This is a genomic window from Pedobacter sp. SG908, assembly GCF_011759615.1.
In the GTDB taxonomy this organism is placed as follows: Bacteria; Bacteroidota; Bacteroidia; order Sphingobacteriales; family Sphingobacteriaceae; genus Pedobacter; species Pedobacter riviphilus.
On sequence record NZ_JAAOYY010000001.1, the window covers coordinates 2,292,884 to 2,408,226 of the forward strand.

Genomic DNA, 115,343 nt, shown 5'->3' on the forward strand with positions numbered 1-115,343 from the left:
ATCTTGATGCTGAAACGCCGTATTAAAACGGTAGGAAAAGCCTTTGCTTTTTAAAGCACTTCCAATATCTGCAGTGGCGCGCAAAAGATTATAATTACCACCTGTAAGCTGTACATTAAGTAGTTTTTCCTTTGGTGATTTGGTCACAATATTTAAAGTCCCTCCAGGTTCGCCTAAAGCACTTATAAAACCTGCCGGACCTTTAATAAACTCAAGATTTTCGATTAATGATTCATCATCCAGTGTTGCCCCCAGAACCAGGCGGTTTGGCATACCGTTAATTGTGGTAGCGGCATTAAATCCCCTTACTTTTATTGATGCCGAGTTATCAAAAGGCGAACTGTTATAACCAAAATAAATACCACTGGCATTTCTGGCCATATCTTTTAACTGCAATGCACCCTGTTGCTGTATCAGGGATGAAGAAATACTGATGATATTCTGTGGCATCTGCAACAGGGGAACCTGCATCCTTAAGGTGTTGGAGAGGGTATCTTTTTTGAGTTTAACAGCTTTCTGACCATCAATACGGACTTCATTAAGCTGACGTGTTTTGATGACAGAATCCTGCGTTGATCTATTCCGTTTTTCATGCTGTGCAAAAACCTGTTGTACCGAAATAAATAAGAATAAAATCAGGTAAAGTGTTTTCTTCATTTTTTTGTGTGATTGGGATATATTATTGTTTGAATTATATTTTAACAGTGATTTTCCTGGAAAGAAATATGATGCAGAAACTGATGCCAGAGAGGTATAAAATACCTATAGCAATCTCTGGGTATTTATTTTTTAAAGGTTTAAGTTTAAATTGAGGTAGATCTTTTAAATCATTTAATATTAGTTTTTTATCTGAAATAATATAACCAGTCATAAAATCAACCCATGTTTTTTGAAAATCATTTACCTGTCTTTGATAAGAGAGATAATCGTTAAGGCCTGTGCCAGCTATTCCGTTCAGTAAGTATTGTGTTTTAATTGCCGGATTAAACCAGCTTAAACATAGATTGGCTTCGTTCTGTGCAGCAGGATATTGGTTGTAGTTTTCAATAGCTTGTGTCATACGCCTACCCAAAAGATCGTAATAAGCTGCAAAGCGTTTATTACTGGTCTCGCTTGTATCTGCTGCTTCCCTTAAAGGGCTGTATTTAGGATTGTTCAGGTAAAAAGTATCGATCAATAATTTATGCGGCATGGCCCAAATGGCTTCACTGTTTTCTCTCAAAGCCACTGCAGCTCCGGTTTTTAAAGGAATGGGATAGTACAAGCGTACAACAGTATTGCATAAAGCTGGCAATAAGATCAACAAGGCGCACCACAGGCCCAAAAGATAGAGGGCATTATGCACAGAACTTTTTCCCAGCCTCAATATAAAAAAGGTAACAGCAAACCAGAAAAAAAGATAAGCACTGCTGCTCAACAGCCAAAATAGAGCTGCGCTAAGATCAAATGGAATGAGTGTAGCTGAACTGATAAATCCGATGATACTCAATAGCCAAACCATTAAACCAACCAGGAGGAAGCGAAAAACAAGTTTGTAACCAATAATCTTCCTGAAATAAATTCCCTGTAATGAAAGTAATCTATCAGTTTGTTGCTCTTTCTCTTTAGACCAGGTATTGTAGCTTAATGCAATAGCCAGTATCGGTAGCAGGAAAATAATCACATAAGCCAGATCAAAATTACCCGACACTAACATTTCTGGATTTGAGATTTCGGCATTCGAACCCTGCATAAAATTGCGTCGGCGGGTAATCACATCGTAATAAGGTTGCAGATCGCTTTGTCCAATTGATAAAACACTTATTGATTGAGGTTTACATACAGCAATTAAAGGGTTTTTATACTCAATTACTGAAGGAATGCCAGCCTGGTTAAACAGAATTTTACCTTCCGCAGTAGTGGTATCTGCCGAAAAAGCGGCCTCTATTTCTCTATATTTTTTTTGATATCCGCTTTCCAGGCTATCTATAGCTGCTAACTGCTTTTCAGTAAAATGATAACCATAGTAAATGCTATAAATTCCGGTCAGGAAGAAAAAACCGATCAGTAACAAGATAAATTTTTGCCTGGCAAGCAGTCTGAATTCAAATAAAAAGATGGTTTTAAGCAGCTGCATAATGATAGGCTAAATAACGTGAAGCAATAAATTGGAGAAATAATACAAGCATCAAAATCCAGCCGGCCAGCGATAAAAAAGCTACCTTTCTTAAGTTTAATACCTGGTTAAGCTCAGGCAGTTGATATTTAAAATCTTTAAGCCTGCTAAAGTATTCCGGCCCAACAATGTATTCGCCCTTAACACCCTTACCGTGCATAGCCAGTTGCATGTTCAGCCGCTTGATGAGCGCGTTTCGGTAAGTTTGGGCCTGTTTAAAGAATTGTTGGTGATGATAAAAATCTGATCCTGCCAAAGCCATCGATAAACGTTTTGTGGACAGAAAAGGATCGAAAATTCCGGAGATAGTTAAAAAATGCTGCTGTTGATCAAAGCTCTTTTCAACCGATTTAAAATAATGGTTAAAAACCATGCTTCGGTAATCTTCATTAAACTGAAGTGTTAAACCATTTATATTAAAAGGTAATGCCGCAACGCTATCTGCCTGATATTTTTTTAATAAGCTATTGATATAGCGCTCGCCGCGTGCTGCATAAGGATCGTTTCCGGTTAAACCTTTTCTATAGCCTTGTTCAACCAGGTCGCTAAAAGTAGCGCGCGACATTAATGGATAACTTCGGTTTGCAATACCTGTAATTATTTTGGGAAAGATGATCCCGGTAAAAATCCATAGGCATAAAGCCATTAACAATGCCTTGCCAGAGTGGCTGCTGATGGCTGAAATGAGGGTACCAGCCAATGAGATGATCAGGAAATACAATAAAAAAGTAATCAGGATCCATCCCAATCTGGGCAGTAATAGGACAGAATCGGTTGAAGATAAAACTGCTGCAGCCATGAATATAAAAACAGGTAGCACAATCGCTGCAATGAGCAGGTAATTAGCCCAAACTTTCGTCCAGATAATCTTCCGGCTACTCAGGCCCTGGGCTAACAGCATTTTAAGCGTTCCGCTTTCCTTTTCATTGGTAATGCTGGTAGAAGTATTGAACAGTAAAAATAGAGGGATTAGTAATTGTAGAATAAGTGCGAAGGTGAGTTTTCCGAAACGCATGACTGTATCATTATTCACCGCTTCGTCATCGCTGATTTCGTGCTGTATATGAGCTTCAACCCGGTAGGTACTGCCTGTAAAATCGTTAATGCCAGTATCAAAAGCATTGAGCAGGTTAACAGGCTTAAACAGGTAGGTTCCGAAATGGCCTGCATCATGCGGATTTCGCTTCTGGTGTTCCCATTGTTGCCTGAAAAGTGTATTTGCAGACTGACGTTGCTTATGATCAGTCTGGTAATTTAAAATTGTACATATAGTAGCAGCTATAAACAATATCCATATTATAATAGTCGAAATCATAATCGTCTTATTCCGATAATTCAGCAATAATTCTTTTTTGATCAGCATTAACCAAGTGGCAAAATCCTTTTTATGCATCTGAAATTTTATGGTTATTTAATGCATCAAAGTTGCATTATATTTTACATATTTGCAACTGTATTGCATTTACAAATTTTCTTTGCACCATGTTTAAAGATTTTATCCGTAGAAATAAGTACCCGTTTTATAAGCAGCCCGATGCAATGGATTGTGGCCCTGTATGTTTGAAAATGGTCGCAGCTTATTACGGCAAAAATCTTTCGATGCAGTATTTAAGGAAGCTGTGCCAGATCGGTAAACAGGGAACAAACCTGCTCAATTTGATCGATGCTGCTGACAATATGGGTTTTAAAACCCTTGCTGCAGAACTACCTTTCGATAAATTGAAAAACGTTCCGTTGCCATGTATACTGCATTGGCAGAAAGAACATTATGTTGTGCTTTATGAAGTAAATGATCAATATATTTATCTGGCCGACCCTGCTTTAAGCAGTAAGGTTAAACTTCGCATTGACGATTTTCTTGCTGGCTGGGCAATCAGTGCAGAAAATAAAACTGGAAGAGCTTTGCTGCTGCAGCCCGACCGTACTTTTGATGATTTAAAGGAAGAGCCCGAGCATAAAACTTCGCTATGGTCATTGCTGCCTTACCTCAAAATGCACCGTAAAAACTGGTTACCGATACTGGTGAGTTTAATATTGGCCAGCGGCTTTTCGCTTGTTATACCGTTGCTTACGCAAATGGTGGTTGATAAAGGCATCAGTGCCAAAAACACCAACCTGCTTTTGTTGATATGTTTAGGTCAGTTAATGCTCTTTTCGGGTCGGATGCTGATGGATTTTATGCGTGCCAGGATATTGTTCCGCATTGGTGCCAAAACAAGCATCATGATGCTAAAAGATTTTTTGGCCAAATTGATGAAACTGCCTTTTTCTTTCTTTGATAACCGCCAGGCAGGCGATAATATGCAAAGGGTAAATGATAATCAGCGTATAGAGGAGTTCTTAACTAATTTTCTGATCAATTTTATCCTTTCGGCTATTACTTTATTGGTACTTGGTGGGGTATTATTTTACTATAACTGGCAGATATGTCTCCTTTTCACTATAGGGGCAGGGATCAGCATCTTGTGGTCCAACTCTTTTCAGCAGAAACGTAAAATCATCGATCAAAAGAAATTTAAGGTCCTTTCTGCCAATCAGCAATTGCTTTTGGAGATTTTTTATGCCATGCAGGAAATCAAACTCACCGGCAGCGAAGAAGATAAAAAAGACCTTTGGGAAAGCCTTCAGGATCAGTCGTTTGACTTAAAACTTGAAGCACTTCAGCTCGATCAGCGCATGCAAGGGGTGGGGTCTTTTATCAATGAGGTAAAAAACGTATTAATCACTTATGCTGCAGCTATGCTGGTAATCAATGATCAGATTACACTGGGTGGCATGCTTGCCGTTACTTATGTGTGCGGTCAGCTTAATGCGCCGGTAAATCAGCTGGTCGAATTTTCGAGGGTATCTCAAAACACCAAATTCAGTTTGATGCGAATGGAGGAAGTTCAGCAGGAAGAGGAAGAAGACCTCGAACTAAAAGAAGAATTGAAAAACCCTGGCCCAGTTGATATTTCATTGAAAAAGGTCTCTTTTCAGTACGGCAGCAGACATTCTCCTTTTGTTTTGAAAAATATCGACCTCTTAATTCCTGCCCGGAAAATTACTGCGATTGTGGGCATGAGCGGTAGTGGCAAAACAACACTCATTAAGCTCTTATTGAAATTTTATGGCTTAACCGGAGGTGAAATAAACCTGGGCAAGCAAAATATAGCTCAAGTGAATGCGAAATCGTGGCGGAAACACTGTGGAGTAGTTATGCAGGATGGTTACGTATTTATGGATTCTATCGCCAATAACATTTTTGCTGGAGCGGTTACAAAAGATTACGAAAGGCTTTATGAAGCTGCTAAAATGGCCAATATGCACGATTTTTTCTCTTCCATGCCATTTGGTTACGATACTGTGGTTGGTAGGGATGGTTATGGGCTTAGCGAAGGACAGAAGCAACGTCTGTTAATTGCCAGGATGATTTACCGTAATCCTGATTATGTATTTCTGGATGAAGCCACCAACGCACTTGATGCACAGAATGAGCGATCGATCGTAAATAACCTGAATACTTTTTTTAAAGGCAAAACGGTACTGATTGTAGCACACAGGCTAAGTACCGTTAAACATGCCGATCAGATTATAGTGCTGCATCAGGGCGAAATCCAGGAGCAAGGTACCCATGAAAGTTTACTTCTTAAAAAAGGAAGCTATTATAACCTGATCAAAAACCAACTCGAACTGGGCAAATAAATACCTATTAATATGAGCTTACAGATTTTTCCTTATTCATTGGTGCGTTATGCCGGATTGCATCATCAACTTTTTGACAATTTGAAGTTTAATGATACTGAAAAATTGCTGAAATCTATAGGAGCGCTCATTAATGAAAAAGAGCAGCTAAAAAACTGCTTTTGTGATGCTTTATATCCGATCATCACTGAGCAGCAAGATGATAAAGTAAGACAACTGTTAATTAACATTAAAAGACAGATATTCAATGATAAAAAGATAAATAATGAGCACATCCTTCACTTGCCGCAGACGGTAAGAAATGATCTGCAAAGCTACCTGGATAAAGCTGAAGAGTTGGCTTTTTTTTTGGAAGAAAAGGCATTAAAATTCGAAGAAGAACAGGATCTGAACCGGAAATGGCTACAGCAAATGGCACTCAATCCAGAACTTCAGAACGGGCTTTTGCTTTCCAGCCCGCTGCTTTACGAACAGCTAAAAAATTTTGTAAAAAAAGACAGCCATAGCTTTAAACAAAAGGAACAGCGTATCCTGTTCAGTTTGCTAAGGTACCTCAGCAGGATGGCTTTTAAAACCTCGCCGTTTAGCAGTTTCACCTATACAGGATTAATGACTTTAGATCAGTCGGGTACACCTGAAAACCCGGGAGCTGTTGCGCAGGTTAATAGCCGGTTAAAATTAAACAACTCCATATTCGAGTATCTTAAAGCCATTATCAAAAAGCATCCCTTATTAAATGAGCATTTGTTTGTTAAATTAAACTTAACTGCAGAAATAAAGGAAGATAAAATCTGTTTTCTGAGTAATTTCAACAACATCGAATCTTTTCAGCAGATCAATGCAAATTCCTTACAATTAATTGTTTATCAATATCTTGATGGTTATCATAAACCTGTTACCCTGAAAAATCTGATCGATCAATGTGCGATTTATTTGGAAAATCCCAGTCACGAAAGCATAAAGATCTACCTGATCAAACTGGTTGAAAGCGGTATGCTCGAAATGAATCCCGGATTTTCCGGGATGGATGAGCATTGGGACGATAAGCTATTGCTTTTTCTTAAGAACTTAAAAAGAGAAGAACCCTCAGTTTTAGCGATCATTGCGCTTTTTGAACGTCTGAAAGATTATAGAAGAGTATACCAAGGCACTGATCTTTTTGAGCGGTATAATATTCTCCAACAAGCCGAGAAGCAGCTGAATGCAGTTTTTGCCGATCTGCAGCAGGAAGCCGGCCTTCCTTTGTATAGCGCTGCATCAGATGGGAAATTGATGGCTGAAACTCCCGAAATAACTGCTTTTTCAATGCATCAATTTGTGCCTTATTATTTTTCGGCCAGGCATATTTTTTACGAAGATTGTTTTACTTCGGAGAGTTTAGTGCTTCCAGGTCAACCTGTTGAAGATTTTGTATCGAAAACCGATGAACTGATCAGTTATTTGCTTCCGCTCGATGTAATGAGGAATGAACGGAAAAAAATGATCGGTTTCTTTCTGAAGCAATACTCAAATGATGAAGCCGTAGCCCTAGCTACTTTTTACAAAGACTATTATCTCTACGTTAAAAAGCAAGAAAAAGAGCACAAAACCGAAGAAGGACTTGATTTTTTAGCACTCAGGCGTTGGAAAGAGGCTGTTATGGCTAAAATTGATCAATTAGATCATGCTAACGAAAATCTGATCAGGTTTAATGCTGATTTTTTTGCTGATCTGCCAAAAAGCCAAAATTTGGCTCAAAAATCATCACTGGGTATGTTTGTTCAGTTTTCGGACAACGAAGATGGTTTTTCTGGTGTTATCAATGCACTTTTACCCGGCATGGGCAAAGTAAGCGGCAGGTTTTTGTCATTGTTTGATCCAGAGGTTACCCTAAGTTTTGTTCAGTACAACGAAAAGCTTTTTCCCGATCAGATGAAGCTGGAGCTTAACGATGCTTCAACATTCAATGCCAATATTCACCCGCCTCTATTGGCGCACGAACTCGAGCTTCCCGGGGGAAATAATATATACCCCTTAGCTCAACGGTTTAATATCCGCGACTTAAAAGTCAGATATAATAAGGAAAGAAAGGCGCTTAGCTTACATTCTGCCGATTTGGAATTATTTAGCTACGATTTAAGCCTGGAGTCTTTTTATAATCGGTCTAACCTTTACCAGCTACTTGCACATTTCAATCCCGATGCCCGTGTATCATTACAACCTTTCATTCAACTGGTTGACCGGTTTTATCTTGATAAATACCCGGTTCCGGCACCGGATATATTTGTTCTGCCAAGAATTGTTTATGCAGAAAATGTGGTGATCAGGCGAAAAACGTGGCGGGTAAAAACCGAAATCATCCCGGTTCAGGGACTTGCCGAAGCAGATTTCACTTACTTTATCAGACTAAATAATTGGCTTGACCGCAATAAAATACCCAAAGAGATTTTTATTTTTTTACGAAAACGTGCCTATCAGGCAAAACCTGAAGGAAAACGGGAAGGACTGCATGATGATTATAAACCGCAATATCTTTCTTTTACCCATCCTTTGTTAGTTGGTATGTTTAAAAAACTGCTTTTAAGGGCAGGAGAATACATCACCTTAGAAGAGGTTTTTCCCAAACCTGATCAGAATACGGTGCGCGAATACCTCATTCAATGGTACAATAACTGATCGGCTTATGGAAGAGCATAAAGAAAAGTGGTTTTCATTGTATATTTTTTATCATGAAAATGCTGACAGGCTTTTGATAGAACTTATCCATCCTTTTATCTGGCAATGGCGCAGGCCCTGGTTTTTTATTCGTTATTGGGAGGGAGGGAATCATATCCGTTTGAGGTTAAAAGCGTCAGAAAACGAACATAATGCTATTGTTAAAGCATTAAGCCCGGGTAATGCAGCTATTAAAACTATTCAGACAGCCCGATATGAACCCGAAATAGACAGGTACGGAAATTACGAAAGTATAGTCTGGGCAGAACAATATTTTGAATGTTCTTCTCATTATGTATTGAATTGGATCGTAAAAAGAGAGGCAAATCAGTCGATCATTACCCAGGCTATAAAGCTGCATCTATCATTACTTCACACTTTAAAGTGGGATGAAGAAGATTTAATTGCCGTATGTAATTTCTTTTTAGATGGCTGGTTACCAAAATTATACAACTCAACCGATCCGAGGGAAGAACAGCGTACATTTTGGTTAAGCCAGTTTGAAAAAGTTTTTGTTCCGCTGAAAAATCAAACGCTCCAGGCAGGCAAGCAGTTTTGGCAGCAACTTAACCAGGATATTGTGGATGATGATTTAATGGAATATTTATCAAAAACGACTAAAGTGATATGTTCATACCAAAAGATTGATTTTGAAAAAAACAAGATGTTTCAGGTGATTTCGAGTTTTATGCACATGAACAATAACCGCTTAGGTATTTCAAATTATGAGGAGGCTTATATCATGTACATTATTACAGTATGCCTCCGGTTTATACATGAAAATTCAATCCAGCAATCCTCAAAATGTTTACTGTAGAAGAGATCAAAAGACTGAAAGATCAGCTATATGAAATTTATGGCGAATTAATTTCCAGTTTTAAAGAAAATGAGCAGGAAATCTGGTGGCAAACGCCGTTTTACATCAATCCGGATGAGTATGAACTCAGGGAAAGTTACGACCTTTTTAACGGTAACTGTGGTATTATCCTATTCTTTTTGGAATTATACCAGTTCGATGGAAACAGTGATCATTTAAGGATAGTGGACAAAGGGATGCACCGAATCTTAAATGCCAATGCCGTACAGCATCCGAAGTTTTTTGCACTTTATACCGGATTGGGTGGTGTGATTTATACCTGTTTAAAGGTTTTTGAGGTTGCGGGCAATACTTTTTACAAAGAAAAAGCGCTTGAACTTACTTTAGCCCATAAACAGGAACTAACAGCAGGTTTATCGAAGGCAGATCTTCTAAGCGGCTATAGTGGTAATTTATTGATGTTGACCTTACTTTACCATCATACTGGTGATAATGAGGTATTAAATATGGTTAGTTTATTGATTGAAAGGCTGATTACAGAAGCGCGGATATCAGAACAGGGTTTAAAATGGGATTATTCCAGTTCAAAAAAAGCTTATGATAGCATGACTGGCTTTTCGCACGGTGCAGCTGGTATTGCCTTGGTTTTAATGCAGGTTGGCCAATATTTTAAAGCCAACGGTTTGATCTATCTTGCAGAAGAAGCCCTAAAATATGAGATGCAATATTATTACAGCCCATCGAAAAACTGGCTGGATCTGCGCCTTGGGCCGCATCGCTTAAATAAGGCTGATGTACATGAGTGGAAACTGCAAACCTTTTTAGCCGAAATGACCGATGTAAACGCCTGGGCCCATGGTGCGGCCGGCGTTGGCATTACAAGGCAAATGGCATTGCAACTTACCAAACAGAAACAGTACCGATTAAGCTGCAGCAATGCCTTGCAACGGTGTTTGGATGATTTAGAAAAGTTAGACCGCACAGATTTTACTTTGGTGAGCGGTTACTGTGGTATGATTCCGCTTCTACTAAACCATAAGAAGAAAGCCCAAATTGTTCTGATCTTGGATAAAGCCAAAATGCTTTACCAAAAAACAAACAGCTATAATGCCTACGTTTCATGCGGATGTGACGATTACGGATTACTCTCTGGAAAATCTGGTATTGGTTATATCATCCTGAATGTTTTGAATAATAAAACTACCAACAGCATACTAACACCAGAATTGCCTAAAAATTATGGAAAATCTATTTTTGAAGATAACTACACCGAAAAACAGGTTAAAAAATCTGTTTTTTCAAAATACTATACCAGAACATTGGAGGAATTAAAAGCTGTTGATTCAACAATTTTTGATGTAAAAGATATCGATGAGTTTAAAATGAGACTGGAATTGCTGGTGTTGGCATCCAGTAATACAAGAATTCAAAAAATATTCGATTTGGAAGGCAAGCTGGTTAACTTGTGGAAACAGCACAAAGGCTATTTCAGTTTCGAACAGAAATACAGGTATTTGTATAAAATGGCCAACGAAAGCCTTTCTATAACCGATCAGGCTTTGATGGCCAAATCTTTTGGCTTAAGTGCGCATATAGAACTTTATCACCATCACGATGATTTGAATGATCCAAATATTCTTTTATTGATCAGTGAAGGGAGTGGAATAAAGGAGTTAAGCGTGGGTGTGTTTGCCGCGGTGATTTTAAATACAATTTCTAAGAAAAAATTAACAGGAGTGGAGCTTGTAAAGTCGATTCAAGCTCTTCTTTTTGAAGAGAATCCAACTAAAAAGTCTTTGACTGAGTTAGAAAACAAAGTAGTTAAGCAGATCCGGTTGTTGATTAAGGCCGGCTTTGTGATGGTTCATTAGGTAGATAAAACCGGTTAATTACGCTGAACGCAAGCCGCTAAGCGCCATACACTTAACCAAACAAGGCGCCCTAAAGCGCCTTGAGATGAAAACACCTTTATCAATTAACAGATAACAGTAGTACACTTAACAGGAGGGGTGTGGTGATCATCTGTTTGTTCAGTGTGGGTAGGCTCTGAAAGGTTACCCAAACCGCCTGATAAACGCATGGCCACTTCGCTATCGATACTGGTTACAAAACTCTCTAATTGAAGGTCTTCTAAGCTTAAAGTGATTTTTTCTGATTGATTTTTCATAAAATAATTGATTAATATTGATGCCTACTGGTGGTTACGGGGTTTCGGCTTATCCCCGGTTGCAACAGCACTAAGTTAGTTAATTGCAACTATGTTGCAAAATAAAGATCAACATTTATGCAACTATGTTGCATAAATGTTTTAATACATACATAACAATCTGTAAATCAATAATTTAAAATCATACAAAAAGAGATGAAAACTCAGGCAATTGCTGAATTGAATGGATGTTATTTCCTGTTTTTGGAAGCCACAAACACAATTACCCCGGCTATCAAAATAATCCCGCCTGCATATGGTGGCCAATTAACTGACTTTTCTCTGTCAGCAGATATTTGAATAGGACCAGCATCAGCTAATTTTTCTTTTTTAGTATAGGTAAAACCTGTCCAGACGAGCATAGCAATGCCCACAACGATCAATATAAGTCCCAATGTTCTGTTCATAATATTTTATTTATGTCAGAACAGTACCTGATCCATTATGTTTTATTGAAATGAATAACCAACGCTTATTTTTTGCGCATAATTAACATTATCAGCCATTTCGAGCGAAAGAGAAAAATGTTTGATATACAAGAAGTAGCTAAAAACCCAACCCATCGAATTTTTACCCCTAATCAGATCATTTGTTTTAATACCAGATCTAAAACTATTTGCAAAGTTAGGAGTTCCACCAATAAAAAGTCTAAAAGCATGTCTGATATCATGGTTATCCCTTACTCTCCAGATAACCTCTGTAGATAGCCCTGTGGTCCAAAGCACCTTCCTGTTTGTAACGGCTACATAATCAGGAATGCGGTTGCTATAAACCTGCTGTCTGAATTTGGTGTATGCTCCACCTTCAAAGCTTAGCGCATTTTCAAAGTTGATGTATCTAAAATCTGTATTTCCATTAGCTGAGGTATTGTGAAGGCCAGTAGAGAATCTTAAACCAATACCACTGATCGATTTTTTAAAGGGTGGGAGATAATTTTTTGAGTCTTCTGTATTGCTATCCTGATCTCCACCCGATGCCTTTCCCGCATAACCGAAAATTCCATAAGAAATATTTGCTTTCTTAAAGGTATGCGACTGACTTATATTTGCCATTCCCAATTCGAAACCAGTACCGGCGCTCGGTGAAGCAGAACCGGCATAACTTGCTGACAAATTTGTTAACGTTTTAACACTATCTGCACCCATTGCCTTTGGTATATATCCCATATTGTTCCCCAAAATAGCCGGAGTAAGGAAAGATGTGCAGGAAGTAAATGCGGTAAGGAAAAGTAAAGAAGAAAGAGCGGTAATTTTAATTTTCATTTTTTTTTGATGTTGCTTTATTCGTCGAAAAAATCTACCAGCCCACCTATATAATACTCCTGAATCCCTTCGGTAAAATCCTCATAATCTTCGTCAGGGATATTGGTTTGTCTAAATTCCAGTGAAGTTCCTTTTTTATCTTCGTGCAGTTTGATGGTTACAATAGAAGGCTCATTTTCTTCACCAAAATACCATTGCTGTACAATCTGTTTACCATAAGTAAATTCGATGTTTTTACCGGTAATATCACCATCCCAGAAAGAAAACTCTGTTCCCGGCACTTCTTCAAACTCTACTTCGGCACCCGTCCATAATTTTATGCTGATATCTTTGGTAAGCGCTAAATAAACTTCTTCGGGTGGGGCAGGTATGTAGGTGTATTTTTTAAAGTCCATAAATATTTTTTGATATAAAGCACAAAGCTAAGAATGTAATATGAAAATAGGGTTGATAAAATTAAGACCAGGTTTATTTAAATGCATTTAACCCGGTTACATCCATTCCCGTAATCAGTAAATGTATATCGTGTGTGCCTTCGTAGGTAACCACCGATTCGAGGTTCATCATGTGTCGCATAATCGAGTATTCGCCGGTAATCCCCATTCCGCCAAGCATTTGGCGTGCATTTCGGGCAATATCGAGGGCAATTTCTACACTGTTTCTTTTTGCCATCGATATTTGTTCTGCAGATGCCCTATTTTCGCTCTTTAATACACCTAAGCGCCAAACCAAAAGCTGGCCTTTAGTAATTTCGGTAACCATTTCTGCCAATTTCTTTTGCTGTAACTGAAAACCGCCAATAGGTTTCCCAAATTGAATACGCTCTTTTGAATAACGCAAAGCGGTATCATAACAGTCCATTGCTGCCCCCAATGCGCCCCAGGCAATACCATAACGGGCCTGATTTAAGCAGCCCAATGGACCTTTTAATCCGCTTATTTCAGGAAAAACATTCTCTTTTGGCACTTTTACATTATCAAAAACCAGCTCACCAGTGGCAGAAGCGCGTAGGCTCCATTTGTTGTGTGTTTCAGGAGTCGAAAACCCTTCCATTCCACGTTCAACTACCATTCCCCTGATTTTGCCCGATTCATCTTTTGCCCAAACTACTGCAATATCTGCAAATGGTGCATTACTGATCCACATTTTTGCACCATTTAGAATATAATGGCTTCCGGCATCTTTAATATTGGTTACCATGCCACCCGGATTGGAGCCATGATCTGGTTCTGTTAAACCGAAACAGCCCATCATTTCGCCACTGGCCAATTTTGGCAGGTATTTTTTACGCTGTTCTTCGGTCCCATAAGCATAAATTGGGTACATCACCAACGAACCCTGAACAGATGCAGTAGAGCGGATGCCTGAATCGCCACGTTCTATTTCCTGCATCAAAATCCCATAAGCCGTATAATCCAAGCCTGCACCACCGTACTCAACCGGAATGGTTGGGCCGAAAGCACCAATATCGGCCAGGCCTTTTATTAAATGCTTTGGAAATTCTGCTTTTTGTGCATAATCTTCAATAATCGGACTCACTTCTTTTTTTACCCAATCTCTGGCTGTAGCACGGATTAATTTGTGCTCATCGGTTAACAATTCATCCAATAAATAATAGTCTGGCGCCTCGTACAGGTCTTTTTTTACTGATTTGCTCATGTAATTCGTGTTATCTGGTTAAGAAATCGCGTTAATTTCAAAGGTAACAATTTACGGCAAGGGGCATTATATTCATGAATAAAAAATTAATTTTGCAGCATACAAAATATACATGAGCCATTTCAAACAAACCGTAGCGTTAAAAGATGTAAAATGCTTTGCCTTACATGGATATTACCCAGAAGAGCAACTTATTGGAAATCATTTTGTTGTAGATCTCGAAACAGAGTTTACGCCGCAAGGTTTTGATGATGAAATAGGTCAGACCGTTAATTACGAAGACCTGAATGCTATTATTCTCGAAGAAATGACACACACACAAAAGCTTTTGGAAACTGTTTTGAAGAATATCATTTCTAAAGTAATTAAATTATATCCTTTTGTTGAAACTGTACAGGTGAGTATGAAGAAATTAAACCCACCAATGCCGGGCCAGATTGGACATTCCTTTGTTAAACTTACTTACACATCAGCCAATTAAAATGAATTTTACGAAGATAAATGCTGAAATTTTAGCAGAAATTAAAGCTGCTATTGGAGCAGATAAGGTTTTTACTGATGCTGATAGTTTAGAAAATTACAGTCATGATGAAACTGAGGATTTACGTTACCAACCAGAGCTGGTGGTAAAGCCAACTTCTCCCGAAGAAGTTTCTGCTTTATTGAAAATCTGTAATACATATCATGTTCCCGTTACGCCGCGTGGAGGTGGGACAGGTTTAAGCGGGGCTGCTTTGCCGATTTATGGCGGTGTTTCTTTATCGATGGAAAAGTTTAAGGCTATTCTTGATATTGATACCGAAAACTTGCAGGCAACCGTTGAACCAGGGGTGATTACCGAGGAATTTATCAATGCCGTAGCTGAAAAGGGACTTCTATATCCGGTTGATCCAAGCAGTAAAGGATCTTGCTTTATTGGTGGTAACGTGGCGCATGGTTCTGGTGGACCAAGGGTAGTAAAATATGGCACCATACGAGAATATATCTTAAATCTTGAAGTAGTTCTGCCTAATGGCGATATTATATGGACTGGTGCCAATACTTTAAAATATGCATCGGGTTACAACTTAACACAGTTGATGATCGGATCGGAAGGTACACTGGCTGTGGTGACCAAAATTGTGACTAAATTATTGCCTAAACCTAGTCAATCCGTTTTAATGATGGGCTCCTTTAGCACCAATGAAGATGCATGTGCAGCGGTTTCTGCAATTTTTAGGGCAGGTGTAACGCCATCGGCTTTAGAGTTTATGGAGCGGAAAGGAGTAGAGTGGGTAATTAAATTCGATGATATTAAATTCGATTTAAAAGATGATGTTGCTGCCCTGTTAATGATTGAGTTTGATGGAGATGATTTGGACGATATTTTTAAAAACTGTGAGAAAACCAATATCGTTTTAGAAGAACATAATTGCACGGAAGTACTGTTTGCCGATACTGCGGCTCAAAAAGAAGAACTCTGGCGGATGCGTAGAACCATGGCAGAATCGGTTAAATCAAACTCTGTTTATAAGGAGGAAGATACGGTTGTGCCACGAGCAGCTTTACCTAAACTTGTTAATGGTATAAAAGAAATTGGTGCCAAATATGGCTTCGAAAGTGTTTGTTACGGACATGCAGGTGATGGAAACCTGCATGTAAATATTATTAAAGCCGGAATGAGTGACGAAGATTGGAAAAACAAACTCAAATTCGGTATCGCAGAAATATTCGAATTAACCACTGCTTTAGGCGGAACATTATCTGGCGAGCACGGTATTGGCTTAGTTCAAAAAGATTTTATGCCAATTAAATATTCTGAAATCCATCTTAATTTAATGCGGGGTATTAAAAAAGTTTTCGATCCTAACGGAATATTAAATCCTGGCAAAATTATGCCTGATTAATTTTACTCGTCACCCTGAACTTGTTTCAGGGTCTTTATATAGATGCTGAAACAAGTTCAGCATGACGGCTATTTTATTGTTCTAACTGTTCAAAACCCAGCATTTTTTGCTTTTCCTCTTCTGGGATAGCAGTTGGTTTGCCTGTGGCGTAATCAACCGCAATGCAAACCGTTTTTCCTTTACTGCAGATGATCTCTTCTGTTCCTTTTATCTTAACAATCTGGTAGTCCAGGTCGAAACTTGTAGTACCAATCCTCGATGTTTTTACATGAATAGCGATTTTATCATTCATTACTATCGGTAGAATATAATCCAGTTCTGCGTGGGCAATTACGACTCCTGTTTTCTTCCAATCCCATTTTATAATTTCTTCCCAATATTTTGTTCTGGCAATTTCTAGATAGGTAAAGTAGATTGAATTGTTTACATGCCCCATCATATCAAAATCAATAAAACGCAAATGAATATTGGTTTTATAGTTGAACTTGTCTGAAAAACCCTTAATTTCTGCCAATTTGTCTTTTGTTTTGGATTTGTTTTGCCAAAATGTCTTAAAAATCATAAATATTTGATTTGGTATGCAAGTTGAATATGGTGTATTATCAATTTAAAAATTAAAAAATAAAGAATAAGCGATATGACACTAGTAAATTTTAACAACAGAACCCGTAACACAGCTCCTTACTTTAACAATGTTTTCGATTCATTGTTTAGCGATGCAGTAACTAAAAACAAAATGGTTGATAAATCGCCAAATGTGAACATTTATGAAAATGAAGCTGCATATGTAATTGAGTTAGCTGCTCCAGGTTTGAAGAAAGAAGATTTTCAGATCAATTTAAAAAAAGACACACTTTCTGTTTGGGCAGAAGTTAAAAAAGACGAAACCCAGGTAGCTAAAGATTTTACACGTAAAGAATTTGATTATAGCTCATTTGCTAGATCATTTAATTTACCTGATAGTGCCGATGGTGATAATATTACTGCTGAATACAAAGACGGTATTTTATCGATCAATATTAGCAAAAAAGACGATGCTAAATTACAGCATAAAGAAATTGTAGTATCGTAATAAAGATTTTCTCGAGAGAGGATTTTTCATAATAGTTTAGTTTTTTCAAAGTTTATGAAGCTTGCATCAGGTGAATTTGATGTAGATGCGATAGATAGTTGATGCAGGTTTCATAATGGTTTAAGTTTAGTTTTATAAGGTTAATGCTGGATGGCATTAACCTTATTTTTTTACATTTCATTCAGGTTGCCGTGCTGAATTTATTTTACAAGTAGAAATAGTGTTTTCAATTGCCTTGTAGCTACTTCGTGGTTAGCATCTTTCTTGCAAAGTAGACCCTGAAATAAATTCAGGGTGACCTTTAGAGAATGCAGTATTTAGATCGATTTTAAGTTACATTCTTAAAATTAGCTTAACCTCAATTTTTTGTACTTTTGCGGCATGGAGAGAGAAATTCTGGATACAAAGCGTAAGGCACTTAAAATAAACCTTGACCCAAGAATTTATGGTACTTTTGCCGAAATTGGGGCAGGGCAAGAAGTTTCACGAAACTTTTTTAATGCTGGGGCAGCATCTGGAACAGTAGCCAAAACCATGTCGGCTTACGATATGACTTTTAGTGATGCCATCTACGGAGCAGAAACCAACGGTCGTTACGTTAGTCAGAACAGGCTTTTACAGATGCTCGATCATGAGTTTGGCTTACTTAATGAGCGTTTATCAGGTGAGAAATATGAAAGTCGTACCTTTTTCGCCTTTGCCGATACCGTAACTACGCTAAATTACAAGCGTACAAACGAACCTCACGGCTGGGTTGGAATCCGTTTCCAAAGCGAGCCAGGAGGTTTGCCTAATGAAATCTTTTTCCACGTACGTTTGCTAGATACCGATGTAAACATGCAACAACGTGTTTTGGGCATTATTGGTGTAAACCTACTTTATGCTGCTTTTTATCATTATCAGGACCCAAAGCTGATGGTAGAATCGTTAGCCGATAATTTAACCATAGGTTCGGTAGAAATCGATCTGATTTCAGTTAAAGGGCCTGCTTTTCCAGGTATAGATAATATCTTGCTTAATCTGTATATGATTATGAAAGATTTCTCGGCGGCAGCAATTTTCGATGCAGATGCACATCCGCGTCAAGCTAAAGATCTTCTGTACAAAAAGGACATTATGATTTTAAGAACTAAATATGGTCAGAAATCATTACCTAACTTTAACTTGTTTAATAAGGCTACCGATCAGTTTAAACGTACAAATAAGGTAGAAGAGGGGAACCTGGCAGTGATGATTGAGGTTTTGGCGACCAATGTTTTAACAGATGCACAAGAAACGCCCGATGATATTGATTTAGTAGCAGTGGCTAAACGTGCCCAGGAAATGTGCGATACCGGAAACATTGTTATTGTTTCTAATTTTACACGCCACAACCGTCTTGCAAAATATTTAGCCAGATGTAAACCAAAAAGTGTTGGTCTGGCCACCAACATCAATAACTTAAAATTTGTATTCAATTCTAAAAACTTTACCGGCGAAAACTACTCTGGCCAGTTGTTGAGTTACGTAAACGATATGTTTAATACGAATGTGCGGTTATTTGCTTACCCTTTTCTGGATAAAAAGACCAATCAGGTAATTACCACAGCCAATATGCCAGTTACACCAGAAGCCAAGCCATTGTTTGATTTTCTTTTGATAAACGGGTATATTACTGATATTAAGGATTATAGCGAGGACGAGGTGAAGACAGTTTAAGACTTACATGGTGTCATTCTGAGGCTAAATTTATCGCATAACAATCATTATTAATGAATAAGGATTTTTAGTGCATATTAGGTCGTGTTGCGCGAATTAAATTATTTAATCAACTTTTCAATTACCTGTTTATAGCTATCGCTTACGGGTAGCTCCTTATCCGCTATAAATAAAACGTTTTTTCTAATGGATGTTATTTTGTTGATATTTACGATAAATGATTTGTGGATCCTCTCGAAATAAGCAGGCAGCTGTTCTTCTATACTTTTCATACTCATACGCACCACCGCGGCTTTTTGGCTCGTTGAAGTATGGATCTGGATATAATCTTTGAGCCCTTCTATGTAAGTAATCTCATTATAATTGATCTTCACCAAACTGTAGCCAACATTTACAAACATATAATCCTGCTTTGGTAGGTTGTTATGTTCTGCTGATTGTTTGAGTTGGTAAAGATCTTTGGCTTTATTACATGCTTTCATAAAACGGTCGAGCGATACCGGTTTCATTAAATAATCTACCACATCGAGCGCGAAACCATCTAAAGCATATTGTTTATAGGCCGTTACAATAATTACCATTGGCTTTTTAACCAAACTCTGGATAAATTGTAAACCAGTAATACCCGGCATCTGGATATCGATAAAAATGAGGTCTATCGATTGTTCCTGCATAATTTTATTGGCAGCAAAAGCATCATCGCAGCAGGTCACCAACTCCAAAAATGGAATACGGCTAATATTATCAGCCAGTAATTGCAAGGCTAAGGGCTCATCATCAATGGCTAAACATTTTATCATGCTGTTAATTTTAAAGTGAGGTAAACATTAAACCAGCCATCTTTTTTCTCAATTTCCAGTTGATGATCTTTACCGTAGAGTAAGTTTAAGCGTCTGCTTACGTTCGCTAGACCAATGCCAGATGCGGCATCTTTTACCTCATTCTCATCTTCGTTAAATTTATTTCGAACAGTAAACGTCAAGAGTTCATCTTCTGTTTTTAAATCAACAAAAATCTGTGGTTTTTCAATCATCCCAACCCCATGTTTAAAGGCATTTTCGATAAATGGGATAAGTAACATGGGTTCTACTTCGTCAAACTCACTTTCAATATCAATGTTTGTCTCTATGACTACTTTTTTGCCGAAACGCTGTTTTTGCAGATCTATATAAGCCTGCAGATATTCGGTTTCAGTTTTAATGGAGACCTTTTCTTCGTCGGTTTCATATAACATATATTGCATCAAACCAGATAATTTCATTACGGTTGGCTCCAATTCATTGCTTTTTAATCTTACCAGTGCCACAATGTTGTTTAAAACATTAAAAATAAAATGTGGACTGATCTGGGACCGTAAAAACGAAAGTTCGGTTTTCATGTTCTCCTGTTCGCGCTGCAAAGCTCTTTTTTCTTCGCTTATCCGGTCTGAGATCATGGTAAAAGCGGTACTGGCGGCAATGGTTAATAAAAAAGTTGGTGTGTTAAACCAAAGCGTTCTGCCAAGGTTGAAATCAAAATTGGGCAGTAAGATTCTGAATAGTACGGAGTGAATGGTAATGGCTAAAAGTAAACAGCCAATAAATGATAGGCCGTACCACAAATATTTCTTTTTATAGAAAAATGATGGAATTAAAACTTTATTATTTAAATAAAATATAGCAATCCAATAAAAGTAACTGATGAAATTTAATCGAAGGAACTGGTTTTCATCGTAACTGCTTATTGGGTGAGGAGGGCGGCTTCGGTTAACATTAATAATATAGGGCAAAGTGATCAAAACCACCCATACCAGAATGTGTAGGGTAATTTTTATCCACTTTTTGGAGAAATTAATTGTCATTATTTTTTCTTTGGCGCTTTGCATCGCTAAGTTATTATTTATTATGTTTTTTAATGTGTTTTGTCATGCTGAATTTATTTCAAAGTAAATGCGAAATGTTTAAAATCTCCCGCCTGCATGGGGATAAGGACACTTTTGTTTGGATGCTTAATGCTACTCATACCTTAATGCATCGATAGGATCTAAATTAGATGCTTTTTTTGCTGGATAATAGCCGAAGAAAACACCAGTAATGGCACATACAACAAAGGAAATAATAATTGAAGATTCAGCAATTAAAATTGGCCAGTTTAAGAAATAGGAGATGAGGTACGCTGAACTCACACCCAAAACTACGCCTATAATTCCGCCAGTAATGCTGATTAAAATGGCCTCTATTAAAAATTGCATCAAAACATCTTGTCCGCGGGCACCGATAGACATACGCAGACCGATTTCACGGGTACGCTCGGTAACCGAAACATACATAATATTCATAATCCCAATACCACCAATAAACAGTGAAATGCCTGCAATCGCGGTTAAAAGAACGGTTAGCATACTACTGGTAGAACTGATGGTGCTGATTAATTCGGCCTGTGTACGTACCTGGAAATCATCTGTTTCTGCTGGAGTTAACCTGTGGCTTTCTCTTATAGCTTCCGATATTTCGGTTGTGGCAGCTGCGCTCGAAGCCTCAGTTGTTGCGGAAGCATAAATACTCTGTAGATAATTGGTTGCAGTAATCCTTTTTTGTACAGTAGTATAAGGAGCGAGGATAATATCGTCCTGATCCTGTCCGAAGTTACTTTGTCCCTTAGGCACTAAAACACCGATTACCTGGAAAGGAATATTTTTAAAACGTATAATCTGACCAATTGGATTACTTCCATCAGGAAATAGATTATCAATAACTGTTTTACCTAAAAGACAAACTTTAGCAAAGCTTTTTACATCATTTTCAGAGAAAAGAATACCATCCTGAAGTTTTAATTGGCGGATGTTCAAGTAATCTGGACTCACCCCAGCAATGGTGGTTGGCCAGTTATAACCACCTTTAATAGCCTGTCCGTTAGTGGAAACCACAGGCGATAAACCGTTTATATTTTTGGATTGCAGATTTTTAATGGCGGTAATATCTTCTAGTTTTAAGGTCTGAATGCTGCTTCCCTGCAAACGCACACCACCAGGTTCATTGCTTTGGGGCATAATGGTAATCATGTTAGAGCCCATTCCTGATAATGAAGACCTGATACTTTGTTTCGAACCCTCACCAATGGCCATCATGGCAATTACCGCCGCCACCCCGATAATGATACCGAGCATGGTTAAAAAAGCACGTAGCTTATTTCTTTTTAATGCCCTAAAGGCAATCTTTAATAAATTTATAATGCTCATGATCTTCTCAAATTAGTAATCATCAGATTCTGGTAAATTGGCAAGTGCCTCTTTGGCCGAACGTTGATTTTGGTTAATGCTGTCCTTTTGGATTTTTCCGTCCCTAAGCATAATGGTTCTGGTGCTAAAAGCAGCAATATCTGGCTCATGTGTTACAAAAACGATGGTTTTTCCTTCTGCATTCAGTTCCTGCATCAAAGCCATAATCTCATAAGAGGTGCGGGTATCCAGGTTTCCTGTTGCCTCATCGGCCAAAATCATCACAGGGTGATTAACCAGTGCCCTGGCAATGGCCACACGCTGTTGCTGACCGCCAGAAAGCTGACTAGGGGTATGATCAAAACGCTCGGCAAGTTTTACCGATTCGAGCGATTTTATGGCTCTTTCTTTGCGTTCTTCGGCCGTGATGGTTTTATTGTAAAATAAGGGTAGCTCTACGTTTTCCAACGCTGATGTTCTGGGCAACAGGTTATAAGCCTGGAAAACAAAGCCGATCTTGGTATTCCGCAACCCCGCCAGTTCATTGCGATTTAAACCTTTAACATCTACACCATCAAGCAGATAACTGCCTTCTGTGGGTTTATCTAAACAGCCCAATATATTTAAAAGCGTAGTTTTACCCGAGCCACTACTGCCCATAATGGTTACAAATTCACCGGCTTTGATATCGAAAGTGATCCCTTTCAAAGCCCTAACGGTTTGATCGCCCATTACAAACTCACGTTTTAAATCGTGTATATCTAATATCTTCTGTTCCATTATCTTCTTCTATTACCGCCTGGGCGTTTTGGCATAAAAGGACTAGATTGGCCTTGGGCTGCCGCCTGACTTTTAACCATGCTTTGTGAACCTGTAACTACTACATCTGCTGCCGCTAATCCTGATAAAACTTCAACATGAGTATTGTCGTTTATACCGGTTTTAATCTTTTTTTGTACCAGTTCTTTTGAATTTTTTTGCACCCAAACATAAGCTTCGTCAGCGCCAGCTGGTTTCCTATTGGAATTAACCCAGGTCATTTGATATTTACCAGCTAAAGTTGAATCTGGAGCGAATTTTATAGCCTTAGTAGGAATAAGCAAAGCATTGTTAACCTCTTTGGTGAAGATGGTGATGTTTGCTGTCATACCGGGTTTTAACTTATTCCCATCATTTGAAGTATTTATGATGGTTTTATAGGTAACCACATTTGAAGAAATAGATGGACTTAACCTGATTTCTTGTATGGTGCCTTTAAAAGTATCGTTTAAAAAGGCATCAACGGTAAATGTTGCTCTTTCACCTTTCGAGATATCGCCTACATCTGCCTCATCTACAGATGCTTCCACTTGCATTTTGGTCAAGTCTTTTGCAATACTGAAGATGGTTGGTGTACTAAAGCTCGCCGCTACGGTTGTTCCTTCACTTACACTTCTAGAGAGTACTGTTCCGTCAATTGGAGAATAAATACTAGCTAGTGATAGGTTCTTTTGAGCAGAAGCAAGTTGAGCCTTAATGCTGTTAACCGATGCTTTTGAAGCATTGTATGTATACAATGCGTTGTCGTAATCTGCTTTACTTACCGCGCCAACTTTATACAAATTACTTTGACGGCTGAAATTGCCCTGTTGGTAAACCAACGCGCTCTGCGCACTGACTAAGTTTGCCTGATATTGATTTACAGTGGCCTCAAATAAAGTTTTATCAAGTTCGGCCAATAGCTGTCCTTTTTTTACCTTCGAGTTAAAATCTGCATATAGTGTTTTGATGGTTCCTGATACCTGAGTACCTACAGCTACCGTATCAACCGGTTGCACCTTTCCTGTGGCCGTAACATTTTCGGAAATATAACCCATTTTAGGTTTTTCGGTTTCGAGAACAACCACCTGTTCTTTTTTGCGTAAAGCGAAGTACCAAACCGCAAATAATGCAACTGCGATACTGATAATAATAAATATTGTTTTCTTTTTCATGATTCAAATATTAAGTAGATTAGGCGGTAGCCATCATCATGTATTTTAGTTAGTAATAGGAACTCCTGTGTAAAAATTATAGATCTTGGTATAAAGGCTCGCTGTATATTTAGCCTGAACAAAGGCCTGTAAAGCCTGTACGTATAAATTTTTCTGTTGCAGGTTTTCTACAATATTGTTGGTGCCTTCTTTTAAAGCTGCATTCGAAATGCGCAAAGCCTCGCTGGTATAGTTAAACTGCTCTTGTGCAGCGGCATACTGGCTGTTAGCGTTCTGTACATTGATGTAAGCACGTTCTACATTTTGGGTCAGTGTTGTTTTGGCATCTAAAAGCGATAAACGAGCCTGCTCAATGCCAATATTAGCCTTGGCAACATTTGTTTTGGTTACTTTTCTATCAAAAATCGGAATTGAGAGTGTTAAACCTAAGTTTTGGTAAAAACTATTGTTTAACTGATAGCCGTAACCGCCGATATTGTTGTTGTTATAACCTGTATTTAACGATCCACCTAAACTCAGCGTTGGGCGTAAGGTAGATTTTGCTTTCGCCAGTTCAGTGGCTTGGAGCTGTATATTCAATTCTCCGCTTTTAATTTCCGGACGGGTACGCAGTGCCTGATCTTGTGCCGAAGCTAAATTATCCAGTACCGGGGCTACTGCAACCGTATCTGTTGTACTTACTTCAAAAGGAGCAGCCGTAGGCAATTGCAACAGTTGTTTTAAGGTTAAAATATTTTGCTGTAAAGTATTTTGTGCAGTAACCAAAGTATATTTATCATTGGCGTAAGTAGCCTGTAACTGCAATAAATCTTTTTTGGCAATGGTGCCAAACTTATATTGTTGTTCTGATTGTTTAACCTGAGCCTCGCTGGTGGTCAACAGATCTTTTAAATAGGTGATGTTTTCTCTGGCCAATAAAATATTCAGATAAGCCTGTGTGATGGAGATGGTAATGTCGTTTTTGGCCGCTTCTACCGATAGATTTGCGGTCTGTAAGCTGAGTTCTTTAGCCTTGATGTCATTTTTCAAATAATTTCCATTGTACAGCGTCATATCCGAACTTAAACCAAAACCACTGGTGTTTTGTAAACCCGATTTATAATTGGTAATGGCTTGGGAAACATTTCCAGATAAATTTGGGAGCACAGCTGCTTTTGAAGCGATTAAATTTTGCTCTGCCGTTTGAGAATTCAGCTTTAAGGTATTGATACTGATGTTTTTTTCTTTGGCATACTCGATAGCAGTTTTTAGATCCCAAACTTGTGGAATATCCTGAGCTTTGATTGCATAAGGCGCTACAAGCAAAATGAGTACGACAATATATTTGATGTATCTGCGCATGGCGAATAAATTTTGTGTCTATAGAACTATTGAACACAAAAATATATCCGGTTAGGGCCACGTTTTTACAATTGAGACCAAAGGAGGAAATGCTGAGACGAAAGCTTAAAACTTTGAGATCACTCAAAATTTATATTTTAATACAAATTGTAGTTTGTCTGTTTTTTTGGACCATTTAAGGCATCTTATGTTAGCTGGATTTCACATTAAAGACATCGTCATGCTGAATTTATTTTACAAGTAGAAATGGTGTTTTCAATTCTCTTGTAGCTATTACGTGGTCAGCATCTTTCCTGCAATAAAGACCCTGAAATAAATTCAGGGTGATGGTCGCATATAGAATAATGGTGGATGTTAAACCGTTCGTAATACCGAGCCGGTTTCGTTAACAATTAAGGTATGGTTTATGCCACATTTTAAAGCAAAATTATTTCGTTGGTGCCCCACTGGGAAATCGAAAGCTACAGGATAATTGTATTCCTTTACTTTTTCTAAAATGCTATCGTAAATGGTTTTGCCGAATTCTTCACCGATATCGTCAGGTTTAATCTTAAAACCACCAACGATTAAGCCCTTAAGCTTTTTCAGTTTACCGCTGCGTTTTAAATTCCATAACATTCTATCAATACTGTAGAGGTATTCGCCAGTATCTTCGATGAAGAGGATTTTGTCTTTTGTATCTAAATCGGATTTGCTACCAGCCAAAGTTTCGATAATACTCAGGTTTCCGCCAACCAAAATACCGTCAACCTTTCCTTGCCTGTTATTAATGTGGATAGGGGCTGTGTAGCCCATTTGCTCACCGACCAAAGCATTTTTTATAGATAAAATTGTTTCAATCTGTATGGGTTCGGCTTTACTCCAATCATCAGGAAAACTATTACACATTTTGGAGTGGATTGAGGCAATGCCATAATTTTTGGCCAGGTGGCAATGTAACACGGTGATATCACTAAAGCCGATAATCCATTTGGGCCTCCTTTTAAAGGATGAGAAATCTAATTTATCAATTATCCGTACAAAACCATAGCCACCGCGAGCACACATAATAGCTTTAATAGTGGGGTCGTCGAGCATTTGCTGAAAATCAGCTAATCGCTCGTCGTCTGTTCCGCCATAGGTAAAATCGCGTTTACCAATGGTATTGCCAACTTTTATGGTAAATCCCCAGCTTTGCATCTGTAAAAGCGAAGGCTGGATCTGTTCCTGAGTGATGTAACCTGCAGGACTTGTAATTCCAATGCTATCACCAGGCTGTAAATATGGAGGGATTTTAAATGATGAAGTTTCACTTTCAACCGTATTGGCAAATGTTTTAAAAATGGGAAGTACAGTTGTGGCTGCAATAAACGAAGAAAGGAAATGTTTTCTGTTCATCTAAAGTATAAATGTAATAGCAATCAGACTAAGATATGATTTTAAATATTTGCATAAAAGAAAAGGGACTTATATCCATAAATCCCTTTTTAAACCAAACAAATTAATCTGTAAAAGATTAGTATAATGTGAATTATATAGATAACCGCGTATTATATAAAATGTTTTGAGATTTTGAAAAAAAGTTTTTGTCAATGCTGAGCGCTGCGAAGAATCTATTCATTATATGCAGTTTTTTTAACATAATCAAAAAGGTAGGATATTTGATTGAGATGCTTAGCTGTGCTCAGGATGACGGCATCTGTGTAAAAAGGTAAAGGCTACCCATCGCGGGTAGCCTTTGCTAACAACAAAACAAATATAAGATAACCAAATCTTGCCTGATTGAGCAGAATCAGGGTAAAGTGCTATGAGATACACTTTGCGGCCTAGTAATGGATTCGAACCATTATAGAGAGTTTATGAAACTCTAACCTTCCTATCGGTCAACTGGCCATGTTTTATAATTGCTTTAATGTTAAATAATCGCTTAATTCTAAAATCTGATCTTTATTTAAGCTATCTTCATCCTTTGCAAACGAAGGCTCATCTGTTTCCGTTTGTAACGGATAAATGAGTTTCGGATATTCATCTATAGCTGGGTATTGAAAATAAATCGACATGATTTTAACGTTTTAATTGTTCAACATATTTTTGTTATTGATTAATGTTGAGCAAATATAGAAATAAGTATATAATATCTATAGATTTAGTAGTATTTATTTTATAAAATATTTTAACCTATTCATTTTCAGCAAAATAATTTTTATATAATCCACTGCTTTATTGGGAATACAGACCTGAACTAGATAAACGGGATAAGAACAAACTCAATTTTATTCAGTTTAACGGCACATAGTGGAGCCATTGTAGTCATGTACGGCAACATCTGTTTCTCAAGGCTTTAAATTGAATTTCAGAAAAGCTAATTATTTTAAGGATATTTGCAGTTCAAACATTAAAATAGTAATTGTGTCTTTAGATAAATTAAAACTTAGCAAACCACTTGTAGCGGCCATGACTGATGCAGGATTTCTAACCCCAAAAGAAATCCAAGCCAGAACAATGTCGCGCATTTTAGGTGGACAAGATGTTATAGCGGTGGGACCAGAGGGTTCGGGAAAAACAACAACTTACGTTTTAGCTACTTTAATGAAGTTGAAATACGCTTTTGAGGAAGCACCAAGGGCTTTAATTTTAGTACCAGATGCAGAGCATGTAGATCATGTTCTGGAACAATTTAAATTATTAAACCGGAACAGCACATTCAGGATTTTAGGAATTGATAGCCGTGGCACTATTGATACGCAAATGAATGAAATTACAGATGGCTGTGATATTATTGTTGCTGTACCAGACCGTGCCCGTGCCTTGTACCTTAAATTAGCGTTAAACACCAATAAAATACAATTGTTTATAGTAGATAATGCAGAGCTTATTGTTAAAAAAGGCCTGCAGCTACCAGTTGTAGAATTGGCTAACAGTGCTTATAAATCTCAGCATGTGGTGTTTACCGAGGTAATGCACGAGAAATTGAACCACATGATTTCGCCATTTATGAAAGATTCTACTGCGACCATCGAAGTAGATGAAATAGGCGAGAAGCAGGCAGAAGTTTATCAACAGATGCTTTATCAGGTGCCTAATTTCAGAACAAAGCTTAACCTATTAACCTTATTATTAAAAGATACAGAGGTTTTTGATAAAGTAGTGGTTTTTGTAAATACACGTTTAACTGCACAAACAGTTTATAAAAACTTCAATCAGCATAAAGAAGGTGAGATTAGCATTTACCGCTCTTTGTTTTTTGATGATAAAGGTTATGACGATATTGAAGACTTTAAAGATAACCCTGAGGCAAGAGTTTTAATTGTAGCTAATGAGAATTTAGGCGAACTCAATATTCAAGGAATTCCTTTTATCCTGCACTTTGAGTTACCTGAGCAGAAAGAAACATTAATTCAGCGCATTGTTAAGCATGGCGATGAAGATGTGGTAGCCATTACTTTTTCTACCGATATTGAATTGATTGAGGTGAAAAAAATTGAGCAGGCTATTGGCCAGAAATTAGCGCTAATGGAGTTGCCTGAAGATTTAAAAGTGGTTGATGCTGCTGCTAAACCTAAGAAAAAGAAGGGTGCTGAAGAAGATGAAACTTCTGAACGCGGTGCTGCTTTTCACGAAAAGAAAGCCAGTAACCTAAAAAACTACAATTATAGCGCAGGTACTAAAGCCAAAATGACTTATAAGAATAAAAAGGGATTGTCTTAATAACACAATCGCCCATAGAATCGTCCTCCTGAACTTGTTTCAGGATCTTTTAGCAATTGTCAATACTATAGCATGATAGATGCTGAAACGAGTTCAGCATGACGCAACAACAAAAAAAGCTCCTCAGAATTAAATCTGAGGAGCTTTTCTGTTAACCGTTAATTCCGGTTAGTATAAAGTAAACTCTACACGACGGTTTTGTTGACGGCCAGCTGCAGTTTTGTTGGTTGCAATTGGTTGGTCAGGTCCGTAACCTGTAGCTTCGATTCTTGATGCATTTGCACCTTGAGATACTAAATAAGCTTTTACCGATTCGGCTCTGTCTTTAGATAAACGTAAGTTTAACTCTCTGCTACCGGTATTATCAGTATGACCAGCTAATTTTAAGCTAAAGTTTTTCTCTACCAATAAACCAGCAACGCGATTTAAAGTAGCATACGATTTAGAACGGATAGTCGATTTACCTAAATCGAACTCTAAGTTAGAAATTGCATCTCTAACCACTTTACGGTCAGCCTCGGTAATTACTTTGGTTTCTTTAATAATTTCGCGTTGAACTTTGATTGGGCAACCAGAACCATCAACAACTGTACCCGATGCAGTTCCAGGGCATTTATCAAATTTGTTTGCTACACCATCATTATCATCATCACCCAAATCTTTAGCATATTGTTCTCTATCACGTTGTGCATTTTGCTCAGCAGTTGATAGTGCTCTTCTTAATTCAGCACTTTCTTCAGCACTTTCTTTGCGTAAGTTTGCTAATGAGCTATAGTTCTGCAATTGAGGTTTTTCTTTACTACCTAATGCAAATTCTACACCAGCATGCGCATAGGCAAATCTACTTTTCGGTAATGATTCAGGAGATTTAATGAAGTTAACATCATAACCCAAATCAATATTTATTCCTTTCGCAACGCCTAATTTAACACCGGCACCCACTGGAATAAACCAACCTTCTCTGCCTTTACTTTCGCTAACAATTGCACCGCTTGTACTGTAATCAGACGACATATAACCTGCACCACCTTTTAAGTAGGGGATTAAAATTGCATTTTCGTTATTAATATTGATATTAGCAACGTTAAAAACAGCAGTTAAGGCGCCAGACCATTGAACACTCTGTTGAAAATCAGTAGTTCCGTTGGTTGATTTGATATCACCTCTTAAAAAGTCAGCCTGCAGGCCTAAAGATGGTAAAATTTGTTTTCTAACATTTACTCCGTAACCGATACTTTTAAATTCTTTTGCTGTAACACTTCCAGAACCGAAAATAGTATTAGGAGAAAGTATGCCTCCATGTACACCTACGCTCCAGGTACGAAAAGATTTTTCTCCAAACCTAGAACCAGTTGTAGTAGTTGGCGTTTCCTGTGCAAATAATTGTGATGATAAACCTAATAAAGCAATCAACATTGTTGATTTAGTAATTTTTGTATTCATGTTTTTCTATTTTGTAAATATTAGTCTCTTAACAGTTTTTATATCATACTGTTTTGCATAGACTAAGAAAAAACCCTGCCAAAAGCATTATTTTTCTTACAAATAGCATATTATCAGAAGATTAGGAGGGTAAATTAATTTCACAAAAATATTACCATACAACTGAAATCGTGTTGGTTTTTGTATAGTATTCTATACAAAAATTTTAAAATAACTTTAATGTAGTAGTTTAAATTCTACTTGTCTGACGGATTTTTCTTATTATTCAATAACATCTCTAGTGTTTTTTCGAGCCTGCTTATACGCGTCTTTTCCTGTTTTGCAGATAAAAGCCAGAGCACATATTCTTTCCTGTGGCTGTAAGCGAGTTGGTTAAAGTAATCTAATGCTTTAGGATGGCTTTCTAAAAGGGTTTTTAAATCTTCAGGGAGTTTAACAGTTTTATTCACCGGATCTATATATTCACCAAACCCGTTGGTTTTAATGTGATCGTTCCGCATTCCAGATGGCTTAACTTCTGTGATGCGCTTCAGCCGTAAGGCTGTCCAGGTTTCGTTTACTGCTGCCGATGCACATGGTGTTAAACCAAAAACATCCAGTTCTTTCCAGCTTTTCATCAGATCAAGATCGGATTTGATATTTGATGTTTTCTTCGGGTAGAATATCCAGATAATAGTCTTGGCATCAATATATTTAAGATTATTTTTAATCTGCTTATCGAGCTGATCTTTGTTTATGGTGAAAGCGATCAATACATTAAAAACAGCTTCTTCATTATATTTTATTACAATATCCAAAGGGATATCACCAAATATAGCACCCCCTTTCTCAGGAGCATTAACTACCTTAATCACATTACCAGGTCTTACCTGAAGTTTTTTTAAGAATAAATTTTCCATTTAATAAATAGCCTGAGGCCAGAAGATGATATTGCAAAAAAAAAACGCTGTGGTTCTCTGTACTCTCCTTGATAAAAAAGCTGGATAAGTTACAACCTTAATTTAGCAAAGAAATCCCAAAAAACGATACCAGCAGAAATCACAATATTAAAAGAATGTTTAGTTCCAAACTGAGGGATTTCGATACATTCATCAATTTTGGCCATTACCTCATCGCTCACACCATCAACCTCATTTCCAAAAATCAATGCATATTTTTTGTTTGGATCGGGCTGAAAAGTGTTTAACATGGTACTATTTTCTGCTTGCTCAATAGCAACGATTTCATAACCTAAAGCTCTTAAGGTATCAACAGCCTGTAACGTATCTGTATAATGTATCCAATCAACAGATTGTGTAGCGCCTAATGCTGTTTTTTCAATCTCACGGTGCGGTGGTTGGGCGGTTATACCACAAAGTATTACTTTTTCTAAAGCAAACCCATCTGCGGTACGGAAAACCGAGCCTACATTGTGCATACTGCGAACATTATCCAAAACCACTACAACAGGTAGTTTTTCCTGTGTTTTAAAAGCTTCAATATCAGGACGGTTTAATTCGTCTAATTTTAATTTTCTCATTATTTTTAAAGTGATTACAGAGATGCAGGGATTACACCGATTACATTACATCTCGAATCTATGTTTATTCTTACCTAAACAGTAGGCTAGGGGTGTTAATCTGTTATTAAATACGGGCCACTGCCAATTTCGCTAACGTAGATTGCAGCAGAATAGCCAATCTTTTCTACATAATAATCAGTTAAATGTTTTGCAAAGTCTTCTTCAAAGCCTTTCTCTAACAAAGCTATTGCACAACCACCAAATCCGGCACCCGTCATCCGCGCACCGATTACATGATTATACCCAGCGCAAAAATCAACTATCGTATCCAGTTCCTTTCCACTTACTTCGTATAATGTTCGCAAAGATTCATGAGATGCATACATCAAACGACCAAACGCTGTTAAGTCTCCTCCATTTAATGCTTTAGCCGCTAAATGAACCCGGTCATTCTCTTTAACAACATGTGTAGCACGGTTTAAAATAGTTTTATCGGTTATTACATGACTGTGCAGGGCAAATTTCTCAGCGGTTAATTCGCAAAGGTAATGAAGGCTTATTTCTTCGTTTAATAGTTTTAATGCTGTTTGACATTCTGCAACGCGCTCATTATACTTAGAATCGGATAATTCGCGCGACTTATTCGTATTAATGATCGCCAGCACATAATTGCCAAGGTCAATATCAACCATTTTGTATTTTAAGGTTTCACAATCTAAAACAATGGCTTTATCTTTTTCTCCAAAAGTAACTGCAAACTGGTCCATAATGCCCGAATTTAGACCGATAAAATCATTCTCAACGCGTTTAGCGATTTTAACAAGCGCCAATTTATCGTAACCCAGATTAAAATAGGTATTCAGTGCATAAGCAGTGGCTATTTCTATAGAAGCTGAAGAAGAAAGACCTGATCCGATTGGAATGTTTCCGTAGAAGAGAAAATCTAAGCCGTTAATTTCCTTACCATCTTTTATAAATTCGTTGATTACACCAATGGGGTAATTCGCCCAAAGGCTACCATCTTTTTCGTTTATGGTATTGCTTGGTACTGCTGTTTGAGCATCGAAGTTTAGACTTTTAAACCTAAATCTGCCATCGTTATTCGGGGCAATGGCTACCCATGTTCCTAAGGAGATAGCACAGGGCATAACCAAACCACCATTATAGTCAATATGCTCTCCAATGAGGTTAACCCGGCCAGGTGTAAAATAAATGGCATCAGCATTTTTATGGTATTGCTCGGCAAATTTTTCCCGTAGGTTAATGTTCATTTGGCTAAAATATATTTATAAAAAGCATTAATAATAGTATGTTTGTTTAGGAAACAAAAGCCCTAAGTTACAATTTATGAGCATTCAGCAAATACCCACCGGAAAAATTATTGATGGCGAAGAAGTTATCGCAATCGAACTAACCAATAGCAAAGGCACTTATGTCAAAATATTTAATTATGGTACAATTATCAACAAATTTATAGTTAAGAATGCCAAAGGTGAAAAGCAGGATATCGTTCTTGGCTTCGATACATTTGACGAATACCTCAATCCAGCGTATTTAGCAAACTACCCTTATTTTGGTGCTATAATTGGCCGATATGCCAATCGCATTAAAAATGGAAGACTCATTATTGATGATGAAACCTATCAGTTGGCACAAAACGCTGGTACCGACACGCTGCATGGTGGTATAGTAGGCTTTGACAAAAAAGTTTGGGATATTGTTGAAATTAATGATGGGGCACAACCTTCGGTTACCCTGCAATATGAAAGCGTAGACGGCGAGGAAAATTTTCCTGGAAACCTGGTTATTGATTTAACTTTCGAACTGACTGAAAATGATGAATTGATTTTAAGTTATGAAGCAGAAACAGATAAAGCTACAGCCATAAATTTAACACACCATAGTTATTTTAATCTGGCACCCGGAGGCGGAAATATCAAAAACCATAAACAGCAGATTTTCGCTTCAAACTATTTGGAGCAAGATGATAATTATTCGGTAACTGGTACATTAATTCCTGTTGAGGGTACACCTTTGGATTTTACCAAATCAAAAAAAATAGGGCAGGATTGGAATGAAGATGAAGGCTATGATCAAACGTTCGTTTTAGATAAGATTTATGGCGATTTATCGCTGGCCAGTAAAACAATTGAGGATGAAAGCGGTTTAGTTCTAAGCGTATACACTACAGAACCGGTAGCCCATTTGTACACAGCGAAGTATTTAGGGGTAAAGAACGGTAAGGATGGAAAAGATTATGATAGTTATGGTGCCTTTTGTGTAGAAACACAACACCATCCAAATGCCGTTAATATTCCGACATTTCCTAGTACCATTTTAAGACCGGATGACCTGTACACGCAAACAACAATTTACAAAGTTTCATTAAACAGATAAATTATGTTTACGATCGAAAACATCCGGGCAGCAGAATCAAAAATTAAAACTGGTGCAGATTTTCCTCATTTTATAAAAGAAATTAAGGAAATGGGTGTTAAGCGTAATGATGTTTATGTATCAAACGGCTTATCGATTTATTTTGATAATGAAGATAATGCTCAACAGGTGAGTCCTGATGCGTACCCAACGCTGATAGTGAATACAGAATCATCATCTGATAAACTCGAACACGCGTTGAAAATACACCAAAAAGGTGAAACAGATTATTTTACGTTTTGCAAACAGGCAGCGGATGCGGGAGTAGAGAAATGGGTTACCGATCTGGACGAAATGACCTGTACTTATTTAGATGCTGAAGGAAACGAACTGGTTAAAGAGATCATACCAACAATATAGTAAAACGCATAAAAAAGGCCCGAAATTTGGGGCCTTTTTTATTACGCTGCAATCGTCATCTAGACCGAAGTAAAACATAGTGAAGAGATCTATTAGTAAAATCTTTTTTTTCGATGTTAAACCATCGCTTTAAGATTGCTTAGTGCCTAGCAATTACGATTTAGGGTTAAATCCTTTCCAACACCATTTTTATTGCTTGTTCTACAATTTTGTTTGGTTCTTTGCTAAATTCGAATTTTACACGGCTGGCTAAAATTGCGTTTATCGAAATTGCGTTGTGACCTAAAACTTTGGCCAAAGCATAAATTCCTGCGGTTTCCATTTCCAGATTGGTAATGCGGTATTGATTGCTTTTAAAATTATTGATCAGACCGATAAAATCGGGAACTGCATTTTTTGCACGCACAATTCTACCCTGTGGCGCATAAAAGCCAGGTGCAGTGATGGTTATACCTTTGGCCATATCTTTACCAATGGTATTTAATAGTGTTTCACTTGCAGCCGTTAAATAGGGGTTAATATTTTTAAGGTGACCAAAATGAGCCTTAATATCATCCATTAAAAGCTGTTCATCACCAGATAATTGTTGGAGATAATAATTCATTAAAGCATCCATTCCCAAGCCATAAGACGAAGCTAAAATGGTTCCCATCGGAATATCTGGTTGAACAGCACCAGAAGTACCTACTCTAATAATATTTAATGAGGTAAGCGCTGTTTTAATTTCACGGGTTTCAAAATTAACATTAACAAGTGCATCTAACTCATTAAAAACGATATCAATGTTATCCGTCCCAATCCCTGTTGAGAGCACGGTGACACGTTTTTTGCCTACATAACCAGTGTGGGTAATAAATTCGCGCTTACCTTTTTTTAATTCTATCTTATCGAAATATTTGCTTACCTCGCCAACGCGATCAGGATCGCCAACGGTAATTATCGTATCGGCAATATCCCCAGGCAAAAGGTTCAGGTGGTATATGCTGCCATCAGGATTGATGATTAAGTCGCTTTCGGATATTTTCATATTTGGTTTGTATTGATCTGCAAGTTTCGCTGACGAACATAGTTATACTTGCTTATTATATTATCAGCGTTTTTATTAAACAGTTTGCAGGTATTTTAATTTAACACCTTCAATTTTATCAAATTTACTCAAAACCTGATTGAGTTGTGCTTTTCTCACTTCAAATTTCAATATGCAGTCTGTATCAAATTGCTGGCCTAAGATCTGCAGATTTTCTTCTTTGCTTAACTTCATCACCTCGTTCATTTGCAGATATTCGAAATGCACTTCATAAACATCGTTAACTGTTTTGCTAATAATTGTTGACATCTTAATTGATGCTATACTAGCAGATTTATACGCATTAATTAAACCAGGAACACCTAATAATGTACCTCCAAAATAACGTACAACAACAATTAGGATATTAGTGAGATCTTCTGATAATAAACAGTTCAGAATCGGCCTGCCCGCTGTGCCCGAAGGTTCGCCATCATCGTTAACCCTAAAAACAGATCGATCGGGCGTGAGACGATAAGCATAACAAAAATGCCTCGCTTTGGTATGTTCTGCACGTAGATTGGCGATAAGTGGTTTTACTTCATCCTCACTGCGGATTGGGTAGGCATAGGCCATAAACTTGCTTCCCTTATCTCGAAATATACCTTCTGAAGTACTTTCGATGGTTTTATAAGAATCATCGAACAGCATTTTGCGACAGTGTAATGAAGATAACGGCTACAATCGCCAAAATTATACCTGCGTAATTTAATCTGCTCAACTTTTCTTTAAATGCGATTACTCCAATTAAGGTTCCTGCAATAATTACCCCTAAATTCATAGCAGCAAAAACGGTAGATGGATTTTCTGCCAATGCTTTATGCGCCTTCATGTAAAAAAAGATATTCCCAAAATTGAAGAAGCCTAAAACGAATCCACACGCCACATTTACCAGTTGTATTTTTATTTTACCAGCCATTACCATCGAAATTACAATAAGCAATGAAACAATAAATGCCAGGCAAAAAACAGCAAAAAGCGAGGTGGTATAAGACAATTCTTTATATAATGCAATTTGTTTAAAAAGCACGTCGATTACGCCAAAACCGACGAAAACCATCACAGGGTAAATTAGACCTTGTTTACTGGCTTCTTGATGATCTGATTTTCTAAGAAAAGTGAAGAAAATAGCCACAAAACCAATGGACAGGCCAATAATTTTTAGGTTATTAAAATCTTCTTTAAAGATAAAATAAGCAGCCAGTATCGGAATAAATAGTGACAAACGTTGAGCAATGTCGGTTTTAACGATGCCAAGTTTTTTTACTGATGCGGCAAGGAATAAAAATATCGACGGCAATAGAATAGCCAGCGCAATATAAATAGGCCATGGTGCAGCAGATGTGATCAGTTTAACATCAGGTTTAAAAAAAACAAAACATAAACTTAATGCAGCAAAGTAATTGACGGTAACGGCTTGAATAATACTGATTTGGTACCGTTTGGCCAACTTTAATAAAACGGCTACGGTAACACTGCAGCAAATGCTTAAAATAATGTAAATCATTTATTTGATGTCGTTTAGATAGATAGAAAGTTTGTCATTTCCGATTTGCACTGTTTCCTCCAGATTGCCATTAATTTTTGGAGAAGAAATCCCATCGCTCCAACTGGTAGATGAAGTAAAAATACGCGCTTCATCCCATAGGTTAGTACTTAAAAATTGATTTAAAATATTAGCGCCCCCCTCAATAATGACCGATTGTATATCCATGAGGTAAAGCTGAAAAGCGATTTTTTGCGCTAAATAAAAGTGCATATCTTCCATCTGGATATAATGGATATTGTCAATTACATCAGTTTTAACCTCATTGAAGACAATGGTTTTTGCCTCTGAATTGAAGATGTGGTTCGTTACTGGCACCTGAAGGCTTTTATCGATTACCAAACGGATCGGGTTTTTACCCGGCCATTCTCGTGAAGTTAACTGCGGGTTATCCACGATGGCAGTTTGTTTGCCGATCAGGATTGCATCTTCTTCGCTACGCCATTGATGTGCCAAACGTTTAGCCAAAGCTCCACTGATCCATTTCTGGTGACCATCCTTTGTTGCGAAATAACCATTCACGGTTTCGGCCCATTTTAAAATGATATATGGCCTCTGTTTTTGTATCCTCGTAAAAAATCTTCTGTTAAAATTGCGGCATTCATCATCTAAAATCCCACTCACTACCTCAATTCCTGCATTTTTGAGTTTCTCGATCCCTTTACCATCAACACCTGAAAAAGGGTCTCTATTGCCAATAACCACTTTCTTTAGCCTGTGTTTTACCAATAAATCGGCACAGGGCGGTGTTTTGCCAAAATGCGCGCAAGGTTCCAGGTTAACGTAAGCGGTAGCCTTTTTCAATAGATTTTCGGCCTCATTGCCATGTGTATCAAATACAGCTTTAATGGCATTGGGTTCGGCGTGCGATTTTCCATATTCCTGGTGATATCCCTCTCCAATAATTTTGCCGTCTACAACAATAACACAGCCAACCATTGGGTTCGGACTAACATTCCCCAAAGCTAAGGCTGCTAGATCAATACAACGGTTTATATAAAATTCATCGCTCATTAAGGCAAAAGTAGTAAAAAAAGAGTCATGGCCTTATCAAAAGCGTGCTGTTATCATCTCAAATAAGTAATTTTGTACATATGAAGATAGGAGAACTAGCGGACCATTACGAACTCGAACTTGAGCCTTTTTACGATAATAATGAAGCAAAAGCAATATTTAGTATTGCTGCCGAGAAGGTTTTGGCTTTATCTTCTGCTAAACTGATCATGCAAAAAGATATCGATGTCAGTTTTATCAACATGCAAAAACTTTTGAGTATCCTTAACGATTTGCAGATCGGCAAACCAATTCAACACATTTTAGAGGAGGCTCATTTTTACGGCGCTGTTTTTTGTGTTAATGAACATGTGCTTATTCCTAGACCAGAAACTGAAGAATTGGTTGATTGGATCATTTCAGATAACAGTTCGCAGTTTTCAGTCAACACTAACCATAAAATCAGTATTCTTGATATTGGAACCGGCTCTGGATGCATTCCCATCACACTTAAAAAACATTTGCCAAAAGCTGAAGTAGCTACATTGGATGTTTCTCCTAATGCCATCGCCGTAGCCAAAGAAAATGCTCAACAAATCAACGTGAAGATCAAATTTATTGAAGCAGATATTTTGACTTTCAAATCTGAAGAAAAGTTTGACATCATTGTAAGTAACCCTCCTTATATTAGAGATTTAGAGAAAGTAGATATGCATAATAATGTATTGGTTTACGAACCCCATTTAGCATTATTTGTTCGCGATGAAAACCCGTTAATATTTTATAAAGCCATCGCTGACTTTGCGAGAACAAACTTAACACCTAATGGACAACTTTATTTCGAGATTAATGAGTATTTAGGTAAAGAAACGATTGATATGTTAGCTACTAAAGGATTTATTGATATTGAGTTAAGAAAAGATATGCAAGGGAAGGATCGGATGGTTAAAGCTGGAAGTCCGATGTCAGAGATCAGGAGTCGGAAGTAACCTAGCTTTGGTATGGGGCTTTCTCCGTTCGTCCTCCTGAACTTGTTTCAGGATCTATAATTGAAGGAATGCCGCATCTGCGGATTACATTAAAGATGCTTTAGTCTTTCTGCGCTTCAATTAAGATCTCGGATGAAACTGCGTAATTACCTCTCTTAAATAATCGCGATCGATGTGGGTATAAATTTCTGTCGTGGTAATACTCGAATGTCCAAGCATTTCCTGTACGGCGCGTAAATCAGCCCCACCTTCAATTAAATGTGTAGCGAACGAATGCCTTAACGTATGCGGACTTATTATTTTCTTTATTCCAGAAGAAATAGCCAGACTTTTAATCAGGTTAAAAATCGAGATACGGGAAAGTTTAGCGCCAAACCGATTCAAAAAAATAAAATCTTCGTTTCCTTTTTTAATATTAGCATGTACCCGAACTTCATTAATGTAAATATCGAGCAGTTTTAAGGCCACGCTTCCGATGGGCACTAAACGCTCTTTATTTCCTTTTCCAATTATCTTTATAAATTCGATCTTTGGGTACAGATTTGATATTCTTAATTCGGTTAATTCAGTTACCCGTAAACCGCAGCCATACAAAACCTCCATAATGGCCTTATTACGCATTCCATCTGGTTTTGAAGCATCTATAGCAGCTATAAGTTCATTAATCTCATAAATATTCAAAGTATCAGGTAATTTTCTACTGAGTTTTGGTGCATCAAGTAATGTTGTAGGATCATTTGAAATCACATCTTCTAGCATTAAATAAGCAAAGAAAGCTTTTAGTCCTGATATTACCCGAGCCTGTGTACTGGCTTGCATACCTAGCTCATTCAGCCATGAGATAAAGGCTTTCAGATCAGTTATACTAATGTCGGTTAACAAGGGCGCTTTATTCAAAGATTTAAAATACTGGATCAATTTATCAATATCGCTCAGATAAGCATCAACAGAATTGCCAGATAACGACCGCTCTAACTTTAAATACGATTTAAATCCTTTAATATATGATGACCAAAGCATGTTTTTATTTGAGATTTTTTTATAACATTGCAACGTTACAACATTATATTATGAAAATACAAATTATTAACGGGCCAAACTTAAACTTATTAGGTGTACGCGAACCATCTATTTATGGAAACACCAGTATTGAAGATTATATTAAAGAATTAAAAACAGTTTACCCGAATATCGAAATTGAATACTATCAGAGTAATGTTGAGGGCGAAATTATTAATAAACTGCATGAAGTAGGTTTTAGTTATGATGGGGTAGTGCTAAATGCTGGCGGTTATACACACACTTCAGTTGCCATTGCTGATGCGATTGCAGCTATTAAAACTCCAGTAGTAGAGGTACATATATCTAATATTTATGCCCGTGAAGAATACCGCCACATTTCTTTAACGGGTAAAAACTGTCAAGGTGTTTTAACGGGATTTGGTATAAAAGGGTATCGCTTGGCTATCGAAAGTTTATTGATTTAATTTGATCTACTCTGGTATTACTTCTGTCAGATGGCATCATCTGACTGCATTCCAATTAAAGTTCAAAAAGATTGGTCGTCATTCTCGTGCAAACGGGAATCTTAAAGCTCATGTAATTTGATTCCCAATCGAGCTTGGTATGACGATTCGCTATTTTACTTCAAATTCGAAAAATATTTAATTTTCTTAATAAAAAATGCCCAAACAACGCTATTGTTATATACTCCTGTATGTTGGCTATATGTTTTTTGAACAGCTTTCCGTTTTTTATTGGTTTTAGAAAGTGATTTTAGAAAATGCCAGTGGCCTTTGCTTACTGCCATTGTAAATTTAGGCTTTCCGGTAAGCAAAAAATGCCACCATGCAATAAAATCAATAAACATCCTGATTGTTATTCTGAAAATGGCATCACCGGCAGGTAAATTTTTCTGCATGATGATCAGGTTGTTTCTGAAATTGAGATAAGTTTTAAATGGATTCTCTGTTTGTAGTGTTCCACCGCCAACATGATAAACTTCGGCATCTGGACAGTACATAATCTTGTAATTCAGATTCTTTAAACGCCAGCACAGATCTATTTCCTCCATATGTGCAAAAAGATCTGCATCTAAGCCACCCGTTTCTCGCCAACATTTGCTTTTAATAAAAAATGCCGCTCCACTTGCCCAAAAAACTTCGATTGTATCATTGTACTGACCATAGTCAAACTCATATACATTAAACAGCCTGCCACGACAGAAAGGAAAAGAATAGATATCCAGATACCCCCCGGCTGCACCAGCATACTCAAATTGTTTTTTGTTTAACTGCCATTTAATTTTAGGTTGCGCCGCAGCAATCTGTGTATCGCTTTCCATCAAATCGATCACAGGTTTTATCCAATTGGGGATTACCTCTACATCCGAATTGAGCAGTATAAAATAATCAGCCTCAACGCGTTCTAAAACCTTGTTGTAGCCTCCTGCAAAACCATAATTCTGGTCGTTCTGTATAATTTTAACAGTAGGGAAGTTTTCTTGTAAAAATGAAACAGAATCATCAGTAGAGGCATTATCGCCCACTACAATTTGGAGATTATCATACGCAGAAAGCAAAATTCCAGGTAAAAATTGCTTTAAATATGCTTTTCCATTCCAGTTTAAAATTACAACAGCTACAGATGGGTTCATTCTTTTTTATTCGGGTTTAAATTTCCAGCGCTTATGGCTCCAAAGCCAATATTGCGGCTGTTCTTTAATAATATTTTCTAAAAACTTAAAGTGCAGATCAGTAATCTCGAATTCATGCATTCGTTCCGGATCCAGGCACATGGGCAAAACTTCTATATGGTAGTAGCCCTTTTTAACTACATTAACTTTAAAATAATATATTGGTCTTTTAGTAGATTTTGCAATTTTTTCTACGCCTAAAAGCGCTGCAGTAGGTTGATGCAGAAAATCTACAAAATATTTGGTTTCTTCTCTGGTAGGTGATTGGTCGCTCGCAAAACATAAAAGTGTTGGTATGTTTTTATAAGCGGCTATCCCGCGCAACGTTTGTCGCATAGGCATAAAAATATTTCCATACTTGGTCCGCAAACAATCAAACCAGGTTTCGAAAATTTTATTTTTGATGGGTTTAAAAATAACCATAGTTTTAGCTGATATGCTCAGGCCAAGCGCTAATGTGCCTAATTCCCAGTTGCCATAATGGCCGGTACAGGCTAATACACTTTCTCCTGTTTTAAAATGAGTCTCCAATTGTTCCAAACCAGTAAACTTTACCCTTTTTAAGATTTCAGCTTTCGAAATACTGGTCATTTTAATAATTTCAAAGATAAGTTCAGCCAAATACAGGAAGAATTTTTTCTCTATAACCTTAATTTCGGCTGAAGACTTTTCAGGAAAAGAAACAGTTAAATTCTGTCTGACAACTTTTTTTCTATAGCCTATTACGTAATAAAGCAGATAATATAGTAATCTTGCAAAAAAAAAGAGCAGAGATAAAGGCAGCAGCGATAACAGGTATAAAAAAAATACGCCAACGTGCGCAATCCCTCTTTTAATCATTATTTTTAAAACGTTTCAACTACAAACATAAATTTTCAAATGCAGAATACAGCTATACTTCCATTATTTTATCTTCCACCAGTGGGCTATTTTAGTTTATTACAAAAACTGGGAGAGGATTTTTTAATTGAAAAACACGAGCATTTAGCGAAGCAGACTTATCGTAACAGAGCCAGTATTTATTCGCCCAATGGAAAACTGGATATTACCGTTCCAGTGGTTAAAGGCTCAAAAACACACACGCAAATGAAAGATGTACGGATTAGTTATGATTTTAAATGGCAACGTTTACATTGGATGAGCTTAGAAAGTTGCTATAGAAGTTCGGCCTATTTTGAGTTTTATGAAGATGAACTTTCGCGGTTTTATAATCAAAAATTCGAATTCCTTTTCGATTATAACCTTGAATTGATAGAATGGCTCTCCAAAAAGTTAAAGCTTAATAAAAGCTTCGAAGTTACCACCGAATATTTTGATAATATTGCTCCCGAGCTTGATTTTCGTACTAGTATGAATCCTAAAAAAGAGGAAGATATTGTAAAAAATAAGCCATATTATCAGGTTTTTGAAGATAGACATCAATTTTTACCCAACTTAAGTATTGTTGATTTGTTGTTTAACCAGGGTCCGCAAGCCCGGCTATATTTATAAAGTATGGGAAAAAACAAACCGCGTAACCGCCATAAGCACTATAAAGTTCCAGCTCCGGGTACCAGTCCGGGTTTATACACTATTGATGAAGAAGCATTAAAACCAATTATTGTACTTCATATTTATAACGATAAGAGTTATAAAAAAGTGGAATTGGAGAATATCAATAATATTGATAAACTGATTGAAAATAAGGATTTTTGTTATTGGTTTGATATCAAAGGACTTGCAGATCCCAATATATTCGAGACACTTTATTCAAAATTAGGTATCAGCAGGCTTGTATTAGAAGATATTACCAGTTCTTACCAGCGACCCAAGCTAGATGAATATGATAATGACAAGTACATTTTTGCAGTGAGCAGGCATCTGTTTTTAAATGAGGAGAATATTTTAAATAATGATCAGGTCTCTTTTATCCTCTCTGAACGTACATTGATTACCTTTCAGGAAACTTATGCCGACTGTTTTGAGCCCGTAAGAAAACGATTGGAAATAGGGAAGGGGAACATTCGTATTGGCGGCATTAGTTATCTGATGTATGCCATTATGGATGTAATTGTAGATAATTATTTCGCCTTATTAAATTTTTGGGGTGAAGAATTAGATGCAATTGAAGACCGCCTATATGATCAGCCTGATAAAAGGATCATGTATGATACACAAGCCATTAAAAGATCGTTGATCATGATCCGAAAAGTAGCCTGGCCAGAAAGAGATAAACTTAACGATATTATCCGCACCGATAGCCCGTTAATATCCGACCTGACCAAAACTTACATGAAGGATGCTTACGATCATTGTATCCAGATTATTGATTTCATTGAATCCCTAAAAGAGATTGCATCGGCCAATATTGATATGAATTTATCTATTATCAGTAACCGGATGAACGAAATCATGAAGGTTTTGACCATCATTTCGTCCATATTTATTCCATTAACCTTTATTGCAGGGATTTATGGGATGAACTTTAGCCGGGAAGACCCTACAACTGGAAAGATATTGAAAGATAACATGCCAGAATTATATGCCGAACATGGTTATTTATACACCTGGATTGTAATGGCTGTGATTGCGGTTTTACAAGTGATTTATTTTTGGCGTAAAGGTTGGTTTAAATAATTTTTTATTTTTTTAAAATGTACCAATTTTTGGTAACTTTAATAAAATTTTAATATTGAAACAATGGGACGGAATACATCTATGGCTTTAGGAGATCATTTTGAAAATTTTGTTGATGAAAGAATTTCTGAAGGAAGATTTAAAAATGCTAGTGAAGTTATTCGTGCAGGGTTAAGGTTATTGGAAGAAGAAGAAAATAAAATCAAAATTTTAAGAGAAGCTCTTCAGGTTGGAATTGATAGCGGAATAGTGAAAGACTTTGATCCGAAAAAACACCTTGAAATGTTAAAAGCCAAAAAAAGGAAAAATGGCTAGCTTCTCTCTTAGTAACAAAGCGCTAGAAGATTTAAGTGAAATTTGGGATTACACCTATGATGTTTGGTCTGAAAACCAAGCAGACAAATACTATAAACTACTAATTGGATTTTGCACTCAAATTGCCAAAAAACCAGAGATTGGTAGAAATTATAAAGAAACAAACCAAAATGTATTAGGATTCAAAGCCGGTGAACATATTATTTTCTATCGGATAATTGAGGATGGAGAAATTGAAATAACTAGGATTTTACATGCTAGGATGGATTTAGGTGCTAAAATGTCAGAACTTTAATTGCGTAAAGCTCAATTTTTGCAAAATCAACTTTTAATATTTGTAGCTTTAGGGCGTTTATGGTTAGGTTATAGATGCAGTCATTCGAAATAGATAAAAGCGACGTACTCAAGGTTAAAAATGCAATTTTAGCTGGCGATGAAACTTTAAAAGTAGTTTTAGAGGAGTATCATGCCTCAGAAATTGCGATTTTGTTTGAGCGTTTGGATAAATCCGAACAACAGCATATTATCAACCTGCTTCCTGCAGAAATAGCATCTGAGATTATTTCCGAGATGGATGAAGAGTCCCATCCCGAGGATTTACTTTTTCAGCTTCACCCTGATAAACGTACTGAGATAGTTGAAGAACTGGATTATGATGATGCAACAGACATTATCTCTCAGCTGGAAGACCATGAACAGAATGAAATCTTAGAGGACCTTACCGAAGATCATGCTTCAGAAATCAGGAACCTTTTAACCTACGACGAAAAAACTGCTGGTGGTTTGATGAACACAGAACTGATCTGTGTAAACATAAACCTCACCAAAAAAGATGCAATTGACGAGATTATCCGCCAGAGCGAAGAAATGGAAGAGTTTTATACCATTTACGTAGTTGATGACGAGGAGATTTTTAAAGGTATAGTTTCGTTAAAAGATATCATTAAAGCAAAACACAATGCCAAGATAACAGAGTTGGTTAAGGTTGATGCCGTTTATGTACATCCTGATACCGATCAGGAAGAAGTAGCCAACCTGATTTCGCAGTATAACTTAACCAGTATTCCGGTAATAGATGATCATCAAAAATTGCTCGGAAGGGTAACTTTCGATGATGTGATCGATGTAATGGAAGCAGAAAGTACAGAAGATATCTTAAAAATTTCGGGGGTATCGGAAGATGAGGAGTTGAGTGGTAACTGGGTAGAAGCCGTAAAATCACGTTTACCTTGGTTAATTATCAATTTGGGCACAGCTTTCTTAGCATCATCTGTAGTGCGTTACTTCGATCCGACGATTAAACTAATTCCTTCTTTAGCAGCCTATATGACAATTATTGCTGGGATGGGCGGCAATGCTGCTACCCAGGCACTTGCAGTAACGGTAAGGCGTATTTCGTTATATGATTTAACAGATAAACAGGCTTACAGGACCGTTTTAAAAGAATTTACCGTAGGCTTAATTAATGGTGCAGCTAACGGATTAATTGTATTTATTTTTGCTTTCTTTTTCGACGGAAACCCAATGCTCGGTTTGGTTATCTTCCTGGCTATGACAGGTAATTTGATTATTGCAGGCATTACCGGTGCAGGAATCCCACTTATTTTAAAACGCGTAGGTATCGACCCTGCCATTGCATCATCTATAATTATTACTACTTTTACCGATGTTTTTGGTTTCCTATTAATTTTAGGGCTGGCCAGCAAACTTTTATTATAATCAGGATTTACTTGATTTAGAATTCCAAGATTTAACGCTTGCAAAACTAAATCAGGCGCCTGTAAATTGAACTAATACTACATATATTAAATCTGCAAAATCTGATCCCGATGCAAAAAACAAGACACGATTGGACAAAAGAAGAAATACACGAAATTTATAATAGACCATTTTTAGATCTGGTTTATGAAGCCGCAACCATCCACAGAGAAAATAAAGATTATAATGAAGTTCAGGTAAGTTCATTGATTTCGATTAAAACTGGTGGCTGTGCCGAAGATTGCAGTTACTGCCCTCAAGCGGCACGTTACCATACCGATTTAGAGGTACAGCCATTAATGCAGGTTGGCCAGGTTGTTAGTGCTGCTGTTAAAGCAAAAGAGGGTGGCGCATCACGTTTATGTATGGGTGCCGCATGGCGCGAAGTACGCGATAACCGCGATTTTGACCGCGTGATTGAAATGGTGAAGGCTGTGAATGATATGGATATGGAGGTTTGCTGTACATTAGGTATGCTTACCGAAAACCAGGCACAACGTTTAGCTGATGCTGGTTTATATGCGTACAATCATAACATCGATACTTCTGAAGATGATTATAAACGTATTATTTCGACCAGAACTTACGATGATCGTTTAAATACCATTAAAAACGTGCGTAAAGCCAAATTAACGGTATGCAGTGGTGGTATTATCGGTTTAGGTGAAACTGTAGAAGACCGTGTTTCGATGTTACAGACTTTATCAAACATGGAAAAACATCCTGAATCAGTTCCGGTTAATGCTTTAGTACCGGTAAAAGGAACACCTTTAGAAAATCAACCGCGCGTTCCAATATGGGACATGGTAAGGATGATTGCTACAGCACGTATCGTAATGCCAAACTCGGTGGTACGTTTATCAGCTGGTAGAAATGAAATGAGTACGCTTGAACAGGCTTTTTGCTTTATGGCAGGTGCAAGTTCTATTTTCGCGGGCGATAAATTATTAACCACGCCAAATCCTGCATTTATTGATGATATGGCCATGTTTGAATTGTTGGGACTAAAAACCCGCGATGCCTTTAAAAATGGCAGACCCGCAAATACAAGAATTGAACAAGAAGCTGTTTAATCAGAAAGTAATCAATAAAAAAGTCCCGAAAAAATCGGGACTTTTTTTGTTTCGGGGCATCAGCAATTTTTAAGCCAGGTGCCTTGCTATACCGCAGTAACCCTTACCTCGATATTTCCTCTGGTTGCTTTAGAATATGGACAGGCTCTATGCGCTTTATCGGCCAAAGCTTGTGCTTCCTCATGCGAAATACCTGGAATATGAACGTCCAGATCTGCTGAAAGTACGAAAGCATTTCCGTCTTTATTAAAAGAAACCAAAACCTTCACGTTTGCTTCGCTAACATCAATACCTTCACGCGCTGCCACACCGCCTAACGCACCCAAATAACATGGTCCCCAGGCAGCAGCAAATAATTCTTCCGGATTTGTAGCACCGCCTTGTCCGCCAAGTTCTTTTGGTTTTCTTAAATCGAAATCTAAAATTCCATCACTAGATTTAATGTGTCCGTCTCTTCCACCAGTAGCTGTCACTTCAGCTGTATATAGCTTTTCCATAATGTTTTCTTAATATGGATAATTAACAATTTTTAGTGGCCTTTGTTTTTAGTTTAAATCTTGAACTAATGCACAGCCAGATTACTTGGGTAATAAAGTCTGATCTAAATCTTGATTTTCACTAATAGCTTATAAATATCGTAAGCTACCTTCTGGATAAGATCGAATTGTTCTGGCACCAAATCTTCACCTTTTTTTATCACTAAACCATTATCATTTAGCCTGATTAATGGCACATTATCTATTGTACCGGTTCCTTGCTCCAGATTATCAATAGAGGTATCCAATAAATAATTGGTGTTATTGGCAATCGGCTTTAGCGCATCGAAACTCTCGAAGATAAATTGATGTTCCTTATTGTAGAGCGAAAGCGTTGCAATATAAGAAGACAATAAATGGCTGAGCGCGGTAAACTGATGCACCTCTTTAATAAACAACTGTTTGCTTTTTGGTTCAGAAAACATTCTTTGAAACAGGGAAGCTAAATTTGCCGTACTTACATACACTTCTTTTCTCGCCAGTTTATATTCTGTTTTGTCGTAATTTTTCTCAAAATACAGTTTAATCACTTGCTCGTAATAAGCTTTGTTTGCTTTTAAGATATCAATCATAGCCTCTTTGAGCTTTTCATACTCCCAAGTCGGAAATAAAGAATAACTGGCCAATAACGCAATACCAGAGCCAATAAAAGTATCATAAATCCTTTCACGTGCCAGCGCGATCGATCCCATACCCAGAAAATCGAATAGGATTAAGATATACGGCGTCATAAAGAGTACACTTACTACATAATTTTTCCTTTGGAAACTATAACAGCCAATCATGCATATTAGTAAGATCACAAATAAAGTATTCCGATCGTGGATGTAAGTAATTACGCCCATGCCAATAAACGCCCCAACTGTGGTGCCGATTAAACGCTGATAATTACGTTCTTTGGTTAAACTAAATCCTGGTTTCGAAATAACCAGAATGGTGAGGAGAATCCAGTAACTGTGTGAGAAATTGAGCATTTGAGCAACTATAAAACCCAAAAGCATTACCACTGTAACCCGTAACGAATGCCTGAAAGTAGAAGAGGTATACGTTAAATTCTCTGTAAACAATTTAAAATCGAATTTTTGTCTGGTGATAAATTTTTCTGTATCTACCTCGGCCTGTCTAATATCTTTGCTATTTCTGATTTTAAAATAACTAAAGATGGTTTTAACCCTTGCCAATATGTTTTCGATGTTTACCTCAATATTTTTTAGGGCAATAATGCCCAGGGTATTGTACTCCTGATTTTGATTATTCCTTTCCAGATCGTTGATTTTGATCTTTAATCTTTCGATCTCAATCAATAAACGTTTTGAAACAACAGGTGTTCCACCGCTTTTTAATGCAAATGCAATATCATCAAGCGCATAAGAAATCCGCTTAATGGCCATTTCATAATCTGATAATATACCCACTTTATCAAACTGATCATGCAGTTGCTGGTAATGATAATAGGTAGACATTACCTGTTCGAACAGGTCGACCATATCTACAAATACCAATAACAAAAATCTACCCTCAGGAGTAGAATCTCTTACGATTTCGCGGGTTCTGAATAGTAATTCCCTTACGGCATCTTGTTTTTCGTGAACAGAAACCTGAAGTTGTAACAGATCTGAATAAGTTTTATCGTAATTGTTATTTTGGTGATAAAACTTAGCTTTTTCGCGCAGAAATTCTGCAACTTCTAAAATAGAATCGCTTAACGATTGCTGTACCAAACGAAAAGGACGTAAGCGATATACAAAATAGCTTAAACCAGTATACCATAAGCTTCCGGCCAGTACCATAATCGCATATAACAATACATCCTGCCAAGGGCGGATATCATCAATGCTCAAAACCATAATCAGCAGAACGGCAGTGCCAACCGATGCAGCCCTGATGCCATAGATGTAGAACATCGAAAACACAAAACTCGATATGGCCAATAAAAAGCCGATAAAATAGTGGTTTTTGTTGGTTAGGCCTGTTATGATAGAGAAGGTAAAGATGAGCACAGAGGTAATTAACATGGCGTTTCTTCGGTGCACCATTGGCCCCGGACTATCTACCACGCTTACACATAAAGCGCCTAACGATAAAGTCATCCCATACTTTAACATGCCAAACTGGGCAAAAATTAAGGAGGGGAGCAGTACGCCAATAGTAATGCGGAGACCATCAGCAAAATACGTACTCAATAAAAAGTCCTGTATATTTCGAACGGGTTGCCTCATCTGCATGTTACAAAAATAACATAATAGTGATGTTTTTTGTTGCGATTAAAATTAAGTTTTTTGCTTTTTTTAAAAATTTAAGCAGAAAACAGGTAATAAATTGATTGACAAAATATTATGAATTGTTTATAAATATGATTCCCTAAAATGTTAATAAAGTTGAATAAACAGGAAATACTAAATAAAAATGGCTATTTCAATAATTCAACATGTTGATAACCAATACTTTTAAGTGGATAACTTTGTTCATAAAAACGTTTATTTTTTGCTTGGAAAATCTGTGTTTATGCACTAAATTAGATTATATCAAATACGAAGTACTTTGAATTCTGATAAGACGAGCCAAAAGAGATAAGGAACCGAAAGGGAAATTGTTTCGGAGCGTTTACAGGGAAAACGATTAATTTCTGAAAGGGTTAAACCGAGTAAGGATATATATAACCATCGAAAGATTGGACGATAAGAAAATCGCACAGGCCCAAACAGAGATTATGGAGAACTAGGAAGTTTACGGACGGATGAGTTGGAAATAAATTTTCACGAATCGCAAAAGTTGCAAAACCTAACGATAACGGAAAAATCAAGGTAACAAAGATTTGATGCTTTAAAATACAGCTACGGTTGTTTTTAGAGTTAAAACGGGGAACTGAATCGAAAGAAGAGGGACCCCGTTTTTATTTTGTCTAAAATTTTGATCTTTCGATCAAAAAAGAATAGCAAATCCTTCCACATATTATCCCTAAAATATTAAATTTACCAAATGGCCAAAAAAGGTAAATCAATCTCCAATCCGTCAAAAAAGATATTCGTTTTAGATACCTCGGTTATTTTATACGATCATGATGCGATAAATAACTTCCATGAGCACGACGTAGCCATTCCCATTCAGGTTTTAGAAGAGCTCGATAATTTTAAAAGCGGTAACGATACGCGGAATTTTGAGGCCAGAAGTTTTATCCGCCTTATTGACGAAACTTCAAAACAAAAACTGATCAGCGATTGGATTTCGTTGAAAAGTCCAGGATCAGGAAAATTTAAGGTAGTTTTAAATGAAAGCCCACTAACCATAAATGCGGAAGAAGTGTATGGAAAAGGTAAAACTGACCATAAGATTTTAAATGCAGCATTAAGTTTAAAAGAAGAATATCCAGATAAAAAAGTAGTACTGGTATCGAAAGACATCTGCCTGCGGTTAAAAGCAAAGGCTTTGGATTTAAATGCAGAAGATTACGAAACAGGTAAGATTAAAAACGTAGATGAGCTTTATGCTGGGAAGACCGAACTTATAGATTTTCCAATCGAGATCATTGAGGAAGTAAAAAAACAGCCTTTTATCGATGCTGGTGAGATCGAATTACCGCCAAAAAACGCTAACCACTTCTATATTTTAAAGAACAAGAGAAAAACGGCAAACGTATTTTATAACAATAGTTTAAAAACAATTTCTGCGGTATCAACCGATTCGATATTTAAAATAAAACCCAAAAATATTGAACAGGCATTTGCTATCCACGCGCTTTTAGATCCTGAAATTAAGCTGGTGAGCATACAGGGGAACGCTGGGACAGGTAAAACATTATTGGCTTTGGCAAGCGCATTAGAACAGCGTAAAAACTTTAGGCAGATTTATGTTACCCGACCGATTGTTTCCCTGAGCAATAAAGACATCGGTTTCTTACCAGGGGATGCAAAATCGAAAACTGATCCTTTTATGGCACCCATTTGGGATAATCTGCGATTTATTAAAGAGCAGTTTATTGGCGATGATAAAATGTCGGAAAAGATTGATGAACTAATTGTAACCGAAAAAATAGCGATTGCGCCACTGGCTTTTATCCGGGGAAGAACCCTCACCAAAATTTTCTTTATCATTGATGAAGCACAGAATTTAACGCCGCATGAGGTGAAAACAATAATTTCGAGAGCAGGTGAGCATACCAAGATTGTTTTTACCGGTGATATTTACCAAATTGACACCCCTTATCTCGACTCAGAAAGTAATGGTCTTTCGTACCTGATTGAAAATGCAAAAAACCATCCGCTTTATGCGCATATCACCTTGCATAAGGGCGAAAGGAGCGAATTAGCCAATTTGGCCAATGAGTTGCTTTAAGTCGTCATGGTAAGATTATTTAACTCTTTTCATTCTGATGTCGTTAGGCACTACATTTATTTTCAATAATAAATAAGGAATAAAAATGTAAATAGTATTATTTTTTTCATGAGTGAGAAAGTCTTGGCTAATGATACTTCTGCAATGCCCTAATAGCAATAAACAATCCGATTAAAGTTAAAACTGCGCTCAGTATAAACGGTGCGCCAGGAAAATAAACCGGCGCTTTCCCTTCGATAAAATAAGCAAATATATGTGTCATTACCCAAGGCGCAAATATGGCGGCTAAACTTTGTAAACCAGTTAAAACACCTTGCATTTCGCCCTGTGCATTCGCAGGCACCTGATTGGAAATAAGTCCCTGCATAGCTGGACCGCCGATTCCTGCCAAACCATAGGGAAGCATAAAGGCAAACATCATCCAGCCTTTTGATGCAAAAGCGAAAGCAATAAAGCCGATGATATACAAAATGAGACCAAAATAAACGGCTTTCTTTTCTCCAATTTTTGGTAAAATTACTCTGATTAATCCCCCCTGAACAATTCCAATAACCAAACCCACAAATCCTAAAGAATAACCCACCCATGCAGCATCCCACTTAAATTTTTCCATGGTATAAAAGGTCCAGTTAGATTGAACCGAATGACTGGAAAAATACAATAAGAATAACGTGGCCATTAAGCCAGCTAATGCCGGATATTTACCAATGCTCCGCAACGAGCCGATGGGGTTTGCTCTTTTCCAATCAAACGCCCTTCGTTTTTCAACTGGTAACGATTCTGGCAGGATAAAATACCCATAAAGCCAGTTAATTAAAGATAAACCTGCAGCAATCATAAAAGGGACCCGGGTACCAAAATGACTAAAAATACCACCTAAAACCGGGCCTAAAATAAAACCAACGCCGAATGCAGCGCCAACCAAACCAAAATTCTGCGCCCTTTTCTCAGGAGGCGAAACATCTGCAATATAAGCCTGAGCGGTTGTAAAACTAGCCCCTGTAATACCGGCAATAATCCTTCCTACAAATAACCAAATAATGGAAGGGGCAAAGGCTAAAAAAATATAATCGACACCTAAACCGAACAAAGAGCTTAATAATACTGGTCTTCGTCCATACCGATCGCTCATTGCACCGATAATTGGAGAGAATATAAATTGTACCGATGCATAAGCAAGTGTGAGCCAGCCACCATATTCTGCCGCCAGACCAAAGCCACCGCCGGTAAAATCCTGTATAAGTTTTGGTAACACCGGAATGATTAGCCCAAAGCCCGTAAAATCGATCAGGAGGGTAACCATAATAAAACTCATTGCAGATTTCTTTTCGTTTGCCATATAAAGCAAAAGTATCAGAATTACTTAAGAATGTAAATTTTAGTTCTCTACAAATGATCACACAAACCTATCAGGTTTCAAAAACCTGATAGGTTTAAATCGGTATATAAAATACAGAGCCACTGTTCATAAACCTGATAAAGCGGAAAGGCCCTGAACGAAGCATGAGTGAAGACTTGGAGCGATAGCAGGGCAACAGACCGCCACTAGCACAACACACTACATTTCAAAAAAAATTATCAGCTTAATCCGTCAAACCTATCAGGTTTCAAAAAGTTGCAAGACTTAGATCAAAAAACGTTTAAACTAGCCTTCAATAACTTAAAATTACATTGGGCGTAAAAAACCTATCACAAAGGCCAAAACTTTTCCACAATACCTTAATTCGCCTAAATTTTGTTAAATTCGCAAGGTTATAGTAATACCCTTTTTTTAATATCGTTTTAAGTAGCGAGAATAATAATTTATGGCAGAAGATTTAGAAAATCAACAGAACGACAAAATCATTCCAATTAACATAGAAGAGCAGATGAAATCGGCCTACATTGATTACTCAATGTCGGTAATTGTATCAAGGGCTTTGCCTGATGTACGCGATGGATTGAAACCGGTACACCGCCGTGTTTTATATGGCATGCTCGATCTTGGTGTAACCAGTAATAAACCACATAAAAAATCTGCCCGTATTGTAGGGGAGGTTTTAGGTAAATATCACCCACATGGTGATGCGTCAGTATATTTCACCATGGTCCGTATGGCTCAAGACTGGAGTTTGCGTTATCCAATGGTAGATGGACAAGGAAACTTTGGTCACATTGATGGTGACTCGCCGGCTGCGATGCGTTATACTGAGGCACGTTTTTCGAAAATTGCTGAAGAAATGCTTGCCGATATCAATAAGGATACAGTAGATTTTCAGTTAAACTTTGATGATACCTTACAAGAACCAACTGTTTTACCTGCAAAAATCCCGAACTTATTGGTTAACGGATCTTCTGGTATTGCTGTAGGTATGGCCACCAACATGGCACCTCACAACTTAACCGAGGTAATTGATGGCGTGGTAAACTATATCGACAATAGAGACATTACAATCGAGGAATTAATGAAGTTTGTAAAAGCTCCAGATTTTCCTACCGGTGGTATTATTTATGGTTATACTGGTGTAAAAGAGGCTTTCGAAACAGGTCGCGGCCGTATCGTAATGCGTGCAAAGGCAGAAATCGAGAACATTAAAGACCGCGAGGTAATTATTGTTACTGAAATTCCTTACCAGGTTAACAAAGCACAGATGATTGAGCGTACTGCTGAATTGGTTGGTGAGAAAAAACTTGAAGGTATTTCTAACATTAAAGACGAATCGAACAAAGATGGTATCCGTATCGTTTACGAAATTAAACGTGATGCAAATGCTTCTATCGTTTTAAACAACCTCTATAAGTATACCGCACTACAAACTTCTTTCAGTGTAAATAACATCGCATTGGTAAAAGGCCGTCCACAAATGTTAAATCTTAAAGATTTAATTGTGCATTTTGTGGATCACCGTCATGATGTGATTGTTCGCCGTACCAAATACGAATTAGCTGAGGCCGAAAAACGTGCACACATTTTAGAGGGTTATTTAATTGCTTTAGATCATTTAGATGAAGTAATTAAATTGATCCGTGCATCTGAAACACCAGATGAAGCCCGTTTAGGCTTAATGGAGAAATTCGGACTGAGCGATATTCAGGCCCGTGCAATTTTGGATATGACGCTTCGTCGTTTAACAGGACTAGAGCGTGATAAGATCAAAGAAGAGTATGCCGAATTAATGAAAACCATCGAATATTTGAAATCTATTCTGGCAGATGAAGGTTTACGGATGAAGATCATCAAAGATGAACTTGAAGAAGTTAAGCAGAAATTTGGTGATGAACGTAAAACAACCATCGTTCACTCGGCCGAAGATATGAGCATGGAAGATTTCATCGATGATGAAGAAGTGGTTATCACCATCTCTCACGAAGGTTATGTAAAACGTACTCCAGCAACCGAATTCAGAGCGCAGGGTAGAGGTGGAAAAGGATCGAAAGGCAGTACTTCAAAAAATGAAGATTTTATAGAGCATATGCTCGTGGCTACAAACCACAATTATATGTTGTTCTTTACCGAAGCTGGAAGATGTTTCTGGTTGAGGGTTTACGAAATTCCTGAAGGTTCGCGAACCAGTAAAGGAAGAGCGATCCAGAATATTATCAATATCCCGAAAGAGGAGAAAATTAAAGCCTATATTAAGGTTAAAAACCTTAAAGATCAGGAATACTTAGAGAACAATTTCATTATTATGTGTACTAAAAAAGGTACCATTAAGAAAACTTCTCTTGAGGCATATTCACGTCCACGTGTGAATGGTATCAATGCCATCAACATTAATGACGGCGATGTATTATTGGAAGCTTGTTTAACCAATGGTGAAAGCGAAATTGTTATGGCATTGCGCTCAGGTAGGGCAATCCGTTTCAATGAAAAAACTGTTCGTCCGATGGGCAGAACAGCTACTGGTGTACGCGGTGTTAGGCTTGCGCATGATGAGGATGAAGTTGTTGGCATGATTGCTGTAAACAATCCTGAAGTTACCGTGTTAGTAGTATCAGAAAAAGGATATGGTAAACGTACCGATATTGAAGATTACCGTGTAACTAACCGTGGAGGTAAAGGAGTAAAAACAATTAATGTTACTGAAAAAACCGGACAATTAGTTTCGATTAAAGACGTTACAGATAGCGAAGATTTGATGATCATTAACCGTTCAGGTATTGTAATCAGAATTCCGGTTTCAGCATTAAGGGTAATGGGCCGTGCCACGCAAGGTGTTCGTTTGATCTCATTAAAAGGTGATGACGAGATTGCATCAGTAACTAAAATTGATCACGAAGAAGACGAGGAAGAAACAGTAGATTTAACTGATGTTGTAGTTACAGACGGTGAAGAATTAGAAGCTGATACTACTCCAGAAGTTGACGATACGGAAGAAGAGGCTGATTCAGATAATGAAACGGAAGAAGAAAATTAACTAAAAATAAGATTAGAATAAAAATTATGAAAAGAGTATTTCTAAGTATAGTTCTAGCGGGTGTAGTAAGCGCTGCATTTGCTCAGAAAAGTGAAGTAACCGCGGCAAAAAACGATTGGGGTTTGTTCCAGTTAACTTCTTCAAGTGCATCAACGCCATTAGCGAAGAAACTTGAGTCGTTAGCGAAAGGGTTGGCTCACACGGATAAAGCTATTGCTGATGAAAAATCTAAAGTAATGCCTGAAGCATGGTCTTATCGTGCTTTATTTGCTTCTTCTGCAGCAATTTTAGATTCAACAAGTACTGCGAACGCTGATGCAAACCTGAAAATTGCACAAGAAGCTATTGCTGAAGCAAAAAAACTGGATACTAAAGGTGCGGAGAAAGACAACATTAATTCAGCTGAAATCAATATTAGCAACGCAATTAGAAATGGTGGTGTAATTGCTTACAATAAGAAAGATTACAAAACTGCTTACGCAAAATTTGTAGCAGCAACAGTGATTAATCCAAACGATACAGCAATGTATTTAAATGCGGGTATTGCGGCCAGGCTTAATGAAGATTATCCAAATATGATTACCCAGTTCAAAAAAGTAATCTCTTTGAATTCTCCACAGTCTAAAGATTTATATTCTGAGATTATCTCAACCACATTGGCTAAACAAAAAGATACAACTGCTGCGTTGGCCCTTATTAAGGAAGCAACTGCAAAATTCCCTGAAAATACCGACTGGATTAAAACTGAGACTCAGATTTATATTGATAGGGGTGATGCGGCAAAATCTGAGCAAATGTTAGTGGCTTTAGCAACAAAAGAACCTAACAATGCTAACTACCAGGTTTTATTAGGTAATATCTATTTCAGTCAGGCTTTAAAATTACAGGCCGACAGAAATAAAATTGATCCTAAGAAAGTAAAAGAATTTAACGAAGTAACAGGTAAAATGAATGCTTTGTTAGATAAATCGCTCCCTTTTTACAAAAAAGCTTTAGAAGTTGACGCTAAAAACCAAGGTGCATTAGAAACCTTGAAAACGATCTATGCTTTTAGAAATGATACTAAAAATTACGAAGACATCAAGAAACGTTTAGACGCATTACCTAAACAATAATTCTGATACCCATTTAAAAAAAGAGCCGCGAAATTTCGGGGCTCTTTTTTTTATGTTTATTTTTATGGTTTATTATGTATGGTTTTACCACATTATTTATCTTATGCAGAATTGCTTTAAAATATCATTAATTGCCTTAATTTTCGTCTCTTTTAATGCTGTGGCCCAAAAAACTCAAATCCTTATTGCCAGAAATGCCGTGGGTAAACTACAGGCATCTATCGCCAATAAAGAAGATGAGAAAAAGCAACTTGCTATTATAAGTGAAGGTTTAAAGTCGATTGAGTCTGCAGAAAAAGATAATAAAACAAAAAACTGGGCCGAAACCTGGTCAATAAAATCTTACCTAATGTCGTTTGCCGCATTAATAGATACCGATCCTAATAATGCCAACAAGTTTTATGATAATGCCATTGAGGCTGTTGCTAAAGCAAAATCGCTTGATCGCTACAATGACAATGGGGGACTTATTAAGGCATCAGCGCACAACATTCTGATTAAAAAGCAAGAGAAAGGCAATGAAGCCTACTTTAACAATGAATTTAAAGAGGCGTTCGCAGACTTAAAAGAAGTATCAGATAATTTTCCAGCCGACACTACTTTAGCATTAAATACCGCAATATGCGCGTTAAACATTCAGTCATATGATGAATCTTTAACTTATTTTAAGCGTGCTAAAGAAAATGGCATTAAAAACCCGTCTGTTTTCCAGAAAATGGCTCAGATGTATGTAGTAAAATCAGAAAATGAAACTGCAATTAAAACCTTAGAAGATGGGCTTGCGCTTAATCCATTCAACCGTTTTTTAACCAACGATTATATCAATCTTTTACTCGATACCGAGAATTACAGTAAAGCGCAGGGACTGATCGAAAATAACTTAAAAGTAGAAAAAGGAAGTAAACTACTATATTTTCTTTACGGTTATCTGCAACAAATTGGTGGAAATAATGCTACCGCTATTTTAGCTTATGATAAAGCTTTAGCCACAGATCAAAATTATTTCGATGCATTGTATCAATTAAGTTTGGCTTATATAAACACAGCCAACGAAACCTTAAGTAAAAATGAAGCAGATAAAACTGCTAAGTATAATGGATTGATTAATCACGCGCAGTTTGCTTTGCAACGTGCCAATGAAATTAATCCGAACGACAAAAAAACAGTTCAGTTACTGATTGATATCTACACCAAAAAGAAAGCTACCGACAAAGTTCAAGAACTTAACCGAAAGCTTCAGGAACTCTAGTTTATTTGTTTTTTAAGGGAATAGGGAGGTATTCAAGAAATACAACTTAACATAATATTAATTATAAGACAAATCATTAACGATATAATAAAACAATAACCCTAAAGAATTTGTACTAATATTATGTACGACCATTACAACTTCGATGATGCTGCTGCTTATCAAATTGAATTAGCCAAACGATTAAAGTTGGAGCCACTTAAAAAAATTAGTACCATAGCCGGTGCAGATATTTCATTTAATAAAAACAGTACAACCATGTATGCTGGAATTGTGATCTTAACTTATCCTGGCATGGTCTTAAAATCATTCGCGTTAGAAACTTACGAAACCAGTTTTCCGTATAAAGCCGGATTTTTAGGTTTTAAAGAGGTTCCGGCATTATTAAAAGTTTGGGAATTGATTGCAGATAAACCAGATGTTGTAGTGTTGGATGGAAACGGAATTTTGCATCCACGCCATATGGGTGTTGCTTCGCATTTTGGAATATTAGCCAATCACAGCACAATTGGCTGTGCAAAGAGTCTTTTACATGGAAAAAATCATGAGCCAGAAAATGCCAAATATAGCGCTACAGAAATTAAAAATAATGCAGGTGAAATGCTTGGCTTTGCACTGAGAACAAAAATCAATTGCGCGCCTGTTTATATTTCTGCCGGACATTTAATTACGCAAGAAGAAAGTTTAGATATAATCAAAAAATCTGTTGGAAATTATCGGATTCCTGAACCAACGCATCTGGCTCACAACCTAGTAAACGATTTCAGGCTTGGCAAACTAAAAGCTGGCTTTCATGAGGTGACGCCACCTTTAACCTTATTTTAAAATTGACTATATTTACGTATGAACGATTATTTAATAATTCTCGCTATTGTTGTAATGCTTATTATGTTGGTAAACATTTACGTTATTTTAGAGATTTCGAAATTTCCATATAGCAAAAGACGCCAAAAATGGATGTGGACCAACGTAGTATTGTTCTTACCACTTTTCGGTTCTCTAATTTATTTTTTGATCGGAAAGAAAATACTCAGCGAAAGTTAAACCCGAAATTAATTCAAACTACAATTCTCTAAATCACCGTCCCAGTTTTCTTTCTCATTGGTTAAAATTTCTAAAGAATCTATTTTACAGTTCGTAACATCCAAGCAATAAGTTAATTCATTTTTCAGGTTCGGAGCTGTTAGTTTTGCTTCTGCACTGAGTAAACCGTTTTCAAATTCTTCTTCTTGAAATTCCTTGAGATATTCAAAGTTGATGTATAAAACTGTACCTGTTGACCTAGTACTTTCGACTCTTATGAAGTCTAAATGCGTCGATAAGTAATTAAATTTTTCTGAATTATCTTTTATTATCGTTTTAAGTAGCAGACGCTCAAATTCTTTTAATTCGGTCATTTAGATCCAGTTAATCCCTTTTTTAAGCAGCTGTACAGTTTTATACTCATCAGAATCTAGTTCCGGCTGAACATTGTAGCCCCAGTTAGCCTGTGGAGGTAAACTCATTAAAATAGATTCGATCCGGCCATTGGTTTCCAAGCCAAATTTAGTTCCGGAATCGTAAACTAAATTAAACTCTACATAACGGCTACGGCGCTGATATTGCCATTGTTTATGGGCTTCGGTAAATTCTTTATCCCGGTTACGATCAATTAATTCGGTATAAATGGGCAAAAATGTTTCGCCAATATTAATGGAGAAATCCAGAATCTGCTCCCAAGACAGGTTGGTGTTTTCAGGTTTTAATCGATCGTAAAAAATACCGCCAATACCACGGGTTTCTTCACGGTGTTTAATAAAGAAATAATCATCGGCGTGTGTTTTGAATTTTGGATAAAACTCAGCACTGAAATCGTCGCAAGCCTGTTTTAGTTTATGGTGAAAGAAACGGGCATCGTTTTCGAACACGTAATGTGGTGTTAAATCGATACCTCCGCCAAACCACCGTGTTTCTTCGTTCAGTTCAAAGTAGCGGATATTCATATGGATAATCGGAACCAACGGATGATTTGGATGAATCACAATTGAAACTCCAGTAGCAAAAAAATCATCTTCTGTTACATTAAAGGCTTTTTTTACCGCTTCAGGCAGTTTACCATGTACGGCAGAGAAATTTACGCCACCCTTTTCGATAACGGCACCATTTTGCATAATCCGCGTACGTCCGCCTCCCCCACCGTCTCTCTCCCAGAGCTCTTCTTCAAATTTCCCTTTGCCATCGGCAATTTCCAATCCCCTGCAAATTTCATCCTGTATTTGCTTATACCGTGCTGCTACTTCTTCTTTAAACATGATGATTTTTTCTATTTCCATACAAATTTAAAGGTATTAAAGCAGCAATATTGATTTATGTTTAGATAGTACATTTTGTTGACATTGCTTTTAGTCTGAAGTCTTTAGTCCCTTAGTCCAAAGTCCTAAAAATTAATGTTCTAAATAGTTGAGGTCTTTATTAAAGCTTTCTTTTAAAGAAGCTACAGAGATCATGGCAATTACGGTTACAATTCCCATTACTATAAAACCGGCCGAAACAATATTGTAACGGTGTACAAAAAATTCGAAAACAAATGTGATCGGAATTAACGCTCCGCGTACAAAGTTTGGCGCTGTAGTGGTAACAGTTGAACGGATGTTAGTGCCAAACTGTTCAGCGGCAATAGTAACGAATGTTGCCCAATAGCCAACTGCAAAGCCCATAAACAGGCAGATCAGGATAAAACTACTTTCGGTTAAACCCGTACTGTTTAAATAAACAAGTACAGTAATCACCGATAAACTTTGAAAAATAAGCACTGTTTTTTTTCGTGACTTTAATACCTGGGCCAAAAAGCCACATACCACATCGCCAATAGCTATACCAAAATAGGTGTACATAATCCCTGTACCAGCATTCAATAAATCTTTAGCCCCTAGCGCTTTACCTATTTCTGGCGATTGAGTGACTAAAATACCCACAATAAACCAAAGTGGAAGTCCTAAGCAGATACAAGCCAGATATTTTAAAAATCTTTTCCGATTGGAGAAAAGCATAAAGAAATTACCTTTTGAAACCTCCTTACTTTGATCGGCATGCTTAAACATACCTGATTCGAAAGTACCTACACGTAAAAGCAATAACAAAAGTCCCATGCCACCCCCTACAAAATAAGAGGTTTGCCAGGTAAAATGTTTGCCAATTGTAGCTGCTGCTGCTGCTCCTAGTAAACCAATGCCAGCTACCACCATTGTGCCGTAGCCACGTTTTTCTTTGTCCATGGTTTCGGTAACAAGGGTAATCCCTGCGCCTAACTCTCCTGCCAAACCAATGCCCGCTATAAACCTGATAATGGCATAAGTATGTACATCGGTAGCAAAACCATTGGCTATGTTCGCTAACGAATACATCAAAATTGATCCAAATAATACTTTGATTCTACCGAATTTATCGCCGATAATACCCCAAAGCAAGCCTCCAAGCAATAAACCGAACATCTGCATGTTGATTACATACTCTCCCTCGGTACGCATATGTGCCGCAGAAACACCGATATCGGTAAAACTTTTTACCCGTACAACAGAAAATAGAACAAGGTCATAAATATCTACGAAGTAGCCTAAAGCAGCTACAATAACTAAGAAAATTACATTACGGTTGTTTGCGTTTGCTTGAAGATCCATTTAATTATTTGGTTTAAGCGTTGAAAGTACGCAATAACACAAATATTTAAAATAGATTTTTAAAATAAAAGCCACTCTTGGGTTAGAGTGGCTTTTACATTTCCTACATTGGAGGATTTTTTTTCGTTGTATCAGGTGGCATTTTAGTAGTATCAGGCACTTTTTTAGCGGTGGTGTCTGGCATCTTTTTAGTGGTGTCCATCATTTTTGTCGAATCCGTCGCAGTACTGTCTGAAGAACCAGCCATATTTTTAGACGAATTGCATGCTGAAGTGGCTATCATAAGAGAACCCGCAAAAGCAAGACTTAAGATTATTTTTTTCATAGTTTTTATTGTTATCTATCAACTTAACAACCTTATAATCATTTGGTTTTATTTTTTTTCATTCCATATTGCTTATTTTTAATCGATCGCACTGATTATTAACGCATTACAAAACAAAGAAAAGTATTATTCATGATGAATCTTCAACTTATTCAACAGTTCTGACGATATATTTTCAGCATATACACCATAACCATCTACCAATACTCCTTTTAAACTTCCAGCATTTGATGAAATAGCGTAAACAACCGAGCTATCAGCCGGATCGGTCATTCCTTCGAAGCGGTATACCTCTTCGATTTCAAATTCTTCAGGCTTCAGTAATAAATTAAATGATTTACATTCTAAAGCATCTGCCGTTAAATTAAAATCTAAATTATAACCGCGACGATCTAAATCTGTTAAAGCGTCGGTAATGGTATCATAAACATGCATATTTCTAAATTACGGAAATATTACCAAAACAAGATCTGTAAAACTTTAAAAGGTGATAAAACTTTCTGATATTAGTAAGTATGATTATTTCTCAAAATACCCTAAAATGGGTAATGCGTTTTTACCCCCCCTTATTTTTTCAACGCATTTGGGTTCAGAGATTTGAAAATGAATTTAGAAGCTGTACGGTTAAGCTGAGCAAGAGTTTTCTGAATAAAAATTATAACGGCTCTATTTTTGGAGGTACTATTTATGCAGCTACAGATCCATTTTATGCCTTATTATTTGATCAGTTAATGCAACGCCGTGGCTTTAAAGTCCGTGTTTGGTTAAAGAGTGCCTCTATACAGTATTTAAAACCCGGTCGTTCTACTTTATACTTTACCATAACAGTAACTGACGATATGCTGAATGAAGCCGAACATGCATTAAAAACCATTGGGAAGTTTGTAAAAGCCTACTCGATGGAAATTACCAATAAGGATGGCGAGCTGTGTGCTACTGTGATGAATGAAGTATATATCCGAAACCTGCATCAAGGCGAAACGCCCAGAGTTGCTTACTAATTTTTAGATTATGCCGAGTATTAAGAGTTTAATTTTGCAGGGTGAGGGCGTTATGCTCGATTTTAAGAAAACCATTACCAGTACCGAGAAAATTGCCAAGAGTTTAGTTGCTTTTGCCAATAACAAAGGTGGCAAATTGTTAATCGGTGTGGCAGATGATGGATCTATTAAAGGGGTAAAATCAGAGGAAGAAGAAAAATATATGATCTTAACTTCTGCGCATCAGTTTTGCAAACCCGCAATTGAGCCTTACTTTGAAGAAATTTATGTAGATGATAAATTGGTTTTAGTCGTAAATATCCCTGAAAGTGATACTAAACCACATTATGCACTCGATGATCAAAAAAAATGGTGGGCCTATATCCGCATAAATGATAAAAGCGTTCTAGCCAGTCGGATTATTTTGGAAGTGTTGAAACAGGAATATAAAAACAATGGGGTGCTTATTTCCTATTCTGAAAATGAAAAAAAACTGCTGGAATACCTCGAGCAAAACGAAAAGATTACCTTAAAAGAATTTAGTAAGCTGTTGCGCAGTTCGTACCGCAAGGCCCAGAAAGTATTGGTTAATTTAATTCTGACTAATGTAATCAAATCACATACCACAGAAAAGGAAGAGTATTTTACAGCGGTGAGGTAGGGTGCTTTTTCTCGATGGTCGTCACCCTGAACTTGTTTCAGGGCCTATTTACAAGTGTTTTAGTCATATAAACTAATAGTAAAGATGCTGACCACATAGTAGCTATAAGGAAGGCAATTGAAAACACTATATCTACTTGTAAAATAAATTCAGCACGATGATCGCTTTGTAAACCGAACATTAACTTTTCTACATCCCTATTTTTTGAGTTTTAAAAACCCGACCTTTGCAAACCTATGTTTTCTAAAATTTACACCAAATATAAACCCTATTATAAAGAAAATCTTCATTTGGCGCTGCCAATTGTAGGCTCTCAGGTTGGGCATACTTTGGTACACATGGCCGATAGTATTATTGTAGGTCATTTTACTGATACCGTTCAATTAGCTGCTGTTTCCCTTGTGAATAGTATATTTATGCTTATCCTCGTAATCGGATTAGGCATTTCTTATGGTTTAACACCACTTATTGCGCAGGAAAACGGTCGTCAGAATTATGGTGAATGCGGAAAGCTTCTTTCAAACAGTCTCATTATCAATATTTGTGTAGGTATATTTTTATATATACTTGTTCAATTGGGGATATTTTTTGTGATCGATCACCTGGAGCAAACACCTGAGGTAGTACGTTATGCAAAACCCTATCTGAATCTTTTATCAGTTTCGATCATCCCTTTATTAATTTTTCAGACTTTTAAACAGTTTGCAGAAGGCTTAGGTTTTACCAAACAAGCCATGTTTGTTTCAATCTGGGGAAATGCCATTAACATTATCTTAGGAATCATTTTCGTGAAAGGGATGTTCGGTATTAAATCGATGGGTGTAAGTGGTGTTGGTTTAAGTACATTAATCGACAGGATTTTGATGGCCACCGTAATGTGTTTTTATGTACTGCGCGCTCAGCACTTTAAAAAATATCTGATCAGCTTTAAAGCCACATTCTTTGATAAAATAAGGGCAATTAAGATTGCTAAAATTGGGATGCCTGTGGCGATGCAATATTCTTTTGAAATCAGTGCCTTTAGTGGTGCTGCTGTACTTATAGGTACCATTGGTGCGGTAGAACAGGCTGCACATCAAATCGCGATTAGCTTAGCTGCCATGACCTATATGATTGCTAGTGGTGTAGCATCGGCTGCTACTATCAAGACAGGAAATAACTTTGGCAAGAAAAATTTCGAAGATTTACGTAATTCTGCCATAGCCAGCTACCATGTTATTTTGTTGTTTATGTCTATTACAGCAGTGATTTTTGTTTTGGCCAACAACATCATGTCCTTTATTTATACGGAAGATGCTGCCGTTATTCCTATTGCTGCCCAGTTATTGATTATTGCTGGCTTTTTTCAGCTGTTTGATGGTACACAGGTGGTTGGCTTAGGTGTTTTGCGTGGTATTGGTGATGTTAATGTTCCGACCTTTATTACCTTTTTAGCTTATTGGGTGGTTGGTATTCCCATAGGTTATGTACTGGGCTTTCATTTTAATTTAGGTGTTAATGGTATTTGGTACGGACTAACACTGGGTTTGTTAACGGCTTCTATCCTGTTGTTTTTAAGGTTCCAGAATAAAACAAAGAAATTAAACCGTAACCCTGCTATTGTTTAATAGGATTACGTTTATTGTAGAGCATAATCGTATTTCTAATCACATCTACACTAAACTCGTCCTTTGCCAAAAAGAAATCCAATAATTCTTTATCATCGCCAATTAAGCTATTAAACGCCTCCCTTCTCTGTTTAGCTGAAGTTTTACTGAGTATTGTATTCGTTTTGATCGCAAGCAAGCTATCTGTGTTTATCTTTTTTGCATAAAGGTCAAAACTGCTTACACTGCCCGCTCCATAATTGGAACCAGGCATACCAGAAATAGAGAAACCGCCAGTCCTATAACTTTGTGAAAATTGGTAAAGATCAACCTTACCTTGTTCCAAGACTGCTAAAAACTTTTTTTTATCTTCTCCCGGCAATTTTTTAGCAATAAAAACACATTTATCTTTTCTTTGAAAATATGCGTTAATGCTATCTGCGATGATCGGTTTCATTGTTCCACCAGCAATTGGGTTAAACATCAGCATGCCTTTTTTTCCTTTTTGAAAGTTACAGTAAATTGTATCTCCCGTGTTTAATACGACATACTCAGACTGAGCCATCACAATTTGTGATAAAAATAAAATAGGTAGAATTATCCTAAAAGATTTAAGCATAGATTTTTTGTATTGAACGGTTTTGTCGCAAAATAAAATTTATCCTCCGGATAAAGAAAATTATCCGGGAATTATTTCCCCCCAACATTAACCACAACACCAATGGTAAAGATAGAATTGCCAGCAGACATGTATTTGCGGCTCTTTAAGCCAATATTACTGCTCGTGGTATACTGCAACTGGAAAGTTTTACTGAGCGCCATACGCGTAAAGAATACAGGCTCAAAGAAGATATTGTCTTCTTTTGGCTGAACAACACCATTTAAAAAGAACCTATCCATTTTAATATGGCTAATCCTTAACGCCGTACCGTAGTTAATCGGAAAATCGGTTCCGAATAAATGCAGGTTGTTTTTCTTTTTCGAACTATAATTTACCTGTAAAAATGTCTTCCGATAATCTACTTCCTGCAATTCGGAACTGACGAGGATATCGTCTTTATAATCACGGAAAGTGATATCGCTCCACCCCTTTCCTACACCTGCATAAACTTCTATAATCCGGTTGTTGTCAGGCCCAAAAGTATCAAAGTAACCCCCGCCGATCTCAATTAATTTATGCCCAAAATCCTTGGTTTTTCTTTCGCTGTTCATTCTCGATCCGCTAAAAAGTACACCGATATGATCAGAAACGGCATAAGCACCATTAACACTGGCGTTGCCTTTTAAAGAGATATGTGCACCACCACTAAATTCACCCTGTTTACTCAACATGGGGGTATTTGGAACGTTTGGCATATAAACAGATGAACAACTGGCTGCAAAAAGCGCTAAAACTGGGAGTGTAAAACGTAAGTATTTAATCATAGATGCTATATAAACAGATTTTAATGGCAAAAATTGTGTTAGTGTGCCATTTTCATGAAATCCATCACTCTTTTAAACTCATTGTGTAAACCGGCTTTTAAATGGATTTTTTCTTTTGTGATGGGATGAGAGAATGCTAATTCGGAGGCATGAAGCAACATAGTTGTCATATCCCACTGCTCTTTAAAAAATTTATTTTGTTTATTACAGCCATGTGTTCTGTCTCCAATAATCGGATGTAATATATGGCTAAAATGTCTTCTCAGTTGATGCATTCTCCCGGTTTTAGGTGTAGCCTCAACCAATGAATACCGCGAGGTAGGATGTTTACCGAAAGCTACTGCTACCTCTGCCCTTTGAAGTGTTCTAAACGAGGTGAAAGCATCTTGCATGGTTCCGTTTTCTTTGGCTAACGGATAGTCGATATCCATGGCATCGGGTGTGAAACCACGTAGGATAGCCAAGTATTTTTTATCGGTTTGTGTGTTCATAAATTGCTGATGCATAGCAATTTCAGATACTTTATCAAAAGCAAATAACAAGATTCCACTAGTCTTCCTATCTAATCTATGCACCGGACTAACATGTTTACCAACCTGGTCTCTTAATAACTGAAGCGCAAACTCTGTAGCATCTCTTGCGATGGAAGATTGATGTACCAATAGCCCATGTGGTTTGTTAATTGCAATTAGATTTTCGTCCTGATAAATAATCTCCAACATATGGCCGCGAAGATAAGGATATTATGGTTTTGTGCCTGAGCTTATACAAATAAATCAAAAGCCAGCCGATAAGTGTTACAATGTGCATCTACAATATCTCTGATATCGGTGGAGTAGCCACCGCCCATACTCACCTGCACCGGTAGATTTTTATTTTTACAGGCCTGCAGTACCAAGCTGTCACGTTCTTTGCATGCTGCTTTGCTTAAAGCCAGTTTACCCAACTTATCAGTAAAAAGCACATCTACCCCCGATAGATAAAATACAAAATCAGGCTTTGCTCTTTCGAATGCGTTTTTTAAATTTATATTTAAAGATGACAAATATTCTTCATCTTGTACACCATCATCTAAAGGCACATCCAAGCTTGAAATTTCTTTTCTAAAAGGGAAATTTTTATCGCCATGCATCGAAAAAGTGAATACCCTTGACTCATTTTGAAAGATTTCGGCAGTACCATTTCCCTGGTGCACATCTAAATCGATTATTAAGATCCGTTTAGCTAAATTTTTATTTAACAGATAATTAGCTGCAACAGCCTGATCATTTAGCAAGCAAAAACCTTCTCCCCAATTGCTGCCCGCATGATGTGTGCCTCCTGCAACATTAAAGGCAATTCCGTTAGTTATTGCAAAATGGGCAGCATCAATTGTGCCCTGCGTAATTCTCAGTTCTCGTTCTAAAAGCAGCGCATTTAAAGGAAAACCTATCCTTCTTTGGTCTTTTGCTGATAGTGTTAAATCCCTAAGCTGCTCCCAATATGCTTTTTCGTGAGTCAAGAGTATAACATCCTCTGAAACTAATTCTGGACTAAATAGATTCTGCGATGTTATAGTCCCCTCATGTAAAAGTTGTTCAGGTATCAATTCATATTTAAGCATCGGAAAACGGTGTCCTTCGGGCAAAGGATGTGCGTAGAGTGGATGCCAGGCAATCTTAATCATTAACCTAAAATCTCCTCTACGTGTTTTTCGATGTTCGTACAGATCTGATCTACCGGGAGGTCGTTCGCGTCTTCTCCAAACGGGTTCTCTATTTCTTCAGCTATCAGCTCCAAACTTGCTAATACATAGAGAATAAAGGGCACAATCGGCACCACGAAATAACCTAAACTGAATACCCATCCAAAAGGTAAAGTAATAACGTAAATAAAGATAAACTTCTTGATAAAAGCACTGTAAGAATATGGGATCGGTGTATTTTTGATACGTTCGCAAGCGCCGCAGATATCAGTAAATTGATTAAAATCGCCTGAAAGCACAATAAACTGCTCCTGTGAGATAGCACCTTTTCCAAGTAATTCGTATAACCTGTTAATCAAGCTTCCTGCAATCTGGTTTGGTACGTGTTTACCCTCTTCAACCTCTATTAAAAGGCTATTTTTGCCAAAATACATTCTTTCGCGTAAATGTTCCTTTAAGGCAAAAGCATATTTAGGGATGCCGTATTCGAAAAAACGGACATCTTCCTCTGTTAATTTAAGTGCTTTTATTTTCAAGGCCAGGTTACGGCTCACATTGGTTAGCGATCCCAACAACTTTCTTCCTTCCCACCACCTGTCGTATGCTGTATTTGTTCTAAAAACCAGTAGCATGGATAATACAAAGCCCAATAAGCTGTGCATCATACCAATATTGGTTACATAACTGCTTTTCGATAGTTGAAAAAAATTGAGCTCTGCAAATGCCACCAAGCCCGAAAAAACTGCTACAGCAAGCATTAATGGCCACAGTTTCCGAAAAGTGTCGCTTTTGTGAATATGAAAAATGAAGGTACTCCAGTCTTTAGGATTGTAATTAATCATTTCTTATTTTTTTTTAATGAGCGTTTGTGCTTTGTTATTGTAAAACCTCTTTACTTACTTTTAAAAGCGCTTTTCCGGCGTGATAAATATCTTCGAAAGAGTTATAAAGTGGAACAGCACTTAAACGGATCACATCAGGCTCGCGCCAATCGCCAAGTATATGATTAGCCATTAAACCATCAAAGATCTGTTTACCATTACGCTGTGCGATGATGGATAATTGGGCTCCTCTATCTTTAGCGATTTTAGGTGTGATAATCTTAAACTGCTCTACACCTATTTCTTTATTTACTTCATTTATAATAAATTCAAGATAGGAAGTTAAAGCAATACTTTTACTTCTTAACGGCTCTATAAAGCCAGCCTGTTCGAAAATCTGAAGAGAAGCATGATATAAAGCCATAGGCATTACCTGCGTACAGCTTATCTGCCAACCGTCTGCCCCAGCTTCAGGAATAAAGCCTTTTTCCATTTTAAAGCGTTTACTTTCCTGGTATCCCCACCATCCTGCAAGGCGATTTAATTTGGTATTATTGAAATGTTTTTCATGAACAAAGATTCCGCTTATTCCTCCTGGACCTGAATTTTGATATTTGTATGAGCACCAACAGGCAAAATCTATACCCCAATCGTGAAGCTTTAAGGGCACATTACCTGCAGCATGCGCCAAATCCCAGCCTACAATTGCGCCGATTTCATGCCCTGCCTTTGTAATGGTTTCCATATCATACCACTGCCCGGTGTAATAATTAATTCCACCGAATAATACCAATGCAATTTCGCCTGCATTTTCTTTGATCTGAGCAACGATATCTTCCGTACGGAGTATTTCCTCGCCTCCTCTAGGAAAAACCTCTATAATCGCTTCTTTTGGATCGAAACCGTGAAACCTTACTTGGCTTTCTATTGCGTATTGATCAGACGGGAATGCGCCGCCTTCCATAATAATTTTGAAACGCTTGCCTTTGGGCTGATAGAAACTAACCATTAATAAATGGAGGTTCACCGTTAAGGTATTCATTGGGCAAACTTCCGATGGTAATGCGCCAACAATTGGGGCCATTAACTTTTTAAGCGCCCTGTGGTAGAACATCCAGGGTTCGTTTCCATCGAACCAGCCCTCTACTGCATAGTTGGCCCAGTTATTAAGCTGGCTTTTTAAAACTTCACCAGCTACTTTAGGTTGAAGCCCTAATGAGTTACCACACAGATAAATAAAATCTTTTCCATTATGGTTCGGAAATAAGAACTGAGACCGAAAATCACGTAACTTGTCCGCTTCGTCTTGTGCTTGCGCAAATAATAAGTTGTTTTCAAAATTCATCGCCTCAATATTACAAAAAAAGCAGGTATTGTTTCCAAACCTGCTTTTCAATTATGTTATTTTATTAAACCTTATTGGGTTTACTCACATATTTATTGCCTTTTACAAAGAACCGCCAAGGCAACAAAGCATGCTCCTTTGCGTATGCAATACCCACACGGGGTGTAGCTACAACATCTTCGTTTTGATATCGAATAGCATGGTCTTCGATCCAGATTTCATCACCGGTAAGATTTTTGGCATTAAAAGTTCTATCTATCCCTAGTGCTTTTGCTGCGGAACCCGGACCAGCTGAAATTGCGCCTTTTGTATGCAACATATTTCTCCTCTGTTCAATAATATCAATCCCAATTAAAGGCTCTATACCCCTAATTAAAACAGCATGTGGATCATTTTCTTTTGAACTTACAATATTGAAGAGATTGTGCATACCATAACAGAGGTATACATAAGCAATACCGCCGCTACCATACATAGTTTCTGTTCGGCTGGTTCTGCGACCACCATAGGCATGCGAAGCTTTATCCTTTATGCCAAAATAAGCTTCGGTCTCTACGATAATCCCTGCGCTGATTTCGTTATCAATTTTGGTATACAATACCTTACCCAACAGATCTTTAGCTAGGCTAACCACGTCTTCATTCAGATAGTATTCTTCTTTTAGTTTCAATATATTACCTTAACTATCTGTTTAATAAAATGGATATAACCTGCTCTAAATAAACCTTATCCGTTTCATCAAATTTATTTAAAACCTCGCTATCCACGTCTAGAACCCCTATCACTTCTCCGTTCACCATCAAGGGTAAAACAATTTCTGATCTCGAAGCCGATGCACAGGCGATGTGACCAGGGAATTCCTCAACATCAGGAACAATAATGGTTTCTGCCTGTTGCCAGGACGCGCCACATACCCCTTTTCCTTTTTTAATGCGTGTACAGGCTACCGGACCTTGAAATGGCCCCAGCACCAATTCATCTTCTTTAACCAAATAAAACCCTACCCAGAACCAGTTAAATTGCTCTTTGAGCGCCGCTGCGACATTTGCGAGATTTGCAATAAAATCTGTTTCGCCATAAAGCAAAGCATCTATCTGAGGGATGATTGACTGATATTGCTCTTCCTTTGATGTGTTTCTGGTAATGGTTAAATCTTCTGCCATTTTAATTTTTCTATAATCAAAGTTAGTTATGATTTGCGAGATGTAAAGCAGTGGTGGGTTTTAATGACGAAAATTTGAATGATAACCTATTCTTAAAATCCTTAGTTTTGGCATCATTAATCGTAAAGTTTATGATCGTAGCCTTAACCATTACCAAATTCCGTAGCCTCACCATTCCTTTTGCTTTTATAGGAATGGCTGTTTTACGGTTGCCATTGTGGTTGAATAAAAAATGTAGGTTCTGGAAGTTAATGGGAAGCGGAAAAAATGCTCAGGTAGATTTAGCTCCTGATTACAAACATTGGGCTGTGCTTACTACCTGGGATAACAGGAAGGATTGTGATGCTTTTTATCGTGATTCTTTTGTGATGAAATGGCTTGGTTTCTTCGGGATTGAAAGTTTTCATATCTTATTAAACCCTTTATCTAGTCATGGTTTATGGTCAGCAGTACAGCCATTTAAATCCGATAGAATAAGTAATGTCCACACGGATAAGATTGCTGTAATTACAAGGGCAGCAATTAAATTTAACAAGTTAAAAGAGTTTAGGCAGAATATTAAAAGAGCAGCTGATGCCATGCGCACTGCACCAGGCTTTATCTTGTCGGCAGGTATTGGCGAAAACCCATTTTTCGATCAGGCCACCTTTTCGATCTGGGCCGATGCAGATAGCATGAAAAACTATGCATATAAATCTTTTGATCATTCTGATGTAATTAAGCTTACCAGGGAGCGCGAGTGGTATAAAGAAGAATTATTTGCCCGCTTCTCGATTGTAGATACTTGGGGTACGCTTAATGGCATATCTGTTGAATTGTAAATAAAAATATAAAATAAATGAGAGTAGTAGCAGAACTTCCACATCCGGAATGTAAGATCACCATTTTTTCGATGAACCAAAAGTATATTGTAAAGTTTGAGCAGGGTACCTTTGAGCAAAGTTATAAACTTGCAGAACTTGATCTAAGTGGGGGCGGTGTTAATGATGTGTTTGAAATTATAGACGAAGTGTTTATTCAAACAGTAATAGCTCGTTTTAAAATAATGCGTTCTGATTTCACGGCGGCCTATAACAGGCATCAATACTAGTATTTATTAGTATAACTAATTGATTTTTAGAGTATTATTTGTTTGTTCGAAATAATATTTCGAATATTGGATTGTTTTTTAGAAAGAAAAGCACTTCTAATAAATAGTAATTGTTTAAATTAATTCATATAAACAATTGATATATTGATTTTTATACACAACAACAAAATATAATTTCACTTGCTTATTTTGCCAAATAAATGGGAGGTTTGGACTTTTTTCATCCTGTAGTAAACAATATCTATTTTGTAACCCTGATAAATTCATGGTGACCAATCTCTTCTAAGGTTACTTAACTTAAAATAGATTCTCGGCTGCGCCCGAAATGACTGACCGCGGGATTAACCCGTGCGTAAATGAATATTTAATAAAAATGCGCATAAATGAAATATGTATTCATCTGTGCGCATTAATGGTTAAGACGGGAAGATCTTGAAACAAGTTCAGGATAACGCTCGCAGAATGTTCAGTATGCTTGGCGCTTCTGTGGCTAAAACTTATTAAGCAATCACCGTATCGTGCACCACTACCCTGTACCAGTTTTTCGAAAATTTCTCTACAGCGTCTAAATGTGCTTTATCTTCCTGATAAGCATTATGATCTGCGATGTTGGCAAATGTAATGGTTAGCGAATAAGTAAAAGAGTTATCGGTTACCGGACGCACAGGTGTGTTAGCAGCTAAACCGTAACTTAATGTTTTGATATATTTGATTGGTTTTAAGCTTTCAAAAAAATTGGCGAAATCTGCAATTTCGGCTTTAGTTAGTTGAGGTTTTAGCCAGAACATTACGAAGTGTTGGATCTGTCCTTTATCTGCGGTTTGAGTTTCTATCATGGTTCTTTTTTCACTAATATATAAATCATTTTTTTGGGCACAAAAAAAAGCCCCGATTTTACAATCGAGACTTCCTATTATCTTCTAAAGCTTTTTAGTTTTTAGGTTGCACACGGCCAGATTTTCTGTCTTCACCTCTACCGATTAAATAACCGCCACCAGCTCCAACTAATCCACCGATGATAGCACCTCTACCTTTTTTCTTATCGATTAAAGCACCACCAACTGCTCCTGCCGCACCACCGATAACTGCACCTTTAGCTGCATCGCTCCAGCCTTTTTTCTTAGCTGTTGGTTGTGCACCACCATAAGCGCCAGTAGAACCACCACCAGAACTTGCATAAGATCTAGATGAGCTTGCTCTCCTTGCTGCAGCTAATTCTGCCTGGTGTTTAGCTTCTTTTTCCTGTTCTACCTTGGCCACTTCGGCTTTTTTAAAGCTATCTAATCTTAAACTATCTTTAACTGCTTTAATTGCCAATTGTTTTTCTGCCTGTTGTTGTTTTAATGCTGCTTCTTCTTTTGCCTTATTATTACAAGCAAATAAAACTGAAGAACTTAATGCGATTACTACCAATATCTTTTTCATAACTCTTAATTTTTTAATATGACGCTTGTTTAGCTACCTAACCTCGCTAAACAGGTTTCAATGTGTTGTATGATTTAGTTAATTACACATATTAAAGAAAAAATGATGCCAAAATGTTTTGAAAAGAAAAATTATTCCAATAAATCCATATACCAGAAGCCTGAAAGGGCTGAGGTTGAGCAAGGTGAATCGTCATCTTTTGTTGTTTTACTTGGAGCATTATAAGTTCTGAATACCTTCTCTCCGATGGTGAAAGTGATTTTACTCTTGAAAATTGGTCCTTCAAATGCAAAAGTATGAAACTCTCCATTTTCGCCGCAGGGATCGATATCTGCGGGAAGTTGCCTGATTAAATCAAGGCTGATTACTTTTCCACAAAAATTTTCGAGATTTTGCTGTGTGCAAACAATGATGGTTTTATAGTTCAGGTTTAGGAATTCTTCAATTAAATGTCGTGTATCTTTTTCCCAAAGCGGAAAAATAGCCTTAAGTCCAATTTCTGCTAATTTGTTCTCGCGATAAGTACGTAAATCCTCTAAAAAGATATCGCCAAAAATAGAATGGGTAATACCTTCCTCTTTAAATTTAGAAAGATGATGCTTCATGGTACTATCATAGGTTTCCATATCGGGCATTTCGCCTAAGCGAATCTGATACAGTGGAATACCAATACTTTCTGCCTGTTTGATCAGTAAGGCTTCCCTAACACCATGCATGGAAACACGGTTGTATTTTTCCGTTACTGTAGTAATCAGGTATCGGATTTCGATAGTTGGATCTTGTAAAGCATAATGCAAAGCCAATGTGCTGTCTTTACCACCACTCCAATTAAAAATGCAAATCTTTTTATCTGGCATTGGCTAGGATTTCTTTTAACGTCGCAACGCCTTCTACTGCGTTTTTTTCAATGTTGATTATATTCTTATAACGCTTTACATCGGGTGTTTTTGGATCAATAATGTATTTATCAACAAAGGAAGGCACAAAATCAATTAAACCTGCTGCGGGATAAACAGCTAACGAAGTTCCGATGAGCACAAACAGATCGGCTTGTTTGCAAAGTTTAGCGGCTACCTCTATCATGGGTACAGCTTCGCCAAACCAAACTACATGTGGACGAAGTTGAGAGCCCAGCTCACAAAGCTCGCCCATTTTTATTTCTGAACCAACGATGGGATAGGTTAAATCTGCTTTTCTCTCTGATTGAGACCTGGTAATTACGCCATGAAGATGGGTAACTTTGGTAGAGCCTGCCCTTTCGTGCAAATCATCAATGTTTTGGGTAATAATCTCAACATCAAAATCTTTTTCCAACTCAGCCAGTAATTGGTGAGCCAGATTGGGTTTCGCAGCTAAAACCTGCCTTCTTCTTTCATTATAAAATTCTTGTACCAATTCCGGATTTCTCTCCCAAGCCTCGGGGGTGGCTACATCATAAACATTATAGCCTTCCCATAATCCATCAGTATCCCTAAATGTTTTTAACCCACTTTCGGCACTGATCCCTGCTCCTGTTAAAACAACTAATTTCATAAATGGATTATACAGATTTAAATGATTTCACAGGCTGGCTGTAGTTGATGAATTTTTTGCCTATGTTTTCGTCTGCCTTAAATATTTGCGGGTGAAACATGCAGGCTAAAGCTTCAATACCCTCAACAAGTGTGCCTACACTAGGCTGGGTAAACATATCAAAATCAGCAATATAAACCTGGTTGTTTTTTACGGCCTCTAGCTCTTTCCAACCTGTTTTTGAGGTTAGCAGCTCCATTTCTTCCATGCTTCTTTCCATATCAAAACCACATGGGGCAATAACTAAAACCTCTGGATTATATTTCAGGATTTTATCCCATTGCGTTACAATAGAGTCGCCACCAGGGTTAGACAGCATATCAACACCACCAGCAGCAGCAATCTGAAAAGGAATCCAATGTCCGCAGTTATAAATCGGTTCTATCCACTCCATCAGCATGATCCTTTTTAATGGCGCACGGTTTGCCCTAAGCTGATCTAAAATATGATCTGTTTTCTTTTGCAGCCCTGCCAGATAGTTTAACGCTACCTCTTCCTTTCCTAAAGCGCTGGCAATGGTAATAGCACATTCGAAAACATCCCGTAAGTTATTTGGCGATAAAGGAACTAGTACAGGTTGTTTACTGAGCTTCATTACGGCTGTTTCGGTGCAAACCGTATCGATGTTGCACACTTCGCATATATCCTGTGTAAAAACCACATCAGGTGCGATGCTTTCCAATAGTGCATCATCTACCCAATACAAACTTTTGCCTTGTGCTTTTGATGCTGAAAATATACGGTCTATTTCGATGCTCGAATAGTTTTTACCTTCTAATATACATCGTACAACTTTAGGCTGAGCTGCCGCCTCTTTAGGACATTCGAATGTTACGCCATGCAGGTATTCTTGCAGGCCCATATCGTAAATCATTTTTGTAGCAGCAGGTAAAAAGGAAACAACTTTCATATCAATATTTATGTATTATCCTGAACTTGTTTCAGTATCTGATAGCCTTTATTAGATGCTAAAATAACTCAGCATGATGAGGAGTCTAAGTTAAAAAAAATCCTCTTTTGAATCGAATCAAAAGAGGATTTCTATATTGTTTTCGCTTGATTGATATTATACCAATCAATGGACATCTATAACTTTTGTCTTTGCAGTTTCAATAATGGGTATTTTGCTTTTAAAATTTCGAAAGCTCCAAAAAGTAATGCACCATAAATCACTGTTCCCTCTAAGAATCTGATCTCGAATGGAATGGCTTTAATTAAACAATCTATAAACCCATTGAAGTTTTGTGTATACAGCGGGTTCTTATACCATGAGCCAATATCACTTACAATCCAATGGATGAATACAATTACAATTGTAGAAAGTAATAAGTTAGCAATATTTACCTTTTTTAGTAAGAAACGACTCACTAAAACCATTAATGCAATTGCAAGGTATGTCCAGAGTTCTTGAATTAAGAATATATCTACATACTTTTTATATATGGTTGTATAAAGCACTAAATCGCTTAAAAATAAACTCAATAGCGGAAAAGCGAATGCTTTAAGATGATCTTTAAAATATGCTCCTCCAAATAAAGCTACCGCTCCTATTGATGAAAAATTAGCAAACTTTAATTCATCTGAGTTAAATGTTACCAGCAAACGGAAAGCCGTTATTGCCAATATCATTAACAACAAAATTAAAGTACGTGGATTAAATTTTAAATGAGACATCCTATTTTTGGTTAATATGTATACTGCAAAGTTAAATTTTATTAGTGTATATTAAAAATTACTCCGGTATTAAAGTTGAAACCTAAGCTATTGTAACCAATAATCTCGTTGTATTTTTCGTTCAGGATGTTTTTGGCATCAAAAAACAGTTTTACACGTTTTTTAGCCAAAGCATATTCTGCATAAGCATTTAACAATTTATAAGCAGGTAAATTATCTACCGTGTAAGTCGTAAAATTACCATCGTTACGTTTACCAAAGTAACGGTAATTTGCGCTTACATATAAATTGCTCGTAGCCTGCGCACCTGCAGTGATCCCAAATGTATGTTTTGGTCTGCGGAAAAGATAGTTGGCAACCGCATTATCAACAAAATTGAACTCATTCCCTTCTACGTAAGCATAATAACCATTGATATTGAACACACTGAATTTAACTGCTGGTTCAACCTCGAAACCTTTGGTTTTCTGACTTACCTGGTTAATATATCCATTAGGATAAGCATAAATGATTGCATCGGTTAAATCTCGCTTATAACCTGCTAAACGTAAGCTAAATTTGTCGTCAGCAAAGCTAAAATTAACACCAGCTTCGTAATTCTTCGATTTCTCAGGCTTTAAGTTCAAATTAGCACCAAACTGACCAAAAAGCATGTTCAAGGTAGGCACTTTAAATGCTGTTGAAACAGTTCCAAATAACTTTATTTCCTTAATGATGTTGATACTTGGGGTAATTGAGTAAGTATAGTTTTCGCCATATTGTTCGTGTTTATTGTAACGTCCGCCAACTTCAAGATTAAATACACTTAAATCGTGTAAGAATAAAGATCCATAAGCAGCAAAAATATTGGTTTCCGGTTTATTGGTTGCTGATGATAATTTCATCACGCGGTTATCGATACCCACCAATAAATCTAATTTATTTCCCAATTTTTGGTTGTAGAATAAATCCAACAACGATACGCGACCTTCGTTAACACTAGGATATTGGCTGTGTGCATCGTTTCTGGTGCTTTCAAAACTATAGTTCAAGGTTACTTTACCGGTAGCAAATTCATATTTGGCATTAGTACCTGCAGCAAAGTTTTTCAAAATCGAATAATTGTTTGCATCGGTAAAAGCACCACCATCAAATTTATAATTGCCATAATAATAACGCACAAATGGATTTACAGAGAAATGATTATCCAATTTGATTCCGAAGTTCGCATTTAGGGCGTCGGTTTTGAAACCATCTTTATCAAATATAGCTGCACTTCCCATTGGGGTTGCTGCTTCTGAAATCCCATCGGTTTTAGCATGGGTATAGTTAATGTTATAAGAAAAACCTTCAACTCCACCGTTTAAACCAATGGTTCCTTTATAAGTTTCGTAACTCCCTGCACTGGCCACACCATAAATGGTATTTCCTTTTGGGCCACCTTTTTTGGTGATAATATTGATTACCCCTGCAACGGCATCAGAACCATAAATGGTAGACTGGCCGCCTCTTAAAATTTCGATGTGATCAATCTGATCAATAGAAATCAATCTTAAATCGAATGCACCTCCGTTTCCTGATGGATCGTTCTGTACAATACCATCAATTAAAACCACCGCATAAGCACTTCCTGCACCCCTAAAAAACACCGATTTGTTTAATCCTGGGTTGCTGCTTGCGCCCGCTACAATAATCCCTGCCTGCTCACTAATAAGTTCTGGCAATGATTTCCCGTTACTGCGATCCAATACTTCGCGACTGATGATAGTGACCACTTTTCCAGTCTGAGATTGTTTCTGGTCATTTTTGGTTGCAGAAATTACAACATCTTTGAGCTGCAAACTATCTTGAGTTTGAGCATTAGCCACCTGGCCAATCATTAACTGTGCGAGCCCCAGCCCTGCTACAGTTAGCATACTTTTTTTGTTCATTTGATTGTGAGTTTTGCCCACAGCCAACAGATTAGAAAAGGAAATGAAAATACGAACAACGTTAATATCTCAATCCAAGCTTCAATCCCCGAAAGCTATGAAATTAAACGCTAAAGGCAGGTCTTCTGACTTACTCCCGTTTTTTCTGTCTTCCCGCTCAGTAGTTAATTGGGCAGTGACTTAAGAATTGAAAAACGTTATAGAGCTTACAGCTGCGGGACAGTTACAGATTTACACTGTATTCCCTTTTAATCCCGGATGTAAAGCCGGAAACCAAAAGCGCTGCAAAAGTAACAAAATTAAACAACATGTAAAATGGATGATGGAAAATGGTGATTTTAATAGAAAAAGCTAAATTAGGAATCAAATTTCCACTCATGAAAAGGATTTTAATTATTGCATTTTCGTCAATCAGTATATTTGCTATGGCACAAAAAACCGATACTGTTTTTCTCAGGAAACTGATGGAGTCCAAACCAGAACTTTTTTCTTCAATACTTAACCATCCTGATAAAAACCAGGTTCAAATCCTTTATACCCAGGTTAACCGTGATGTAAAAAATAGACCTACTTTTAAAACGTTTAGCTATAATTTAGATCCGCACCATTATTTTTACCCTGCAAGTACTGTTAAACTCGCTGCAGTGATTTTTGCCCTGGAGAAAATAAACCGGTTAAAAAACACGGGATTAACAGCTAAAAGCACCATGATTACCGATAGTGCCTATAAAGGGCAAACGAAAGTTTTAACAGACACAAGTGCTAAAAATGGGCTTCCATCGATAGAACATTACGTTAAAAAGATTTTGCTTACCAGCGATAACGATGCCTTTAACCGTTTATTCGAATTTATCGGCCGGGCAGAAATTAACGAAAAATTGAAAGCAAATGGATTAAACGATAGTCGCATTTTAAACCGCTTGGCCATTGGTGATGCCGGAGAATCGGCCAAACACACCAACCCTATTAAATTTTACAATGGCAGTCAATTGGTGTATGATCAACCGGCACAATACGATCCAAAAGACTACGAACTGCAGTTAACTAATCTGGTAATGGGTAAAGGCTATTTGGACAGTGCCGATAAATTGGTAAATAAACCATTTAGTTTGGCAGGAAAAAATGCCTTGGCCATCAATGATCAACAAAAACTGATGCAGAAATTAATTTTTCCTGAGGCTTTTCCAACTAATGAAAGGTTTAACCTGACTGCAGAAGATTATAAGTTGATTTATACCTACATGAGCAAATATCCAACGGAAAGCGATTATCCTAAATACGATCATAATGAATTTTGGACAACCTATGCGAAGATGCTGTATTATGGAAGAGAAAAGATAACACCAGCCCCAAACATTAGAATTTTTAACAAGTATGGTGATAGCTATGGCTACATCATTGATAATTCTTATTTCGTTGATTTTAAAAATAGAATTGAGTATTTCTTAACGGCGGTGGTACAAAGCAACGAAGATGGTATATTTAACGACAATAAATATGAATACGATACTGTTTGTTTCCCCTTTATGAAGAACTTGGGCAAAAGCATTTATGAAGTAGAATTAAACCGCAAGAAAATGCACCGAACAGATCTTAGCAAATTTAAACTTGATTATTCCTACTAAGATTAAAACCTTTCAGTCCTTTTCAGGTTTATAGCGTAGAAATTGTATAAAAAACTATACATTAATTAAAAAATAATATATTCGCATTTCAAAATTAAAGAATACATCTCTAATGGCTAAATTATTAATAATTGACGATGAGCGTGCGATAAGGAGTACCTTACGCGAAATTCTAGAGTATGAAAATTACGATGTTGAAGATATCGATAACGGTATTGACGGTCTCGAAATGATCAAAAAAGGAAATTTCGATCTGGTACTTTGCGATATCAAGATGAATAAGATGGATGGTATGGAAGTGCTCGAACAGGCACAGATCATTAAACCAGATTTACCATTCATTATGATATCTGGTCATGGAACAGTTGAAACTGCAATTGAAGCCAGTAAAAAAGGAGCTTTTGATTTTATTTCGAAACCACCTGATTTAAACCGTTTACTGATTACTGTCCGTAATGGTTTAGACAGGGGAAATTTAGTTACCGAAACCAAGGTTTTAAAACGTAAAGCAAGTAAAACCCGTGAGATTTTAGGCGAATCGGAAAGCATTTCTAAAATTAAGGAAACCATTGAGCGTGTTGCGCCTACCGAAGCCCGTGTATTAATTACTGGCGCAAATGGTAGCGGTAAAGAATTGGTAGCCCGTTGGTTACACGAAAAATCGAATCGTGCCGATAGTCCTTTAATTGAGGTAAATTGTGCTGCTATTCCATCAGAGCTGATTGAAAGTGAATTGTTTGGTCACGAGAAAGGTTCATTTACCTCTGCTGTTAAGCAACGTATCGGTAAATTTGAGCTGGCTAATGGCGGAACTTTATTTTTGGACGAGATTGGCGATATGAGCCTCTCTGCCCAGGCAAAAGTTTTACGTGCTTTGCAAGAACATAAAATTTCGCGTGTGGGTGGTGAAAAGGAAATTGAAGTAAATGTTCGTGTTTTAGCAGCAACCAATAAAGATTTATTGAAAGAAATTGAAGATGGTAACTTCCGTATGGATTTGTATCACCGGTTAAATGTAATCAATATCCATGTTCCACATTTAACAGAGCGAACTGATGATATCCCTGTTATTGCCCAGAACTTTTTAGAAAGTATCTGCAGCGATTATGGAATGCCCGTTAAGAAAATAAACGATGGCGGAATGGCTGCCCTAAAAGCTTTGCCTTGGACAGGTAATGTACGTGAGTTACACAATATGATTGAGCGTTTGATTATTTTAAGCGATAAGGTTATTACCGAAAATGACGTGCGTGCCTTTGCTAATCCGGGTGGTGGTACAAATATTGGCGCCGCAAGCAGTGCGCAGATTGCGGGTGCTGGTGGATTGAGTCTATCCTCTTCTTTCGATTCTTTCAATAATTTTCAGGATTATAAAGATCACGCGGAACGTGAATTCATCAAATTCAAACTGGAAAAAAACAACTGGAATGTATCAAAAACAGCTGATGAAATTGATATCCAAAGAAGTCACTTATATAGTAAAATTGAAAAGTTTGGTTTAAAGAGAGCTGAGTAAAGTGTAACTATTTTAAGGAGAAAACAAAAAATATTGTCATCCTGAGCCTGTCGAAGGAAAAATATTTTTTGTTTTCGACTATAAAAGTCTTCGACAAGCTCAGACTGACAACTTAAATTAAAGATTTCTGAAATGACGATCTTGGAGAACTTAGAGCTACCCCATATAATCATTCTGCCTCATCAGCAACGCCCTGTATTTATTAAAAATTGCTGTTTTAGAGACAAAACCTAAATATTGGTTCTGCACGGTAAGCACTGGTAAAATCCATACATTATCCTGTTCCATTTTCTCCAGTACCATTTTAAGATCATCATTTTCTGTAATCGTATTCGGTGCAGGCTGAACCAAATGAGAAGCTCTTAAATTCCCCTTATCAGGATGATTGATCATCTCATTAAATAGTTCTTCCATGTAAATTATCCCCTTAAAATCGCCCAGTTCGTCTGTTACAGCACAAATGTTTTTATGCGATTGCATAATCTCGTTCATCTTAACTGAAATCAGATCGTTCATATATAATTGAGGATAGGTTTTCTCGATCAAATACTTTAGTTTCATCTGGTTTAAAACTGTTGTATCCTTATCCTCATGAGATAGTAGCTCTCCCTTATCGGCCAGTGCTTTGGTATAAATAGAATGTTTTTGCGAGCTGCGGTTAATGGCGTAAGAAATCGCAGTGGTTATCATCAATGGCACCATTAAAACATATCCCCCAGTAATTTCGGCAATCAGGAAGATACCCGTTAATGGGGCATGCATAATCGAGCCTAAAGCAGCGGCCATACCTGCAACAATAAAGTTCGAAACATTCAATTGCGCTATTCCCGATAAATTCACGACATAAGCAAATATAAACCCGATTAATCCGCCCATAATTAAACTGGGCGCAAATGTACCACCATTACCACCTGCACCTAAGGTAACAAGGGTGGCAATTGATTTCATAAAAATGGTCACTACCGTAAACAGTACTACCACAGCCGAAATTGAGCTATAATCGGCAAAAATACTATTATTGATTACCGTATGATAATCACCTTTTAGTAAGCCTTTTATGGTGATATACCCTTCACCATATAGCGTAGGAAATAGAAATACCAAAGCGCCAAGCATTAAACCGCCTACAATTACTTTGGTATAAGGATGTTTTATTTTATAGAATAATCCTTTTACCGCATAATTTGCTTTGGTAAAATAGATCGAGAACAAACCAATAAAACAAGCCAGTATTACATAATAGAATAAAGCATTTACCTTCCACCCTTCTGTAACCAGAAAGAAAAGCTGCTGGGTATAAAATAATCTTGCCACTACCGCTGCCGTTGCGGCCGATAACAGAAGGGGAATAAATGCCGGAATGGTAAACTCAGGCAATAGAATTTCGATGGCAAAAACAATCCCTGCTACCGGGCTATTAAATGCCCCTGCAATACCAGCTGCCGCACCACAGGCCACCAGCATGGTAATTTCGCGGTATGATAAGCCCAAAATACGGCCAAGATTGGAGCCTATTGCCGATCCACTGGTAACAATTGGTGCCTCCAAACCTGTTGAACCACCAAAGCCTACCGTAACGGCTGCGGTAATAATCTGCGAATAAATATTGTGTGCTTCTACCTTACTCGATTTTTTCGAAATGGCATAAAGTAAAGGGGTTAAACCTGTTTCGAATTTTGTTTTACGGATAAAGTATTTGATGTACAAAACCGTTAGAAAAATACCGATCATCGGAAATATAAAGTACAAATAGTATTTATATTTCCAGTGCCAGTCTGACTGAAGAAATTCTTCGATATGGTGGGTTAAACTTTTTAAAACGGCAGCTGCGAGTCCTGCTAAAATCCCGACAATTACAGCAAGGATAATTAAGAAATTACGGTTTGATATTTTAGATTTTCGGTACTGGTTAATCTTATCAAGGTAATTTACAAATCTGATGTACATTCTATTGTTTTTTAATAGAGGGCGAATACCAAAAGTAAGAAAAACAACGAAACGCGCCAATTTAAAGGGCTGTTTTATGCATCAAATTTATCCAATAGCTTAATTAAAGTCGCAAAATCTTTTGGGTATGGTGCATCAATCACAATATCTTTGTCATCTAATCCTTTAAAAACCAAATGTCTGGCATGTAATGCGAAACGTTTCATAATGGGCTGCTCCTCTTCGCCTTTGGCTAATTTATATCCTCTCTTTATTGATGAAAGAAAAACAGGTTTCCCTTTGTACATATCATCACCAACAATGGCTGCTCTTTGTGTCGCCAGGTGAATACGGATTTGGTGCATTCTACCGGTAATCGGTTTACACTCTACTAAAGTATAGTGTTTGTAGTATTTTAAAGAATTGAATATCGTTTCTGCACGTTTACCTTCAGCCCTATCAATGGTCACATTTTTATTTCCATCGTTTAAAATAGGTAGATCAACAGTTAAATCATCAAAAATGACGTGTCCATCTACCACGGCATGATAGGTTTTATTTACCTTTCTTCTTTCGAACTGCATAGAAGCGTGGCGGTAACCTTCTGGATTTTTTGCAATGATTAGAGCACCAGAAGTTTCTTTATCCAAACGGTGACAAACCTGTGCATCATCACTATACTGTTTGGCCAAGCGTAATACATTGGTTTCTCCAGATCCTCCACGTTCATCGAGCGAGGCTAAAAATGGAGGTTTATTGATCACAATAAAATCATTGTCTTCGAAAAGAATAAGGTCTTTAAAATTTGGAAACTTCAAACTGTGCTGTAATTAATGAAGCGCAAAAATACGATTTTATTTTTTTAAGGTGGGCGTCACCCTGAATTTATTTCAGGGACTCAATCTAGAAAGATGCTGATCCCGAATATTCGGGGCAGCATGCCGATTTTTTAGGACTGCTGTCCTCCTGAACCCGATAGCTCGGGTTGTTTCTGGATCTAATTTACGATGCATAAAAAACACAGATTAATCATCAGAAAAAATCTGTGCTAATCTGTGTTATCTATGGTAAAGCTATTTAAGATAGCTCAAACTTATAACCTACTCCTTTTACAGTTGATACATAAGTTTCGCCTAATTTTTCCCTTAGTTTACGAATGTGAACATCGATAGTTCTGTTTGTTACCACTACTGAATCTTCCCAGATATTTTTAAGGATCGATTCGCGGGTATAAACTTTTCCTGGCTTTGATGCCAGCAGATATAAAAGCTCAAATTCTTTTTTCGCCAATACCACTTTGTTACCGCCTTGAAAAACCAAATAAGCTTCACGGTCGATTACTAAATCGCCAATTTCCAATTTATTTTCAGATACTTCTTCTGTTCCTGTATTCCGTCTTAAAATCGCATTAATGCGACTAACTAAAGCACGTGGTTTAATTGGTTTTGCGATATAATCATCAGCACCTACATTAAAACCAGCAATTTCAGAATACTCTTCACTTCTGGCGGTTAAGAAAACCATAAATGTATTTTTGAATTCAGGTATTGCACGCATTAAACGGCAAGCCTCAATGCCATCCATTTTAGGCATCATAATATCCAGAATAATCAAATCTGGGTGCACCTTTTTCGCAACAGTAATTCCTTCTTGGCCATTGGTAGCTGTGAAAACCTGATAACCCTCTTTTTTAAGGTTATATTCAATAAGCTCCAGAATATCTGGTTCATCATCAACAATTAATATTTTCTGACCTGCGTTGTTCATAGTTAAATATTTGTTACGAAAGTAGTGTCTATGATGCAATATTTAGTTAAGCCTAAGTTAAGAAATTGTTAATTACTTAAATTAGTTTAACATGGAATTTGTTTTAAAGTAACGTTTTGGCTAAAAACGTCTCTAATTCATCGCCACGTAAGTTTTTAGCAATTATTTTTCCAGAAGGATCAATCAGATAAGAAGTTGGAATAGCTTGCACCTGGTATTTTTTTACCGTTACACCGTTAAAATCTTTCAATTCCGAAACGTGCGTCCAGGTTAATCCATCAGCTTTTACTGCACCAAACCATGCAGCCTTGTCGGTATCCAGCGATATGCCGATGATATCAAAGTTCTTATTTTTATATTTATTGTACACCTTAACTACGTTCGGGTTCTCCTGGCGGCAGGGCTGGCACCATGACGCCCAAAAATCGATTAATACGTATTTTCCTTTATAGTCTGATAAACTTACAGGTTTATCATCCGCTGTATTAATGGTAAATGCCGGAGCAACCTGCCCTACCTGAACTGCTTTTAAAAGTGCCATCTGTTTTACAAAAGCATCAACCGTGGCATTGCCTTTAATTTCTTCTTTAACTTCATCAGCAAATTGCACCAGTTCTGCTTCAAATTCCTGTGGACTTAAAGTATTCATGGCATAGAAACTAGCAAGCGTACCTTTGTTGTCTTTAGCAAATTTTATAATCTGCATATTCAATTGATTGATGTACGATTCGTACTGAGGTTTCATTGATTCTAGTACAGCCGCCCTGTTTTGAGGCTGTGTTGCTACTTTTGCTTCGAAATCGGCCTGTAGTTTCTCTACTTGTTTGGCAAAATTATTTCTAATCGTATTTAGTTCTGATAATTTTTCTACTTCATTTGCCCCTGAAATTTTATAAGCCATTGTTTTGTCGGCCAAATCAGCTTCCAACTTAATATCGTCGCCATTTTTTGCAATTAACATAAACTCATGATTACCTACCGATACCCTAAAGAAATCAACTGATGGGGTTTTACGGATGAATTTAAATTCACCTTTTTCTGATAAATTAGTTGAATCGATTGCAACCATATTGCTATTCTGCATCCCATATAAAAATACTTTCTTCTCTTTACCAGGGTTTTGGAAAGTTCCATCAATTGTAAAGCTATCTTTGGGTTTACATGCAGTAAAGGCAATCGCGATCAGCATGATCAGGCTCAATTGTTTTAGTCTCATTATTTTAGTTTTTCAAGTATTAATTCATTTAATTTTTTAGCATCAGCTTTTCCTTTGGCTAGTTTCATTACATCGCCAACAAACAAACCTAAAACGCCCTTTTTGCCTTTCTTGTACGCTTCTACCTGTTGTGGGTATTTATTTAACACTTCATCAATAAAACTACTTAATTCGTCTCCATTTTCAGAGATGAGTAAGTTTAATGATAGTGCCAAATCGGCAACTTTTGCATTTTCTTCCAACTCAATCGCTGGTAATAGTTGTTGAATAGCAATTTGCTGTGTAATTTTTTTATCATCAACCAGATTAATGGCTTCTGCCAGTTGTGTTGGATTTACTTTGAAATCGGAGATCGTAATCCCTTTTTCATTTAAAACAGCTCTAATTGGACCAATTAACCAATTTATTAAGCTTTTTTTGTTGTGAACAGCTAATTGAGCCTGGTTAAAGTAGTTTAACAGATCTAAATCTTCAGCAAAAAGCGCTGCATCAGCTTTACTGATCCCAAAGTCAGCAATCATCTGCTGAGAAATTTCATTTGGTAAAGCCGGCATTAAAGATTTAATCTCTGCTAACCAATCATCAGAAATATAAATGGGTTGAAGGTCCGGATCTGAAAAATAACGGTAATCATTCGCTTCTTCTTTAGTACGCATTGGAGAGGTAGTTCCTTTATCGGAATCAAAGTTTAAAGTGCTCTGGATAATTCTTCCTCCGTTACTAATCACTTCTACCTGGCGGCTAAATTCGAAATCCATTACTCTACGTACATTACGCATAGAGTTTAGGTTTTTTACTTCGCAGCGTGTTCCAAATTCGGTAGTGCCCTGTGGTCGTATAGAAATATTAGCATCGCATCGCAAACTGCCTTCCTCCATATTTCCGTCGCTTACATTCAAATGCCTTACCAATTTCCTGATTTCGCTTAGTAAAACAGAAGCTTCTTCCGAACTGCGGATATCCGGTTCGGTTACAATCTCAATTAACGGCACCCCTGCACGGTTTAAATCAACCAACGAATAGTTATCGTCCTGATCATGAATACTTTTTCCAGCGTCTTCTTCTAGGTGAATGCGATTAATTCCGATTTTCTTTGTACTGCCATCAGCCAATTGAAGTTCCAAAAAACCATTTACACAGATTGGTTGGTTATCTTGCGTAATCTGATACCCTTTCGGCAGGTCGGCATAGAAATAGTTTTTCCGGTCGAAATGGTTGGTCTGGTTAATGGTACAGTTTAGAGCTAAACCTATACGGATAGCTTTTGCTACTACTTCTTTGTTTAACTTGGGTAAGGCTCCAGGCAATGCCAGTGAAACCGTAGATATATTTTGATTGGGTAAAGCCCCGAAAGATGCACTATCAGCAGAAAATATTTTAGTATTGGTATTTAACTGAACATGGATTTCTAGTCCAGAAACGAGTTCGAAAGCAGTTTGGGGGCTTGTTTCTTGTAAAGGCATTTAAAGCTTCGTGTTATTATAAGTTTTATTAACCACAGCTTGTACTGTTCAATACAGATTTAATCTATGGTTAAATATTAATGTGTCAAATATAGTTATTATTTAGTCTTTCCTTAAAAAAGGCTCGATGGAGAAATTTTTAGAAATTCTTGCCAAGGCAACCCACCTGCTCCAACTAAAAGTATTTTATCGGGCTTATACATTTTGTTAAAAGCATCCATTCCCGAAGTACCCGTAATCTGGCCTGTACTTTTAACTTCTATACCAATTATTTTACCTCGTTTCTCTAAAATAAAATCTACTTCATCGTTTCTGTGCCGCCAATAAAACACTTTATAACCTTCTACAAATGAGAAATTTAATAAATGTGCACCTATTGATGATTCTACCATTCTCCCCCATTCTATTGGTTGTTTTTTTATCTCTTCAAAGAATTCACTTCTTTGAGCGCTTACTAAAGCATTGTTATGCACTTGGAATTTTGGACTGGATGAACGTTTACGGATCACATCAGCAGCAAATTTTTCAATCCCGCCCAATAGACCCGCTGTATCTAATAATTGTAAATAATGAGACAATGTTGTGGTATTACCTGCATCAGAGAGCTGACCTAGTATTTTGGTGAAAGACAATATCTGACTGGAATATAGACAACCCAATTCAAACAAGCGCTTCATTAAAGCAGGTTTATCTACACGGGTGAGCATTAAAATATCTTTTGAAATACTGGTTTCTATCAAAGCATTTGAGACATAATTTTTCCACCGCTCTTCGTCGTTGATGAGGTCTGCGGCGCCTGGATAGCCGCCAAACCATACGTATTGTTCGGCAGTAAAACCAAAAGCACTTTCCATTTCAGCAAAGCTCCAATGTCCTAAATAAGTTAATTCGAACCTCCCTGCTAATGATTCTGTTAATCCTTGTTGAATTAGCAGTCTGGAAGACCCCAATAAAATTACTTTTAAGTTTACCCCATTTCGTATGTCTTCATCCCACAAGCGCTTCACAATTTCACTCCAATTATCAATTTTCTGAATTTCATCAATCACAAGAAGATATTCATCAATGCCAGGTTCTTTTAATAGTTCTCTGGTATTAAACCATATCAGTTCTATCCAGGTCTTATCCGAAGCAGCAACTGCATCCGCAGATTCGAATATATAAGGCGTATTAATTTCCTTGACCAGTTGACCGATCAATGTTGTTTTACCTACTTGCCTTGGCCCCACAAGGACTTGAATAAACCTTTTTGGTTCATTCATAACCTTTTTAAGTTTCTGTAAATAAGATCTTTGAAACATATTTAACAATTTACTCAATATGTTGAGTAAATTTACTCAATGTATTAAGTAATTCAAAATGCCTAACTAAATTTTAATTAATTATATAATATAAAGTAAGCTTCATTTACTAGTTTTGGCATTAAAAATTACTCAATAAAACACTGTAAATAAGACTATTACATCATTTTTTACAAATTACTCAGTAAATTGAGTAAATTTACTCAATAGCACACACAATCGTTAAAGAATGTTAAATGGAATGATGCTGATTAAACCAGAGTCCATTAGCCCTGTCTATCCCAGCAACACACATAAGAAACCTTTAATTAAAAAACATTATGAAAAAGTTAGTTTTATTTGCTGCAGTTCTGATGGTTTCATTATTCAGCATAAATAATGCAAAAGCGCAGATTAGTTTAAATATCAATATTGGTTCGCAGCCAGTTTGGGGGCCAACAGGATACAACCATGTAGATTATTATTATTTCCCGGACATTAATGCCTATTATTATGTACCTACTGCACAATACATTTATCCGAATGGAAGACATTGGGTTTGGGTAAGTAGTCTGCCTGCCCAATATAGAAACTTTGATGTATATCGTACTTATAAAGTGGTGATTAATGAGCCAAAACCTTATTTAAGAAACAATATCTATGTTGCCAGATACAGTAAATATAAAAATTACGGTGGTCGCCAAAGCATTATAAGAGATAGCCGTGATACCAAATACTATGTAGTAAAAGGGCATCCAAACTATAATGGGAATAAAACTGTAGTGATTAATAATAAACGCCCTGTACGTAGGGAGAAAACTGTTGTAAGGGTAAATCAAAATTTAAGACCTGGCCGAAACAATGAACAGAGAAACAATAACAGAGGCGATAATAACCATCCTGAAAGAAATAATAATCAAGGCCGCGGTAACGAGCATCATTAAATATTTAATTGTAAAAAAGGAGCTTCAAATGGAGCTCTTTTTTTTGTGCCCCACTTTTGGCACGTGGTTTGGCTATAAAAACTAAATGAATTGATTATGAAAAAATTATTTTTAATGGCTGTATTGATGATGGTTTCATTATTCAGCATCCCCGCGAAAGCACAGTTAAATGTGAATATTAACATCGGTTCGCAGCCGCTTTGGGGACCAACAGGTTATGACCATGTTGATTATTACTATCTCCCTGATATAGAGAGTTATTATTATGTTCCGCGAAAACAGTTTGTTTATTTAAACGGAAACGAATGGGTTTTTGCTAACTCTTTACCCGCGAGATATGGCAATTATGATTTATATAATGGCTATAAAGTCGTAATTAATTCACCTAGGCCCTATCTAAATTTCAAAAACGATAAAATAAAATATGCCAAATATAAAGGCAATAAAGGTCAGTTTGTAATTAGAGATAGCCGTGATAGCAAATATTATGTTGTAAAAGGACATCCTCATGGCATGCCTCCAGGACAGGCTAAAAAAATTTACGGAGAACAGAATAAGGGAAAAGGTCATGGAAATGGTAAAGGCCATGGAAATGGTAAAGGAAAGGATTAATAAATCTAAAAGGAGCATTTGAAGCTCCTTTTTTTATATATCTGTTACAATAGAAGTTTTGGCACAGCGTTTGAATTGTTGAAGTACACACAAATAAAATAGATTATTATGAAAAAGTTATTTATTATCTCCGCGATTTTGGGTATCGTGGCTTTAACATCTAATCAATCTAACGCTCAAGTAAGTATTAATGTAAATATTGGTGCTCAACCAGCTTGGGTTCCTACAGGTTACGAAAATGTTAATTATTATTACCTTCCGGAAGTTCAATCTTATTATTGTGTCCCTCAAAGGCAGTTTGTTTATTTAAGCGGAAACAGGTGGACAAGATCGAGATATTTACCAGCAAGATATAGAGGTTACGACCTGCATCATGGAAGAAAAATTGTAATGTATGGAAACAGCCCGTACCGCAATTATAACACCCATAGGGTTACCTACGTTAGCCGTAATAATTATTACCGTGGCTCTTATGGTGGTAGAGACAGAATGAGATACGATTATCCACGAAATAACTACAGAAACTACAGAGAAGATAATAGGTACCACGATAGGAATGTGAATGCGAGTTTGTTCTCCAGAGGACACCGAGAAAAACATGGTCATGGTAGACATTAAAATAAAAAAGAGGCTTTAGGGCCTCTTTTTTATTTTAATAATGTCACTCCGGATTTATTTCATAGCTATTGTATGATTTTTATTAGTGATGAGGAATGAAATTTTCTGCTTTTTCCAATACAACTTTTAATCCTGCTGGGTTTTTACCTCCTGCAGTAGCATAAAAAGGTTGTCCTCCACCACCACCTTGAATCTCCTTACCCAATTCGCGCACAATATTTGAAGCATTTAATCCTTTTTTCACCAGGTGATCGGAAAGCATTACGGTTATTCCTGGTTTACCATCAATTTCTGTAGTAAAAACCAGAAACAGGTTATCAACCATATCTTTCAAAGAGAAAGCTAGATTTTTAACAGCCTCGGCACTTTGCAGGTCGATATGTTTAGCAATCAGGTTAATACCATTAATCCCCCTTACATGATGTACGATTTCATGTTTTAAGGTATTTACACGTTCTATTGTAGACTTCTCAATTTCCTTTTTCAGTTTTGCATTTTCATCCAATAAAGCCTGAACAGACGCAGATAAATCTTTACTTCCATTGAGTAATGTTTTTAAATGGCCAAGTTCTTTTCTTTGGTCTAAGAAATATTGCTCAGCTTTATCAGCAGTAATGGCTTCTATGCGGCGAACACCAGCTGCAACTGCACTCTCAGAAATAATTTTGAACGAGCCTATCTGCCCTGTAGCTTTTACATGTGTACCACCGCAAAGTTCTTTAGAAAAATGGTCGTCAAAAGTAATCATGCGGACAAAATCGCCATATTTTTCGCCAAATAGAGCTGTTACACCGCTTTCAATAGCATCTTGATAAGGAACGTTACGTTGTTCCTTTAACTTAATATTCTGACGGATTTTCTGATTCACAATGATCTCAATCTGTGCTAATTCTTCATCGGTTACTTTAGCAAAGTGAGAAAAATCGAAACGCAGATAATCTGCATTAACCAACGAACCTTTCTGATTAACATGTTTGCCTAAAACCTGTTTAAGGGCTGCATGCAATAAATGTGTTGCAGAGTGGTTATCTTCAGTTAAAATACGTTTATCTTCATCTACAACGGCCCAAAATTTACCATCTAAATTATCTGGCAGGATATCGGTAAAATGAACGGTTAAGCCATTCTCTTTTTTAGTATCTGTAATGTCTACCCAAAACTGGCGACTATGGTCTTCCAAACGGCCTGTATCTCCTACCTGGCCACCACTTTCTGCATAGAAAGGTGTTTGGCGTAAAACTAGCTGGTATTGTTCTTTGCCTTTGGCTTTTACTTTACGATATTTTAAAATTTCGGTTTCGATTTCTAAGTCATCATAGCCTACAAACTCACTTTGATCGTCTGTATTTACTACAATCCAATCACCTGTATCAATAGCTGTTGCGGCACGGCTATCGTCTTTTTGTTTTTTCAAGGCCTGTTCGTAGCCAACCAAATCAACACTCCAGCCTTTTTCTCTAGCCATTAGCTCCGTTAAATCGATAGGAAAGCCAAAGGTGTCTGATAATTCGAAAGCAAAAGCCCCTTCAACCATATCATTAGTGGCCTTGTATTTTTCGAAACGCTGTATTCCTGTTGATAAAGTTCTAAGAAAAGAAACCTCTTCTTCCAGCACCACTTTTTGCACAAAATCCTGTTGTGAAATCAGTTCATCGAACACACCTTTAAATTGATCGGCCAATAAAGGAACCAATTGATTTAAAAATGGCTCCTTAAAGTTTAAAAACGTATAAGCATAACGTACAGCACGGCGTAAAATCCTACGGATTACATAACCTGCTTTATTATTAGAAGGTAATTGACCATCGGCAATAACAAAGGAAATGGCACGGATGTGATCGGCCATAACACGCATGGCAATATCGGTTTTCTCGTCGACACCATATTTAATACCCGATTTTTCTGCAATAAATTGAATCATCGGTTGGAAAACATCGGTATCATAGTTAGAGGTTTTCTCCTGTAAAACACGTACCAAACGTTCAAAACCCATTCCAGTATCAACGTGTTTAGCAGGTAAGCTTTGTAATGAACCATTTTTTAAACGGTTAAACTGCATAAATACATTATTCCAGATTTCGATTACCTGCGGATGATCTGCATTTACCAGGGTAGCACCATCAACTAAAGCTTTTTCTTCATCGGTACGGCAATCTACATGGATTTCAGAACATGGCCCACATGGTCCAGTATCACCCATTTCCCAAAAATTGTCTTTTTTGTTTCCGGGCAAAATATGGCTTTCATCAACATATTGTTTCCACAGATCGTAAGCTTCCTGGTCTTTTTCCAGTCCTTCTTTTTCGTCGCCTTCGAAATAGGTAACATATAATTTTTCTTTCGGGATTTTGTAAACTTCGGTCAGTAATTCCCAACTCCAGGCAATGGCTTCTTTTTTGAAATAATCGCCAAAGCTCCAATTGCCCAACATTTCGAACATGGTGTGGTGGTAAGTATCGATCCCCACCTCTTCCAGGTCGTTATGTTTGCCCGAAACACGTAAACAGCGTTGGGTATCGGCAACACGAGAATATTTTATGGCCGCCTCCCCTAAAAACAGATCTTTAAATTGGTTCATGCCCGCATTTGTAAACATTAAAGTTGGGTCGTTTTTAACCACAATGGGTGCGGAAGGAACAACGTGATGTTGTTTTGATTCAAAAAAACTAAGGAATGCCTGTCTAATCTCTTTTGCTGTCATTTCAATATTATTGGAGGGAACAAAATTAAAATTTTATTGCGTTAATAAGGAAAAATCGAGCTACATTTGAATACTTTAATTAATCGATATAAGACACTCATAATCAACCACAAAATATGCCGTATAAAGAAAGAGACATTAATAAAATGTATTATACCATGGGTGAGGTGACTGAAATGTTTAATGTCAACGCATCGCAGATCCGTTTTTACGAGAAAGAATTCGATATCCTCCAGCCTAAAAAAAATAAAAAAGGCAACCGCCTTTTTACGCCAGAAGATATTGAAAACTTAAAAATTATTTTTAATCTGGTTGACGAAAAAGGTTTTACATTAAAAGGGGCTAAAGACTATTTGAAGAACAATAAAACAGGTGTTAGAGAGAATCAAAAGATTATTGATTCATTAGAAAAACTGAAAGGATTTTTAGTAAACCTGGCAGAAGAACTTTAAGCTTTAAGTAGGCTATTCCATTCATATTTGTAAATTTTCACCCATTGATGTAAGTAATTAAAAAATACATTTTTTGTAATTTTTTAATTATTTCTCTATATTAGGATCACTAATACAAAAATCACCCTATTTTTTATTAACCAGTTTAACCCCTGCTTATGAAAATATGGTGTGCGTTGTTGCCCGTCCCTTTCCCCTATTATTTATTTCCCAAGAAACATTTGGGTGTCGTTCTATCTGCATTAATTAGTAATTGGTTTCCACCAGTAAATCTCCCTGTAGATGCGACGTTTCGTAGCCGTAAAACGGTAGTTTCATGGTGTACTGATGTTTACCATAAACTTCTAACTGGAAGCCGTTATGCGTTTAAGATCTTAATTATCGCCTTTGTGATGATTGGATTTATGGCAAATGCCCAAACCAATGCACAGGAAACAGATATACGCGATATTTTGGAGAGTATAGCTGAAAACCTGCCTGATGATTATGATATGACCGAGTTGGTTGATATATTAGAGAAATATCGTAAACATCCGATTAACCTCAATCGTACCTCGGTTGAAGAATTAAAAACTTTGGTTTTCCTTTCGCCCTTACAGATTGGTAATTTCTTTACTCATATAAAGGAAAATGGTCTGCTTGCGGATGTACTGGAATTACAAAGCATTGCTGGCTTTGATATTAAAACAATTCAAACCCTGCTTCCATTCGTAACGCTAACCAATATCGCCGAATATCAGCAGCTCAGTTTTAAAAATCTCGTGCATGCTGGCGAAAATGACCTGATGATGCGTTTTGCACAAACTTTACAAAAACAGAGGGGGTATACTGATTTGCCAGGGAACAGGTATTTAGGCTCGCCAGAAAGATTTCAGATGCGTTACCGATATCAATATAGTTCAATTCTATCGACTGCCATAACTTTAGATAAAGATGCCGGAGAAAAATTTATCGGTAAGCCTTTCGATTTTTATTCAGGAAATATCGCGCTATTCAAATTGGGGAAATTAAAAAAATTGGTAGTTGGCGATTATACACTGCAATTTGGCCAGGGCTTAACCTTATGGTCGGGTTTTTCCTATGGTAAAGGACCTGATGTAACCAGTGTAGCTAAAAAAGATTTAGGTTTAAGGCCTTACAATTCTACTAATGAATATTCCTTTTTTAGAGGCAGTGCTGCAACAGTTAATTTATTTAAGAATATAGACATTACTCCTTTTGTTTCGTTCCGCAATCTTGATGCTAGTCAAAAGTTAGATTCTGATGGAAACTTAATTCAGTCTACAATTAATCAAACTGGGTTGCATAGAACACCTACAGAGATTAAGAATAAAGGTGTTTTGGCACAAAGTGTATTCGGAACTACAGTTCAATATACCAAGAACGAATTTGCTGTTGGTGCCATAGCTTATCATACCAATTATAAAAATCGTTTTATTACGCAAACTGCGGCCTACGATCGGTATAGTTTCACAGGTAAATCGTTAACTAATTTGGGTTTATTTTATAATTACACCTATAATAACATGTACCTCTATGGCGAGGCAGCAAAAGGTTCAGGTGGTGGTTATGCTTACATTAATGGTGTACTCATTAGTTTGTCGCCAGCCGTTTCTGCGGCCTTAACCTATCGCAATTATGCTAAAGATTATCACAGTTTCTTTAATCAGGCAGTATCCGAATCGAGCGAAGCTGTAAATGAAAAAGGATTGTACGCAGGTTTAAATGTTAACCCAAATAAACGGTGGGCCTTTTCTTTCTACGGTGATTTTTTTCGGTTCCCCTGGTTAAAATATCGTGTTGATGAGCCCTCAAAAGGTTATGAAGTTTTAGCTCAAGCTGTTTATACACCAAGCAAAACCTTTAAAATTTTAGTTCGATTTAAATCAGAAAACAAACAACAGAATACCGATCTGGATGTTCCTGTAAATTTCTTAGACCATGTAAAAAGAGAAGGTTACCGGGCAGAAGCAAACTGGCTATTGAATAAGAATTGGCATCTTCAAAACCGGCTAGAGGTTTCTCAATATAAGAAAGGAAGTGCAAATAGGGAATTTGGCTATCTCATTTATCAGGATATAGATTATTCGCCGATGTTTGCTAAGCTAACGGGCAATGTAAGGTTTGCCTATTTCAATACCCCGAGTTATAACAGCAGGATTTACGCGTATGAAGATGATGTTTTATACAGTTTTGCTTTTGGAATGTATAACGGAAAAGGTTTAAGAACCTACCTCAACCTGAGATATAACATAGTTAAAAAACTAAATATTTGGATTCGATATGGCTTATTCGTCTATAAGGACGTAGAAACAGTAGGGACTTATCTGGACGAAATTAAGGGTAATAAAAAATCGGAAGTTAAAATTCAAGTGCGCTATCAATTTTAAACCATGTTTAAGACCGAATATATTTTTGTCAGGATCCTGTTTCCTTTCATTTTAGGTATCTGTATTTTTTATTTCTTTCCAGCATTAGCATATATTAAATGGTTGACTTTAATCCTATCCGTTATTTTACTAAGCATATTATTTTTAAATGTCACCTATAAAAGATTCAATGTATATCGTTTCAAAGGTGCTGTTGGTATTTTAATTTATATACTTTTTTTCAGTCTTGGCGGTTTATTTTGCCTGCTCAATAACGAAAGTTTAAACCAAAATTACTTTGCAAAAGCCGGGTGCGATTATTTAAAAGTTTGGGTTAATAATGAACCTCAGCAAAATAGCAATATTGTGCGCTTTAAAGCAAAGGTAGTAACCGGATACAATAAAAATAAGCAAACGAGCTTATCGGGCCAAATACTGCTTACTGTAAAATTAGACAGCCTAAAACCCATCAAACTAAAGTATGGCGACGAAATGATGATCTCGGTAAAATATACCGAAGTAGAACCTCCATATAATCCTGCAGAATTTGATTTTAAAGCTTGGTTGCGCAGTCAGAATATTTATCACCAGGGATTTATAAATCAGGATCATATCGTTAGCACCAAAAAAAATATAGGTAATCGAGTGATAAAAACGGCTTTAAATATAAGAGAAAAGCAAGTAGCAAAATACAGAACCTTAATTAAAAGTGATGAAGCTTTTGCCGTGGCCTCTACCCTTATTTTAGGCTACCGTGCCGATTTAAGTAAAGAAACTTTATCTGCGTATTCCAATACAGGAACCATTCATGCTTTATCGGTGTCAGGTGCACATGTAGCAATCATCTACATCGTTTTAGATTTTATGTTCTTCTTTTTGAATAAGAATCGGGCATTAAGGATAATAAAACTACTAATCGTCTGTACTTTGATTTGGGGATATGCTTTGCTAACCGGATTATCACCTTCTGTCGTTCGCTCAGCCATAATGATCAGTATTTTAATAACGGCTAAAGTTTTATCTAAGAAAACAAATAGTTATAATGTTTTGGCCTTTTCAGCATTCTGTCAACTCCTTTACAATCCATTTTTAATCTGGGATGTTGGATTTCAACTCTCCTACCTGGCCGTGTTCGGATTAATTTATCTTCAACCTAAAATTTACAATCTTCTTTACACAGAACATCATTGGATAGATAAAATATGGAGTTTCATATCCATGTCTTTAGCGGCACAAATTATCACCTTTCCATTAAGTATTTATTACTTCCATCAATTTCCACTTTATTTCCTTTTTGCGAATCTCTTCATCACCATCCCATTAATATTAATGATGTATTCAGGGATTGTAGTATTAATCCCATCATTCCGATTTCTGGCTCCGGTTTTCGAATGGATAATAAATTTTACAAATGCTAGCTTAAAGTGGATTGCTGATTTACCATATGCCAGCCTTTCATCAATATGGATTAATTTGCCAGAATTTTCCTTATTGAGTCTCTCGTTAGGCTTGTTTATTTACGCATTGACAAAATTTAATAAACAACTTTTGTTTTCTTCTTTACTTTTATTTGTTTGTTACCAACTTTTAATTGTACACGATGATCTAAAGATTTTTAACCAGCGGAAAATCATTTTCTTTTCCCTGAGAAAAAATTACGCAGCGGCATTTATTAATGGAAAAGAAGCTGTTTTAGTTTCAGATTTAAATATTGAAGATAAAAACTATGCCTTTTCTATTCAACCGGCATTAGCTCAATTACAGTTAAACAAGATATCTATTATTGATTTCAAAAAAGATACCGTTTTAGGGCAGTTTGTATTCAAGAACAACCAAATTGCCTTTTTTCAGTATAAGATACTCTTGATTGATGAAAATCTAAATAATAAAAAGATAAAAGGAGATGCCACTTTTTCGAGTATTTGGTTAAATGGAAATACTAAATTTAACTTAGTCAAAATAGATACTGCTATAAAATATAGAACAGCAATAATAGATGCCACCAATAAAGACTATAAAATTCAGATCTTAAAGAAGTTTATGGAGAATAATGATATAGATGTACAGGTTTTAAAGAAAAATAAAGCATATTTGGTGCAACTAACCCAATAACATGGAAAATCTGGTTTTATATCAGGTTGCTGAACGAATAGCAACGATAACTATTAATAGGCCCGAAAAGAGAAATGCGCTAAACCCTCAACTTATTGCCGAATTAACCTCCGCATTTATAAAAGCATCAGAAGATAGCCTGGTAAAAGTGGTTATATTAAATGCAAATGGTGATGCTTTTAGTGCTGGTGCCGATTTAGCATATCTTCAGCAATTACAGCACAATACATTTGAAGAAAACGTAGCCGATTCTAATCATTTAAGAAAACTATTTACAACCATTTATTATTTACCAAAGGTGGTTATTGCTCAAGTAGAAGGTCATGCCATTGCGGGTGGCTGTGGTTTAGCAACCATATGTGATATTGTTTTTGCTACCCCAGAAAGTAATTTTGGTTATACTGAAGTAAAAATAGGTTTTGTACCTGCAATAGTTTCTTGTTTTTTAAAGCAAAAGGTGAGCGAATCCATAGCCAAGGAAATTTTACTAACAGGCAAAACTTTCTCTGCCGAGCAGGCATTGAAATATAATTTGATAAATTTTGTAACAAATTCATCCGAAATTCATCAAAAAACAAGAGAATTTGCATTAAGTTTGTGTACAGAAAGTTCGGGCAATTCATTAATGATTACCAAACAGCTGATTACCCAAACTGTTAATCCGAACTTAGAAAAGAGTTTGGAAACCGCGGTACAGATTAATGCCATGGTAAGAGAAAGTGAAGATTTTAAAAAAGGGATTTCTTCGTTTTTGAAAAAAGAAAAAATTAATTGGTAAATAACTAAAACTGAAATAAAACATGTTTAAATCAATCAAAACCAGTGTTGTAGCTTTAATCTTGGTAAGTACTGCTATAATTGCCCATGCACAAAAGAAAATTGCTGAAGGTACTTTGGTATTTGCAGTAACGGCTAATGGTGCAACAACTGACATTAAAACTAAATTTAATGGTAGCTTAACCAAAATAGAAATTGAAAATGGCCCGGCCATGGTCAACATCATTTCAAATACGGCAGATAAGACCGGATTATTATTAATTGATGTTCCAGTGGCTCAAAAACAATTCGCGGTAAAGGTGAGCAAAGCAGAAACAGAAGCACAAGAAGCTTTATTACCAAAATATTCTGACTATAAAGCAACTGGGGAAAAACAGACAATTGCTGGATTTAGTGCTGAAAAATACACCTACAAAGATGACAAAGGTGGAGCACATGAGTTATGGGCAACTAAAGATGTTGATATTGCTGCAATTACCAATGGTGGTTTCTTTAAAGGTTTAGGGGCACTTCCTGTAAAATATTCGGCAATAATTAATGGTGTAAATTCAGACCTGGTTCTAAAATCTCTTTCTGAAGCTAAAGTAGGCGTCATTAACACTGAAATTCCTACTGGTTACGAAGTAGTAACTATGGACGAATTGAAAGCAATGCAAGGTGGTGGTGAATAATTAACCAATTCCAGATAATTTACAGCTTTTTAACTGCAGGCTTTTTATTTAAATTAGCCCGAAAGTTGAAAAGCTTTTTTTATGTCCAAAATATATATATGATTAAAAGATTATTATTCAGGTTATCCATTGCTTGTATAGCACTTTGTTCGATAATTGATGCAAAAGCTCAAAATATCAATTGGGCAAAAGACGGCAACTCCTACTACCAGATTGCAAATGGAGAAATTATTTCGGTTACTCTCCCTAAAAACGACAGAAAAACAATTTTATCGAGGGCATTGTTAACGCCTGCCGGAAAAGATAATGCTATCGCAGTAAGAAGTTTTCAATTATCTGATGATGGTACAAAAGCTTTGATTTATACCAATAGTAAAAAAGTTTGGCGTTACGAAACGCGTGGCGATTATTGGTTGGCTGATTTAACTACTAACAAAATTACACAGATTGGAAAAGATAAACCAGCCTCATCTCTAATGTTCGCGAAATTATCGCCCGACGGCAGCAAGGTTGCTTATATAAGTAAACATAACCTGTATGTAGAAAATATTGATGGAACTGGGGCAAAGGCCTTAACTACTGATGGTACAGAACGAATGATTAACGGTACTTTCGATTGGGTTTATGAAGAAGAGTTTGATTGCCGTGACGGCTTTAGATGGAGTCCGGACGGCAAATCTATTGCTTATTGGCAGCTGGATGCAACAAAGATCAAAAATTTCTTAATGATCAATAATACAGATTCTATTTATCCATATACCATCCCTGTAGAATATCCAAAGGTAGGAGAAAATCCGTCTGCTTGTAAAGTTGGTGTGGTTGATATTACAACAGCTAAAACAAACTGGCTAAATGTTCCTGGAGATAACATTCAGCACTATATTCCGCGTATGCAGTGGGTGCCTAACAGCAATGATATTATTTTACAACAACTTAACCGCGAACAAAACGAAAGTATAGTATTTATTTGTAATGCAGCTACAGGATCGGCAAAAGCCGTTTATACCGAAAAAGCTAAAGCCTGGATTGATGCACAGGATGAATGGAAATGGTTAAATGATAATAAAGAGTTTACAATTGTATCGGATAAGGATGGATGGAACCACCTGTATAGAATCAGTTTGGATGGAAAAAAAGAAATCTTGGTTACAAAAGGCAACTATGATGTGATTGATGTAAAATTGATCGATGTAAAAAATAACTTGGTTTATTTTCTGGCCTCACCAACAAATGCTACTCAGAAGTATCTTTTCAAAACTAAATTAGATGGCAAAGGTAAATTAGAACAGGTTACACCTTCTGTTTTACCAGGAACGCACAATTACGATATTTCACCTAATGCTGCTTTTGCACGCCATTCGTATAACAGTTCGCTGGTTGAGCCAATTAAGGAATGGATGAACTTTACTACGGGGAACCCATTTACAATGGATGGAAGTATTACTACACAATTAGCTAAGCAAACGTCAACTAAAAACAAAGTTGAGTTTTTTAAAGTAACTACTGAAGATGGTATTGAAATGGATGGCTGGATGAAAAAGCCAGATAACTTTAATCCAGATAAGAAATACCCTGTACTATTTTATGTTTATGGTGAACCTGCTTCAGCTACGGCATTAGACACTTATGGTGCTGGGAGAAACCATTTATATGCCGGTGATATGGCCAAAGATGGTTATATCTATATTTCAATGGATAATAGAGGCGCACCTCTTCCAAAAGGAAGCACATGGCGTAAAAGTATTTATAAAAATATTGGCGTAATCAATATCCGCGATCAGGCTATGGCCGCTAAAAAATTATTGGCTACCCATACTTATATGGATAAAGACCGAGTAGCTGTTTGGGGCTGGAGTGGAGGTGGTTCTTCTACATTGAACCTGATGTTCCAATATCCTGAAATTTATAAAACAGGTATTGCAATTGCAGCTGTTGGCAATCAATTAACTTATGATAATGTTTACCAGGAACGTTATATGGGTACACCTTTTCCAAGTAAAGAGGCTTATATTAAAGGCTCTCCCATTACTTATGCTAAAAACTTAAAAGGTAATTTATTATATATCCATGGTACAGGCGACGATAATGTACATTATCAAAATGCCGAAATGTTGATTAACGAGCTAATCAAAAACGAAAAGGTTTTTCAATTGATGAGTTATCCAAACCGTACCCACAGCATCTCTGAGGGCGAAGGAACCGGTAAACATTTATCTTTAACTTATACTAAGTTTTTAAAAGAAAATTGCCCTCCCGGAGCAAGATAAAAAATAAAAGCAGCTTTCGGGCTGCTTTTTTATGCGATAAACATTTGAATAAGCATGGCAGTTACAATGGCTATACCAAAGCTTAACAAAGTGCCGATTAGTACATATTCTGTTAATTTAAGGTCGTGCGCTTCTTTTAAATCGCCGAACCGAAATATAGATTTGGCTGCAAGTAAAAAGCCAACGGCTTCGAAATGATTGGTTAAGATAAACAAAAAGATCAGCACTCTTTCCAATATTCCGATATATTTACCTGCATTCTCTAACGATTTTGGGCTTCCAGGTTGATTATCCGGGATCCATTTAGCAATGATTACCTTCATTATAATCGATGTAGGCATGGTTAAAAACAAGCCCCCCGCTATTAAAAGCCATGTTTTGGTCTCATTAAAAAAACTGATGTTTAAACTTCCCTTATAAAAAAAATGCCACACCACTATTATCGAAGTAAAATGCAGAACCTGATCAACAAAAAACAGTATCCGTGCATTTTTCTTGGTCTGAAAAATCGATTTTAGCGCATCAATCAAAAGATGAAGTATCCCTATTGAAAATGCAACCTTCCAAACACCAAAGTTTAAAAAAATAAGGAATATCAAAGCTATATGGATGGCCACATGCAAATAGAGCTTTATTGAGCTTAATTTCTTCCTTTCTTTATCTTTTACCCAAGCATTTGGCTGTAAAAAGAAATCACCAATTAAATGGGCAAGAATAAGCTTGATTAAATAGATATCCATTATTTTAAAATCATTTGGTTCAGTTTTTTACGGTAAATTTTATCCATTTCCATAATTTCGGTATAATGTGCACGTTTCAATGCTTCACTTACAGATGATTGCGTTCGGCCCGAAATAGCTGCCAGTTCACTTTGTAACAGGTTATTGTTTTCTAATGCAAGTTTTACCATTTCGGCAGCTACAACTCCCCAGCTATCCATTGCGATCAGAGATAACTTTATTAAAACGTTAATTTCTTCATCAAAATCAGCTGAATCAGTTTTAATGGCTAAATTAACCTTAGCTTGTTTTAAACTGTCAAATGCCGCTCCTGAATTTACAAAAGCATCTCCGCTGGATTCTGAAAGTTTTTTCCGTTTGTTTTTGATATCTCCAATTCCAATACCCATCCTTACATCTGCAGGTTTATTTACCCTGATACATGCTTTTAAATAAGCTGCAGTCCTGATGGCATTTTCCGGCTCAACTTCTAGCTGAAAACTATCTCCCCGATAAATCTCCCATTTACTATTGTGATCGGAAACTATTTTTAAAGCCGTTTTTAAGCTTAATAACCAGCTATCTTTAATCTTCCTTGAGCCTATAATATCACCTGTTATAATGCAAATCATATTACAATATCGAACTTATTATTCATATTTCAAAAATAATATCGGCTAATTAGCCGATATCTCTATTTATCGGGTAATTAGCCGATATTTTAAATTATCGGGTATTTAGCCGATATTCATCTAAAACTAATTAATAATTTTATTGTTTAGTAGCTATGGCATTAGTAGAATTTACCAAAAGAGGAATCTATTGTAAACAGGGCGATTTTTATGTAGACCCCTGGTGGCCTGTAGATTATGCTGTAACCACACATGGACACAGCGATCATGTACGTTTTGGAAATAAATATTATCTCTGTCATACCTTAACTAACCCCATCATAAAACGCAGGATCAGTGAAGATTTAAATGTAGAAACACTAGCGTACGGAGAAAGCATTACCCGTAATGGCGTAAACATTTCTTTTTTTCCTGCCGGGCACATTATTGGCTCTGCACAGGTACGGCTCGAATATAAAGGCGAAGTTTGTGTGATTTCTGGTGATTATAAAATTGAAGATGACGGCATCACCACGCCTTTCGAGCCAGTAAAATGTCATTCTTTTGTTTCTGAAAGTACTTTTGGTCTACCAGTTTACAAATGGCAAAAACAGGAAATTGTTTTCAACGGAATTAGGAACTGGGTACATGATAACATCAATCAACAGAAAACAAGCGTATTGATTGCTTATAGTTTGGGCAAAGCACAGCGCTTAATTAAAAACCTGGCTGGCGATATCCCGATTTATGTACATAACAGCATTGCCAATTTAAATGAAGTGATTATAGAAGCCGGGGTAAACCTTCCTAAAACCATCAGAATTACTCCTGAAACCACTAAAGATGAATTGCAGAAAGGAATTGTAATTGTACCACCTGTGATGCGCGATAGCCGATGGATCAAAAAATTATCCCATCCCGTTACGGGTATATGTTCTGGCTGGATGCAGGTGCGGGCACACCGCCGCTGGCAAAGTGCTGATGCCGGCTTTGCGCTAAGTGATCATGCCGATTGGACTGGCTTAATGGAAGCTATTACAGCAACAGGTGCCGAAAAAGTATATGTTACCCATGGTTTTACAGCTGCATTTAGTCGCTTTTTAAATGATGAAGGTATAGAAGCGGCAGAAGTTTTAACCAAATTTGGGCAAGAAGATGATGAGGAAAATAAAGTAGATCTAGTTGATCAAAATGAAAATAAATAACGATGAAACGTTTTGCTCAATTGATCCAACAGCTCGAACTGAGCAATAAAACCAACGATAAAATTGCGGCATTGGTTAATTATTTTAATTACGCTGATGATAAAGATAAAGTATGGGTTATTGCGTTATTTACAGGTAAAAAACCTAAAAGACCAATTAAATCAGCCCTGCTTAAATATTGGGCCATAAACATTACCGAAACCCCTGAATGGTTATTTGCCGAAAGTTATGCCAATGTTGGCGATTTAAGCGAAACCATTGCGCTATTATTACCTCCTGCCGAAAATACATCAGACTTTCAATTACATACCTGGATTGAAGAGTTGCATGATCTGGAGGGTAAAGATGATGAAACCAAGAAAGATTTCGTTTTAAGTGCCTGGAACAAACTCGAAACCCAGGAACGTTTTATTTTTAATAAACTGATTTCGGGAAATTTCAGGATAGGCGTTTCTAATAAGATGCTGGTAAATGCACTAGCCAAACAAAGCAGTTTAGATAGTGCGCAGATTATGCATAGCATAATGGGTAAATGGAATCCTTACGAAATCACTTTTCACGAACTGATAAATGGTATCCATGTAAATACCGATAACTCCTGGCCTTACCCCTTTTGCCTGGCCTATGCCTTAGAACAAGCGCCTGAAAAACTGGGCGATATTTCGGAATGGCAAGCCGAATGGAAATGGGATGGTATACGAGGGCAGATTGTAAAACGGAATGGGGAACTCTTTATCTGGAGCCGTGGCGAAGAACTGGTTACAGCGCAATTTCCTGAACTGCATTTTATGATCGATATTTTGCCCGATGGGGTGGTTTTAGATGGCGAAATATTGGCAGTGCAAGATAAACAGGTTTTATCATTTAGCACATTGCAACAGCGTTTAAACCGCAAAACGATTAGTAAAAAACAATTGGAAGATGCACCCATCGGTTTTTTTGTTTATGATATTTTAGAATATGAAGCCCAGGATTTTAGGGAAGAACCTTTAATCGTAAGAAGAAAGACATTGGAGCGGCTGATAGGTGGTTTAGATGAAAGTCCGGTGATGATATCTCCTGTAATCAGTTGCAATTCGTGGGAAGAACTAGCCGGGTTAAGACAAACTTCGCGCTCGATTAACAGCGAAGGCATTATGCTTAAAAAGCTAACCTCTCATTATCATAGTGGACGAAAACGGGGCGATTGGTGGAAGTGGAAAATTAACCCGTACACGGTTGATGCGGTAATGATTTATGCACAAAAAGGAAGCGGCAGAAGGGCCAATTTCTTTACCGACTATACTTTCGCCGTTCGCGATGGGGAAAACCTGGTAACCATTGCAAAAGCCTATTCGGGCTTAACAGATAAAGAAATAAAAGAAGTGAACAGCTTTGTAACCCGTAATGCAATTGAGAAATTTGGTCCGGTACGCACGGTAAAACCTGAACTGGTTTTCGAAATTGCTTTTGAAGGAATTGCGGAAAGTAAACGGCATAAAGCAGGTTTAGCTTTACGTTTTCCACGTATATTGCGTTGGCGAAAAGATAAAAAAGCAGATGAAATTAATACTTTGGAGGATTTGAGGCAGTTGTTGCAATCTACCTTGTAATGCGATTCCATGGTCTATGTCCTCACAGACCCAGGAGAAAGAAATTGGTTTAATTTGAACAACTGGCCTGACGATTTTAAACCCGACAGGAGTGGCACCCTTTTTTGATAGAAATAATTAATATTAAATAATAATTGCAAAAAAGGTAAAGCATATGGCGGGACTGCTATAACCGAAGCATTACTGTTATTGCTTTTCAAAAAATAATTAGAAAATTATCAAAAGCAGCGATATTTAAGCATGAACCAAACCAAAGGTTATAAAAAGATAAAAGCCTGGCTAAAGGCCAATAAACGCAAGCCTTTTCAATTTCAGGAAGATGCCTGGCAGTCTTACCTTAATGGCTACAGCGGTTTGGTAAATGCTCCAACTGGATTTGGAAAAACTTTTTCTTTATTTCTAGCAGTAGTGATTGAAGCTTTAAACGCCTCAGAAGCTAATAACAAGAAAGCAAAAGACCGTTTACAGTTAATCTGGATTACCCCGCTCCGCTCCCTGGCCAAAGATATTGCAAGAGCCATGCGCGAAACCCTATTGGAAATGGAGTTGGATTGGCACGTTGGTGTGCGTAATGGTGATACCTCTCAGGCAGAGAAATTACAGCAGAAAAAATCGATGCCCGAAATCTTATTGATTACTCCAGAAAGCCTGCACTTGTTACTAGCGCAAAAAGGAGCTTCAACTTTGTTCAAAAATCTTAAATGCATTGTTGCTGATGAATGGCATGAACTTTTAGGAAGTAAACGTGGTGTATTGGTAGAATTGGCGATATCGCGAATTAAAGGGCTACAAAAATTAGAGAAAAACCAGTTTTTACGAATTTGGGGGATTTCTGCCACTATTGGTAATATTGAAGAGGCACTGGATGTGCTTGAACCTAATATGGAGGCCAAACGGATTATTATTAAAGCCGATTTAGAAAAGAAAATCCTAATCAAATCAATTTTACCCGATGATATCGAAACATTGCCCTGGGCGGGTCATTTGGGTTTAAAATTAGCTTATAAACTTTTACCGATTATCGAGAAAAGTAAAACTACTTTAATTTTTATCAATACCCGCGGACAATCAGAAATGTGGTATCAGCATTTGTTGAATATTGAACCAGAACTGGCAGGTCGGATTGCCATACACCATGGATCTATAGATTTCGAACTCCGTAACTGGATTGAAGATGCCTTACATACCGGGCAGCTCAAAGCAGTTATTGCCACTTCATCGTTAGATTTAGGCGTAGATTTTAAACCTGTTGATACTGTTGTTCAGGTAGGGTCGCCAAAAGGTGTTGCCAGGTTTTTGCAAAGGGCGGGGCGCTCTGGTCACTCTCCTCACGAAATCTCTAAAATATATTTTTTACCTACCCATGCTTTAGAACTTGTAGAAGCAGCAGCAATTAAAGAAGCGGCCAAAACAAACAATATAGAAAGCCGTGAGCCTTTTATTATGGTATTTGATACCCTGGTTCAGTATCTGGTTACATTGGCCATAGGCGATGGATTTGATGATAAAATTATTTACGAAGAGATTAAGAACACCCACGCTTTTAAACTTATCCTCCCCGAAGAATGGACCTGGGTAATGCAGTTCATTACCTCCGGAGGAGACAGTTTAAGTGCCTACACCGAATTTAAAAAAGTGGTTAAGGACGAAGATGGGCTTTGGAAAGTGAAGAGCAGACAATTAGCCATGCGGCACAGGTTACATATCGGAACAATCGTAAGTGATGCGATGTTGAAAGTTAAATTCATTTCTGGTGGTTACATTGGCATGATAGAAGAATATTTTGTTACCCGTTTAAAAGCTGGCGATAATTTTCGACTGGCAGGAAGGGTTTTAGAATTTATCCAGGTAAAAGACATGACGGTTGTGGTGAGGGTAAGTAAACAGAAAAATGCAATTTCTCCGAGTTGGAACGGTGGCCGTTTACCCCTATCTTCCAATTTAGGGTCAGTTTTACGAAAAAAATACAATGAAGCATTGGATAAAACACATCAGGATGAAGAATTAGATGTAGTATATCCTTTGTTTTTACTTCAGGAAAAACGTTCTCATGTGCCAAAAAACGACGAATTACTGATAGAACTTATTAACAATAAAGAAGGTTTTCACCTCTTTGCCTATCCATTTGAAGGGCGTTTGGTGCATGAGGTTTTGGCAGCGCTGGTAGCCTATCGTTTAAGTAAATTGCTACCCATCAGTTTTTCTATTGCTATGAATGATTATGGCTTTGAACTTTTAAGTGAAACGGAAATCCCTATGGATGAATCGATTGCCTATGAGGTTTTTTCACCTGAAAATTTAACTGAAGACATTACATTGAGCATCAATTCAACAGAAATGGCAAGACGAAAATTCAGAGATATTGCCTGCATTTCGGGACTCGTTTTTCAGGGCTATCCGGGTAAATATGTAGCCAATAAGCACCTCCAGTCATCTGCTGGTTTATTTTTTAATGTTTTTAGCGATTACGATAAACATAATTTACTTTTGCGACAGGCATACGACGAGGTTTTTTACCAACAACTGGAAGAGCCAAGATTGGCAGCAGCATTGGACCGAATCCAGCATGGAACGATTGTGATCACCAACCCTAAAAGTTTTACGCCACTGTCTTTCCCAATTAAAGTAGACAGTTTACGTGAAAATATGAGTTCGGAAGAGTTAGAGCAACGAATTGTCAGAATGAAAGCTGAAGCAGAGAGAATTAAGTAGATCATCTTCTTGTGACCCGTTGAAGTTTAAAAGATCCTTCGACGAGCTCAGGATGACAATAGCATAAAATAAATGAACATTACAAGCCAAGGTGAAGAATTGATTTTAGATAAAGAAAGGGCTTTATTCTTACCCAAGCATCAGCTTTTAGCTATTAGTGATTTGCATTTGGGTAAATCCGCACACTTTCGTCGAGCGGGTTTGCAAGTGCCTGCTACCATTGCCCAAACAGACCTTCAACGTTTAAGTTTATTGATTAAACAATACCATCCTAAAACATTATTAATTAATGGAGATATGTTTCATCATGGTTTGAATACCGACATTGATGAATTTTCAGCATGGAGAAAACAATACCAAGAGCTTAACTTTCTATTAGTAAAAGGAAATCACGACAAGCTTTCGGATGCCAATTATGCAGCAATGGATATAGAAATACACGAACCTAGCTTTTGCCTAGGGCCATTCTGCTTTATTCATGATGCGCCAAATGGTACAAGAGAAGAATTATATCCCATCAGTGGTCATATCCATCCAGGAGTTACCATTGTGGGCAAAGCCAAACAACGGCTAAGGTTTCCATGTTTCTTCTTCGGGAACGAATATGCCGTTTTACCTGCTTTTAGTTTATTTACTGGCTTATATAACATTTATCCTAAAGCTAGCGAAAGAATATTTGCTGTAACACCTAAAAGTGTTTTGGAGGTGTAGAAAACTTTTATATTAGCGGAATGTTTTTACGACGCCTGATTTTCGGCCTATTTCTCACCACTCTCAGCTATTCAGCTAATGCTCAAAAGGCATACATAAACCCTGGAGTAGATACAACAGATGTAAGGATAAAAGAAGTTATTCAGTTCTATCAAAGTTATTTGGGCGATTTTAAAGGTAAAAAATTACCTGATTTTAATAAATATTGGTCAGTTGAAGACTGTAAAAACTTTAAAATCCCCGACCCATCAGTTTACGGTATCGGCGGCGATTATCCAACTGTTTCTATGGCAACGGTAAAAACTATTTTTTATGTGAAGCCCTTGTCCGATTCACTATATATCCTTAAAACTACTGGTGGCTGGATAGACTCTCTTAAAACCTGCAATTTGTTGTATAATTCCAATCACTATATAAAGAAAACGAAATCAAAACGTTTGGAATTTATTACACCGTACCAATACTCCATTGATCAGTGGGAATCTAAAAAAGTTAGAAATGTTACTTTTTTTTATCCAAAAAAGATAAAATTTAATAGTACTAGGGCAGATGAGTTAATTAATCAGATTAAAAAACTAGAAAAAGACTGGAATAGCCCTCCCATTGAGATTAAGTATTTTTACACATTAACCTATGATGAAATTCAATTTATAAGAGGTTTCGATTTTACATTGGGTTTGGGAAATGCGGACAAACCCACTGGTATCTCAAATCAAACTGATAATATTGTTTATTGTGCCGGAAGCGGCGAGAATTATTTTCATGAGGTGGTTCATATTTACCTGAATCCAATGCATAAGAATTCTCCGCTAAACGAAGGATTGGCAGTATTTTATGGTGGTTCAATGGGGCACCCACTTAAATGGCATATTAAGCTCTTACAGGATTACTTAATCAACCATAATGCAATAGATTTGGGCAAACTGGATAATTTTTACTTTATGGATAATTATACCAATCCCAATAGTACAATACTTGGAATGTTTTGCCAGTTAGCTTATGATAGGGATAAAATAAACGGACTAAAGCGAATGATGACTTATACCTCAATAAAAGAAATATTAGATAAAGAATTCAATATCAGACCTGAAAATCAAAATGAAGCATTAAGAAAGCTGATTTACAATTACAAAACTATCGATTAGCATCGATAACTTGTTTTAACTGTGCTGCCTGTGCAACGCCGCTTTGACGCCAAACGGGTTTACCTTTCTTAAATAGAATTAAAGTGGGGACACTTTGTACATTAAAAGCAACCGCCGCAGGTTGGTTTTTATCTATATCTACTTTAATAATCGATACCGAATCGCCCACTTGTGATTTTAATTGTTCCAAGATCGGTTTCATCATTTTACAAGGGCCGCACCACTCGGCAAAAAAATCAACGAGAACGGGTTTATCACCGTTAATTAAATCTGAAAACTTAGCCATGATATTTGTCTTTATTTAGAAACAATAATGAGCTAGATTGGTTTTTAACGAAAAATCGTCATTGTGAGAAGAAACGTCGAAGCAATCTTAATACTGTAGTTTTTACAACTCATCAATTAATAGATCGCTTCGTCGGCTGAAAAAGCCTTCTCGCAATAAGGATATATAATTAAGCACTTATAGGCAGTTCTGTGGCTAACGCTGTAACCCAACCATCAAATAAAGCTTTTTCAATTTTGATTACCTCAGCTGCATGGTTTTCCCAGTCATCTGAAAAACTAACCAGCTGGTTCATCATTTCTTCTAAGTGGCCTTCTTCTTCTAATATAATCGATTTAACATTTACCTTACTTTTTGCTTCATCTAAAACCGCTTGATAAATTGGATACAATTCATCGGCGCGCACCTCGATGGCGTAAGTAACAAATAAATAAGCAGCGAATTTTAAATCGTAACCGGAAAGATTAAATACAGCTTTTAAATAACGGCAAACCGCAATATCTAAAGCATGTAAATAGTGTTTAGTATGATTTGGAGATAATAACTCTGCATTGGTGTAAGTTTTACAGAGTGCCCCGTCCAACTTTGAAATTTGCTTTTTTAAATAATAAGCATGGCGGTGTTCTTCTGCAGCGTGTTTTAGAATAATCAGGTTTACATTTTCTTTATGTTCTGAAGCTGAAATCTTCTTTGCACCTGCATTCTCCATATAAGATAGCGTATTTAACCATTTGGCATGCAACACGTTATCCGAAACTATCGATTTTAAATTTGACGCTAACATTCTTGATTGTTAAACTAATAAATTGTTTTAATTATTGGCATTATGCCAACTAAAAACTGTTAATTACAAACTATGACCTGATTAAATCTCTCTGTTCAGATCCCAGCTTTCTAAGTAATCTGCAACTCTACGTACAAACATTCCTCCTAAAGAACCATCCACAACCCTATGATCGTACGATAAAGACAAGAACAT

General features: G+C 37.0%; 108 protein-coding genes and 1 riboswitch (2 of these 109 running past the window's edge). Of the genes, 45 read left to right on the forward strand and 63 right to left on the reverse strand.

Annotated features, from left to right (window positions below):
• The 3 genes in view from FHT21_RS09330 to FHT21_RS09340 are tightly spaced (at most 34 nt apart) and all read right to left on the reverse strand, a layout consistent with a single transcriptional unit that may run on beyond the window.
• A protein-coding gene (locus FHT21_RS09330; RefSeq protein ID WP_167294408.1) for a TonB-dependent receptor crosses the window boundary here: on the reverse strand, positions 1-657 show its start. It extends 1,599 nt beyond the left edge of the window; the window shows 657 of its 2,256 coding nt (coding positions 1-657); it begins with the start codon at positions 655-657; the stop codon falls past the left edge of the window.
• A gap of 34 nt (positions 658-691) precedes the next feature.
• A complete protein-coding gene (locus tag FHT21_RS09335; RefSeq protein ID WP_167294409.1) occupies positions 692-2,116 on the reverse strand; it encodes an ABC transporter permease subunit in 1,425 nt (474 codons plus the stop codon).
• Positions 2,103-3,548, reverse strand: coding sequence for an ABC transporter permease subunit (locus FHT21_RS09340; protein ID WP_167294410.1), 1,446 nt, complete (start codon positions 3,546-3,548; stop codon positions 2,103-2,105). The genes FHT21_RS09335 and FHT21_RS09340 overlap by 14 nt, the downstream gene beginning before the upstream one ends.
• 89 nt (positions 3,549-3,637) lie before the next feature.
• Here FHT21_RS09340 and FHT21_RS09345 point away from each other — a divergent pair, with 89 nt between their 5' ends.
• The 4 genes from FHT21_RS09345 to FHT21_RS09360 are packed head-to-tail and all read left to right on the forward strand — an operon-like array spanning position 3,638 to position 11,221.
• Positions 3,638-5,839: a peptidase domain-containing ABC transporter gene (locus FHT21_RS09345; RefSeq protein WP_167294411.1), complete on the forward strand. Its 2,202-nt coding sequence runs from the start codon at positions 3,638-3,640 to the stop codon at positions 5,837-5,839.
• A gap of 12 nt (positions 5,840-5,851) precedes the next feature.
• Positions 5,852-8,494 (forward strand): lantibiotic dehydratase, encoded by a 2,643-nt coding sequence (locus tag FHT21_RS09350; RefSeq protein ID WP_167294412.1) that lies wholly within the window; start codon positions 5,852-5,854, stop codon positions 8,492-8,494.
• A gap of 7 nt (positions 8,495-8,501) precedes the next feature.
• The gene (locus tag FHT21_RS09355; protein ID WP_167294413.1) at positions 8,502-9,350 is read left to right on the forward strand and encodes a thiopeptide-type bacteriocin biosynthesis protein; all 849 of its coding nucleotides are present in this window, start codon (positions 8,502-8,504) and stop codon (positions 9,348-9,350) included.
• Complete coding sequence (locus FHT21_RS09360; RefSeq protein WP_167294414.1) at positions 9,338-11,221, forward strand: lanthionine synthetase LanC family protein; 1,884 nt, start codon at positions 9,338-9,340, stop codon at positions 11,219-11,221. The genes FHT21_RS09355 and FHT21_RS09360 overlap by 13 nt, the downstream gene beginning before the upstream one ends.
• Positions 11,222-11,325: 104 nt before the next feature.
• Here the strand turns inward: FHT21_RS09360 and FHT21_RS09365 are convergent, their stop codons facing one another.
• From FHT21_RS09365 to FHT21_RS09385, 5 genes are all read right to left on the reverse strand, one after another.
• Positions 11,326-11,517, reverse strand: coding sequence for a pinensin family lanthipeptide (locus FHT21_RS09365; RefSeq protein ID WP_025143525.1), 192 nt, complete (start codon positions 11,515-11,517; stop codon positions 11,326-11,328).
• A gap of 230 nt (positions 11,518-11,747) precedes the next feature.
• Entirely contained in the window at positions 11,748-11,963 is a 216-nt protein-coding gene (locus FHT21_RS09370) for a hypothetical protein (RefSeq protein ID WP_167294415.1), read from the reverse strand.
• 42 nt (positions 11,964-12,005) lie between these two features.
• Complete coding sequence (locus FHT21_RS09375; RefSeq protein WP_167294416.1) at positions 12,006-12,818, reverse strand: hypothetical protein; 813 nt, start codon at positions 12,816-12,818, stop codon at positions 12,006-12,008.
• 17 nt (positions 12,819-12,835) lie between these two features.
• A complete protein-coding gene (locus tag FHT21_RS09380) occupies positions 12,836-13,213 on the reverse strand; it encodes an SRPBCC domain-containing protein (RefSeq protein WP_167294417.1) in 378 nt (125 codons plus the stop codon).
• A gap of 73 nt (positions 13,214-13,286) precedes the next feature.
• Positions 13,287-14,477, reverse strand: coding sequence for an acyl-CoA dehydrogenase family protein (locus FHT21_RS09385; RefSeq protein ID WP_167294418.1), 1,191 nt, complete (start codon positions 14,475-14,477; stop codon positions 13,287-13,289).
• Positions 14,478-14,589: 112 nt separating this feature from the next.
• Here FHT21_RS09385 and folB point away from each other — a divergent pair, with 112 nt between their 5' ends.
• Positions 14,590-14,958, forward strand: a complete 369-nt coding sequence (folB, locus tag FHT21_RS09390; RefSeq protein ID WP_167294419.1) for a dihydroneopterin aldolase — start codon at positions 14,590-14,592, stop codon at positions 14,956-14,958.
• A gap of 1 nt (position 14,959) precedes the next feature.
• A complete protein-coding gene (locus FHT21_RS09395) occupies positions 14,960-16,363 on the forward strand; it encodes an FAD-linked oxidase C-terminal domain-containing protein (RefSeq protein ID WP_167294420.1) in 1,404 nt (467 codons plus the stop codon).
• Between the two features lie 73 nt (positions 16,364-16,436).
• On the opposite strand, the gene FHT21_RS09400 is transcribed toward FHT21_RS09395, so the two are convergent.
• Positions 16,437-16,925, reverse strand: coding sequence for a thioesterase family protein (locus FHT21_RS09400; RefSeq protein WP_167294421.1), 489 nt, complete (start codon positions 16,923-16,925; stop codon positions 16,437-16,439).
• 75 nt (positions 16,926-17,000) lie between these two features.
• Here FHT21_RS09400 and FHT21_RS09405 point away from each other — a divergent pair, with 75 nt between their 5' ends.
• A complete protein-coding gene (locus FHT21_RS09405; protein ID WP_057933057.1) occupies positions 17,001-17,435 on the forward strand; it encodes an Hsp20/alpha crystallin family protein in 435 nt (144 codons plus the stop codon).
• A gap of 381 nt (positions 17,436-17,816) precedes the next feature.
• Positions 17,817-19,133: a nicotinamide mononucleotide adenylyltransferase gene (locus tag FHT21_RS09410; RefSeq protein ID WP_167294422.1), complete on the forward strand. Its 1,317-nt coding sequence runs from the start codon at positions 17,817-17,819 to the stop codon at positions 19,131-19,133.
• A 101-nt stretch (positions 19,134-19,234) separates the two neighbouring features.
• Here the strand turns inward: FHT21_RS09410 and FHT21_RS09415 are convergent, their stop codons facing one another.
• The 8 genes from FHT21_RS09415 to FHT21_RS09450 all read right to left on the reverse strand — a co-directional run bounded on the left by FHT21_RS09415 (position 19,235) and on the right by FHT21_RS09450 (position 27,682).
• The gene (locus tag FHT21_RS09415; protein WP_167294423.1) at positions 19,235-19,933 is read right to left on the reverse strand and encodes a LytTR family DNA-binding domain-containing protein; all 699 of its coding nucleotides are present in this window, start codon (positions 19,931-19,933) and stop codon (positions 19,235-19,237) included.
• On the reverse strand, positions 19,930-20,973 hold the full coding sequence (locus FHT21_RS09420; RefSeq protein WP_167294424.1) for a histidine kinase: 1,044 nt from the start codon (positions 20,971-20,973) through the stop codon (positions 19,930-19,932). The genes FHT21_RS09415 and FHT21_RS09420 overlap by 4 nt, the downstream gene beginning before the upstream one ends.
• 153 nt (positions 20,974-21,126) lie before the next feature.
• Positions 21,127-22,350, reverse strand: coding sequence for an ABC transporter permease (locus tag FHT21_RS09425; RefSeq protein WP_167294425.1), 1,224 nt, complete (start codon positions 22,348-22,350; stop codon positions 21,127-21,129).
• Positions 22,351-22,362: 12 nt separating this feature from the next.
• Complete coding sequence (locus tag FHT21_RS09430) at positions 22,363-23,109, reverse strand: ABC transporter ATP-binding protein (RefSeq protein WP_208398898.1); 747 nt, start codon at positions 23,107-23,109, stop codon at positions 22,363-22,365.
• Positions 23,109-24,302, reverse strand: coding sequence for an efflux RND transporter periplasmic adaptor subunit (locus tag FHT21_RS09435; protein ID WP_167294426.1), 1,194 nt, complete (start codon positions 24,300-24,302; stop codon positions 23,109-23,111). The genes FHT21_RS09430 and FHT21_RS09435 overlap by 1 nt, the downstream gene beginning before the upstream one ends.
• A 45-nt stretch (positions 24,303-24,347) precedes the next feature.
• Positions 24,348-25,643: a TolC family protein gene (locus FHT21_RS09440; RefSeq protein ID WP_167294427.1), complete on the reverse strand. Its 1,296-nt coding sequence runs from the start codon at positions 25,641-25,643 to the stop codon at positions 24,348-24,350.
• 354 nt (positions 25,644-25,997) lie between these two features.
• Positions 25,998-27,020 carry an LD-carboxypeptidase gene (locus tag FHT21_RS09445; protein WP_167294428.1) on the reverse strand — a complete coding sequence of 341 codons (1,023 nt, stop codon included), beginning with the start codon at positions 27,018-27,020 and terminating at the stop codon, positions 25,998-26,000.
• 500 nt (positions 27,021-27,520) lie between these two features.
• Positions 27,521-27,682, reverse strand: coding sequence for a hypothetical protein (locus FHT21_RS09450; RefSeq protein WP_167294429.1), 162 nt, complete (start codon positions 27,680-27,682; stop codon positions 27,521-27,523).
• A 349-nt stretch (positions 27,683-28,031) separates the two neighbouring features.
• Here FHT21_RS09450 and FHT21_RS09455 point away from each other — a divergent pair, with 349 nt between their 5' ends.
• Positions 28,032-29,330 carry a DEAD/DEAH box helicase gene (locus tag FHT21_RS09455; RefSeq protein ID WP_167294430.1) on the forward strand — a complete coding sequence of 433 codons (1,299 nt, stop codon included), beginning with the start codon at positions 28,032-28,034 and terminating at the stop codon, positions 29,328-29,330.
• Between the two features lie 168 nt (positions 29,331-29,498).
• Here the strand turns inward: FHT21_RS09455 and FHT21_RS09460 are convergent, their stop codons facing one another.
• From FHT21_RS09460 to FHT21_RS09475, 4 genes are all read right to left on the reverse strand, one after another.
• Positions 29,499-30,773 carry an OmpA family protein gene (locus FHT21_RS09460; RefSeq protein WP_167294431.1) on the reverse strand — a complete coding sequence of 425 codons (1,275 nt, stop codon included), beginning with the start codon at positions 30,771-30,773 and terminating at the stop codon, positions 29,499-29,501.
• A gap of 236 nt (positions 30,774-31,009) precedes the next feature.
• Complete coding sequence (locus FHT21_RS09465; RefSeq protein WP_167294432.1) at positions 31,010-31,672, reverse strand: YdeI/OmpD-associated family protein; 663 nt, start codon at positions 31,670-31,672, stop codon at positions 31,010-31,012.
• A gap of 89 nt (positions 31,673-31,761) precedes the next feature.
• Positions 31,762-32,292, reverse strand: coding sequence for an RNA methyltransferase (locus FHT21_RS09470; RefSeq protein ID WP_167294433.1), 531 nt, complete (start codon positions 32,290-32,292; stop codon positions 31,762-31,764).
• Positions 32,293-32,387: 95 nt separating this feature from the next.
• Complete coding sequence (locus tag FHT21_RS09475; protein ID WP_167294434.1) at positions 32,388-33,545, reverse strand: galactokinase; 1,158 nt, start codon at positions 33,543-33,545, stop codon at positions 32,388-32,390.
• A 76-nt stretch (positions 33,546-33,621) separates the two neighbouring features.
• On the opposite strand from FHT21_RS09475, the gene FHT21_RS09480 reads away from it, so the two are divergent.
• Both FHT21_RS09480 and FHT21_RS09485 read left to right on the forward strand, forming a co-directional pair.
• A complete protein-coding gene (locus tag FHT21_RS09480) occupies positions 33,622-34,671 on the forward strand; it encodes an aldose epimerase family protein (protein ID WP_167294435.1) in 1,050 nt (349 codons plus the stop codon).
• A gap of 3 nt (positions 34,672-34,674) precedes the next feature.
• Positions 34,675-35,070: a DUF1398 family protein gene (locus FHT21_RS09485; protein ID WP_167294436.1), complete on the forward strand. Its 396-nt coding sequence runs from the start codon at positions 34,675-34,677 to the stop codon at positions 35,068-35,070.
• Between the two features lie 166 nt (positions 35,071-35,236).
• Here FHT21_RS09485 and FHT21_RS09490 read toward each other — a convergent pair whose 3' ends face one another.
• The 4 genes from FHT21_RS09490 to ribD all read right to left on the reverse strand — a co-directional run bounded on the left by FHT21_RS09490 (position 35,237) and on the right by ribD (position 38,696).
• Positions 35,237-36,097 carry a nucleoside phosphorylase gene (locus FHT21_RS09490; RefSeq protein WP_167294437.1) on the reverse strand — a complete coding sequence of 287 codons (861 nt, stop codon included), beginning with the start codon at positions 36,095-36,097 and terminating at the stop codon, positions 35,237-35,239.
• Between the two features lie 75 nt (positions 36,098-36,172).
• Positions 36,173-36,787 carry a YigZ family protein gene (locus tag FHT21_RS09495; RefSeq protein ID WP_167294438.1) on the reverse strand — a complete coding sequence of 205 codons (615 nt, stop codon included), beginning with the start codon at positions 36,785-36,787 and terminating at the stop codon, positions 36,173-36,175.
• A complete protein-coding gene (locus FHT21_RS09500; protein WP_167294439.1) occupies positions 36,774-37,643 on the reverse strand; it encodes a DMT family transporter in 870 nt (289 codons plus the stop codon). The genes FHT21_RS09495 and FHT21_RS09500 overlap by 14 nt, the downstream gene beginning before the upstream one ends.
• Complete coding sequence (ribD, locus tag FHT21_RS09505; protein ID WP_167294440.1) at positions 37,644-38,696, reverse strand: bifunctional diaminohydroxyphosphoribosylaminopyrimidine deaminase/5-amino-6-(5-phosphoribosylamino)uracil reductase RibD; 1,053 nt, start codon at positions 38,694-38,696, stop codon at positions 37,644-37,646.
• A gap of 80 nt (positions 38,697-38,776) precedes the next feature.
• On the opposite strand from ribD, the gene prmC reads away from it, so the two are divergent.
• Entirely contained in the window at positions 38,777-39,664 is an 888-nt protein-coding gene (gene prmC / locus FHT21_RS09510; protein ID WP_167294441.1) for a peptide chain release factor N(5)-glutamine methyltransferase, read from the forward strand.
• 120 nt (positions 39,665-39,784) lie between these two features.
• On the opposite strand, the gene xerD is transcribed toward prmC, so the two are convergent.
• Positions 39,785-40,684 (reverse strand): site-specific tyrosine recombinase XerD, encoded by a 900-nt coding sequence (xerD, locus tag FHT21_RS09515; RefSeq protein WP_167294442.1) that lies wholly within the window; start codon positions 40,682-40,684, stop codon positions 39,785-39,787.
• A gap of 50 nt (positions 40,685-40,734) precedes the next feature.
• On the opposite strand from xerD, the gene aroQ reads away from it, so the two are divergent.
• Entirely contained in the window at positions 40,735-41,151 is a 417-nt protein-coding gene (gene aroQ / locus FHT21_RS09520) for a type II 3-dehydroquinate dehydratase (protein WP_208398899.1), read from the forward strand.
• 155 nt (positions 41,152-41,306) lie between these two features.
• Here aroQ and FHT21_RS09525 read toward each other — a convergent pair whose 3' ends face one another.
• Positions 41,307-42,320 carry a glycosyltransferase family 2 protein gene (locus tag FHT21_RS09525; RefSeq protein ID WP_167294443.1) on the reverse strand — a complete coding sequence of 338 codons (1,014 nt, stop codon included), beginning with the start codon at positions 42,318-42,320 and terminating at the stop codon, positions 41,307-41,309.
• Positions 42,321-42,326: 6 nt separating this feature from the next.
• Positions 42,327-43,199 (reverse strand): lysophospholipid acyltransferase family protein, encoded by an 873-nt coding sequence (locus FHT21_RS09530; RefSeq protein WP_167294444.1) that lies wholly within the window; start codon positions 43,197-43,199, stop codon positions 42,327-42,329.
• Positions 43,200-43,238: 39 nt separating this feature from the next.
• Between FHT21_RS09530 and FHT21_RS09535 the strand changes: the two genes are divergently transcribed.
• From FHT21_RS09535 to bioB, 6 genes are all read left to right on the forward strand, one after another.
• Positions 43,239-43,850 carry a WbqC family protein gene (locus FHT21_RS09535; protein ID WP_167294445.1) on the forward strand — a complete coding sequence of 204 codons (612 nt, stop codon included), beginning with the start codon at positions 43,239-43,241 and terminating at the stop codon, positions 43,848-43,850.
• Between the two features lie 3 nt (positions 43,851-43,853).
• On the forward strand, positions 43,854-44,975 hold the full coding sequence (gene corA, locus FHT21_RS09540; RefSeq protein ID WP_167294446.1) for a magnesium/cobalt transporter CorA: 1,122 nt from the start codon (positions 43,854-43,856) through the stop codon (positions 44,973-44,975).
• Positions 44,976-45,038: 63 nt separating this feature from the next.
• Positions 45,039-45,290: a type II toxin-antitoxin system ParD family antitoxin gene (locus FHT21_RS09545; protein ID WP_167294447.1), complete on the forward strand. Its 252-nt coding sequence runs from the start codon at positions 45,039-45,041 to the stop codon at positions 45,288-45,290.
• Positions 45,283-45,585, forward strand: a complete 303-nt coding sequence (locus FHT21_RS09550; RefSeq protein WP_167294448.1) for a type II toxin-antitoxin system RelE/ParE family toxin — start codon at positions 45,283-45,285, stop codon at positions 45,583-45,585. The genes FHT21_RS09545 and FHT21_RS09550 overlap by 8 nt, the downstream gene beginning before the upstream one ends.
• Positions 45,586-45,659: 74 nt before the next feature.
• Positions 45,660-47,009 carry a magnesium transporter gene (mgtE, locus tag FHT21_RS09555; RefSeq protein WP_167294449.1) on the forward strand — a complete coding sequence of 450 codons (1,350 nt, stop codon included), beginning with the start codon at positions 45,660-45,662 and terminating at the stop codon, positions 47,007-47,009.
• Positions 47,010-47,119: 110 nt separating this feature from the next.
• Positions 47,120-48,121, forward strand: coding sequence for a biotin synthase BioB (gene bioB, locus FHT21_RS09560; RefSeq protein WP_086546446.1), 1,002 nt, complete (start codon positions 47,120-47,122; stop codon positions 48,119-48,121).
• Positions 48,122-48,207: 86 nt separating this feature from the next.
• On the opposite strand, the gene FHT21_RS09565 is transcribed toward bioB, so the two are convergent.
• Together FHT21_RS09565 and FHT21_RS09570 are read right to left on the reverse strand one after the other, a co-directional pair.
• Positions 48,208-48,618 carry an organic hydroperoxide resistance protein gene (locus FHT21_RS09565; protein WP_167294450.1) on the reverse strand — a complete coding sequence of 137 codons (411 nt, stop codon included), beginning with the start codon at positions 48,616-48,618 and terminating at the stop codon, positions 48,208-48,210.
• A gap of 104 nt (positions 48,619-48,722) precedes the next feature.
• Positions 48,723-50,840, reverse strand: coding sequence for an FUSC family membrane protein (locus tag FHT21_RS09570; protein WP_223833684.1), 2,118 nt, complete (start codon positions 50,838-50,840; stop codon positions 48,723-48,725).
• A gap of 796 nt (positions 50,841-51,636) precedes the next feature.
• Between FHT21_RS09570 and FHT21_RS09575 the strand changes: the two genes are divergently transcribed.
• Positions 51,637-52,989, forward strand: coding sequence for a PhoH family protein (locus FHT21_RS09575; protein WP_167294452.1), 1,353 nt, complete (start codon positions 51,637-51,639; stop codon positions 52,987-52,989).
• A 127-nt stretch (positions 52,990-53,116) separates the two neighbouring features.
• On the opposite strand, the gene FHT21_RS09580 is transcribed toward FHT21_RS09575, so the two are convergent.
• Positions 53,117-54,328 carry a TCR/Tet family MFS transporter gene (locus FHT21_RS09580; RefSeq protein WP_167294453.1) on the reverse strand — a complete coding sequence of 404 codons (1,212 nt, stop codon included), beginning with the start codon at positions 54,326-54,328 and terminating at the stop codon, positions 53,117-53,119.
• Positions 54,329-54,794: 466 nt separating this feature from the next.
• On the opposite strand from FHT21_RS09580, the gene gyrA reads away from it, so the two are divergent.
• The 4 genes from gyrA (at position 54,795) to FHT21_RS09600 (ending at position 60,575) form a co-directional block, all read left to right on the forward strand.
• Positions 54,795-57,386 (forward strand): DNA gyrase subunit A, encoded by a 2,592-nt coding sequence (gene gyrA / locus FHT21_RS09585; RefSeq protein WP_167294454.1) that lies wholly within the window; start codon positions 54,795-54,797, stop codon positions 57,384-57,386.
• A 26-nt stretch (positions 57,387-57,412) separates the two neighbouring features.
• On the forward strand, positions 57,413-58,501 hold the full coding sequence (locus tag FHT21_RS09590; RefSeq protein ID WP_167294455.1) for a tetratricopeptide repeat protein: 1,089 nt from the start codon (positions 57,413-57,415) through the stop codon (positions 58,499-58,501).
• Between the two features lie 103 nt (positions 58,502-58,604).
• Positions 58,605-59,750, forward strand: a complete 1,146-nt coding sequence (locus tag FHT21_RS09595; RefSeq protein ID WP_167294456.1) for a tetratricopeptide repeat protein — start codon at positions 58,605-58,607, stop codon at positions 59,748-59,750.
• Positions 59,751-59,873: 123 nt separating this feature from the next.
• Positions 59,874-60,575: an endonuclease V gene (locus tag FHT21_RS09600; protein WP_167294457.1), complete on the forward strand. Its 702-nt coding sequence runs from the start codon at positions 59,874-59,876 to the stop codon at positions 60,573-60,575.
• Between the two features lie 227 nt (positions 60,576-60,802).
• Here the strand turns inward: FHT21_RS09600 and FHT21_RS09610 are convergent, their stop codons facing one another.
• The 5 genes from FHT21_RS09610 to FHT21_RS09630 form a co-directional block, all read right to left on the reverse strand.
• Positions 60,803-61,147: a hypothetical protein gene (locus FHT21_RS09610; RefSeq protein WP_167294459.1), complete on the reverse strand. Its 345-nt coding sequence runs from the start codon at positions 61,145-61,147 to the stop codon at positions 60,803-60,805.
• Positions 61,148-62,041 carry an oxygen-dependent coproporphyrinogen oxidase gene (gene hemF / locus FHT21_RS09615; protein ID WP_167295541.1) on the reverse strand — a complete coding sequence of 298 codons (894 nt, stop codon included), beginning with the start codon at positions 62,039-62,041 and terminating at the stop codon, positions 61,148-61,150.
• A gap of 132 nt (positions 62,042-62,173) precedes the next feature.
• Entirely contained in the window at positions 62,174-63,406 is a 1,233-nt protein-coding gene (locus tag FHT21_RS09620) for an MFS transporter (RefSeq protein ID WP_167294460.1), read from the reverse strand.
• 103 nt (positions 63,407-63,509) lie between these two features.
• On the reverse strand, positions 63,510-63,731 hold the full coding sequence (locus FHT21_RS09625) for a coproporphyrinogen III oxidase (protein WP_167294461.1): 222 nt from the start codon (positions 63,729-63,731) through the stop codon (positions 63,510-63,512).
• A 126-nt stretch (positions 63,732-63,857) separates the two neighbouring features.
• Complete coding sequence (locus tag FHT21_RS09630; protein ID WP_167294462.1) at positions 63,858-64,166, reverse strand: phosphoribosylpyrophosphate synthetase; 309 nt, start codon at positions 64,164-64,166, stop codon at positions 63,858-63,860.
• 80 nt (positions 64,167-64,246) lie between these two features.
• Between FHT21_RS09630 and FHT21_RS09635 the strand changes: the two genes are divergently transcribed.
• From FHT21_RS09635 to FHT21_RS09645, 3 genes are all read left to right on the forward strand, one after another.
• A complete protein-coding gene (locus FHT21_RS09635) occupies positions 64,247-64,732 on the forward strand; it encodes a DUF4442 domain-containing protein (protein ID WP_167294463.1) in 486 nt (161 codons plus the stop codon).
• Between the two features lie 10 nt (positions 64,733-64,742).
• The gene (locus FHT21_RS09640) at positions 64,743-65,372 is read left to right on the forward strand and encodes an ATP-binding protein (protein WP_167294464.1); all 630 of its coding nucleotides are present in this window, start codon (positions 64,743-64,745) and stop codon (positions 65,370-65,372) included.
• 236 nt (positions 65,373-65,608) lie between these two features.
• Complete coding sequence (locus FHT21_RS09645) at positions 65,609-66,979, forward strand: MATE family efflux transporter (RefSeq protein WP_167294465.1); 1,371 nt, start codon at positions 65,609-65,611, stop codon at positions 66,977-66,979.
• Here FHT21_RS09645 and FHT21_RS09650 read toward each other — a convergent pair.
• The 8 genes from FHT21_RS09650 to FHT21_RS09685 all read right to left on the reverse strand — a co-directional run bounded on the left by FHT21_RS09650 (position 66,969) and on the right by FHT21_RS09685 (position 73,396).
• Positions 66,969-67,577, reverse strand: a complete 609-nt coding sequence (locus FHT21_RS09650) for a hypothetical protein (protein WP_167294466.1) — start codon at positions 67,575-67,577, stop codon at positions 66,969-66,971. The two genes, FHT21_RS09645 and FHT21_RS09650, sit on opposite strands and share 11 nt — an antisense overlap.
• Positions 67,578-67,648: 71 nt before the next feature.
• Complete coding sequence (locus FHT21_RS09655; RefSeq protein WP_167294467.1) at positions 67,649-68,383, reverse strand: hypothetical protein; 735 nt, start codon at positions 68,381-68,383, stop codon at positions 67,649-67,651.
• Positions 68,384-68,421: 38 nt separating this feature from the next.
• Positions 68,422-69,105 (reverse strand): pseudouridine synthase, encoded by a 684-nt coding sequence (locus FHT21_RS09660; protein ID WP_167294468.1) that lies wholly within the window; start codon positions 69,103-69,105, stop codon positions 68,422-68,424.
• Positions 69,106-69,146: 41 nt separating this feature from the next.
• On the reverse strand, positions 69,147-70,049 hold the full coding sequence (locus FHT21_RS09665) for a histone deacetylase (protein WP_167294469.1): 903 nt from the start codon (positions 70,047-70,049) through the stop codon (positions 69,147-69,149).
• Positions 70,049-70,909, reverse strand: a complete 861-nt coding sequence (locus FHT21_RS09670; RefSeq protein ID WP_167294470.1) for a bestrophin family ion channel — start codon at positions 70,907-70,909, stop codon at positions 70,049-70,051. Before FHT21_RS09670 ends, FHT21_RS09665 begins: the two co-directional genes overlap by 1 nt.
• A 34-nt stretch (positions 70,910-70,943) precedes the next feature.
• Positions 70,944-72,233 (reverse strand): kynureninase, encoded by a 1,290-nt coding sequence (gene kynU / locus FHT21_RS09675; RefSeq protein WP_167294471.1) that lies wholly within the window; start codon positions 72,231-72,233, stop codon positions 70,944-70,946.
• Positions 72,234-72,297: 64 nt separating this feature from the next.
• Entirely contained in the window at positions 72,298-72,903 is a 606-nt protein-coding gene (locus FHT21_RS09680) for a DNA-3-methyladenine glycosylase (RefSeq protein ID WP_167294472.1), read from the reverse strand.
• Between the two features lie 13 nt (positions 72,904-72,916).
• Positions 72,917-73,396 carry a GAF domain-containing protein gene (locus tag FHT21_RS09685; protein ID WP_167294473.1) on the reverse strand — a complete coding sequence of 160 codons (480 nt, stop codon included), beginning with the start codon at positions 73,394-73,396 and terminating at the stop codon, positions 72,917-72,919.
• Positions 73,397-73,503: 107 nt separating this feature from the next.
• On the opposite strand from FHT21_RS09685, the gene FHT21_RS09690 reads away from it, so the two are divergent.
• Positions 73,504-74,217: a DUF3291 domain-containing protein gene (locus FHT21_RS09690; RefSeq protein ID WP_243853943.1), complete on the forward strand. Its 714-nt coding sequence runs from the start codon at positions 73,504-73,506 to the stop codon at positions 74,215-74,217.
• Positions 74,218-74,234: 17 nt separating this feature from the next.
• Positions 74,235-74,486, forward strand: a complete 252-nt coding sequence (locus tag FHT21_RS09695; protein WP_167294474.1) for a hypothetical protein — start codon at positions 74,235-74,237, stop codon at positions 74,484-74,486.
• A gap of 500 nt (positions 74,487-74,986) precedes the next feature.
• Here FHT21_RS09695 and FHT21_RS09700 read toward each other — a convergent pair whose 3' ends face one another.
• The 7 genes from FHT21_RS09700 to FHT21_RS09730 form a co-directional block, all read right to left on the reverse strand.
• On the reverse strand, positions 74,987-75,322 hold the full coding sequence (locus FHT21_RS09700) for a Dabb family protein (RefSeq protein WP_167294475.1): 336 nt from the start codon (positions 75,320-75,322) through the stop codon (positions 74,987-74,989).
• Positions 75,323-75,416: 94 nt separating this feature from the next.
• Positions 75,417-75,911: a YMGG-like glycine zipper-containing protein gene (locus FHT21_RS09705; protein ID WP_167294476.1), complete on the reverse strand. Its 495-nt coding sequence runs from the start codon at positions 75,909-75,911 to the stop codon at positions 75,417-75,419.
• Positions 75,912-76,042: 131 nt separating this feature from the next.
• The gene (locus tag FHT21_RS09710) at positions 76,043-76,768 is read right to left on the reverse strand and encodes a diphthine--ammonia ligase (protein ID WP_167294477.1); all 726 of its coding nucleotides are present in this window, start codon (positions 76,766-76,768) and stop codon (positions 76,043-76,045) included.
• A complete protein-coding gene (locus FHT21_RS09715) occupies positions 76,758-77,444 on the reverse strand; it encodes a Sir2 family NAD-dependent protein deacetylase (RefSeq protein ID WP_167294478.1) in 687 nt (228 codons plus the stop codon). The genes FHT21_RS09710 and FHT21_RS09715 overlap by 11 nt, the downstream gene beginning before the upstream one ends.
• A gap of 7 nt (positions 77,445-77,451) precedes the next feature.
• Complete coding sequence (locus tag FHT21_RS09720) at positions 77,452-78,393, reverse strand: ABC transporter substrate-binding protein (protein ID WP_167294479.1); 942 nt, start codon at positions 78,391-78,393, stop codon at positions 77,452-77,454.
• A 176-nt stretch (positions 78,394-78,569) separates the two neighbouring features.
• Complete coding sequence (locus tag FHT21_RS09725) at positions 78,570-79,157, reverse strand: DUF6580 family putative transport protein (RefSeq protein ID WP_167294480.1); 588 nt, start codon at positions 79,155-79,157, stop codon at positions 78,570-78,572.
• Between the two features lie 41 nt (positions 79,158-79,198).
• The gene (locus FHT21_RS09730) at positions 79,199-81,067 is read right to left on the reverse strand and encodes a TonB-dependent receptor (RefSeq protein ID WP_167294481.1); all 1,869 of its coding nucleotides are present in this window, start codon (positions 81,065-81,067) and stop codon (positions 79,199-79,201) included.
• Between the two features lie 97 nt (positions 81,068-81,164).
• Positions 81,165-81,360, reverse strand: a riboswitch (cobalamin riboswitch).
• An 84-nt stretch (positions 81,361-81,444) separates the two neighbouring features.
• Here FHT21_RS09730 and FHT21_RS09735 point away from each other — a divergent pair.
• On the forward strand, positions 81,445-82,692 hold the full coding sequence (locus tag FHT21_RS09735) for a serine hydrolase (RefSeq protein ID WP_167294482.1): 1,248 nt from the start codon (positions 81,445-81,447) through the stop codon (positions 82,690-82,692).
• Between the two features lie 112 nt (positions 82,693-82,804).
• On the forward strand, positions 82,805-84,208 hold the full coding sequence (locus FHT21_RS09740) for a sigma-54 dependent transcriptional regulator (protein ID WP_167294483.1): 1,404 nt from the start codon (positions 82,805-82,807) through the stop codon (positions 84,206-84,208).
• Positions 84,209-84,364: 156 nt separating this feature from the next.
• Here FHT21_RS09740 and FHT21_RS09745 read toward each other — a convergent pair whose 3' ends face one another.
• The 6 genes from FHT21_RS09745 to FHT21_RS09770 all read right to left on the reverse strand — a co-directional run bounded on the left by FHT21_RS09745 (position 84,365) and on the right by FHT21_RS09770 (position 91,842).
• Positions 84,365-86,155 (reverse strand): chloride channel protein, encoded by a 1,791-nt coding sequence (locus tag FHT21_RS09745; RefSeq protein ID WP_167294484.1) that lies wholly within the window; start codon positions 86,153-86,155, stop codon positions 84,365-84,367.
• Positions 86,156-86,229: 74 nt separating this feature from the next.
• Positions 86,230-86,952, reverse strand: coding sequence for an RluA family pseudouridine synthase (locus FHT21_RS09750; RefSeq protein ID WP_167294485.1), 723 nt, complete (start codon positions 86,950-86,952; stop codon positions 86,230-86,232).
• Between the two features lie 259 nt (positions 86,953-87,211).
• Positions 87,212-87,901 carry a response regulator transcription factor gene (locus FHT21_RS09755; RefSeq protein WP_029274338.1) on the reverse strand — a complete coding sequence of 230 codons (690 nt, stop codon included), beginning with the start codon at positions 87,899-87,901 and terminating at the stop codon, positions 87,212-87,214.
• Between the two features lie 103 nt (positions 87,902-88,004).
• On the reverse strand, positions 88,005-89,117 hold the full coding sequence (locus tag FHT21_RS09760; protein WP_167294486.1) for a TlpA disulfide reductase family protein: 1,113 nt from the start codon (positions 89,115-89,117) through the stop codon (positions 88,005-88,007).
• Positions 89,117-90,580 carry an Asp-tRNA(Asn)/Glu-tRNA(Gln) amidotransferase subunit GatB gene (gatB, locus tag FHT21_RS09765; RefSeq protein WP_167294487.1) on the reverse strand — a complete coding sequence of 488 codons (1,464 nt, stop codon included), beginning with the start codon at positions 90,578-90,580 and terminating at the stop codon, positions 89,117-89,119. Before gatB ends, FHT21_RS09760 begins: the two co-directional genes overlap by 1 nt.
• Before the next feature lie 113 nt (positions 90,581-90,693).
• Entirely contained in the window at positions 90,694-91,842 is a 1,149-nt protein-coding gene (locus tag FHT21_RS09770; protein ID WP_223833686.1) for an ATP-binding protein, read from the reverse strand.
• 359 nt (positions 91,843-92,201) lie between these two features.
• On the opposite strand from FHT21_RS09770, the gene FHT21_RS09775 reads away from it, so the two are divergent.
• The 3 genes from FHT21_RS09775 to FHT21_RS09785 all read left to right on the forward strand — a co-directional run bounded on the left by FHT21_RS09775 (position 92,202) and on the right by FHT21_RS09785 (position 94,034).
• Complete coding sequence (locus FHT21_RS09775) at positions 92,202-92,804, forward strand: hypothetical protein (protein WP_167294489.1); 603 nt, start codon at positions 92,202-92,204, stop codon at positions 92,802-92,804.
• A gap of 96 nt (positions 92,805-92,900) precedes the next feature.
• Positions 92,901-93,416: a hypothetical protein gene (locus FHT21_RS09780; RefSeq protein WP_167294490.1), complete on the forward strand. Its 516-nt coding sequence runs from the start codon at positions 92,901-92,903 to the stop codon at positions 93,414-93,416.
• Between the two features lie 108 nt (positions 93,417-93,524).
• On the forward strand, positions 93,525-94,034 hold the full coding sequence (locus FHT21_RS09785; RefSeq protein ID WP_167294491.1) for a hypothetical protein: 510 nt from the start codon (positions 93,525-93,527) through the stop codon (positions 94,032-94,034).
• An 82-nt stretch (positions 94,035-94,116) separates the two neighbouring features.
• Here FHT21_RS09785 and alaS read toward each other — a convergent pair whose 3' ends face one another.
• Positions 94,117-96,735 carry an alanine--tRNA ligase gene (alaS, locus tag FHT21_RS09790; protein ID WP_167294492.1) on the reverse strand — a complete coding sequence of 873 codons (2,619 nt, stop codon included), beginning with the start codon at positions 96,733-96,735 and terminating at the stop codon, positions 94,117-94,119.
• 116 nt (positions 96,736-96,851) lie between these two features.
• Between alaS and FHT21_RS09795 the strand changes: the two genes are divergently transcribed.
• The 6 genes from FHT21_RS09795 to FHT21_RS09820 all read left to right on the forward strand — a co-directional run bounded on the left by FHT21_RS09795 (position 96,852) and on the right by FHT21_RS09820 (position 105,383).
• A complete protein-coding gene (locus FHT21_RS09795; protein ID WP_029274329.1) occupies positions 96,852-97,187 on the forward strand; it encodes a MerR family transcriptional regulator in 336 nt (111 codons plus the stop codon).
• Between the two features lie 158 nt (positions 97,188-97,345).
• A complete protein-coding gene (locus tag FHT21_RS09800) occupies positions 97,346-99,577 on the forward strand; it encodes a helix-hairpin-helix domain-containing protein (protein ID WP_243853945.1) in 2,232 nt (743 codons plus the stop codon).
• A 3-nt stretch (positions 99,578-99,580) separates the two neighbouring features.
• Positions 99,581-101,668, forward strand: coding sequence for a ComEC/Rec2 family competence protein (locus tag FHT21_RS09805; protein ID WP_167294493.1), 2,088 nt, complete (start codon positions 99,581-99,583; stop codon positions 101,666-101,668).
• A gap of 1 nt (position 101,669) precedes the next feature.
• Positions 101,670-102,446 carry an enoyl-CoA hydratase/isomerase family protein gene (locus FHT21_RS09810; RefSeq protein ID WP_167294494.1) on the forward strand — a complete coding sequence of 259 codons (777 nt, stop codon included), beginning with the start codon at positions 101,670-101,672 and terminating at the stop codon, positions 102,444-102,446.
• Positions 102,447-102,468: 22 nt separating this feature from the next.
• A complete protein-coding gene (locus tag FHT21_RS09815; RefSeq protein WP_167294495.1) occupies positions 102,469-103,116 on the forward strand; it encodes a DUF4412 domain-containing protein in 648 nt (215 codons plus the stop codon).
• A 98-nt stretch (positions 103,117-103,214) separates the two neighbouring features.
• Positions 103,215-105,383, forward strand: a complete 2,169-nt coding sequence (locus FHT21_RS09820) for a S9 family peptidase (protein ID WP_167294496.1) — start codon at positions 103,215-103,217, stop codon at positions 105,381-105,383.
• 29 nt (positions 105,384-105,412) lie between these two features.
• On the opposite strand, the gene FHT21_RS09825 is transcribed toward FHT21_RS09820, so the two are convergent.
• Both FHT21_RS09825 and FHT21_RS09830 read right to left on the reverse strand, forming a co-directional pair.
• A complete protein-coding gene (locus tag FHT21_RS09825) occupies positions 105,413-106,123 on the reverse strand; it encodes a DUF3307 domain-containing protein (RefSeq protein ID WP_167294497.1) in 711 nt (236 codons plus the stop codon).
• Positions 106,123-106,734: a SatD family protein gene (locus FHT21_RS09830; protein WP_167294498.1), complete on the reverse strand. Its 612-nt coding sequence runs from the start codon at positions 106,732-106,734 to the stop codon at positions 106,123-106,125. Before FHT21_RS09830 ends, FHT21_RS09825 begins: the two co-directional genes overlap by 1 nt.
• Positions 106,735-106,889: 155 nt before the next feature.
• On the opposite strand from FHT21_RS09830, the gene FHT21_RS09835 reads away from it, so the two are divergent.
• From FHT21_RS09835 to FHT21_RS09855, 5 genes are all read left to right on the forward strand, one after another.
• Entirely contained in the window at positions 106,890-107,918 is a 1,029-nt protein-coding gene (locus FHT21_RS09835; protein ID WP_167294499.1) for a ligase-associated DNA damage response exonuclease, read from the forward strand.
• Between the two features lie 2 nt (positions 107,919-107,920).
• Positions 107,921-109,510 carry an ATP-dependent DNA ligase gene (locus FHT21_RS09840; protein WP_167294500.1) on the forward strand — a complete coding sequence of 530 codons (1,590 nt, stop codon included), beginning with the start codon at positions 107,921-107,923 and terminating at the stop codon, positions 109,508-109,510.
• A gap of 240 nt (positions 109,511-109,750) precedes the next feature.
• Positions 109,751-112,222, forward strand: a complete 2,472-nt coding sequence (locus FHT21_RS09845; protein WP_167294501.1) for a ligase-associated DNA damage response DEXH box helicase — start codon at positions 109,751-109,753, stop codon at positions 112,220-112,222.
• Between the two features lie 72 nt (positions 112,223-112,294).
• Positions 112,295-112,933: a ligase-associated DNA damage response endonuclease PdeM gene (pdeM, locus tag FHT21_RS09850; RefSeq protein ID WP_167294502.1), complete on the forward strand. Its 639-nt coding sequence runs from the start codon at positions 112,295-112,297 to the stop codon at positions 112,931-112,933.
• A gap of 20 nt (positions 112,934-112,953) precedes the next feature.
• The gene (locus tag FHT21_RS09855; RefSeq protein ID WP_167294503.1) at positions 112,954-114,078 is read left to right on the forward strand and encodes a hypothetical protein; all 1,125 of its coding nucleotides are present in this window, start codon (positions 112,954-112,956) and stop codon (positions 114,076-114,078) included.
• Here FHT21_RS09855 and trxA read toward each other — a convergent pair.
• From trxA to FHT21_RS09870, 3 genes are all read right to left on the reverse strand, one after another.
• Complete coding sequence (gene trxA, locus FHT21_RS09860; RefSeq protein WP_167294504.1) at positions 114,068-114,364, reverse strand: thioredoxin; 297 nt, start codon at positions 114,362-114,364, stop codon at positions 114,068-114,070. The two genes, FHT21_RS09855 and trxA, sit on opposite strands and share 11 nt — an antisense overlap.
• A gap of 169 nt (positions 114,365-114,533) precedes the next feature.
• On the reverse strand, positions 114,534-115,148 hold the full coding sequence (locus FHT21_RS09865) for a hypothetical protein (protein WP_167294505.1): 615 nt from the start codon (positions 115,146-115,148) through the stop codon (positions 114,534-114,536).
• Between the two features lie 81 nt (positions 115,149-115,229).
• Positions 115,230-115,343 carry the 3' portion of a dihydrolipoamide acetyltransferase family protein gene (locus FHT21_RS09870; RefSeq protein ID WP_167294506.1) on the reverse strand. It continues 1,248 nt past the right edge of the window, so 114 of the gene's 1,362 nt are visible here — the last part of the coding sequence; its start codon lies beyond the right edge, outside the window — the gene reads right to left on this strand; the stop codon is at positions 115,230-115,232.

Bases quoted from the DNA above. Each gene is read 5' to 3' on its own strand.
- FHT21_RS09780 (WP_167294490.1), top strand. From the start codon at position 92,901: ATGAAAAAATTATTTTTAATGGCTGTATTGATGATGGTTTCATTATTC.
- FHT21_RS09450 (WP_167294429.1), bottom strand. From the start codon at position 27,682: ATGTCGATTTATTTTCAATACCCAGCTATAGATGAATATCCGAAACTC.
- trxA (WP_167294504.1), bottom strand. From the start codon at position 114,364: ATGGCTAAGTTTTCAGATTTAATTAACGGTGATAAACCCGTTCTCGTT.
- FHT21_RS09670 (WP_167294470.1), bottom strand. From the start codon at position 70,909: ATGATTAATTACAATCCTAAAGACTGGAGTACCTTCATTTTTCATATT.
- FHT21_RS09815 (WP_167294495.1), top strand. From the start codon at position 102,469: ATGTTTAAATCAATCAAAACCAGTGTTGTAGCTTTAATCTTGGTAAGT.
- FHT21_RS09665 (WP_167294469.1), bottom strand. From the start codon at position 70,049: ATGATTAAGATTGCCTGGCATCCACTCTACGCACATCCTTTGCCCGAA.
- xerD (WP_167294442.1), bottom strand. From the start codon at position 40,684: ATGCTTTGGTCATCATATATTAAAGGATTTAAATCGTATTTAAAGTTA.
- FHT21_RS09845 (WP_167294501.1), top strand. From the start codon at position 109,751: ATGAACCAAACCAAAGGTTATAAAAAGATAAAAGCCTGGCTAAAGGCC.
- FHT21_RS09405 (WP_057933057.1), top strand. From the start codon at position 17,001: ATGACACTAGTAAATTTTAACAACAGAACCCGTAACACAGCTCCTTAC.
- FHT21_RS09550 (WP_167294448.1), top strand. From the start codon at position 45,283: ATGGCTAGCTTCTCTCTTAGTAACAAAGCGCTAGAAGATTTAAGTGAA.
- FHT21_RS09610 (WP_167294459.1), bottom strand. From the start codon at position 61,147: ATGACCGAATTAAAAGAATTTGAGCGTCTGCTACTTAAAACGATAATA.
- FHT21_RS09595 (WP_167294456.1), top strand. From the start codon at position 58,605: ATGCAGAATTGCTTTAAAATATCATTAATTGCCTTAATTTTCGTCTCT.
- FHT21_RS09395 (WP_167294420.1), top strand. From the start codon at position 14,960: ATGAATTTTACGAAGATAAATGCTGAAATTTTAGCAGAAATTAAAGCT.
- FHT21_RS09360 (WP_167294414.1), top strand. From the start codon at position 9,338: ATGTTTACTGTAGAAGAGATCAAAAGACTGAAAGATCAGCTATATGAA.
- FHT21_RS09770 (WP_223833686.1), bottom strand. From the start codon at position 91,842: ATGAATGAACCAAAAAGGTTTATTCAAGTCCTTGTGGGGCCAAGGCAA.
- FHT21_RS09490 (WP_167294437.1), bottom strand. From the start codon at position 36,097: ATGAAAATATCCGAAAGCGACTTAATCATCAATCCTGATGGCAGCATA.
- gyrA (WP_167294454.1), top strand. From the start codon at position 54,795: ATGGCAGAAGATTTAGAAAATCAACAGAACGACAAAATCATTCCAATT.
- FHT21_RS09495 (WP_167294438.1), bottom strand. From the start codon at position 36,787: ATGCTGTTCGATGATTCTTATAAAACCATCGAAAGTACTTCAGAAGGT.
- FHT21_RS09760 (WP_167294486.1), bottom strand. From the start codon at position 89,117: ATGAGACTAAAACAATTGAGCCTGATCATGCTGATCGCGATTGCCTTT.
- FHT21_RS09345 (WP_167294411.1), top strand. From the start codon at position 3,638: ATGTTTAAAGATTTTATCCGTAGAAATAAGTACCCGTTTTATAAGCAG.
- FHT21_RS09775 (WP_167294489.1), top strand. From the start codon at position 92,202: ATGAAAAAGTTAGTTTTATTTGCTGCAGTTCTGATGGTTTCATTATTC.
- FHT21_RS09475 (WP_167294434.1), bottom strand. From the start codon at position 33,545: ATGAACATTAACCTACGGGAAAAATTTGCCGAGCAATACCATAAAAAT.
- aroQ (WP_208398899.1), top strand. From the start codon at position 40,735: ATGAAAATACAAATTATTAACGGGCCAAACTTAAACTTATTAGGTGTA.
- FHT21_RS09380 (WP_167294417.1), bottom strand. From the start codon at position 13,213: ATGGACTTTAAAAAATACACCTACATACCTGCCCCACCCGAAGAAGTT.
- FHT21_RS09695 (WP_167294474.1), top strand. From the start codon at position 74,235: ATGAGAGTAGTAGCAGAACTTCCACATCCGGAATGTAAGATCACCATT.
- FHT21_RS09445 (WP_167294428.1), bottom strand. From the start codon at position 27,020: ATGAACAGAAAACATTTCCTTTCTTCGTTTATTGCAGCCACAACTGTA.
- FHT21_RS09480 (WP_167294435.1), top strand. From the start codon at position 33,622: ATGAGCATTCAGCAAATACCCACCGGAAAAATTATTGATGGCGAAGAA.
- FHT21_RS09705 (WP_167294476.1), bottom strand. From the start codon at position 75,911: ATGAAAAAGATATTGGTAGTAATCGCATTAAGTTCTTCAGTTTTATTT.
- FHT21_RS09630 (WP_167294462.1), bottom strand. From the start codon at position 64,166: ATGCATGTTTATGATACCATTACCGACGCTTTAACAGATTTAGATCGT.
- FHT21_RS09650 (WP_167294466.1), bottom strand. From the start codon at position 67,577: ATGCTTAAATCTTTTAGGATAATTCTACCTATTTTATTTTTATCACAA.
- FHT21_RS09500 (WP_167294439.1), bottom strand. From the start codon at position 37,643: ATGATTTACATTATTTTAAGCATTTGCTGCAGTGTTACCGTAGCCGTT.
- gatB (WP_167294487.1), bottom strand. From the start codon at position 90,580: ATGCCTTTACAAGAAACAAGCCCCCAAACTGCTTTCGAACTCGTTTCT.
- FHT21_RS09660 (WP_167294468.1), bottom strand. From the start codon at position 69,105: ATGTTGGAGATTATTTATCAGGACGAAAATCTAATTGCAATTAACAAA.
- FHT21_RS09710 (WP_167294477.1), bottom strand. From the start codon at position 76,768: ATGCCAGATAAAAAGATTTGCATTTTTAATTGGAGTGGTGGTAAAGAC.
- alaS (WP_167294492.1), bottom strand. From the start codon at position 96,735: ATGACAGCAAAAGAGATTAGACAGGCATTCCTTAGTTTTTTTGAATCA.
- folB (WP_167294419.1), top strand. From the start codon at position 14,590: ATGAGCCATTTCAAACAAACCGTAGCGTTAAAAGATGTAAAATGCTTT.
- FHT21_RS09700 (WP_167294475.1), bottom strand. From the start codon at position 75,322: ATGATAGAAACTCAAACCGCAGATAAAGGACAGATCCAACACTTCGTA.
- FHT21_RS09440 (WP_167294427.1), bottom strand. From the start codon at position 25,643: ATGCGCAGATACATCAAATATATTGTCGTACTCATTTTGCTTGTAGCG.
- FHT21_RS09590 (WP_167294455.1), top strand. From the start codon at position 57,413: ATGAAAAGAGTATTTCTAAGTATAGTTCTAGCGGGTGTAGTAAGCGCT.
- FHT21_RS09800 (WP_243853945.1), top strand. From the start codon at position 97,346: ATGAAAATATGGTGTGCGTTGTTGCCCGTCCCTTTCCCCTATTATTTA.
- FHT21_RS09430 (WP_208398898.1), bottom strand. From the start codon at position 23,109: ATGGAACAGAAGATATTAGATATACACGATTTAAAACGTGAGTTTGTA.
- FHT21_RS09485 (WP_167294436.1), top strand. From the start codon at position 34,675: ATGTTTACGATCGAAAACATCCGGGCAGCAGAATCAAAAATTAAAACT.
- FHT21_RS09720 (WP_167294479.1), bottom strand. From the start codon at position 78,393: ATGAAAGTTGTTTCCTTTTTACCTGCTGCTACAAAAATGATTTACGAT.
- FHT21_RS09805 (WP_167294493.1), top strand. From the start codon at position 99,581: ATGTTTAAGACCGAATATATTTTTGTCAGGATCCTGTTTCCTTTCATT.
- hemF (WP_167295541.1), bottom strand. From the start codon at position 62,041: ATGTTTAAAGAAGAAGTAGCAGCACGGTATAAGCAAATACAGGATGAA.
- FHT21_RS09365 (WP_025143525.1), bottom strand. From the start codon at position 11,517: ATGAAAAATCAATCAGAAAAAATCACTTTAAGCTTAGAAGACCTTCAA.
- FHT21_RS09840 (WP_167294500.1), top strand. From the start codon at position 107,921: ATGAAACGTTTTGCTCAATTGATCCAACAGCTCGAACTGAGCAATAAA.
- FHT21_RS09835 (WP_167294499.1), top strand. From the start codon at position 106,890: ATGGCATTAGTAGAATTTACCAAAAGAGGAATCTATTGTAAACAGGGC.
- pdeM (WP_167294502.1), top strand. From the start codon at position 112,295: ATGAACATTACAAGCCAAGGTGAAGAATTGATTTTAGATAAAGAAAGG.
- FHT21_RS09525 (WP_167294443.1), bottom strand. From the start codon at position 42,320: ATGAACCCATCTGTAGCTGTTGTAATTTTAAACTGGAATGGAAAAGCA.
- FHT21_RS09470 (WP_167294433.1), bottom strand. From the start codon at position 32,292: ATGAGAAAATTAAAATTAGACGAATTAAACCGTCCTGATATTGAAGCT.
- FHT21_RS09530 (WP_167294444.1), bottom strand. From the start codon at position 43,199: ATGATTAAAAGAGGGATTGCGCACGTTGGCGTATTTTTTTTATACCTG.
- FHT21_RS09465 (WP_167294432.1), bottom strand. From the start codon at position 31,672: ATGGAAAATTTATTCTTAAAAAAACTTCAGGTAAGACCTGGTAATGTG.
- ribD (WP_167294440.1), bottom strand. From the start codon at position 38,696: ATGAGCGATGAATTTTATATAAACCGTTGTATTGATCTAGCAGCCTTA.
- FHT21_RS09420 (WP_167294424.1), bottom strand. From the start codon at position 20,973: ATGACAATTAATTTCTCCAAAAAGTGGATAAAAATTACCCTACACATT.
- bioB (WP_086546446.1), top strand. From the start codon at position 47,120: ATGCAAAAAACAAGACACGATTGGACAAAAGAAGAAATACACGAAATT.
- FHT21_RS09740 (WP_167294483.1), top strand. From the start codon at position 82,805: ATGGCTAAATTATTAATAATTGACGATGAGCGTGCGATAAGGAGTACC.
- FHT21_RS09635 (WP_167294463.1), top strand. From the start codon at position 64,247: ATGATTATTTCTCAAAATACCCTAAAATGGGTAATGCGTTTTTACCCC.
- FHT21_RS09335 (WP_167294409.1), bottom strand. From the start codon at position 2,116: ATGCAGCTGCTTAAAACCATCTTTTTATTTGAATTCAGACTGCTTGCC.
- FHT21_RS09535 (WP_167294445.1), top strand. From the start codon at position 43,239: ATGCAGAATACAGCTATACTTCCATTATTTTATCTTCCACCAGTGGGC.
- FHT21_RS09685 (WP_167294473.1), bottom strand. From the start codon at position 73,396: ATGGCAGAAGATTTAACCATTACCAGAAACACATCAAAGGAAGAGCAA.
- FHT21_RS09375 (WP_167294416.1), bottom strand. From the start codon at position 12,818: ATGAAAATTAAAATTACCGCTCTTTCTTCTTTACTTTTCCTTACCGCA.
- FHT21_RS09655 (WP_167294467.1), bottom strand. From the start codon at position 68,383: ATGATTAAATACTTACGTTTTACACTCCCAGTTTTAGCGCTTTTTGCA.
- FHT21_RS09785 (WP_167294491.1), top strand. From the start codon at position 93,525: ATGAAAAAGTTATTTATTATCTCCGCGATTTTGGGTATCGTGGCTTTA.
- FHT21_RS09580 (WP_167294453.1), bottom strand. From the start codon at position 54,328: ATGGCAAACGAAAAGAAATCTGCAATGAGTTTTATTATGGTTACCCTC.
- FHT21_RS09600 (WP_167294457.1), top strand. From the start codon at position 59,874: ATGTACGACCATTACAACTTCGATGATGCTGCTGCTTATCAAATTGAA.
- FHT21_RS09385 (WP_167294418.1), bottom strand. From the start codon at position 14,477: ATGAGCAAATCAGTAAAAAAAGACCTGTACGAGGCGCCAGACTATTAT.
- FHT21_RS09755 (WP_029274338.1), bottom strand. From the start codon at position 87,901: ATGAACAACGCAGGTCAGAAAATATTAATTGTTGATGATGAACCAGAT.
- FHT21_RS09350 (WP_167294412.1), top strand. From the start codon at position 5,852: ATGAGCTTACAGATTTTTCCTTATTCATTGGTGCGTTATGCCGGATTG.
- FHT21_RS09745 (WP_167294484.1), bottom strand. From the start codon at position 86,155: ATGTACATCAGATTTGTAAATTACCTTGATAAGATTAACCAGTACCGA.
- kynU (WP_167294471.1), bottom strand. From the start codon at position 72,233: ATGAATTTTGAAAACAACTTATTATTTGCGCAAGCACAAGACGAAGCG.
- FHT21_RS09460 (WP_167294431.1), bottom strand. From the start codon at position 30,773: ATGAATACAAAAATTACTAAATCAACAATGTTGATTGCTTTATTAGGT.
- FHT21_RS09565 (WP_167294450.1), bottom strand. From the start codon at position 48,618: ATGGAAAAGCTATATACAGCTGAAGTGACAGCTACTGGTGGAAGAGAC.
- FHT21_RS09820 (WP_167294496.1), top strand. From the start codon at position 103,215: ATGATTAAAAGATTATTATTCAGGTTATCCATTGCTTGTATAGCACTT.
- FHT21_RS09645 (WP_167294465.1), top strand. From the start codon at position 65,609: ATGTTTTCTAAAATTTACACCAAATATAAACCCTATTATAAAGAAAAT.
- FHT21_RS09725 (WP_167294480.1), bottom strand. From the start codon at position 79,157: ATGTCTCATTTAAAATTTAATCCACGTACTTTAATTTTGTTGTTAATG.
- FHT21_RS09620 (WP_167294460.1), bottom strand. From the start codon at position 63,406: ATGGATCTTCAAGCAAACGCAAACAACCGTAATGTAATTTTCTTAGTT.
- FHT21_RS09730 (WP_167294481.1), bottom strand. From the start codon at position 81,067: ATGAACAAAAAAAGTATGCTAACTGTAGCAGGGCTGGGGCTCGCACAG.
- corA (WP_167294446.1), top strand. From the start codon at position 43,854: ATGGGAAAAAACAAACCGCGTAACCGCCATAAGCACTATAAAGTTCCA.
- FHT21_RS09735 (WP_167294482.1), top strand. From the start codon at position 81,445: ATGAAAAGGATTTTAATTATTGCATTTTCGTCAATCAGTATATTTGCT.
- mgtE (WP_167294449.1), top strand. From the start codon at position 45,660: ATGCAGTCATTCGAAATAGATAAAAGCGACGTACTCAAGGTTAAAAAT.
- FHT21_RS09400 (WP_167294421.1), bottom strand. From the start codon at position 16,925: ATGATTTTTAAGACATTTTGGCAAAACAAATCCAAAACAAAAGACAAA.
- FHT21_RS09340 (WP_167294410.1), bottom strand. From the start codon at position 3,548: ATGCATAAAAAGGATTTTGCCACTTGGTTAATGCTGATCAAAAAAGAA.
- FHT21_RS09810 (WP_167294494.1), top strand. From the start codon at position 101,670: ATGGAAAATCTGGTTTTATATCAGGTTGCTGAACGAATAGCAACGATA.
- FHT21_RS09425 (WP_167294425.1), bottom strand. From the start codon at position 22,350: ATGAGCATTATAAATTTATTAAAGATTGCCTTTAGGGCATTAAAAAGA.
- FHT21_RS09435 (WP_167294426.1), bottom strand. From the start codon at position 24,302: ATGAAAAAGAAAACAATATTTATTATTATCAGTATCGCAGTTGCATTA.
- FHT21_RS09855 (WP_167294503.1), top strand. From the start codon at position 112,954: ATGTTTTTACGACGCCTGATTTTCGGCCTATTTCTCACCACTCTCAGC.
- prmC (WP_167294441.1), top strand. From the start codon at position 38,777: ATGAAGATAGGAGAACTAGCGGACCATTACGAACTCGAACTTGAGCCT.
- FHT21_RS09575 (WP_167294452.1), top strand. From the start codon at position 51,637: ATGGCCAAAAAAGGTAAATCAATCTCCAATCCGTCAAAAAAGATATTC.
- FHT21_RS09865 (WP_167294505.1), bottom strand. From the start codon at position 115,148: ATGTTAGCGTCAAATTTAAAATCGATAGTTTCGGATAACGTGTTGCAT.
- FHT21_RS09795 (WP_029274329.1), top strand. From the start codon at position 96,852: ATGCCGTATAAAGAAAGAGACATTAATAAAATGTATTATACCATGGGT.
- FHT21_RS09825 (WP_167294497.1), bottom strand. From the start codon at position 106,123: ATGGATATCTATTTAATCAAGCTTATTCTTGCCCATTTAATTGGTGAT.
- FHT21_RS09355 (WP_167294413.1), top strand. From the start codon at position 8,502: ATGGAAGAGCATAAAGAAAAGTGGTTTTCATTGTATATTTTTTATCAT.
- FHT21_RS09715 (WP_167294478.1), bottom strand. From the start codon at position 77,444: ATGAAATTAGTTGTTTTAACAGGAGCAGGGATCAGTGCCGAAAGTGGG.
- FHT21_RS09415 (WP_167294423.1), bottom strand. From the start codon at position 19,933: ATGATAAAATGTTTAGCCATTGATGATGAGCCCTTAGCCTTGCAATTA.
- FHT21_RS09545 (WP_167294447.1), top strand. From the start codon at position 45,039: ATGGGACGGAATACATCTATGGCTTTAGGAGATCATTTTGAAAATTTT.
- FHT21_RS09410 (WP_167294422.1), top strand. From the start codon at position 17,817: ATGGAGAGAGAAATTCTGGATACAAAGCGTAAGGCACTTAAAATAAAC.
- FHT21_RS09370 (WP_167294415.1), bottom strand. From the start codon at position 11,963: ATGAACAGAACATTGGGACTTATATTGATCGTTGTGGGCATTGCTATG.
- FHT21_RS09830 (WP_167294498.1), bottom strand. From the start codon at position 106,734: ATGATTTGCATTATAACAGGTGATATTATAGGCTCAAGGAAGATTAAA.
- FHT21_RS09640 (WP_167294464.1), top strand. From the start codon at position 64,743: ATGCCGAGTATTAAGAGTTTAATTTTGCAGGGTGAGGGCGTTATGCTC.
- FHT21_RS09625 (WP_167294461.1), bottom strand. From the start codon at position 63,731: ATGAAAAAAATAATCTTAAGTCTTGCTTTTGCGGGTTCTCTTATGATA.